General features: G+C 60.3%; 113 protein-coding genes (1 of these 113 only partly in view). 56 read left to right on the top strand and 57 right to left on the bottom strand.

Annotation, left to right across the window (positions count from 1 at the left end; genetic code table 11):
• Positions 1–100: 100 nt before the first annotated feature.
• The gene (gene ycaC, locus CKW30_RS01310) at positions 101–730 is read left to right on the top strand and encodes an isochorismate family cysteine hydrolase YcaC (protein WP_016774235.1); all 630 of its coding nucleotides are present in this window, start codon (positions 101–103) and stop codon (positions 728–730) included.
• Positions 731–874: 144 nt separating this feature from the next.
• Positions 875–1,075 carry a hypothetical protein gene (locus CKW30_RS01315; RefSeq protein ID WP_095179589.1) on the top strand — a complete coding sequence of 67 codons (201 nt, stop codon included), beginning with the start codon at positions 875–877 and terminating at the stop codon, positions 1,073–1,075.
• Positions 1,076–1,326: 251 nt separating this feature from the next.
• Here CKW30_RS01315 and CKW30_RS01320 read toward each other — a convergent pair whose 3' ends face one another.
• Complete coding sequence (locus tag CKW30_RS01320) at positions 1,327–2,064, bottom strand: SDR family oxidoreductase (RefSeq protein ID WP_095179590.1); 738 nt, start codon at positions 2,062–2,064, stop codon at positions 1,327–1,329.
• Positions 2,065–2,191: 127 nt separating this feature from the next.
• Positions 2,192–3,073, bottom strand: a complete 882-nt coding sequence (locus tag CKW30_RS01325; protein WP_095180277.1) for an AraC family transcriptional regulator — start codon at positions 3,071–3,073, stop codon at positions 2,192–2,194.
• Positions 3,074–3,331: 258 nt separating this feature from the next.
• Between CKW30_RS01325 and CKW30_RS01330 the strand changes: the two genes are divergently transcribed.
• Together CKW30_RS01330 and CKW30_RS01335 are read left to right on the top strand one after the other, a co-directional pair.
• Entirely contained in the window at positions 3,332–4,096 is a 765-nt protein-coding gene (locus CKW30_RS01330; protein WP_056784713.1) for an SDR family NAD(P)-dependent oxidoreductase, read from the top strand.
• Positions 4,097–4,269: 173 nt separating this feature from the next.
• Entirely contained in the window at positions 4,270–5,187 is a 918-nt protein-coding gene (locus tag CKW30_RS01335; RefSeq protein ID WP_095179591.1) for an AraC family transcriptional regulator, read from the top strand.
• On the opposite strand, the gene CKW30_RS01340 is transcribed toward CKW30_RS01335, so the two are convergent.
• The gene (locus tag CKW30_RS01340) at positions 5,188–6,117 is read right to left on the bottom strand and encodes a LysR family transcriptional regulator (protein ID WP_016774233.1); all 930 of its coding nucleotides are present in this window, start codon (positions 6,115–6,117) and stop codon (positions 5,188–5,190) included. It lies immediately after the preceding gene.
• 94 nt (positions 6,118–6,211) lie between these two features.
• Entirely contained in the window at positions 6,212–6,922 is a 711-nt protein-coding gene (locus tag CKW30_RS01345; RefSeq protein ID WP_016774234.1) for an SDR family NAD(P)-dependent oxidoreductase, read from the bottom strand.
• Between the two features lie 373 nt (positions 6,923–7,295).
• On the opposite strand from CKW30_RS01345, the gene ycaC (CKW30_RS01350) reads away from it, so the two are divergent.
• Positions 7,296–7,925: an isochorismate family cysteine hydrolase YcaC gene (gene ycaC / locus CKW30_RS01350; RefSeq protein ID WP_016774235.1), complete on the top strand. Its 630-nt coding sequence runs from the start codon at positions 7,296–7,298 to the stop codon at positions 7,923–7,925.
• A 190-nt stretch (positions 7,926–8,115) separates the two neighbouring features.
• Here the strand turns inward: ycaC (CKW30_RS01350) and CKW30_RS01355 are convergent, their stop codons facing one another.
• The 3 genes from CKW30_RS01355 to CKW30_RS01365 form a co-directional block, all read right to left on the bottom strand.
• Entirely contained in the window at positions 8,116–8,814 is a 699-nt protein-coding gene (locus tag CKW30_RS01355; protein ID WP_305885241.1) for a tRNA (adenine(22)-N(1))-methyltransferase TrmK, read from the bottom strand.
• A 128-nt stretch (positions 8,815–8,942) separates the two neighbouring features.
• Entirely contained in the window at positions 8,943–9,992 is a 1,050-nt protein-coding gene (locus CKW30_RS01360) for an NAD(P)-dependent alcohol dehydrogenase (protein ID WP_095179593.1), read from the bottom strand.
• Between the two features lie 146 nt (positions 9,993–10,138).
• Positions 10,139–10,366 (bottom strand): hypothetical protein, encoded by a 228-nt coding sequence (locus tag CKW30_RS01365; RefSeq protein ID WP_056784730.1) that lies wholly within the window; start codon positions 10,364–10,366, stop codon positions 10,139–10,141.
• 164 nt (positions 10,367–10,530) lie between these two features.
• On the opposite strand from CKW30_RS01365, the gene CKW30_RS01370 reads away from it, so the two are divergent.
• Positions 10,531–10,740 carry a DUF2945 domain-containing protein gene (locus CKW30_RS01370; protein WP_095179594.1) on the top strand — a complete coding sequence of 70 codons (210 nt, stop codon included), beginning with the start codon at positions 10,531–10,533 and terminating at the stop codon, positions 10,738–10,740.
• Here the strand turns inward: CKW30_RS01370 and CKW30_RS01375 are convergent.
• From CKW30_RS01375 to CKW30_RS01395, 5 genes are all read right to left on the bottom strand, one after another.
• Positions 10,737–11,990 carry an FAD-binding oxidoreductase gene (locus CKW30_RS01375; protein WP_095179595.1) on the bottom strand — a complete coding sequence of 418 codons (1,254 nt, stop codon included), beginning with the start codon at positions 11,988–11,990 and terminating at the stop codon, positions 10,737–10,739. The genes CKW30_RS01370 and CKW30_RS01375 overlap by 4 nt on opposite strands.
• Entirely contained in the window at positions 11,980–13,572 is a 1,593-nt protein-coding gene (locus CKW30_RS01380; RefSeq protein WP_095179596.1) for an aldehyde dehydrogenase (NADP(+)), read from the bottom strand. The genes CKW30_RS01375 and CKW30_RS01380 overlap by 11 nt, the downstream gene beginning before the upstream one ends.
• Before the next feature lie 63 nt (positions 13,573–13,635).
• Complete coding sequence (locus CKW30_RS01385; protein WP_056784739.1) at positions 13,636–14,583, bottom strand: dihydrodipicolinate synthase family protein; 948 nt, start codon at positions 14,581–14,583, stop codon at positions 13,636–13,638.
• Between the two features lie 54 nt (positions 14,584–14,637).
• Positions 14,638–15,564, bottom strand: a complete 927-nt coding sequence (locus CKW30_RS01390) for a 4-hydroxyproline epimerase (RefSeq protein ID WP_056784741.1) — start codon at positions 15,562–15,564, stop codon at positions 14,638–14,640.
• 22 nt (positions 15,565–15,586) lie between these two features.
• Complete coding sequence (locus tag CKW30_RS01395) at positions 15,587–17,212, bottom strand: APC family permease (RefSeq protein WP_095179597.1); 1,626 nt, start codon at positions 17,210–17,212, stop codon at positions 15,587–15,589.
• A 221-nt stretch (positions 17,213–17,433) separates the two neighbouring features.
• Here CKW30_RS01395 and CKW30_RS01400 point away from each other — a divergent pair, with 221 nt between their 5' ends.
• A complete protein-coding gene (locus tag CKW30_RS01400; RefSeq protein ID WP_095180278.1) occupies positions 17,434–18,204 on the top strand; it encodes an AraC family transcriptional regulator in 771 nt (256 codons plus the stop codon).
• Here CKW30_RS01400 and CKW30_RS01405 read toward each other — a convergent pair.
• Both CKW30_RS01405 and CKW30_RS01410 read right to left on the bottom strand, forming a co-directional pair.
• Complete coding sequence (locus tag CKW30_RS01405; RefSeq protein WP_095179598.1) at positions 18,201–18,794, bottom strand: LysE family translocator; 594 nt, start codon at positions 18,792–18,794, stop codon at positions 18,201–18,203. The genes CKW30_RS01400 and CKW30_RS01405 overlap by 4 nt on opposite strands.
• 53 nt (positions 18,795–18,847) lie before the next feature.
• Positions 18,848–19,684 (bottom strand): AraC family transcriptional regulator, encoded by an 837-nt coding sequence (locus CKW30_RS01410; protein ID WP_095179599.1) that lies wholly within the window; start codon positions 19,682–19,684, stop codon positions 18,848–18,850.
• 1,034 nt (positions 19,685–20,718) lie between these two features.
• Between CKW30_RS01410 and CKW30_RS01415 the strand changes: the two genes are divergently transcribed.
• A complete protein-coding gene (locus CKW30_RS01415) occupies positions 20,719–21,015 on the top strand; it encodes a hypothetical protein (protein WP_056784752.1) in 297 nt (98 codons plus the stop codon).
• Positions 21,016–21,094: 79 nt separating this feature from the next.
• Here the strand turns inward: CKW30_RS01415 and CKW30_RS01420 are convergent, their stop codons facing one another.
• From CKW30_RS01420 to CKW30_RS01430, 3 genes are read right to left on the bottom strand one after another with little or no spacing between them, the layout of a single operon-like run.
• On the bottom strand, positions 21,095–22,333 hold the full coding sequence (locus tag CKW30_RS01420; protein WP_095179600.1) for a nucleoside permease: 1,239 nt from the start codon (positions 22,331–22,333) through the stop codon (positions 21,095–21,097).
• A 42-nt stretch (positions 22,334–22,375) separates the two neighbouring features.
• A complete protein-coding gene (locus CKW30_RS01425) occupies positions 22,376–23,458 on the bottom strand; it encodes a sugar phosphate isomerase/epimerase (protein WP_056784758.1) in 1,083 nt (360 codons plus the stop codon).
• Positions 23,448–24,611 (bottom strand): Gfo/Idh/MocA family protein, encoded by a 1,164-nt coding sequence (locus CKW30_RS01430; RefSeq protein WP_256584122.1) that lies wholly within the window; start codon positions 24,609–24,611, stop codon positions 23,448–23,450. Before CKW30_RS01430 ends, CKW30_RS01425 begins: the two co-directional genes overlap by 11 nt.
• Positions 24,612–24,817: 206 nt before the next feature.
• Between CKW30_RS01430 and CKW30_RS01435 the strand changes: the two genes are divergently transcribed.
• The gene (locus tag CKW30_RS01435) at positions 24,818–25,831 is read left to right on the top strand and encodes a LacI family DNA-binding transcriptional regulator (RefSeq protein WP_095180279.1); all 1,014 of its coding nucleotides are present in this window, start codon (positions 24,818–24,820) and stop codon (positions 25,829–25,831) included.
• A 5-nt stretch (positions 25,832–25,836) separates the two neighbouring features.
• Here the strand turns inward: CKW30_RS01435 and CKW30_RS01440 are convergent, their stop codons facing one another.
• The gene (locus CKW30_RS01440; protein ID WP_095179602.1) at positions 25,837–28,218 is read right to left on the bottom strand and encodes a DUF3772 domain-containing protein; all 2,382 of its coding nucleotides are present in this window, start codon (positions 28,216–28,218) and stop codon (positions 25,837–25,839) included.
• 165 nt (positions 28,219–28,383) lie between these two features.
• On the opposite strand from CKW30_RS01440, the gene CKW30_RS01445 reads away from it, so the two are divergent.
• From CKW30_RS01445 to CKW30_RS27245, 5 genes are all read left to right on the top strand, one after another.
• Positions 28,384–28,893, top strand: a complete 510-nt coding sequence (locus CKW30_RS01445) for a CinA family protein (RefSeq protein ID WP_056784769.1) — start codon at positions 28,384–28,386, stop codon at positions 28,891–28,893.
• The gene (locus CKW30_RS01450; RefSeq protein WP_095179603.1) at positions 28,890–29,408 is read left to right on the top strand and encodes a hypothetical protein; all 519 of its coding nucleotides are present in this window, start codon (positions 28,890–28,892) and stop codon (positions 29,406–29,408) included. Before CKW30_RS01445 ends, CKW30_RS01450 begins: the two co-directional genes overlap by 4 nt.
• 7 nt (positions 29,409–29,415) lie before the next feature.
• Positions 29,416–29,871 carry a DUF421 domain-containing protein gene (locus tag CKW30_RS01455; RefSeq protein ID WP_016774256.1) on the top strand — a complete coding sequence of 152 codons (456 nt, stop codon included), beginning with the start codon at positions 29,416–29,418 and terminating at the stop codon, positions 29,869–29,871.
• Positions 29,872–29,957: 86 nt separating this feature from the next.
• Positions 29,958–30,185: a PLD nuclease N-terminal domain-containing protein gene (locus CKW30_RS01460; RefSeq protein ID WP_056784773.1), complete on the top strand. Its 228-nt coding sequence runs from the start codon at positions 29,958–29,960 to the stop codon at positions 30,183–30,185.
• 108 nt (positions 30,186–30,293) lie between these two features.
• The gene (locus tag CKW30_RS27245) at positions 30,294–30,440 is read left to right on the top strand and encodes a hypothetical protein (protein ID WP_177434183.1); all 147 of its coding nucleotides are present in this window, start codon (positions 30,294–30,296) and stop codon (positions 30,438–30,440) included.
• A gap of 112 nt (positions 30,441–30,552) precedes the next feature.
• Here CKW30_RS27245 and CKW30_RS01465 read toward each other — a convergent pair whose 3' ends face one another.
• On the bottom strand, positions 30,553–31,779 hold the full coding sequence (locus tag CKW30_RS01465) for an MFS transporter (RefSeq protein ID WP_095179604.1): 1,227 nt from the start codon (positions 31,777–31,779) through the stop codon (positions 30,553–30,555).
• Positions 31,780–31,886: 107 nt separating this feature from the next.
• Here CKW30_RS01465 and CKW30_RS01470 point away from each other — a divergent pair, with 107 nt between their 5' ends.
• Positions 31,887–32,339: a helix-turn-helix domain-containing protein gene (locus tag CKW30_RS01470; RefSeq protein WP_056784779.1), complete on the top strand. Its 453-nt coding sequence runs from the start codon at positions 31,887–31,889 to the stop codon at positions 32,337–32,339.
• Between the two features lie 168 nt (positions 32,340–32,507).
• Positions 32,508–32,933 carry a VOC family protein gene (locus CKW30_RS01475; RefSeq protein ID WP_095179605.1) on the top strand — a complete coding sequence of 142 codons (426 nt, stop codon included), beginning with the start codon at positions 32,508–32,510 and terminating at the stop codon, positions 32,931–32,933.
• Here CKW30_RS01475 and CKW30_RS01480 read toward each other — a convergent pair whose 3' ends face one another.
• Complete coding sequence (locus tag CKW30_RS01480; protein WP_095179606.1) at positions 32,934–33,848, bottom strand: LysR family transcriptional regulator; 915 nt, start codon at positions 33,846–33,848, stop codon at positions 32,934–32,936.
• 202 nt (positions 33,849–34,050) lie between these two features.
• On the opposite strand from CKW30_RS01480, the gene CKW30_RS01485 reads away from it, so the two are divergent.
• A complete protein-coding gene (locus CKW30_RS01485; RefSeq protein WP_095179607.1) occupies positions 34,051–35,391 on the top strand; it encodes a nucleobase:cation symporter-2 family protein in 1,341 nt (446 codons plus the stop codon).
• Positions 35,392–35,424: 33 nt separating this feature from the next.
• Positions 35,425–35,934: a nucleoside deaminase gene (locus CKW30_RS01490; protein ID WP_095179608.1), complete on the top strand. Its 510-nt coding sequence runs from the start codon at positions 35,425–35,427 to the stop codon at positions 35,932–35,934.
• A gap of 169 nt (positions 35,935–36,103) precedes the next feature.
• Here the strand turns inward: CKW30_RS01490 and CKW30_RS01495 are convergent, their stop codons facing one another.
• The 6 genes from CKW30_RS01495 to CKW30_RS01520 form a co-directional block, all read right to left on the bottom strand.
• The gene (locus CKW30_RS01495; RefSeq protein WP_041480580.1) at positions 36,104–36,352 is read right to left on the bottom strand and encodes a DUF6555 family protein; all 249 of its coding nucleotides are present in this window, start codon (positions 36,350–36,352) and stop codon (positions 36,104–36,106) included.
• A gap of 84 nt (positions 36,353–36,436) precedes the next feature.
• Positions 36,437–36,643, bottom strand: a complete 207-nt coding sequence (locus CKW30_RS01500; RefSeq protein ID WP_370593551.1) for a hypothetical protein — start codon at positions 36,641–36,643, stop codon at positions 36,437–36,439.
• Positions 36,644–36,821: 178 nt separating this feature from the next.
• On the bottom strand, positions 36,822–37,754 hold the full coding sequence (locus CKW30_RS01505) for an MBL fold metallo-hydrolase (RefSeq protein WP_095179610.1): 933 nt from the start codon (positions 37,752–37,754) through the stop codon (positions 36,822–36,824).
• Between the two features lie 40 nt (positions 37,755–37,794).
• Positions 37,795–38,997, bottom strand: a complete 1,203-nt coding sequence (locus CKW30_RS01510) for an NAD(P)/FAD-dependent oxidoreductase (RefSeq protein WP_095179611.1) — start codon at positions 38,995–38,997, stop codon at positions 37,795–37,797.
• Positions 38,998–39,221: 224 nt separating this feature from the next.
• The gene (locus CKW30_RS01515) at positions 39,222–39,578 is read right to left on the bottom strand and encodes a response regulator transcription factor (protein ID WP_056784799.1); all 357 of its coding nucleotides are present in this window, start codon (positions 39,576–39,578) and stop codon (positions 39,222–39,224) included.
• Between the two features lie 96 nt (positions 39,579–39,674).
• Positions 39,675–40,679, bottom strand: a complete 1,005-nt coding sequence (locus tag CKW30_RS01520; RefSeq protein ID WP_056784802.1) for a GlxA family transcriptional regulator — start codon at positions 40,677–40,679, stop codon at positions 39,675–39,677.
• Between the two features lie 199 nt (positions 40,680–40,878).
• On the opposite strand from CKW30_RS01520, the gene CKW30_RS01525 reads away from it, so the two are divergent.
• Both CKW30_RS01525 and CKW30_RS01530 read left to right on the top strand, forming a co-directional pair.
• Positions 40,879–41,550 (top strand): response regulator transcription factor, encoded by a 672-nt coding sequence (locus tag CKW30_RS01525; protein ID WP_056784803.1) that lies wholly within the window; start codon positions 40,879–40,881, stop codon positions 41,548–41,550.
• 56 nt (positions 41,551–41,606) lie between these two features.
• The gene (locus CKW30_RS01530) at positions 41,607–47,069 is read left to right on the top strand and encodes an ATP-binding sensor histidine kinase (protein ID WP_056784805.1); all 5,463 of its coding nucleotides are present in this window, start codon (positions 41,607–41,609) and stop codon (positions 47,067–47,069) included.
• 57 nt (positions 47,070–47,126) lie between these two features.
• On the opposite strand, the gene CKW30_RS01535 is transcribed toward CKW30_RS01530, so the two are convergent.
• Positions 47,127–47,891 carry an SDR family oxidoreductase gene (locus tag CKW30_RS01535; protein WP_095179612.1) on the bottom strand — a complete coding sequence of 255 codons (765 nt, stop codon included), beginning with the start codon at positions 47,889–47,891 and terminating at the stop codon, positions 47,127–47,129.
• Positions 47,892–48,007: 116 nt separating this feature from the next.
• Between CKW30_RS01535 and CKW30_RS01540 the strand changes: the two genes are divergently transcribed.
• Positions 48,008–48,952 carry a GlxA family transcriptional regulator gene (locus tag CKW30_RS01540; protein ID WP_095179613.1) on the top strand — a complete coding sequence of 315 codons (945 nt, stop codon included), beginning with the start codon at positions 48,008–48,010 and terminating at the stop codon, positions 48,950–48,952.
• Between the two features lie 12 nt (positions 48,953–48,964).
• On the opposite strand, the gene CKW30_RS01545 is transcribed toward CKW30_RS01540, so the two are convergent.
• Together CKW30_RS01545 and CKW30_RS01550 are read right to left on the bottom strand one after the other, a co-directional pair.
• Positions 48,965–49,732: a TSUP family transporter gene (locus CKW30_RS01545; RefSeq protein WP_056784810.1), complete on the bottom strand. Its 768-nt coding sequence runs from the start codon at positions 49,730–49,732 to the stop codon at positions 48,965–48,967.
• Between the two features lie 143 nt (positions 49,733–49,875).
• Positions 49,876–50,850 carry a hypothetical protein gene (locus CKW30_RS01550; protein WP_095179614.1) on the bottom strand — a complete coding sequence of 325 codons (975 nt, stop codon included), beginning with the start codon at positions 50,848–50,850 and terminating at the stop codon, positions 49,876–49,878.
• A gap of 143 nt (positions 50,851–50,993) precedes the next feature.
• Between CKW30_RS01550 and CKW30_RS01555 the strand changes: the two genes are divergently transcribed.
• From CKW30_RS01555 to CKW30_RS01580, 5 genes are all read left to right on the top strand, one after another.
• A complete protein-coding gene (locus CKW30_RS01555; RefSeq protein WP_095179615.1) occupies positions 50,994–51,860 on the top strand; it encodes a LysR family transcriptional regulator in 867 nt (288 codons plus the stop codon).
• 124 nt (positions 51,861–51,984) lie between these two features.
• Positions 51,985–52,545, top strand: a complete 561-nt coding sequence (locus CKW30_RS01560) for a nucleotidyltransferase family protein (RefSeq protein ID WP_095179616.1) — start codon at positions 51,985–51,987, stop codon at positions 52,543–52,545.
• Between the two features lie 620 nt (positions 52,546–53,165).
• Positions 53,166–53,525, top strand: coding sequence for a DUF6124 family protein (locus CKW30_RS01570; RefSeq protein WP_024012551.1), 360 nt, complete (start codon positions 53,166–53,168; stop codon positions 53,523–53,525).
• 138 nt (positions 53,526–53,663) lie between these two features.
• The gene (locus CKW30_RS01575) at positions 53,664–55,205 is read left to right on the top strand and encodes a DUF2235 domain-containing protein (protein WP_095179618.1); all 1,542 of its coding nucleotides are present in this window, start codon (positions 53,664–53,666) and stop codon (positions 55,203–55,205) included.
• On the top strand, positions 55,205–55,861 hold the full coding sequence (locus CKW30_RS01580) for a DUF2931 family protein (protein ID WP_095179619.1): 657 nt from the start codon (positions 55,205–55,207) through the stop codon (positions 55,859–55,861). The genes CKW30_RS01575 and CKW30_RS01580 overlap by 1 nt, the downstream gene beginning before the upstream one ends.
• Before the next feature lie 433 nt (positions 55,862–56,294).
• Here CKW30_RS01580 and CKW30_RS01590 read toward each other — a convergent pair whose 3' ends face one another.
• Entirely contained in the window at positions 56,295–57,254 is a 960-nt protein-coding gene (locus tag CKW30_RS01590) for a DMT family transporter (RefSeq protein WP_095179621.1), read from the bottom strand.
• 168 nt (positions 57,255–57,422) lie between these two features.
• Positions 57,423–58,349 carry a LysR family transcriptional regulator gene (locus CKW30_RS01595; protein ID WP_095179622.1) on the bottom strand — a complete coding sequence of 309 codons (927 nt, stop codon included), beginning with the start codon at positions 58,347–58,349 and terminating at the stop codon, positions 57,423–57,425.
• A 112-nt stretch (positions 58,350–58,461) separates the two neighbouring features.
• On the opposite strand from CKW30_RS01595, the gene CKW30_RS01600 reads away from it, so the two are divergent.
• The 8 genes from CKW30_RS01600 (at position 58,462) to CKW30_RS01635 (ending at position 64,370) form a co-directional block, all read left to right on the top strand.
• Positions 58,462–59,214 carry a 3-oxoacyl-ACP reductase family protein gene (locus CKW30_RS01600; protein WP_041480567.1) on the top strand — a complete coding sequence of 251 codons (753 nt, stop codon included), beginning with the start codon at positions 58,462–58,464 and terminating at the stop codon, positions 59,212–59,214.
• Positions 59,215–59,221: 7 nt separating this feature from the next.
• Positions 59,222–59,818 (top strand): NADPH-dependent F420 reductase, encoded by a 597-nt coding sequence (locus CKW30_RS01605; protein ID WP_218192295.1) that lies wholly within the window; start codon positions 59,222–59,224, stop codon positions 59,816–59,818.
• A 49-nt stretch (positions 59,819–59,867) separates the two neighbouring features.
• The gene (locus CKW30_RS01610) at positions 59,868–60,266 is read left to right on the top strand and encodes a nuclear transport factor 2 family protein (protein ID WP_095179624.1); all 399 of its coding nucleotides are present in this window, start codon (positions 59,868–59,870) and stop codon (positions 60,264–60,266) included.
• Positions 60,267–60,373: 107 nt separating this feature from the next.
• Positions 60,374–60,676, top strand: a complete 303-nt coding sequence (locus CKW30_RS01615; protein WP_024012559.1) for a helix-turn-helix transcriptional regulator — start codon at positions 60,374–60,376, stop codon at positions 60,674–60,676.
• 63 nt (positions 60,677–60,739) lie between these two features.
• A complete protein-coding gene (locus CKW30_RS01620; RefSeq protein WP_095179625.1) occupies positions 60,740–61,714 on the top strand; it encodes a zinc-dependent alcohol dehydrogenase family protein in 975 nt (324 codons plus the stop codon).
• A gap of 28 nt (positions 61,715–61,742) precedes the next feature.
• Positions 61,743–62,084, top strand: coding sequence for an antibiotic biosynthesis monooxygenase (locus tag CKW30_RS01625; RefSeq protein WP_095179626.1), 342 nt, complete (start codon positions 61,743–61,745; stop codon positions 62,082–62,084).
• A 164-nt stretch (positions 62,085–62,248) separates the two neighbouring features.
• Positions 62,249–62,950 (top strand): DUF695 domain-containing protein, encoded by a 702-nt coding sequence (locus CKW30_RS01630; RefSeq protein ID WP_159894605.1) that lies wholly within the window; start codon positions 62,249–62,251, stop codon positions 62,948–62,950.
• Between the two features lie 274 nt (positions 62,951–63,224).
• Positions 63,225–64,370: a sensor histidine kinase gene (locus CKW30_RS01635; RefSeq protein ID WP_095179628.1), complete on the top strand. Its 1,146-nt coding sequence runs from the start codon at positions 63,225–63,227 to the stop codon at positions 64,368–64,370.
• Positions 64,371–64,409: 39 nt separating this feature from the next.
• Here the strand turns inward: CKW30_RS01635 and CKW30_RS01640 are convergent, their stop codons facing one another.
• Positions 64,410–66,266, bottom strand: a complete 1,857-nt coding sequence (locus CKW30_RS01640; protein ID WP_095179629.1) for an ABC transporter ATP-binding protein — start codon at positions 66,264–66,266, stop codon at positions 64,410–64,412.
• A gap of 298 nt (positions 66,267–66,564) precedes the next feature.
• Between CKW30_RS01640 and CKW30_RS01645 the strand changes: the two genes are divergently transcribed.
• The 3 genes from CKW30_RS01645 to CKW30_RS01655 are packed head-to-tail and all read left to right on the top strand — an operon-like array spanning position 66,565 to position 68,452.
• Positions 66,565–67,215: a hypothetical protein gene (locus tag CKW30_RS01645; protein ID WP_095179630.1), complete on the top strand. Its 651-nt coding sequence runs from the start codon at positions 66,565–66,567 to the stop codon at positions 67,213–67,215.
• Positions 67,215–67,643: a phage holin family protein gene (locus CKW30_RS01650; protein ID WP_052392217.1), complete on the top strand. Its 429-nt coding sequence runs from the start codon at positions 67,215–67,217 to the stop codon at positions 67,641–67,643. Before CKW30_RS01645 ends, CKW30_RS01650 begins: the two co-directional genes overlap by 1 nt.
• Entirely contained in the window at positions 67,640–68,452 is an 813-nt protein-coding gene (locus CKW30_RS01655) for a DUF3618 domain-containing protein (RefSeq protein WP_095179631.1), read from the top strand. Before CKW30_RS01650 ends, CKW30_RS01655 begins: the two co-directional genes overlap by 4 nt.
• A gap of 369 nt (positions 68,453–68,821) precedes the next feature.
• Here the strand turns inward: CKW30_RS01655 and CKW30_RS01660 are convergent, their stop codons facing one another.
• Positions 68,822–69,715, bottom strand: coding sequence for a LysR family transcriptional regulator (locus CKW30_RS01660; protein WP_095179632.1), 894 nt, complete (start codon positions 69,713–69,715; stop codon positions 68,822–68,824).
• A gap of 131 nt (positions 69,716–69,846) precedes the next feature.
• Here CKW30_RS01660 and CKW30_RS01665 point away from each other — a divergent pair, with 131 nt between their 5' ends.
• Entirely contained in the window at positions 69,847–71,058 is a 1,212-nt protein-coding gene (locus tag CKW30_RS01665; RefSeq protein ID WP_218192292.1) for an MFS transporter, read from the top strand.
• Between the two features lies 1 nt (position 71,059).
• On the opposite strand, the gene CKW30_RS01670 is transcribed toward CKW30_RS01665, so the two are convergent.
• Positions 71,060–71,218 carry a DUF2986 domain-containing protein gene (locus CKW30_RS01670; RefSeq protein ID WP_081932631.1) on the bottom strand — a complete coding sequence of 53 codons (159 nt, stop codon included), beginning with the start codon at positions 71,216–71,218 and terminating at the stop codon, positions 71,060–71,062.
• A 126-nt stretch (positions 71,219–71,344) separates the two neighbouring features.
• Here CKW30_RS01670 and CKW30_RS01675 point away from each other — a divergent pair, with 126 nt between their 5' ends.
• The 3 genes from CKW30_RS01675 to CKW30_RS01685 all read left to right on the top strand — a co-directional run bounded on the left by CKW30_RS01675 (position 71,345) and on the right by CKW30_RS01685 (position 73,887).
• Positions 71,345–71,836: an anti-virulence regulator CigR family protein gene (locus CKW30_RS01675; protein ID WP_095179633.1), complete on the top strand. Its 492-nt coding sequence runs from the start codon at positions 71,345–71,347 to the stop codon at positions 71,834–71,836.
• Between the two features lie 153 nt (positions 71,837–71,989).
• Positions 71,990–72,964, top strand: a complete 975-nt coding sequence (locus tag CKW30_RS01680) for a quinone oxidoreductase (RefSeq protein WP_095180281.1) — start codon at positions 71,990–71,992, stop codon at positions 72,962–72,964.
• The gene (locus CKW30_RS01685; protein WP_095179634.1) at positions 72,961–73,887 is read left to right on the top strand and encodes a LysR family transcriptional regulator; all 927 of its coding nucleotides are present in this window, start codon (positions 72,961–72,963) and stop codon (positions 73,885–73,887) included. Before CKW30_RS01680 ends, CKW30_RS01685 begins: the two co-directional genes overlap by 4 nt.
• A gap of 373 nt (positions 73,888–74,260) precedes the next feature.
• Here CKW30_RS01685 and CKW30_RS01690 read toward each other — a convergent pair whose 3' ends face one another.
• Both CKW30_RS01690 and CKW30_RS01695 read right to left on the bottom strand, forming a co-directional pair.
• Entirely contained in the window at positions 74,261–74,737 is a 477-nt protein-coding gene (locus tag CKW30_RS01690) for a hemerythrin domain-containing protein (RefSeq protein WP_016774305.1), read from the bottom strand.
• Positions 74,738–74,993: 256 nt separating this feature from the next.
• Positions 74,994–75,209 (bottom strand): PLD nuclease N-terminal domain-containing protein, encoded by a 216-nt coding sequence (locus CKW30_RS01695; RefSeq protein ID WP_041480553.1) that lies wholly within the window; start codon positions 75,207–75,209, stop codon positions 74,994–74,996.
• 171 nt (positions 75,210–75,380) lie between these two features.
• Between CKW30_RS01695 and CKW30_RS01700 the strand changes: the two genes are divergently transcribed.
• Positions 75,381–76,508 (top strand): saccharopine dehydrogenase family protein, encoded by a 1,128-nt coding sequence (locus CKW30_RS01700; RefSeq protein WP_095179635.1) that lies wholly within the window; start codon positions 75,381–75,383, stop codon positions 76,506–76,508.
• Position 76,509: 1 nt separating this feature from the next.
• Positions 76,510–77,007, top strand: a complete 498-nt coding sequence (locus tag CKW30_RS01705; RefSeq protein WP_095179636.1) for a DUF2269 domain-containing protein — start codon at positions 76,510–76,512, stop codon at positions 77,005–77,007.
• Here CKW30_RS01705 and CKW30_RS01710 read toward each other — a convergent pair.
• Both CKW30_RS01710 and CKW30_RS01715 read right to left on the bottom strand, forming a co-directional pair.
• On the bottom strand, positions 76,990–77,442 hold the full coding sequence (locus CKW30_RS01710) for a thiol-disulfide oxidoreductase DCC family protein (RefSeq protein WP_095179637.1): 453 nt from the start codon (positions 77,440–77,442) through the stop codon (positions 76,990–76,992). The genes CKW30_RS01705 and CKW30_RS01710 overlap by 18 nt on opposite strands.
• A gap of 51 nt (positions 77,443–77,493) precedes the next feature.
• On the bottom strand, positions 77,494–78,414 hold the full coding sequence (locus CKW30_RS01715) for an AraC family transcriptional regulator (protein WP_256584125.1): 921 nt from the start codon (positions 78,412–78,414) through the stop codon (positions 77,494–77,496).
• Positions 78,415–78,502: 88 nt separating this feature from the next.
• On the opposite strand from CKW30_RS01715, the gene CKW30_RS01720 reads away from it, so the two are divergent.
• Complete coding sequence (locus CKW30_RS01720; protein ID WP_095179638.1) at positions 78,503–79,471, top strand: oxidoreductase; 969 nt, start codon at positions 78,503–78,505, stop codon at positions 79,469–79,471.
• Positions 79,472–79,653: 182 nt separating this feature from the next.
• Here CKW30_RS01720 and CKW30_RS01725 read toward each other — a convergent pair whose 3' ends face one another.
• Positions 79,654–80,529 carry a LysR family transcriptional regulator gene (locus CKW30_RS01725; RefSeq protein WP_056784881.1) on the bottom strand — a complete coding sequence of 292 codons (876 nt, stop codon included), beginning with the start codon at positions 80,527–80,529 and terminating at the stop codon, positions 79,654–79,656.
• 98 nt (positions 80,530–80,627) lie between these two features.
• Between CKW30_RS01725 and CKW30_RS01730 the strand changes: the two genes are divergently transcribed.
• On the top strand, positions 80,628–81,797 hold the full coding sequence (locus CKW30_RS01730) for a mandelate racemase/muconate lactonizing enzyme family protein (RefSeq protein WP_095179639.1): 1,170 nt from the start codon (positions 80,628–80,630) through the stop codon (positions 81,795–81,797).
• Positions 81,798–81,899: 102 nt separating this feature from the next.
• Positions 81,900–83,207 carry a C4-dicarboxylate transporter DctA gene (gene dctA, locus CKW30_RS01735; protein ID WP_042610193.1) on the top strand — a complete coding sequence of 436 codons (1,308 nt, stop codon included), beginning with the start codon at positions 81,900–81,902 and terminating at the stop codon, positions 83,205–83,207.
• Positions 83,208–83,545: 338 nt separating this feature from the next.
• Here dctA and CKW30_RS01740 read toward each other — a convergent pair whose 3' ends face one another.
• Complete coding sequence (locus CKW30_RS01740) at positions 83,546–84,583, bottom strand: LysR family transcriptional regulator (RefSeq protein WP_236708157.1); 1,038 nt, start codon at positions 84,581–84,583, stop codon at positions 83,546–83,548.
• Positions 84,584–84,609: 26 nt separating this feature from the next.
• On the opposite strand from CKW30_RS01740, the gene CKW30_RS01745 reads away from it, so the two are divergent.
• The gene (locus CKW30_RS01745; protein ID WP_095179640.1) at positions 84,610–85,350 is read left to right on the top strand and encodes an SDR family oxidoreductase; all 741 of its coding nucleotides are present in this window, start codon (positions 84,610–84,612) and stop codon (positions 85,348–85,350) included.
• A gap of 28 nt (positions 85,351–85,378) precedes the next feature.
• A complete protein-coding gene (locus CKW30_RS01750; RefSeq protein ID WP_095179641.1) occupies positions 85,379–86,461 on the top strand; it encodes an alkene reductase in 1,083 nt (360 codons plus the stop codon).
• Positions 86,462–86,629: 168 nt separating this feature from the next.
• Here the strand turns inward: CKW30_RS01750 and CKW30_RS01755 are convergent, their stop codons facing one another.
• The 4 genes from CKW30_RS01755 to xylA form a co-directional block, all read right to left on the bottom strand.
• Complete coding sequence (locus CKW30_RS01755; RefSeq protein WP_076563313.1) at positions 86,630–87,766, bottom strand: sugar ABC transporter permease; 1,137 nt, start codon at positions 87,764–87,766, stop codon at positions 86,630–86,632.
• Positions 87,767–89,323, bottom strand: a complete 1,557-nt coding sequence (gene xylG, locus CKW30_RS01760; RefSeq protein ID WP_095179642.1) for a D-xylose ABC transporter ATP-binding protein — start codon at positions 89,321–89,323, stop codon at positions 87,767–87,769.
• A gap of 157 nt (positions 89,324–89,480) precedes the next feature.
• Positions 89,481–90,482 (bottom strand): D-xylose ABC transporter substrate-binding protein, encoded by a 1,002-nt coding sequence (xylF, locus tag CKW30_RS01765; RefSeq protein ID WP_016774327.1) that lies wholly within the window; start codon positions 90,480–90,482, stop codon positions 89,481–89,483.
• Positions 90,483–90,629: 147 nt separating this feature from the next.
• Positions 90,630–91,946, bottom strand: a complete 1,317-nt coding sequence (gene xylA / locus CKW30_RS01770; RefSeq protein WP_095179643.1) for a xylose isomerase — start codon at positions 91,944–91,946, stop codon at positions 90,630–90,632.
• 281 nt (positions 91,947–92,227) lie between these two features.
• On the opposite strand from xylA, the gene CKW30_RS01775 reads away from it, so the two are divergent.
• Complete coding sequence (locus tag CKW30_RS01775) at positions 92,228–93,403, top strand: DNA-binding transcriptional regulator (protein ID WP_016774329.1); 1,176 nt, start codon at positions 92,228–92,230, stop codon at positions 93,401–93,403.
• 12 nt (positions 93,404–93,415) lie between these two features.
• Here the strand turns inward: CKW30_RS01775 and CKW30_RS01780 are convergent, their stop codons facing one another.
• Positions 93,416–94,582 (bottom strand): MFS transporter, encoded by a 1,167-nt coding sequence (locus tag CKW30_RS01780; protein WP_056784905.1) that lies wholly within the window; start codon positions 94,580–94,582, stop codon positions 93,416–93,418.
• A gap of 95 nt (positions 94,583–94,677) precedes the next feature.
• Here CKW30_RS01780 and CKW30_RS01785 point away from each other — a divergent pair, with 95 nt between their 5' ends.
• Positions 94,678–95,571 carry a LysR family transcriptional regulator gene (locus CKW30_RS01785; protein WP_095179644.1) on the top strand — a complete coding sequence of 298 codons (894 nt, stop codon included), beginning with the start codon at positions 94,678–94,680 and terminating at the stop codon, positions 95,569–95,571.
• 48 nt (positions 95,572–95,619) lie between these two features.
• On the opposite strand, the gene CKW30_RS01790 is transcribed toward CKW30_RS01785, so the two are convergent.
• Complete coding sequence (locus tag CKW30_RS01790; protein ID WP_095179645.1) at positions 95,620–96,396, bottom strand: SDR family oxidoreductase; 777 nt, start codon at positions 96,394–96,396, stop codon at positions 95,620–95,622.
• 208 nt (positions 96,397–96,604) lie between these two features.
• On the opposite strand from CKW30_RS01790, the gene CKW30_RS01795 reads away from it, so the two are divergent.
• A complete protein-coding gene (locus tag CKW30_RS01795; RefSeq protein WP_095179646.1) occupies positions 96,605–97,513 on the top strand; it encodes a LysR family transcriptional regulator in 909 nt (302 codons plus the stop codon).
• Positions 97,514–97,526: 13 nt separating this feature from the next.
• Here the strand turns inward: CKW30_RS01795 and CKW30_RS01800 are convergent, their stop codons facing one another.
• The gene (locus CKW30_RS01800; RefSeq protein ID WP_095180283.1) at positions 97,527–98,966 is read right to left on the bottom strand and encodes an HD domain-containing phosphohydrolase; all 1,440 of its coding nucleotides are present in this window, start codon (positions 98,964–98,966) and stop codon (positions 97,527–97,529) included.
• 88 nt (positions 98,967–99,054) lie between these two features.
• Here CKW30_RS01800 and CKW30_RS01805 point away from each other — a divergent pair, with 88 nt between their 5' ends.
• Together CKW30_RS01805 and CKW30_RS01810 are read left to right on the top strand one after the other, a co-directional pair.
• Positions 99,055–99,828: an alpha/beta fold hydrolase gene (locus CKW30_RS01805; RefSeq protein WP_095179647.1), complete on the top strand. Its 774-nt coding sequence runs from the start codon at positions 99,055–99,057 to the stop codon at positions 99,826–99,828.
• Positions 99,829–99,854: 26 nt separating this feature from the next.
• On the top strand, positions 99,855–101,432 hold the full coding sequence (locus CKW30_RS01810; RefSeq protein WP_095179648.1) for a GMC family oxidoreductase: 1,578 nt from the start codon (positions 99,855–99,857) through the stop codon (positions 101,430–101,432).
• Positions 101,433–101,501: 69 nt separating this feature from the next.
• On the opposite strand, the gene CKW30_RS01815 is transcribed toward CKW30_RS01810, so the two are convergent.
• The 8 genes from CKW30_RS01815 to CKW30_RS01850 form a co-directional block, all read right to left on the bottom strand.
• Positions 101,502–101,915 carry a PaaI family thioesterase gene (locus CKW30_RS01815; protein ID WP_095179649.1) on the bottom strand — a complete coding sequence of 138 codons (414 nt, stop codon included), beginning with the start codon at positions 101,913–101,915 and terminating at the stop codon, positions 101,502–101,504.
• 119 nt (positions 101,916–102,034) lie between these two features.
• Positions 102,035–102,976, bottom strand: a complete 942-nt coding sequence (locus tag CKW30_RS01820) for an AraC family transcriptional regulator (RefSeq protein ID WP_095179650.1) — start codon at positions 102,974–102,976, stop codon at positions 102,035–102,037.
• A 231-nt stretch (positions 102,977–103,207) separates the two neighbouring features.
• Entirely contained in the window at positions 103,208–104,032 is an 825-nt protein-coding gene (locus CKW30_RS01825) for an oxidoreductase (protein WP_095179651.1), read from the bottom strand.
• A 189-nt stretch (positions 104,033–104,221) separates the two neighbouring features.
• Positions 104,222–104,554 (bottom strand): hypothetical protein, encoded by a 333-nt coding sequence (locus CKW30_RS01830; RefSeq protein ID WP_095179652.1) that lies wholly within the window; start codon positions 104,552–104,554, stop codon positions 104,222–104,224.
• A gap of 211 nt (positions 104,555–104,765) precedes the next feature.
• Positions 104,766–105,839, bottom strand: a complete 1,074-nt coding sequence (locus CKW30_RS01835) for an ArsO family NAD(P)H-dependent flavin-containing monooxygenase (RefSeq protein ID WP_095179653.1) — start codon at positions 105,837–105,839, stop codon at positions 104,766–104,768.
• A gap of 68 nt (positions 105,840–105,907) precedes the next feature.
• On the bottom strand, positions 105,908–106,621 hold the full coding sequence (gene arsH / locus CKW30_RS01840; protein ID WP_041480526.1) for an arsenical resistance protein ArsH: 714 nt from the start codon (positions 106,619–106,621) through the stop codon (positions 105,908–105,910).
• Positions 106,622–106,668: 47 nt separating this feature from the next.
• Complete coding sequence (locus CKW30_RS01845) at positions 106,669–107,139, bottom strand: arsenate reductase ArsC (protein ID WP_095179654.1); 471 nt, start codon at positions 107,137–107,139, stop codon at positions 106,669–106,671.
• Between the two features lie 64 nt (positions 107,140–107,203).
• Positions 107,204–107,560: a metalloregulator ArsR/SmtB family transcription factor gene (locus tag CKW30_RS01850; RefSeq protein WP_095179655.1), complete on the bottom strand. Its 357-nt coding sequence runs from the start codon at positions 107,558–107,560 to the stop codon at positions 107,204–107,206.
• Between the two features lie 262 nt (positions 107,561–107,822).
• Between CKW30_RS01850 and CKW30_RS01855 the strand changes: the two genes are divergently transcribed.
• Together CKW30_RS01855 and CKW30_RS01860 are read left to right on the top strand one after the other, a co-directional pair.
• Positions 107,823–108,209, top strand: coding sequence for a MerR family transcriptional regulator (locus CKW30_RS01855; protein WP_016774345.1), 387 nt, complete (start codon positions 107,823–107,825; stop codon positions 108,207–108,209).
• 70 nt (positions 108,210–108,279) lie between these two features.
• On the top strand, positions 108,280–108,672 hold the full coding sequence (locus CKW30_RS01860; RefSeq protein ID WP_371857522.1) for a carboxymuconolactone decarboxylase family protein: 393 nt from the start codon (positions 108,280–108,282) through the stop codon (positions 108,670–108,672).
• A gap of 37 nt (positions 108,673–108,709) precedes the next feature.
• On the opposite strand, the gene CKW30_RS01865 is transcribed toward CKW30_RS01860, so the two are convergent.
• Positions 108,710–109,624 carry a LysR family transcriptional regulator gene (locus CKW30_RS01865; RefSeq protein ID WP_056784938.1) on the bottom strand — a complete coding sequence of 305 codons (915 nt, stop codon included), beginning with the start codon at positions 109,622–109,624 and terminating at the stop codon, positions 108,710–108,712.
• A gap of 157 nt (positions 109,625–109,781) precedes the next feature.
• Here CKW30_RS01865 and CKW30_RS01870 point away from each other — a divergent pair, with 157 nt between their 5' ends.
• Positions 109,782–110,792: an NAD(P)-dependent alcohol dehydrogenase gene (locus tag CKW30_RS01870; protein WP_095179656.1), complete on the top strand. Its 1,011-nt coding sequence runs from the start codon at positions 109,782–109,784 to the stop codon at positions 110,790–110,792.
• A 66-nt stretch (positions 110,793–110,858) separates the two neighbouring features.
• Here the strand turns inward: CKW30_RS01870 and CKW30_RS01875 are convergent, their stop codons facing one another.
• Positions 110,859–111,347, bottom strand: partial view of an NAD(P)H-quinone oxidoreductase gene (locus tag CKW30_RS01875; RefSeq protein WP_095179657.1) — the 3' portion only. The gene runs 513 nt beyond the window's last position; 489 of the gene's 1,002 nt are visible here — the last part of the coding sequence; its start codon lies off the right edge, out of view; the stop codon is at positions 110,859–110,861.

Raw genomic sequence — 111,347 nt, forward strand, 5'->3', positions numbered from 1 at the left:
TAACCCTTTTCAAGCGATTTATCCCTTTGCTGTGCGTCAGTAATCTGTACCCAACTTGAACGCAACAACAAAACTCCAAACTTGAAAAGGGACGCACACCATGACCACTCCAACCTACAACCGCCTGAACAAAGACGACGCTATCGTGCTGCTGGTTGACCACCAGACCGGTCTGATCTCGCTGGTGCAGGACTTCTCGCCGAACGAGTTCAAGAACAACGTGCTGGCGCTGGCGGATCTGGCCAAGTTCTTCGACCTGCCGACGATCCTCACCACCAGCTTCGAACAAGGCCCGAACGGCCCGCTGGTACCGGAGTTGAAAGAGATGTTCCCGGACGCGCCGTACATCGCTCGCCCAGGTCAGATCAACGCCTGGGATAACGAAGACTTCGTCAAGGCGATCAAAGCCACCGGGCGCAAGCAGATCATCATCGCCGGTGTCGTAACGGATGTCTGTGTAGCGTTCCCGACCCTGTCAGCATTGGCTGAAGGTTTCGATGTGTTTGTGGTGACTGACGCGTCCGGCACCTTCAACACGACCGTGCAGCAAGCCGCGTGGAGCCGCATGACTCAGGCTGGCGCGCAGATGATGAACTGGTTCTCGGTGGCCTGCGAATTGCACCGCGACTGGCGCAACGACATTGAAGGTCTGGGTAACCTGCTGTCGCAGCGTATTCCCAACTACCGCAACCTGATGAACAGCTACTCGGCGCTGACGCAGCAGAAGTAAGCCTCCCATCCAAAGCTAAAGCCTGCCTCGAAAGCAGGCTTTTGCGTTTTCTACAGAACGCCGTTCGTCCATTGCCGGGCACTTGTCACGCGCCGGCATTTCACACGTTCAGGTATCTATCGCTGAATCACATCGGAGACCGACATGGACATTGATGAAAACGCACCGGGCAACCAGTCGCAACAAGCCGTGACGCGCACCACCGACAACGAGACCGGGCACGATCCCAAGCGGGAAAATCCCGAGGTGCCTTTGCCGCCGGACGATGATGCACCGGTTGAGGAAGACATGTCGGATGTGGACGCGGCCAACTCGGTGTCAACCGAACATCCGCCGTCACGCTGATCGAGCGATTTGATCGATGCCTCCCACTCTGGAATTAGAGTGAGAGGCTCTCCCGCGCACCCTGATGCAGTTCAGTCAGCGACATCGTGAAAACCAGTTTCAACCGCCCAGGATTGGAATATCCGTGCGCTAAATCCCCGGTGGGAGCGTGCTTGCCCGCGAAGGCGGCGGCACATCCAGCATTTTCATTGACTGGTCTACCGATATCGCGAGCAGGCTCACTCCTACAGTTGATTGTGATTCATCTGGTCTCAGTAAGGGCTCGCGGTCGGGCGCACGATCAGTTCGCTGACGTCGACATCCGCCGGTTGTTCGACGGCATACGCAATCGCGCGGGCGATGGCTTCGGCGGGGATGGCGATCTTGCGGAATGACTTCATCTCTTCGCGGCCGCCTTCATCGGAAATGCTCTCGGCCAGTTCCGATTCAGTCACGCCCGGTGCGATGACGGTGACGCGGATATCGCCACCGACTTCCTGGCGCAAGCCTTCGGAAATCGCCCGTACGGCGTATTTAGTCGCGCAGTACACCGCCGCAGTAGGGCTGACCGCGTAAGCACCGATCGAGGCGATGTTGATGATCTGCCCGGCGCGCTGGCGCTGCATCAACGGCAGACTGGCGGCGATGCCGTGGAGTACTCCACGGATGTTGACGTCGATCATGCGGTTCCACTCATCGACCTTCAACGCATCCAGCCGTGACAACGGCATGACCCCGGCGTTGTTGACCAGCACATCGACGCGGCCGTAATGCTCGACGGCGAAATCAACGAAGCGCTGCACATCCTGCTGATCGGTGACGTCCAGTGCGCGGAACTGCGCGTGGCCGCCGGCGCTATTGATCCCTTCGGCAATCACTGCCAGACGCTCGGTACGCCGAGCCCCCAACACCACTTTGGCGCCACGTTCGGCGAGCAGGCGTGCGGTGGCTTCGCCGATGCCGCTGCTGGCTCCGGTAATCACGATCACTTTGTCTTGAATGTTCAGCATGATGTCGTCCTCTTCTGTGTGCCCGTGAGTGGGCCTGGAAGAAGATTAAGTGCGGCGGCTCATGGGCTATTAATCGATTCCTCCACGGGATTTGCCCAATTCTGCTGCATCGCTTTTCGACAGGTTTTCAGGCCCCGCGTGGCGCGTCCCGGTAGGCACTCGGAGTGACCCCAACTTCACGGCGGAACACCTGGGAAAAGTGGCTGGGGCTGGAGTAGCCGACTTCCAGGCCAATGTCGATCACGCTGCGTGCGGTCTCCAGCAACAGATGACGCGCGCGGCTGATGCGCAGGCGGATGAAGTATTGCGAGGGCGATAAACCGGTGGCGCGTTTGAAGGTGCGGCTGAAGTGGTAGTCGCTCAGCTCGGCGATGGCGGCCAGATGACTGAGACTGAAATCCTCCGCCAAATTCGCATTCATGGCTTCGATCACCCGGCGCAGTTTGTAGGCGGGCAGGGCGTTGTCGCGGCGCGGGTTGCTGTCGGGGTCGAGGTAATGACGCAGCAGATGGATCGCCAACGCCTGAGCCAGGCTGTGCACCAGCAGTGCGCTGGGTTGGCGCTGTTCGGTCAGTTCGACGCGCAGTTGCTCAAGAATGAAGCTGACCTGCTCGTCACGCGCACCCGACACGTCGACAAACGTCACTGCACCGGCCTGTTCGCCGAAGGCTTCACGCGCCGCGTGTTCGATCAAGCCCAGACCAAGATAAAGGTGCATGACTTCGAAGACCTCGCAACCTTCGGTTTGCCAGCGCATTTCGTAGGGTTCCCGGGTGTTGGTCAGGAAAAAATCGCCCGCCGTGACCTGGCTCGCCTGCCACTCTCCGCCCAACGAACGTTCTTCGACCCGGGCAGTGCCGGCCAGTACCAGCACCAGCAGCGGTTCGGCCACGCACGGCACGCGGATCGGCTCAAGCAGGGTTTGATGGCGGAACAGCTGCACCACCGCATCCTTGATCTGCGGCCGCGGCGTGGTCGTTTCCGCAACACCGGGCAGATGCTCCGGCATGGCTTCGGCGGCGATGCGCGCGGGCTGGCTAATTGTCGGTGTAGCGGGGCTGGCAGAGGGCACAGGACGCTCCATCAAAAGCTTCGGCTGCGAATGATTTTGAAGGTTAGGGCGGGCGAACGAGAAACTCCAGCGCAAAACTCCGACAGTCCCGGCAATCGCCCGAAAGCCCGGTGGCGGACAGTGCGCGACAGTGAAGCCGTGTTCACGACCGCGCCATCAGGCGCAACACCGATTCGCTATCGAGGAGTTAAAACCATGACTGATTTCAACCACACCCTGCCCCAAGAAGTCGCCGGTAAAGTTGCACTGGTCACTGGCGCGGCCAGTGGCATCGGCAAGGCGATTGCGCTGATGCTGCACGCTCGCGGCGCCAAGGTGATTGCCGAAGACCTCAACCCGGCTGTCGAAGCACTGGCTCGTCCCGATCTGGTGCCGCTGGTGGCGGACATCACCGAGGACGGCGCCGCCGAACGCGCAGTAGGTCTTGCCGTCGAGCAGTTCGGGCGCCTGGATATTCTGGTCAACAACGCCGGGATCATCATCAACAAAGCCGTGATCGACATGAGCCGCGACGACTGGGAAAAGATCCAGGCAGTCAATGCCACGGCCGCCTTCCTGCACTGCCGCGAAGCGGTGAAAGCGATGATCCCGAACAAGTCCGGTGCGATCGTCAATATCGCCTCCTATGCCTCGTACTTTGCCTTCCCGACCATCGCCGCCTACACCGCTTCCAAAGGTGCGCTGGCACAACTGACCCGCACGCTGGCCCTGGAAGTCATCGAGCACGGCATTCGCGTCAACGCGATCGGCGTCGGCGATGTGGTGACCAATATCCTTAATGATGTGGTCGAGGACGGCCCTGGCTTCCTCGCACAGCACGGCGAAGCAGCGCCAATCGGTCGGGCGGCGCAGCCGGAAGAGATCGCCGAGATCGTGACCTTTCTGGCCTCCGACCGCGCCAGTTTCATGGTCGGCTCGGTGGTCATGGCCGATGGCGGCATGACGGTAACGGCAGGCTGATAGCAGTGCGGCAAACCATGGGCACGTAAGATGATGTGCTCATGGTTTACCCCGATCTGACCGACGCAGAATCAGGCAAACCTGCAGCATCTTTGATCTAGTCGCCGCTGGGTAAAACTGGCTAATCTTCCTTCGCAGTTGACCCACCTTCGTCTGCTTTCGAGGCCCTTTGCATGGATAACCACGACGCTTCCATCCTCCACGACACGGCGGTGTATCGCGCCGAGCTGGTGCGCTTGCTGACCCAGCGCTTTGATGCGCCGGGCACCTACGAAACCGCGATTGCGCCGCTGCACGTGATCCGTCTCGATGGGCCGTCCGAGCTGATCCATGTCGTGCACCGCCCGGCGCTGTGCCTGATCGTGCAGGGGCGCAAGGAAGTCGGGCTGGGCGACGAACGTTTCCTCTACGACCCGTTGAATTACCTGGTGGTGTCGGTGACGTTGCCGGTGTCGGGAAGGGTGATTGAAGCCTCACCCGAGGCGCCGTATTTTTGCGTACGGCTGGATTTCGATCCGGCGCAACTGACGCAACTGATTGCCGAGTCGCCGCTGACCGGCATGCCACAGGACGCCGGGCGCGGCATGTTTCTCGACAAGATCGACGTGACATTGCTAGATACCATGCTGCGTCTGGTGCGCCTGCTGGATAACCCGCGCGACATCGGCATGCTCGCACCGATGGTGTTGCGTGAGCTGTATTACCGCCTGCTGCGCGGCCAGCACGGGCATCTGCTGTATGAAATCGCCGTCAGCGATTCGCAGACCCACCGGGTCACGCGGGCCATCGACTGGCTGAACAAGAATTTCACTGAACCGCTGCGCATCGACGCGCTGGCGCAGGTGGCCAATCTGAGCAATTCGGCGCTGCATCACCGCTTCAAAGCCGTCACCGCCATGAGCCCGCTGCAATATCAAAAACAGCTGCGCCTGCAAGAGGCGCGGCGGCTGATCATCAATGAAGGGCTGGACGTCTCGAGCGCCTGCTACCGCGTCGGCTACGAAAGCGCTTCGCAGTTCAGCCGCGAATACAACCGCCAGTTCGGCTGCCCGCCGTCCAAGGAACTCAGCCGCCTGCGCCAGACCGGCTGATTACCGCGGGTGTCCCGCCCATTCATCACGAAACCCCAGCAGAAAATCCACAAACGCCCGCACCCGCTGCGGCACGTAGCGGCCGTGCGGGTAGAGCAGGGTGTAGGGGCGCGAACGTCCGGCGTACGGCTGCAGCACTTCAATCAGGCGGCCATCGGCGAGTTCCTGCTCGACGATGAACCGGTAAGTCTGAAACAGCCCGGCGCCGTGCTTGGCCAGCGTCACACCGCCGAGCACATCGTCGGAGCAGGAATAGCCACCGTCGGAAATCACTTCCAGGTCTCGGCCGTTTTCCTGAAACAGCCAGGAAATCCGCCGCCCGCTGCTGGGCAATTCGAACTGGATGCACTCATGCGCAATGAGATCGTCGAGGGTCTGCGGCGTGCCGGCTCTATGCAGATATTCGGGGGCGGCAACCACTACCAGGGCGGCGTCTTCCAGCAGGCGCGCGATCAGGGTCGAGTCCGGTTGCGCGCGTACGCGTATCGCCAGGTCGTAGCCTTCTTCAACGAAGTCGATATTGCGATTGCCCAAGTGCACGTCGACCGTGACCTCGGGGTACAACGCGCGAAATTTCGGCAGCAGCGGCAGGATGCGGTGATGCCCGTAGGTGGTTGGCAGGCTGATGCGCAGTCGCCCCGACGGCGATGTCTGCGCGCCCATGACTTCCTGCTGCGCTTCGACCAGTTGCGTCAGGGCCTGGCTGCATTGTTCGAAGAAGCTGCGTCCGGCGTCGGTGAGGCGGATGCTGCGCGTGGTGCGCGCGAACAGTCGCGAACCCAGGCGTTGCTCCAGACGCAGAATCGACCGGCTCACCGCAGCGGGCGTGACCCCGGCCAGTTGCGCGGCGGCGGTGAAGCTGCCGGCTTCGGCGGCCAGGCAGAACAGTTCGATACTGCCTAACTGCAAATCTTCAAAATGGCGTTTCATTGTGGCTCGCACCGAGGATCGACGGACGTTCATCCTCTGTGTACCACAACCAACGACGCCGCCGGTATCCACCGGCGGCGTTGCAGGGTTTCGATCAATGGCCGGCGCTCTGGCCACCGTCGACATGCAGGATCTCGCCAGTGACGAAATTCGCCCCGTCGAGGTAGAGGATCGCTTGCACGATGTCGTCGATTTCACCCATGTGGCCGACCGGGTGCAGGCTGCCCAGCGCCTGATGGGTTTCCTCAGCGTGCATCGGCGTTTTGATGATGCCCGGCGATACCGCGTTGACCCGGATGCCGCGCTTGGCGTACTCGATGGCCAGGGATTTGGTCGCGGCGTTGATGCCGCCCTTGGTCAGCGACGCCAATACCGAAGGCACGCCGTCGATTGCATGATCGACCAGGCTGGTGGTGACGCTGACGACGTGGCCGCTGCCGTGTTTTTCCATCTCGGCGATAGCCAGTTGCGAGATGTAGAAGAAGCCGCTCATGTTGGTCGCCACGACCTGGGCATAGTCCGCCTGGCTGTAAGCGGTGAACGGCTTGGCCAGAAAGATCCCGGCATTGTTGACCAGCGTATCGACGCGACCGAAGCGGGCAACGGCGGCGCGAATCACGCGCTCGGCGGTTTGCGGATCGGCAATGTCGCCGGCAACGGTCAGGACATCCGGGTCACTCGACTCTTTGATCGAGCGCGAGGTTGCGACCACTTGATGGCCAAGGGCGCGAAAGCCTTCGACCAGACCTGCACCAATGCCTTGTGAGGCGCCGGTGATGACAACTACTTTTTTCGATGTGCTCATGATGATTTCCTCTGTCGCTGGCCCGTCAGGATGGCGGGTGGCTGTTGGAGGAGACTTTAGGAAGTTGCGCGGAGTTGATAAATGGGGGCTGAGGTACATCATTTGTACTTCGGTGTATCTAATCAGAACGGCCTGCACGCGCTTTTGTAGGAGTGAGCCTGCTCGCGATGGCGTCATTTCAGTCGATAAAAGTGTCGGCTGACATGACGCCATCGCGAGCAGGCTCACTCCTACAGGGGGCCGCGTTCGATTGTCCTGTTAAGGTGGACGGTGAAACCCTTTTCAAGCGATTTATCCCTTTGCTGTGCGTCAGTAATCTGTACCCAACTTGAACGCAACAACAAAACTCCAAACTTGAAAAGGGACGCACACCATGACCACTCCAACCTACAACCGCCTGAACAAAGACGACGCTATCGTGCTGCTGGTTGACCACCAGACCGGTCTGATCTCGCTGGTGCAGGACTTCTCGCCGAACGAGTTCAAGAACAACGTGCTGGCGCTGGCGGATCTGGCCAAGTTCTTCGACCTGCCAACCATCCTCACCACCAGCTTCGAACAAGGCCCGAACGGCCCGCTGGTGCCGGAGCTGAAAGAGATGTTCCCGGACGCGCCATACATCGCTCGTCCAGGCCAGATCAACGCCTGGGACAACGAGGACTTCGTCAAGGCGATCAAGGCCACCGGGCGCAAGCAGATCATCATTGCCGGTGTGGTAACGGATGTGTGCGTAGCGTTCCCGACCCTGTCGGCGCTGGCGGAAGGTTTTGATGTGTTCGTGGTGACTGATGCGTCCGGCACTTTCAACACCACTGTTCAACAAGCCGCGTGGAGCCGCATGACTCAGGCTGGCGCGCAGATGATGAACTGGTTCTCGGTGGCCTGTGAGCTGCACCGCGACTGGCGCAACGACATCGAAGGCTTGGGCAATCTGCTGTCGCAGCGCATCCCCAACTACCGCAACCTGATGAACAGCTACTCGGCGCTGACGCAGCAGAAGTAAGTTCACCACCCACGAAAAAGCCTGCTTTTAACAGCAGGCTTTTTTTTCCGACGGCTGCGGCCAACTTGGTTGCTCTGTAGCTTGACCCACCGCTTTCGCGAGCAGGCTCGCTCCCACAGTTGACTGTGTTCGCTCAGGAGAAATGCAATTTCCTGTGGGAGCGAGCCTGCTCGCGAAGACGGCGGCACAGTCACCCGAGCAATTCACTGATCCACTGCATCTCTTGCTTCAGCGCAAGAATTTTGTCCTCCGGCAACGTCTGTTGCGCTCTCGTAAACTGCCCCAACGTCTTTTGCCGCTGCTTGAGCCTGCGTTGCCATTTATGCAGAAATGCCGGGCAGCGTGCCTGCAGATGCAGCGGTCCGAAAAACAGTTCCCTGGCATCGTAAGTCACCGGATCAGAGCCGCGCTCGGCAACGATAATTTCATAGTCGAAGCGATTCTCGTGCAGCACTTCTTCGCAAACGATGCGGTAGCCGTTGTCCATCAACCATTGGCGCAGCGTTTGCTCGCCGCCGTTGGGTTGCAGGATCAAGCGTTCTTGCCCGCTGAGATGGGCTTTACCACTGTCGAAAATATCGCGAATGGTTTCGCCGCCCATGCCGCACAGGGTGATGGCGCTGATGGCGTCGCCAGGTTTGATTGCCGTCAGACCATCGGCCAGGCGCACGCTGATCTGGCCGTGCAGGTCGCTTTCGTTGACGGTGCGTTGCGCCGCGTGGAATGGCGTCAACGCGACCTCGCCAGCGACCGCTGCTGTTATCAGGCCCCGGCGCAGCAAGGCCACCGGCAGGTAAGCATGATCGGAGCCGATATCGGCCAGTCTCGCGCCGAGCGGCACATGGGCGGCGACGCGCTCAAGACGCATGGACAATGTCTGTTGGTTCAACGCAAACCCCTGTTCACCCTGCGGTGGAAAAAGGGGTGCGACTCTGGCGAGCAACGCTGGCGCTGTCAATTACGTGATGGAATTACTCGAACCATCGGCAGCACGGCGCTGCCGATGGGCGCTTGCGCTTAGCCGGCGAGGGTTGCGTTGTCGATGACGAAACGGTATTTCACATCGCCCTTGAGCATGCGCTCGTAGGATTCATTGATCTGGTCGGCACGGATCAATTCGATGTCGGAAACGATGCCGTGCTCGGCGCAGAAATCCAGCATTTCCTGGGTTTCAGGGATGCCGCCGATCATCGAACCGGCGATGGTGCGGCGCTTCATGAGCAGGTTGAACACGTTCGGCGACGGATGCGGCGAGGCGGGCGCGCCGACCAGGGTCAAGGCGCCGTCGCGCTTGAGCAGCACAAGGAAGGCGTCGAGATCGTGCGGCGCTGCGACGGTATTGAGGATGAAGTCGAAGCTCTTGGTGTGTGCCGCCATTTCCTCGGCATTGCGCGACACCACCACTTCATCCGCCCCCAGAGCCGTGGCCGCTTCACGCTTGGATTCGGAGGTGGTGAACGCGACCACGTGGGCGCCCATGCCGTGGGCCAGTTTGATGCCCATGTGACCCAGGCCACCGATGCCAACCACGCCGACTTTCTTGCCGGGTCCGGCGTGCCATTGGCGCAGCGGCGAATAAGTGGTGATGCCGGCACAGAGCAGTGGCGCGACGGCGGCCAGTTGCGCCTCGGGATGACGGATGCGCAACACATAGCGCTCGTGCACGACGATGTTTTGCGAGTAACCGCCGAGGGTCCAGCCCGGTGCGTCCGGGGTCGGAAAATTGTAGGTGCCGATCATGCCGTCGCAGTAATTTTCCAGACCGGATTCGCAGTCATCGCAGTGCTGGCAGCTGTCGACGATGCAGCCGACACCGACCAGATCGCCGACCTTGTAGTCCTTGACGTGATCGCCGACCGCCGAGACGCGGCCGAGGATTTCGTGGCCGGGGACGCAAGGGAATTGCGTGCCGGCCCATTCCGCGCGCACCTGGTGCAGGTCGGAATGGCAGATGCCGCAGAAGGCGATATCGATCTGCACGTCGTGCGCGGCTGGCGCACGGCGTTTGATCTGCATGGGCTCAAGGGGTTTGTCGCCAGCGTGGGCGCCGTAGGCTTGTACGAGCATGTGAGCATCCTCCATGGGTTGTCGGACGCCCATTGTTGCGCCTGGGTCGGAGCGCGAAGTAGTGCATTTCTGTGAAATGCTTGCCTGATTCTGCTGTTGATTGCGCAACCGACAGGCAGCCGATGGCGACGGCTGCCTGTTCAGGCTCAACGCGGATTGGGCTGGTCGTCCATCTCGGCGTTATCGGTTTCCTGACGTACGCGCTCCGGATCCAGCCCGGTACTGTCATCATCCAGCGGGATTTCGCCTTCGTTGTCGGGCAGTTCGTCGATGCCGCGTTCCTTCATCGGATCGACCTCGGTACGCCCCGGACTCAGCGGGTCGGGCGTGGTTGGGAGCGGATCGTCACCTTGCTTGCCTTGATCGTTATTCATCTCACACCTCGTCATGGCCGTTTTCTACGGCTTGTGCAGGTTGGAGGTGCGGGCGATTTTCGCCGTTCGATTTTTTTGCCTGCCTTCGGTCGCCTCGCAAAAAAGCGGAATTTCTCCGACGCGCGCGGCTCCATAAACCAACAGCCAGAGGCGAGGACGCAATGATGAGCAGCTCATTCAAAGTCGGCGATACGGTGCGCTGGAATTCCGAGGCCGGCGAGATTCACGGCAAAGTGGTCAAGGTGCACACCCGCGACACCGAGTTCATGGGCCGCCACCGGCCAGCCTCGAAAGACGCGCCGCAATACGAGGTCAAGAGCGACAAGACCGGCCACCTGGCCATGCATCACGGCGACGCGCTGAAGCACGCTTAGAAACGTGCCAGTCGGTAGGCGTCGGCATTCGGCAACTCGCCGGCCGCGCCTGAGACCATCTGCCCGATCAATTCCGCCGTCACCGCCGCCTGCGTCAGGCCCAGATGCTGATGACCGAAGGCAAGCAAGACCTTGCCGGCGCAAACCTGATCGATCACTGGCAGCGAATCCGGCAGCGACGGACGAAAGCCCATCCACGGTGTGGCGCCATCAGCGTTCAGGTCCTTGCGAAACAGGCCTTGGCTCAGGCGCTGCAACTGCCAGGCGCGCGCCATGTTCGCCGGCCGCTCCAGTCCGGCGAATTCGACCGTGCCGGCCAGGCGCAGGCCTTCGCGCATCGGCGTCATGATGAATTTGCGTTCCAGCGAGGTGACGGGGAAGGGCAGGCGATCATGCTCGTTGGGCAGCATCAGGTGATAGCCACGTTCGGTGTCCAACGGTACTTGCTTGCCGGTCAGAGCGGCGGTGAGTTTCGCCGAATGCGCACCGCAGGCCAGTAACACGCGGCTGGCCGTTACGCCGCCATTGCCGGTCATCAACAAGACACCGTTTTCCTGCACGTAGCCGCCCTGAACCTGCTGTTTGAGAAAACTCACGCCGCTGCTGCGAGCCGACTCGACCAGCGCACACACCACGCGATAAGGGTCAAGGAAATGCCCGGTTCGCGGGAAAAACAGTCCGCCCTGAATTTGCTCGCTGAGCTGCGGCGCCGTTTCGCGGATCGCCCCCGCTTGCCAATAGTCCACCGGCACCTGCTGCTGATGCAGTCGTGCCTGCAAGGCTTCGATGGCCTGCCGGGATTCAGGTTTTTCGAAGACCAGTAACGAGCCGTCAACCTTGAGCAGATCGGTGCGCTGGATATCGCTGAGCAAGCGCTGCCACGCGTCGAGGCTGCTTTCGTTGAGCGCGCGCAAGCCGGCGACGGTTTTCTGAAAAGGCTCGGGCCGCAGATTCAGCAGCAATCGGGTGAACCACGGCAGGGCGCGCGGCAGGTATTTCCAGTCCAGACGCAGCGGCCCCATCGGGTCCATCAGCATGGCCGGCAAACGCTTGAGGATCGAAACATCAGCAATCGGAAACACCTGCTCGGTGGCCAGATGCCCGGCATTGCCGAATGAAGCGCCGTGCCCCGGTTCCTGCTGATCGATGACCACCACACGCAAACCCTGGCGGGCCAGGCGCAGTGCGCAAGCGACGCCGATGATCCCCGCGCCGACCACCGCGATGTCGTGCGAAGGGTTATTCGCCATGGTGTGTCGCTTCCCGTTGGCCATCGAGCAAGCGCCGAAGGTTTAGCGGATTGGTCTGTTGCAGCGCCGTCGGCAGCAGGCTGTCGGGGAAATCCTGATAGCACACCGGCCGCAGGAAACGCAGGATCGCCGCAGTGCCCACCGAGGTGCTGCGCGCATCCGAGGTTGCCGGGTAAGGCCCGCCATGCACCATCGCATCGCAGACTTCCACGCCGGTCGGCCAGCCATTGACCAGCAAGCGCCCGGCCTTGCGCTCCAGGGTAGGCAACAACGCGCGCGCCAGTGCAAGGTCGGCGTCGTCCATGTGCAAGGTCGCGGTCAGTTGACCTTCCAGATGTTCGCAGACCTGACGAATTTCCTCGTCACTGCTGCATTGCACGATCAGCGCTGTCGCGCCGAAGACCTCGGCTTGCAAGCTTTGATCGGCAAGAAAATCCGCTGCATCGGTGCTGAAGACATGCGTCTGACACTGATTCGGGGCGCCGCCGACTTGGCCAACCGCTACCGCGCGTGCACGGGGATTGTCTTGCAAAGCCGTCACGCCTGCTTGATAGGCGCCGAAAATGCCAGGCGTGAGCATGGTTTGCGCCGCGCTGCGCGGGATCAGTTCCGCTATCGCGCCGAGAAACCCGTCGAGCGCCGGGCCTTTGCGGGCAATCAGCAATCCCGGGTTGGTGCAGAACTGCCCGGCGCCCAGTGTCAGCGACGCGACAAATCCTTCGGCCAACGCCTGCGTCCGATTTTCCAGCGCGGCGGGAAACAGCAAAACCGGGTTGATCGAGCTCATTTCTGCATACACCGGAATCGGCTCGGGCCGCGCTTGCGCGGCTTTCATCAAGGCCAGTCCACCAGCCCGCGAGCCGGTGAAACCAGCGGCTTTGATGCGCCAATCACTGACCAATGCGATGCCGACTTCGTACCCCGAATCGAACAACAAGGAAAACACGCCTTCGGGCAGAGCGCAGGCCCTGACCGCTTGCGCCACTGCGCGGCCGACCAGTTCGCTGGTGCCGGGATGCGCGCTGTGCGCCTTGACGATCACCGGGCAACCAGCCGCCAATGCCGCAGCGGTGTCGCCACCGGCCACGGAAAATGCCAGGGGAAAGTTGCTCGCACCAAACACCGCGACCGGCCCCAAGGCAATCTGTCGTTGCCGCAGGTCGGAGCGCGGCAGTGGCTGGCGTTGCGGTTGCGCATTGTCGACGCGCACATCCAGCCATTCACCCGCGCGCACCGTACGGGCGAACAGGCGCAATTGCGAGCAGGTGCGGCCACGCTCGCCTTGAAGGCGTGCAGGTGGCAGACCAGTTTCGGCGTGGGCGCGTTCGATCAGTTCATCGCCAAGGTTTTCGATGTGCTCGGCAATGCTTTCGAGAAATGCCGCACGGCTGCTCAGGCTGGTTTCGCGATATTCGTCTTGTGCTGCCCAGGCCAGGGCGCAGGCCTGTTCCACTTGTTCGGCTGACGCCCCGGCATACTGTGGTTCAAGTGCCTGGTTGGTCGCCGGATCAATCGCGCGAAAGGCTGGACGATTACCGGTCACGGCTTGCTGGCCGATCAGCATGTTGCCCGTCAGAGTCATGGTGTCTTCCTGTGAAATGAGCGAGGCCTGCCGCGAATCGTGATGACTCGCAGCAGGTGGTGGTCAGGCGAAGTTCTGTTCGGCAGACCAGTTCTCGTACCAGTGACGGAACAGCGAATACTGCTTCTCGGCATAGCGCCGTTGCGAGTCGCTCAGCGCATCGGTTTCGTTGAAGTGCAGGGTGTATTCCTTGTCGCCGTTGAGCACCATCAAGTGCTTGTAATACAGCACCAGATCACAGCCTTCGTCGAACGACGACAGCACCGCCAGCGCCGATTCCAGCTCCCGCGCCTGACGTCGGGCCTTGGCATCGCCTTGCGCGGCCTGCTTGCTCAGCGCGACCAGTTGCAGCACTTCGCGAGGAAGGGCGTTGCCGATACCGGTGATGGCGCCGGTAGCGTTGCAGTTGACGAAACCGTGCACCACTTGCGTGTCGACACCGACCATCAGGGTCACGTCATCGTCCTTGGAGGTGATGTTCTCAGCCGCGTAGCGCAGGTCTGCGCCCCCACCAAATTCCTTGAAGCCGATCAGGTTCGGGTATTCGCGACGCAGTTCGAAAAACAGATCGGCGCGGGTGGCGAAGCCGTAGTAAGGGCTGTTGTAAATCACCGCCGGCAAGTTCGGTGCGGCTTGCAGGATGGCAGCGAAGTGGGCCTTTTGCGCCGTCGCCGAAGCACCACGGGACAGCACGCGCGGAATGACCATCAAGCCTTGCGCGCCGACTTTCGCCGCATGCGCTGCGTGGGAAACCGCTTCACGGGTATTCACCGCACCAGTGCCGACGATGGTCGGCACCCCGGCGGCGACCAGGCGCGCCACACCTTCCTGACGCTCGGCTTCAGTCAGCAGCGGCCAGTCGCCCATCGAGCCGCAATAGACCACGGCGCTCATGCCGATATCAATCAGCTCGCGCCCCTTGCTCACCAGCGCATCGAAGTCCGGTTTGCGCTGGGCGGTGCACGGGGTCATCAGGGCCGGCATGCAACCGGTGAAGATGTTGTCGCTCATGGTTCAACTCCTTGGCATTTCGTTTGATTCGAAGTGAAAAATCGGCGTGGCGGCTCAGATGCCCCACGCGAACGGGTCGCTGTCGTCGATCAGCAAGGTGCTGTCGGCGGTCATGTAGGCGCGGCCGGTGATGAACGGGCGAATGCGTTCACCTTCCCATTCGAAGCGGCCTTCGAACTGGCTGCCGGTGATGCTCGCCTGGATCCACGGTGCGCCCGGTTGCAGCTTGTCGTCGGCTGCCAGGCAGGCAAGTTTGGCGCTGGTGCCGGTGCCGCACGGTGAGCGGTCATAGGCTTTGCCGGGGCACATGACGAAGTTGCGGCTGTCGGCCTGATCGTCATCGGCGAACAATTCGATGTGGTCGATGACCGCACTGTCTTCGCCGAAGATGCCCTGATCTTCCAGCGCCTTGAGCATCGCCCAGGTGTACGCCGTCAGGTGTTCGACGTTGTCCATGGTCAGGGTCTGGCCATGCTCGGAAACCAGAAAAAACCAGTTGCCGCCGTAGGCGATATCACCGACTACGCGACCAAAACCGGGCACGTCCACTGGTACCTGTTTGCGATAACGGTAAGCGGGCACGTTGCCCAGAGTGACCGAGCCATCGTCGTGCAGCGTCGCGCTGACTTGCCCCACCGGTGTGTCGATCTTGTGCACGCCCGGCTGGATTTTCCCCAGATGCTGCAACGAATTGATCAGGCCAATGGTGCCGTGGCCGCACATGCCCAGGTAGCCGGCGTTGTTAAAGAAGATCACTCCGCAGGTGGCATCAGGCGAGACCGGCGGGCAATACAGCGCGCCGACCAGCACATCGTTGCCGCGTGGCTCGAGCAGACAGGCGCGCCGCCACTGGTCATGCTGGTTGCGCAAGGCATCGCGTTTCTCGACCATGCTGTTGCCGGACAACTCGGGGAAGCCGCTCATCACCAGCCGTGTCGGTTCGCCGCCGGTGTGGGAATCAATGACGTGTACTCGTTTCATGGAGAGATCCCGTTGGATGATTTCAGTAGGCGCCGGCAGGGCGGGCGGTGACGGTGGACGAGGGCGTAGGGCTTTCGCTTTCTTCGTCCTCGTCGTCCAGGCGCAGCAGATGGGCAGGCACGCCGGTTGCTGCACCCCAGTAGTAAATGCCGGTGGCGCAAGCGGCGACGACGATCGTGTCGAACGGATGGGCGAGGATGCCCAGGCCACCGAAGGTGCCGAGTTTCGACAGCACGATGGTCACCGAGTAGAAGGCGATCAGCCACGCCGATGAACGCACCTGACGCGCCAGACTCAGATGGGCGGTGGGCACAAAGCGGCCACAGAACAGGTAGATGACAAACATCAGGATCTGCAGGCCGAGCAGCCACGACACGGTGTTCCAGCCCGACCAGTAGACGATCAGCGCGGCGATGATGAACGACACCGGCCCAAGCAGGCCCATGCTCCTGACCCGAAACGGGCGCGGCATGTCCGGCGCATTGCGCCGCAGCGCCGCAACCGACACCGGCGCCACCGCATAGCTCAACACCAGCGCGGCGGAGACCACGTTGATCAGCGCTTCCCACGACGGGAATGGCAGGGTCCAGAACACCGACAGGGCGAAAGTCAGCCACAGCGCCGGACGCGGGATGCCGGACTTTTCATCGATGTGGGTGAAGACCTTGAAAAAGGTGCCGGTCTGCGCCCAGCCGTAGATCACTCGCGGCGTGGCGTTCATGTAGATGTTGCCGCAGCCGCTCGGCGAGATCACCGCATCGGCGACCACCAGATACGCCAGCCAGCCGACACCGAGCGCCAGGGCGATGTCGCGATAGGGCAGGGCGAATTCCTTGCTGATACCGGCCCAGCCGTTGGCGAGCATTTCCGTCGGGATGCTGCCGAGAAAGGCCATTTGCAGCAGCACGTAGATCAGAGTCGACAGCAGCACCGAGAGAATCAGCGCGATGGGAATGGTGCGCTGTGGATTTTTCACTTCGCTGGCCACGGAAATGATCGGCGTCAGGCCCAGGTAGGCAAAGATGATCCCCCCGGCAGAGACCGCCATCTCGACGCCCGACAAGCCGAACGGGGCGAATCCCTGAACCTGAAAGTTCTCCGGTTTGAAAAAGGTGAACAGCACGCCGATCACCAGCAACGGCACGATGAATTTGAACACGCTGACCAGATTGTTGGCCTTGGCGAAGGTCTTCACGCTGCGGTAGTTGAGCAGGAAAAACACGCAGAGCAGGCCGAACTGCACCAACCAGCCGAGGATCGTCGGATCGCCACTGCCAGCCTTGGTCAGGCCGGGAAACCACGCCGCCGCGTATTGGCGCGAGGCGACCACTTCGATCGCTACCAGACTGGAAAACGCAATCAGCGTAATGAAGCCCATCAGGTAGCCGAGCAGCGGGCCGTGGGAATAAACCGGGTAGCGCACCACACCGCCGGCACGGGGCAATGCCGCGCCCAGTTCGCAGTAGACGATGCCCAGCAGCAACACGGCGAAACCGCCCAGCAACCAGGAAAAAATCCCCGCCGGACCGGCAATCGCCGAGACATGGCTGGCGGCGAACAACCAGCCGGAGCCGAAGATCGCGCCGAGTCCGATAAAGGTGAGGTCGATCAATGAAAGCTGTTTTTTGAACTTGCCTTGGCCTGACATGGCATCGCCTTCTTGTGAGTTATTGGATAGGCAGTTGTGTCACGGGGACGAGCAGACTTTGCACCGCTCGGCAGTGGCGGCGATTGATGTTTTATGCCGGGATCGATGACGAATTCAGCACAATGGCGCCGATGAATGCGCGGCCTCGACAGGGTCGCGACGTTGCTGCAATCTGCTGGCGAGTGACATTTGCGGTGGTTCAATTCGAGGGGAAGTCTTTGATGCAGTCAGCGTTTTCGATCCTGTGCCAAGGCACTGACGGCCTGCGTCCGCAGACCCTCGAAGCGATGGTCGCGGGTGCCGCGCAGCTGTTGCCGATACTCGATGTGATCCCGAATGCGGCGATCTTCATCAAGGATCTGCAAGCGCGCTATGTGCTGGCCAACCGCACGCTGGTGCAGCGTTGTGGCTTGAAAGACCTGCGCCCATTGCTCGGCAAAACCAGTGCGCAGGTTTTCCCGGCGCAGTTGGGCCCGGGTTACACCGAGCAGGATCGCAAGGTGCTGGAGGAAGGTTTTGTGTTGGAGGATCAGCTCGAACTGCACCTGTATGGCAGTCGCGAACCGGGCTGGTGCCTGACCCACAAGCGGCCGATCTACAACCGTGACGGGACGATCATCGGCCTGGTGGGGATCTCGGTGGATCTGCAGTCAGCCAGCGAAACCCACCCGGCGTTCGAGCGCCTGGCGGCTGTCGATGAATACATTCGCGGCAACTTCAACCGGCGGGTGACGCTGAGTGAACTGACGCGGATCGCCGGGATTTCCGTGGCGCAACTGGAGCGCTATTGCAAACGCGTTTTCCACCTGACACCACGGCAGATGATTCAGAAAGTCCGCCTGGAACATGCGCATCGATTGCTGCACAGCGACTTGCCGATTACCGAGGTGGCGCTGCAATGCGGCTACACCGATCACAGCGCTTTCACCCGTCAGTTCAAAGCCTCGACCGGGTTTACACCACGCGAATACCGGCAAGCCACCGGGCATTAGACCAACACGGCCAGCCAGGCCGAGAGCAGCAGAAGAAGGGCCAGTGCCGCGTTCATGCGCTTGAACGCTTGCGGTGAGCTGAGCAACCGCGCGCTGCCAACGCCGAGAAGTGCCCAGAGCGTCATGCACGGCAACGACACCAGCAGAAACGCCAGCGACAACACCAACAGGCGCAGCGTCTTGTCGCCGCCGCCGACGAATACGCTGACCACCGCCACAGCCATCATCCATACCTTGGGGTTGACCAGTTGCAGCAGCGCCGCGCCGAATACGCTCAAGCTTTGTTCCTGCGATTTCGGGTCCAGGGATGGCGGCGGGCTGCGAAAGATCTGCCCCGCCAGCCAGCTCAACCAGAGCACGCCAGCCCAGGCCATCGCTTGCTGCACGCGCGGAAAGCGCAGCAGGGTTTCACCAGCACCGAGCCCGACCACCAGCACGATCAGCGCCGCCGCCGCGCAGGCGCCGAAAATGATCGGCAGCGTGGCGATCAACCCGCGCCGCGAACTGTGGCTCAACACAAGAATATTGGTCGGCCCCGGCGTGATCGAAGCGACGAAAGCAAACAGCAGAAAGGGCAGTAAAGAAGCCATGGTGAAAATCCTGAAAGTCGAAACAGGGCACCATGATCGTCAGCGGGCGGGTCTCAGTCTGGAAGATTTGAGCAGCGTTTGCGGTAGTCCGCAGGGGTCAATTGATAGGCGCGGCGGAACCAGCGACCGAGATGACTTTGATCGGCAAAACCGAGCACGCTGGCGACCTGCGCTGGCGTCTCGCCGCGTGCGAGCAATTGCCGCGCCTTGGCCAGGCGCAACTGGATCAGGTAAGCGTGCGGTGCAAGACCGAACGCCGCCTTGAACGCGCGTGTCAGGCGAAAGCGATCAACGCCACAGGCTTGCGCTAGGTCGTCGAGGCCGATGTCTTCATAGGTGTGGGCATGCAGATAGTCCCGCGCAACCTGGGCAACCAGTGGCAGGCGCGGATCGAAGTCCTGACGCTTGCGCCAGTCGAGGTGGCGGGTGAGGGACGCCAGCAGGCCATCCAGCGCAGTCTGCCGGACGATGCGCAGATCGCCGTCATGTAACGCGTGGAAGGCTTGCACGATCGCAGTCGACAGGCGCGGATCGTGGCTCAGGGTGTCGGCAAAGCCTGGCTGACTGTCGGCGGGCGCCTCTTCGAACAGCGCGTGCAGTTCGCGCTCCAGCCAGTGCGGATCCAGATACAGCATCGAATAGGTAAAGCCGTCCTCGGTCGGCGCATGGCCATCGTGGATTTCTCCCGGCTCGAGCAGAAACACATGCCCCGGCGTACTGCGATGACGCACCCGGCGACAGTTGAATTGCTGGACGCCTTGCTCGGTAACGCCGACGAGAAAGCTGTCATGCCAGTGCGGATCGTAGGCATGCCCACGGAAATGCGCACGAATCGACTCGATCCCGGTATCGACATCCTGGGAGAGAGAGATCCAGTTGCGTTTGTCCATGGGACGATTCCATAGGGCGGTTGAGCAGGGGCGTTTCTAAAATACCGCGTGGGGGAGAAGAGTGTTTAGAAGATTTGTGCAGGGGCGCAGGGGGATCGAGTCAGGCAATGTGCCTTGGATGGGAGGGGGACCAGAAAACACAGACGAAAAAAAACCGCCTTCGCGGGGCGGTTTTTCAATCCTCGGTTTGGAGCCGAGGCCATGTGCTTCACTAGCCACACCAACATGTCCGCGCATGGTATTAAGTTTCTCCCGTCAGTGCAACGTAGGTTTAGCGTGATGTGGGAGGTTTTTTCGGAGCGGCCAGCGCATGCAACTGAATTCAGATCTGTCAATAAACATTGTCAGAAATACGATTTTACAAAGGTTCAGGCGTAGCCGCAGGATAACCTTGGTTACTCGGGTTTTCTCTTCTGATTTCTGCGTTAAGATGCCCGCGCTCATCTTGTTGGTAGAGCAGTGAGGTTTGGCTGGGGGGCGCAAAAGGTTTCACGCCCTCTGACGCGGATTCGCACCCGCGCCGGAATGATGTCTCGGAGGGATTTCAACCGGCCGCCTCACTAGCTACACCAACATGTAGGCTGAAGGCACGCATGGTCCGGTAAGTTTGCTGGAGGTTTGGCCGCCAGCCCTGGAGGCCAAAACGTATGAAGCTTTTGCTGCGTACGCTGAGCCTTGTATGGAGATTGTTGAAAGCTTTGCGCTTTTACGAGTTCCTGCGAGATCACTTTGACGACTTGAAATAAGGGTCGTCTGAGTGGGAAAGACCCGTTTCGGTTTCGATCGATTCGGGTCTTTTTTTTGCTTGCGTAAAGCTGTCAGAAATACGATTTGTCAGTTTTGTGCTTTAGACTTTGTAGGGCGTTTCGTCTGGACGCGTAAGCACCAGCTTAACGGTTAGGTAAGCAGCTGCTTTTACTCAACTCATCATTGATTGCGTCAATAACAACCATTAAGTCAATGAAGTTCCCATATCCACGGTGCAGCGTAAGATCGGCTCCATACCTAACCACTGCACCTCGGAGCACATCATCATGAAACGCCAGACTATCCTCGGTATCGCTTTCTCGGTTTTTGCACTGAATGCCTTCGCCGCCACCGAAACCGACCCACTGTTCAGCGACGCGATCGCCTCCACTCAAACGGACCGCTTGTTCAGCGACGCAGTAGCCGCCACCGAAACCGACCCGCTATTCAGCGACGCAGTTGCCGCCACCGAAACCGATCCACTGTTCAGCGATGCAGTAGCCTCTGACGGTTCCGATCATCTGCAAGGCAATCGGGTCGCCGAAGGTGGCGCTGACCGTCTGCTCGAACGTCGCACCGCTTGAGCGCAACCATGAGCATCGATAACGAATGCCGCCTCAACCACAGGCGGCATTCGTTCTGTTCATGCATCAGAACTCTGCTCTAAACCGCACTCGGCAACACAGCCTTGTCCCGATCGCGGCCCTTGAACGTCGCCCAGAAACACAGCAGCACCGCCACGGAAAAACCGGCTGGAAATAGCCAGATACTTCTCCAGTCATGGCCCGCACTCGAAGTGAAGTGGTCAGTAATCCGTCCCGCAATCCAGAAGCCAATCAACATGCCCAACCCGTACGTGGCCAAGGTGATCAGACCTTGCGCCGAACTGCGGAAGCGTTCCGGTGCTTTTGCATCGGTGTAGATCTGCCCGGACACGAAGAAGAAGTCATAGCACACGCCGTGCAGGGCAATGCCGATCAGCAGCATGAATGCCTGATCGTCGTTATTGCCGAAGGCAAACAGCACGTAACGCAACGCCCAGGCAGCCATGCCGACCAGCAGGGCGATCTTGATGCCGAAACGATGGATGAACAGCGGCAACAGCAACATGAACAGCACTTCCGACACCTGACCGATGGCCATCTTCGCTGTCGGGTTGGTCACGCCGATCTCCGCGAGAAACGGGTTGGCGTTCTGGTAATAGAAGGCCAGCGGAATGCAGATCAGGATCGAGGCGAGAAAGAACACCAGATAGCTGCGATCCTTGAGCAAACCCCACGCATCGACGCCGAGCATCTGCTTGAGGCTTGATGAGCCCGCTGCGCTTTTCAGCGGCGCAGTGTTCGGCAGACTGAAGCTGTAAAGCCCCAACAACAGCGACGCGACGGCGGACATCAGGAACGTATTGCGCAAGCCTCCCGCCGCGATGCTTTGTTGCGAGTCCCAGGCGAACACGAAGCTGATCACCACACCGGCGACAATCCAGCCCACTGTGCCCCATACGCGAATGCGCGAGAACTCTAGCGCCGGGTCTTTGATCTGGCGGAACGCCACGGCGTTCACCAGCGCCAATGTCGGCATGTAGACCATCATGTAGGCGAGCACATAGGGATAAAACGCGCTGAAGTCTGCGGCGCGATAGAGCTGATAGAGCAGCACCGCGCCCTGCAGATGCAGCACCGCCAGAATGCGTTCGGCATTGAAAAACCGGTCGGCAATCAAGCCAATGACAAACGGCGCCAGAATCGCACCCCATGATTGCGTGGCGAAGGCCATGCCGACCTGGCCGCCGCTGGCAGCGAGCGTGGTGGCCAGAAAAGTGCCGAGGGTGACGAACCAGCCGCCCCAGATAAAGAACTGCAAAAACATCATCACGCTCAGTCGCGCATTCATTACGTTCATTTCAGATCACCGTATTGTTTTTATGTCGGTAACGCGGATGAATCAGTCGTCGGTCAGGCCGAGCAGGCGCCGGTTGGAAGCGGCATCGGCGCTGACCCCGGCGAAATCGTCGAAGGCCTTGGCGGTCTTGCGGATCATGTGTCGCTCGATGAACGCCGCGCCTTCCGCCGCGCCCTGTGCAGAGTCTTTCAGGCAGCATTCCCACTCCAGCACGGCCCAGCCGTTGAAGTCGTATTGGCACAATTTGCTGAAGATCGATTTGAAATCGATCTGGCCGTCGCCCAGCGAGCGGAAGCGCCCGGGACGCTCGACCCAGCCCTGATAGCCGCCGTAGACGCCGGAGCGCGCATCGGGGCGGAACTCGGCATCCTTGACGTGGAACATGCGGATGCGTTGGTGGTAACGGTCGATGAAGCCGAGGTAATCCATTTGCTGCAGCAGCAGGTGGCTCGGGTCATAGAGAATTGCGGCGCGGGGGTGATGATTCACCGCCTCAAGAAACTGCTCGAACGACGCGCCGTCATGCAAGTCTTCGCCGGGATGGATTTCGTAGCACAGATCAACGCCGGCCTCTTCGAAGCAATCGAGGATCGGCAGCCAGCGCTTGCCCAGTTCGGCGAAACCTTGCTCGACCAAACCGGCCGGACGTTGCGGCCATGGATAGACGTAGGGCCAGAGCAGGGCGCCGGAGAAGGTCGCATGGGCCTTGAGTCCGAGACGCTGGCTGGCACGGGCCGCCAGTTTCAACTGCTCGATGGCCCACTCGGTGCGCTCCTGCGGCTTGCCGCGCAGCGCTGGCGGGGCGAAGTCGTCGAACAGACTGTCGAACGCCGGATGCACAGCGACCAATTGCCCTTGCAGGTGCGTCGACAGCTCACTGATCACCACACCGGCGCGGGCGCAGACGGCGATGAGTTCGTCGCAGTAATCCTGGCTTTCAGCGGCGCGCTGCAAATCGATGAACCGCGTGCCGAGGGTCGGTACCTGAATGGCTTTATAGCCTTGCGAGGCTGCCCACTCGGCGATGTTGGCGAGGGAGTCGAAAGGCGCTTCGTCGGCGATGAATTGCGCGAGGAAAATCCCCGGACCTTTCAGGCCAGTCAAATTTTGCTGATCACTGTTCATTGTGCTGGGCTCCTGTCAGTGGGCCGGGTATCTCGCTCCACTTTTCATTGCCAAGGTGATTGGCGATGGCGGTTTCAATGAAGGCCATGCCGCGCAGGCCGGTCTCGATGCCCGGTATGCCCGGGGCCTGATGGCCTTCGACGCCTTGAACAATCGCCTCGGCGAGATCGCCGTACAGGTTGGCCATCGCTTCCAGATAACCCTCGGGATGCCCGGCGGGCAGGCGCATGCGCTGACTGGCAGCGTCACACAACCACGGCTGACCGACTCCGGATCGCAGAATACGCATCGGTTCATTCAACGGTCGATGAATCAGACTGGCCGGCTCTTCCTGACGCCATTCCAGCCCACCCTTGTCACCGTAGACGCGGATCTTCAGCGGGTTTTCCTCACCGGCGCAGACCTGGCTGGCGAGCAATACACCACTGGCGCCGTCGCTCATTTTGAACAGCATCGCCACATCGTCATCCAGTTGCCGACCCTCGACATGCGAACCGAGCATTGCGCTGATGAACTGGATCGACTGGCCGGCAACGAACTCGGCGAGGGAAAACGCATGGGTGCCGATGTCGCCAATGCAGCCGCCGATCCCGGATTGCGCCGGATCGTCGCGCCAGCCGGCCTGCTTGTTGCCTTGCCCGGCGAACTCGGTGCTGAGCCAGCCTTGCGGGTACTCGACGATGACTTTGCGCACGTGCCCGAGCACGCCGCTGGCGACCATTTCGCGGGCCTGCCAGACCATCGCGTAACCGAGGTAGGTGTGCGCCAGCCCGTAAATTCGCTGGCTGTTGATCACCACCGAATGCAGCGCCTGCACCTCGGCGAGATTCAGCGCCGCGGGTTTCTCGCTGAACACGTGAAAACCGGCGCTCAATGCCTCACGGGCAATCGGTGCGTGCAGATGATTGGGGGTGACAATGACCAGCAGTTGCATGCGTTGCTCGGCGGGCAGGGCGGCCTCGCGAGCGAGCAGGGTTTGCCAGTCGCCGTAACAACGTTCGGCGGACACTCCCAGGGTCGCAGCGGTGCGCTGATTATTCTCCGAGTCGCGGCTGAACGCGCCACAGACCAGTTCGAAGCGTCCATCGAGGCCGGCGGCTTGCCGGTGGGCACGGGCAATGAATGAACCTTCACCGCCTCCGACAAAACCCATTCTTGTTTTTTTTGCGGCAGCGTACATGGCGGTCCTCTCGGTAGCTGGATGCAATGCTGATGAGTGATGTAACCGGTTACATCGTGGGCGAAATCTAGGCGTGAAATAGCCGAGTGTCAAATGCCAGCGGATGATCGACAGCGTTTCGATCGCTCGTTGCCTGCGGTAAGCTCCGCGTCTGATCGGCATGAATCAACGAGGTGTTTTTGTCCAATATTCGCGAAGTGGCTCGACTGGCCGGGGTTTCCGTGGCGACGGTTTCGAGGACTTTGAAATCGCCCGAGCGTGTGCTCGCGCCAACCCGTGAGCGCGTCATGGCGGCCGTGGAGCAGGCCGGCTATCGGCCGAACCTGATGGCCGTGCAGTTTCGTTCGCGGCGCACCGGCAATCTGGTGATTCTGGTGCCGACCATCGCCAATACCTTCTTTGCCCGGGTCATCAGCGGCGCGCAGCAAGCGGCGCAGGCAGCCGGTTATCGGCTGCTGCTGTGCGACACTCAGGGCCGGGAAGAACTGGAGCGACAATTCGCCGAGCTGGTGTACGCCTATCAGGCCGACGGGGTGATTCAGTTGCGCGCCTACGATCCTTTCGAAAACGCTCCGGCCGACGCCGATGTGCCGCCGATCATCAATGCTTGCGAAGTGCTCAAGGCCGGGCGTTATCCAACCATCAGCCTGGACAACGTTGCCGCCGCCAAAGCCATGACCGAACATCTGATCGCATCGGGGCACCGACGCATCGGCCTGATCAAGGGCTCGAAAAACAGCCCGTTGACTCTGGATCGACTGGCAGGCTACGAAGCGGCACTGCGCGAGGCCGGGATTGCCTTCGACGAAGCACTGATCTGCCATGGCAATTTCAGCCTCGAGGCCGGTTTTGCCGGCGCGCAAAAGATGCTCGCATTGGCCGAGCGGCCGAGCGCGCTGTTCTGCGAAAACGATGAAATGGCCATTGGTGCGCTCAAGCGCATCCGGCAGGCCGGGCTGCGTGTGCCCGAGGATATTTCATTGGTGGGTTTCGATGACATTCCCATGGCTGCGTTCTGCGATCCGCCGCTGACCACCATCTCGCAACCAGCCGAGGCCTTCGGGGCCAAGGCGGTCGAGATGCTGATTGCCCTGATCGAAAAGCGGCCGCTGGCAGAAAGGCATGTCGTCCTGCCGTTCGAGCTGACGCCACGCAGCAGCACGGCCCGCATCGACAACACGGGCAAGCGCTAACCTGATCACGCCGCTGGCGGTTTCGCCAGCGCAATCCCCGCTGCGCCCAACCGCTTCAACACTTCAAACAACAAATCGCTCTTGGTCAGCCCGACAATCCTCGGGCTGCCCACATAGCCGGTGACCGTGAGGGTTATGCCGTCCGGGGACAACTTGCTGAAACGCACGAATGGCGCCGGTTTATCGAGGATGGTTTCGTTCTCGTGATACGCATCCAGCAGCAGTTGTTTGACCTCCTCAGGATCGATATCCAGTGGAAACACCAGCTCCAGCGATGCTACGCCCTGAGCGCTGCCGCCGAGGGTAACGTTGCGCAGGTTCTGCGAGATCAGTTGCGAGTTGGGCACGATCACGATCGAGCGGTCGCTGAGCTGGATCTCCGTGGCGCGCACGTTGATCCGGCGGATGTCGCCCTCGACGCCGCTGATGCTGATCAGGTCGCCGACCTTGACCGGGCGCTCGGTGAGCAGAATCAGGCCGGAGACGAAGTTCTTGACGATCTCCTGCAAGCCAAAGCCGATACCCACTGACAGCGCACTGACGATCCACGCCAGATTGGTCCACTGCACGCCCAGCGACGACAGCGTCAGCAGAATCACGAAGGCGTAGCCGATATTGGAAAACAGCGTGCTCAGCGACGCGCACATGCCCGGGTCCATGTCGGTCTTGGGCAGGAATTCGTTGTCGAGCCAGCGGCTCAATGTACGGATCAGCCAGATGCCGATCAGCAGCGCCAACAGCGCATTGAGCAGGTGCCCGGGGACGATATTCAGCTTGCGCAAACCGGCGCCGCCAAGAATCGACATGATGTTGGTGACCAGTTGGCCGAGCGTGGTGCCGATGCCGCCGACAAACAACGAAATCAGCGCCATCAGCATCAGGCCGGCGCGGCTGACGCCGGACAACAGGATCGACGTTTGCTCAAGGCGTCGATCGCTGACCCCGAGCAATTGCTTGAGCGCCTGGCCGCTCGCGTGTTTCGGTGAAAACAGGTGTTCACAGGCGTCCTTGACCAACTGAATGAGCAAATAGAAACCCGACAGCACGACGTAGCTCCACACCAGTTCATAACTGATGAACCGCGCCAGCGAAACATAGCCGGCAAGCAGGGCAATGGCCGTGACAAACATCGAGACGCTGGCGACGCTGTAGATCAGCCCGGCGAACACGCTGTTCGTCGCCGAAGCGTCGTTGGCGGCGACCAAGGCCTTGCGCACTTTGCCCACGCGCACCAGCATCGTGCCGATGATCGCCAGCACCACCATGGAAATCACGCCGCGCCCGGCCATCACGATGTGGCTGCTCATGCCTGTGGCATTGGCGACTTGCACCAGCGTCACCAACACCAGCAACGCGCAGGCGAGGATTCGCGGATAAGGCTTGAGGGCCAGCGCCACTGGATCAGCAATTGCCGGCAGGCGCCACGACGGGTGCTCGGTGGACAGCAATGCACGGCTGAGCCCGGTGATCAGCACGCAGGCATAGACGACTTTTTCGAACTCTTCGGAGAAGGTTTCCAGCACCGGCGGCAGGGCGTCGTGGCGGGTGCAGGCGTAGAACAGCAGCTTCAGGGCGATGGCGGTGGTGATGAAGGTCGCTATGGCTGAGGCGAAGGCCAAGGCACTGCGGCGCAGTCGGCCCTCCGCCACGCGATGAATGCAGAACCAGGTCAGCCCGCGCTCAGCCAGACGTCGGCCGAAGGTCCAGATCAGCAGCGCCAGCAGCACCAGTACGCAGGTGTAAAACCGCTCGCCCGGCGCCCAGACCGTGGCCCATACGTCAGCCACCTGCTCGACGAACAGTCGCAGGCGCTGGCGGTCGTCCTCGCTTGGATTGATCAGTGGCGCCCAGAACTGCGGACTCAACACACTGCGCGTGCTCAGGGTCAGTTCGCTTTCCAGTAGCGTGCGGCGGATGCCGGCGATTTGCGTGATCAGGTCGGCGGCATTCTGTTTCAGTGCGGCGAGGCTTTTCAGGGTGCCGTCGACCTTGCTTTTCTGTTCCGCCAGCGCAGCCCGCTGCGCGACGATATCGGCTTGCTCGGCAGCCACCTCAGCGTCTGGAGCGGTGCCGAGCACGCCCAGTTGCACCGCCAGTTGCGCCTGTTGCGGCAACAGCGCTGCCGACAACCGATCGACATCGAGAATGAACGCCTGCACCCGATCCTGCGGGCCTTCGAGCTGGTTGTAATTGTTTGCCGCCGAAATCTGCTGCTTGAGCCCGTCGAGGCGTTGTTGCAGGGCTTGCAGATCGCTCTGCGAAATCACCGGCAGCGGCGCTGCGCCGGGGTTTGTCGGCGCGGCAGGCTCCGCTGCCCACGGCGCAGCGCTGCCCGGCATCAGCAGCAGGAACAGAATCAAAAACAACGACTTGAATGAACAACGCATGGGGGCGGCGGGCTCGAGTGGAACACACAGTCTATGAGGGTAGGTGATCGTGCCGAACAGGGCGGAAAACTTTCACTGGAAGAGGCGGGTATACGCTCATCCAGTCCAGCGGAATGATCCGCACAGCGAGCGGTCAACCGGCAATAACAGCTTCGAGAGCGTGCCATGTCCATCGCCAAGGAAACGATTGAATACCTGCGCCAACATTCGCTGATCATCACCACCGCCGAATCCTGCACGGCCGGGGAAATCGTCATGTTGCTGTCGGAAGTGCCCGGCAGCGGCGAGCTGATCGAATGCGGCTACGTGGTCTATTCGCCGCAGGCCAAGCAGCGCTTGCTCCACGTCAGCCCGGCGACCATGGAAACCTTCAATCTGACCAGCGTGGAAGTTGCCAGTGAAATGGCCATTGGTGCGTTGCGCGACAGCACGGCCAACGTCGCCGTCGCCACCACCGGCATTCTCGGCCCCGACGATATGGATGGCATCAAGGCCGGCACGGTGTGTTTCGCCTGGGCGTTTCAGTTCGATGACCGACATTTTCTGTTCAGCACCCGGCAATGGTTTCCCGGATCGCGGAGTGAAGTGCAGACCCTGGCCTGTGAATTCGCCTTGCAGCAGTTGCCGGCCTATCACCGTCGCGCCTTGCGCGGCGAAGGAGGGTGGCGCCGATGAAGCCCGACGCTGAGCATCCCGATCTGCAAAGCCGACGATTCCCGGTGCAGGAGGACATGGCCTATCAACTGAAGGTCTGGCGCTTCGAGCGCATCGGTTGGTATCTGCTGGTGCTGTGCATGCTGCTGGGTCTGTTGGGGCTGTTTTCCCGGGGCGTGCTCAGTTCGCAGGACGCCCGCAGCGACGATGGCAAAGTCCAGGTCGAGTACGAGATGTTCCACCGCAACGGCTCGACCAACCCGCTGAAACTCAGCGTGCACGCGACGCCTGAAGCTACCGTCGAATTGGACATCGGCGGCGAGATGCTCGATGGCTTCAGCATCGAAACCATGCAGCCGGCGCTGGTGCGTATGCGCAGCTCAGCGCAGGGCATGCGTTTGTGGTTGCAGGCGGATACGCAGGGCCAGGCAACGCTTTATCTGACCCTGCGCGGCGACGGACTAGGCCTGTTTCGCAGCCATATTCGCGCGCCAGGCTCGAGCGAAGTGAAGCTCATTCAATTCATTTATCCATAGGTGACCCATGGACTCGGTGTTGCGTGCACTCGCGATGTATCTGGCACTGATGGTGCTGTTCAAAATTGCCGGTCGGCGTTCGTTGGCCGAGCTGACGACGTTTGATTTCGTCTTGCTGATGATCATCGGTGAAGCCACCCAGCAAGCGCTGCTTGGTGATGATTTTTCCCTGACCAATGCGTTTCTGGTGATCATCACCCTGATCGCCATCGACGTTGGGTTCTCTTTGCTCAAGCAGCGGTCCAGCTGGATCTCGCGGCTGATCGATGGTGAGCCAACGATCATTGTCGAGAACGGCAAGCTGTTGCAGCGGCGTCTGCGCCATGCGCGGTTGGTCGAGGCGGATGTCATGGAGGCGGCGCGCTCCAGTCAGGGCATTGAAACCATCGACCAGATCAAATTCGCGATCATCGAACGCAACGGCAAGATTTCAGTGATCCGCCAGGATCCGGAAGGCGGCTGAGCCTTTGGCGCCGCGCACGCGCAATTTTTTTGAACGCTGAAAAAGCCCCGCAGCCCAATGCTTACAAGTCATCGGAGGATTGCGAAATGAACGAGGCAGCGAGTTACTTCTCCATCGCCGTGGCGGTGATCATTCTGCTGGTCGACCTGTGGGCGATTGTCAGTGTGTTTCGCAGCAACAAGAGCGTCGGCATCAAAGCCGCCTGGGCGATCGGCTTGATTGTCTTCCCGGTGCTCGGCCTGATCGTGTGGGGCATCGCTGGCCCGCGCGGCGTCAAGGAAGGGCCTTCGTCGCCGGAGCACAGTAAGGGCTGAGAGCCCGATGCAGTCCTGCAATGAATTTGCGCACATTCCGGAAGAAGGTAAACGATGCTAGGTCAAGCTTGAACCGGGTAGCAATACCACTGCTGAAAGGAGATTGTCATGAAGAAAATCTGCGTATGTCTGGGGTTCTGCTCAATGTTTCTGTTGAGCGGCTGCTTCGATTCCAACGATGCACCCAACAAGGACGGTGACAAAAGCAAACCGTCGGTGCAGATGCAGACCGAGAAGCCCGAGGACGGCAAGTAGCTGCTGGCGAGTAATCCCTGTGGGAGCGAGCCTGCTCGCGAAGGCGTCAGGTCAGACAACTCTGTGCTGACTGATGCTCCGTCTTCGCGAGCAGGCTCGCTCCCACATTGGTTCAGTCGTGTGAATAAACGTACTCCAGCCACACCCAATACATCAGCGCCACAGCACTGATCCCTCCTCCGAGAAAACACACCGCCACCCAGCCAGAGTGCGCATAGGTATACGTCGCCGCGATGGCGCCCAAACCACTGCCCACCGAGTAAAAACACATATACGCACCGACCAGTCGGCTCTGCGCATCGGGCCGTGCGGCGAAGATCAGGCTTTGGTTGGTGACGTGCACCGCTTGCACGGCGAAGTCGAGGAGGATCACTCCGACGGCCATCGCCAGCAGCGAACTGTCGACAAATGCGATGGGTAGCCAGGACAGCGTCAACAGCGCTAGGGTGATGCCGGTGGTGCGATTGCCCAAGCCGCGATCGGCCAGGCGCCCAGCCCGTGCGGCGGCGAGCGCGCCCGCCACTCCGGCCAGTCCGAACAGGCCGATCTGCGTGTGGGACAACGACAGGGGCGGGGCGCTGAGCGGCAGCACCATCGACGTCCACAACACACTGAACGCGGCGAAGATCAGCAGGGCGAAGATACCTCTGATGCGCAATACCCGCTCAGTCAAAAAAAGTTGGAACATCGAGCGCAGCAATTGCCGATAGCTGCCCTGTGCGGGCGGTTTTGCCGAGGCGGGCAGGGTGCGCCATAACAGCAGAGCCATGCCGATCATCATGACTGCCGAGACAAAATACACGCCGCGCCAACCGGCCAGATCAGCCACTACGCCGGAAACGAAACGCGCCAGCAAAATGCCCAGCACCACGCCACTGGTGACGGTGCCTACGGCGGCGCCGCGCTGTTCCGGACGAGCAAGGCTGGCGGTGCAGGCGACCACCACTTGCACCACCACCGCCAGCAATCCCACCAGCATCATGGCGCCGAGCAACACTCCCCAGCTCTCGGACAGGCCCACGGCACACAGCGCCGTTGCAGACAAAAGCAGTTGGCTGACGATGAGTTTCTTTCGATCGAGCAGATCACCCAGCGGCACAATGAACAGCAGCCCGACCGCATACCCGGCTTGCGTGGCCGTGACCACAACGCCGATTGCACCGGGTGAAACCCCGAGGCTGGCGGCCATCGATTCCAACAATGGCTGTGCGAAATAAACATTGGCCACTGCTATCGCGCAGGTGATTGCAAAGAGAAAAGTCTGCAAACGACTCAGCCCGGTCGTTGCGCTGTCAGCTGCGGCTTGCGCATTGATCAGGGTTTGCGTCTGACACGGCATCCTTGCTTCCTCGTAGTGTGGTTTTGAATTGAAACCGATACGTTGATCTTTATTCATTCGGGTTGTTAAATGCAACCACATTCAATAGCCGATCCATCAGGAATCACATGGCCCGACAACAAACATTGGCGCAGAGCGAATGCCCGGTGGCCCGAACACTCGAAGCCATTGGCGATCGCTGGGCCTTGATGATCATTCGCGATGCGTTCGATGACGTGCGCCGTTTCAGTGAATTCCAGAAACGTCTGGGCTTGGCCAAGAACATCCTCACGGTCAAACTGAAAATGCTCGTCGAGCTCGGCGTGTTGCAGATTCAGCCCGCGTCCGATGGCAGCGCCTACAAGGAATACGTGCTCACCGACATGGGCCGGGCGGTGTTCCCCATCGTCGTCAGCCTGCGGCAGTGGGGCGAGCGTTTTCTGTTTGTCGAGGGGGAGGAGCACTCGATCCTGCTCGACAACGAACGGGCCGAGCCCGTCGAAACTATCGTCGTGCGCTCCAGCGCCGGCGCGGTGCTGGCCCCGGCAGACTGTCACCGAAAAGTGGTGACGCGCCGGTAAAGAAGCCGAGCAGATAGTCGTGGCGCGTATTCACAGACGCGCTATCTCAGGGCATGGAACGTCGGGTCGGCATCTGGCGAGTTTCTGATCTAGGCTGTTTCCAACCTCGAGCAGCAGCGGTGCGCCGTTGCCAGATTGGTTTAACCAACGCGATTGCCGGAGTGCCTGATGAGTCTTTCACCTTTCCACCTCGCCATCCCGGTCTACGATCTTGCCGCTTGCCGCCGTTTTTACGGTGAAGTGTTCGGCCTGGACGAGGGCCGGTCCAGCGCGCAATGGGTCGACTTCAACTTCTACGGCCACCAGTTGGTCATCCACGAACAGCCGAAAACGGCTGCCCAGGAAAGCGTTCACAGCAACCCGGTCGACGGTCACGACGTACCGGTCCCGCACTTCGGCATCATTTTAGAGTGGCAGCAATGGGAAGCACTGGCCGAGCGACTGAAGTCATTCGGCACGCAATTCGTGATCGAGCCCTACATTCGATTCAAGGGCCAGGTCGGCGAACAGGCGACCATGTTTCTGCTCGACCCCTGCGGCAATGCGCTGGAATTCAAGGCGTTCAAGGACATGGGCCAGGTGTTCGCCAAGTAATCACAGCGTAGTGGTCTGACCGTTGCGATCGCGTTCATAAACCTTGTTGGCCTGCAGCTTCTCCTTAAGCCAGCGCTCGGCCGTCCCTAGTGGCCGTTGGCGTGCCCATAACAGGTCGACGCCGATTTGCCAGTCGGTATGCGGGTACGCCGACAGCTGCAACTCGACCAGTTCGCCATTGCCCAGTTCACGCTGGATCAGCTGGCGCGGCAGGGTCGCCCAGCCGAGGCCGGCGCGGACCATTTCGAGCAGGGCCAGATAGCTTTCCGCTTGCCACAGCTGCGTCGAACGCAGGTATTCACTGCTCGGCAGTTTGCTGGCGTGCGCACTGAACGCCAGGCGCCGATGCACGTGCAAATCGTCGAACGTGACGTTGTCCAGTTGCGCCAGCGGATGATCGGGATGACAGACGTGCAGCATGATCAGTTTGCCCAGTTGCTGGAACGCCAGTTCCCGGGGATAGCCCGGCTGCGAAAACGCCACGCCCAGCACCGCCTCGCCACTGCTGACCAGTTCGCTGACATCGCCGTAGACCGGGTGACGAATGATCAGATCGACAAACGGGAAGGCCTGCTCGAACGCTTGCAGCACCGGCATGATCGGGCCGTACGGCGTTTCAATCGCCAGGGTCAGGCTCGGTTCGACGCTATCGGAAAGGCAATCGGCGTGGGCCTCGAAGGTCATGCAGCGCTCCAGTACCGCCTCTGCCTGGACCAGCAATTTATGCCCGCTGGCGGTGAGGGCAGGGCTGCGGTTGCTGCGGCCGAACAGCTCGACGCCAAGGTCGGTTTCCAGATTGGCGATCGCTGCGCTGATGGTCGATTGCGTCTTGCCCAGCTTGCGCCCGGCGGCGGAGAACGAGCCGCTTTTCACCACCTGGACGAACATCAGCAACTGATCGAGTGAGAAGCGCATGCGGTGTACTCCGAGGTTGAGCGAGACGGCGATTGTGCCGCGTCTTTGCCATCGAAAAAAGCGATGGTTGCCAATTTGTTTCATCGTTAAAAACATTCAAGGATGACCCCGCGTCTTCGAACGCCGGGGCCGATTCTGTTTGTGCGTCTGTCCCTGAGCGCCCGCGATTACAACCAACGCTGCCCCTTCAGGAGCTTGTGCCATGACTACACAACGCGTTCACCCGGTCGACGAGGTGTTGCCCCTGCGGCAGCTTTTCACCTTCGGTCTGCAGCATGTTCTGGTGATGTATGCGGGAGCGGTGGCGGTGCCGCTGATTCTCGGCAGTGCGATGGGGCTGACGTCGGCTCAGGTGGTTTTACTGATCAACGCCAACCTGCTGACGTCCGGTGTGGCGACGTTGATTCAGACCCTCGGCTTCTGGAAGTTTGGCGCGCGTTTACCGTTGATTCAGGGCTGCTCGTTCATTGCGCTGGCGCCGATGATCATGATCGGCAAGGAGTTCGGCCTCAGCCAGATCTTTGGGGCGGTGATCGCCGCCGGCTTCCTGACCATCGCACTGGCGTCGGTGTTCAGCCGCTTGCTGCGATTCTTTCCGCCCGTGGTGATTGGCAGCCTGATCACCATCATCGGTATTTCACTGATGCCGGCGGCGGCAATCTGGCTGGGTGGCGGCAATCCCGATTCGCCTGACTTCGGTCGCCCGGCCAATCTGCTGCTGGGTCTGGCCACGGTCAGTGTGACGCTGGTGATTTATGCGAAATTCAGCGGCTTCATCGGTAACCTCAGTGTGCTCATCGGCTTGTTTGTCGGCAGCCTGATCGCTGCCGCCTGCGGCATGACGCACTTCAATCGGGTCAGCGAGGCGGCGTGGTTCGAGTTGAGCGCGCCAATGGCGTTCGGTGCGCCGGAATTTTCTCTGGTACCGATTCTGATCATGACCCTGGCGATGCTGGTGATCATGGCCGAGACCACTGGCAACTGCCTGGCCATCGGCAAACTGGTCGGCAAACCGACTACGCAGCAGACCCTCGGTAACGCCTTCCGCGCCGACGGCTTGTCGACCATGCTCGGTGGTCTGTTCAACAGCTTTCCCTATAACGCCTTCACGCAAAACACCGGCCTGATTGCGCTTTCCAGCATCAAGAGCCGCTTCGTCGTTGCGGCCGCTGGCGCGATCATGGTGTTGATGGGCTTGTTTCCAAAGCTCGGCGCGCTGATTGCGGCGGTGCCGACGCCGGTGCTGGGCGGCTGCGCGATCGTCATGTTCGGCATGACCACGGTGGCGGGCATTCAGGAACTGTCACGGGTGCAGTTCGAGGGCACACGCAACGCCATTATTGTTGCGGTGTCGGTCAGCGTCGGCGTCCTGCCGATGTCGTTTCCGGCCCTGTTCGAACATGTCGGCCCGACGCTGAAACTGGTGCTCGACAGCGGCATTTTTCTCGGTGCGATCACCGCCATTCTGCTCAACCTCTTGCTCAACAAACAAAAACCATCGACCGACGCCGTCGGCGCTTCCACGGCCGAACTGGCCGACTGACTTTTGTCTTTTCTCACTGCCCAGGAGTTACCCATGAATCAATTCACTCAGCTTGTCCCGGCCGGCGTCAGCGATCTGGACCTGGCATTACTGCGCCAGACCATCGCCCTGTCGCAGGCGTCGAAACAACGTGGCCGGCACCCGTTTGCGGCGCTGGTGGCGGACCGCGACGGCAACGTCATTGCCGAAGCGGGCAACAATTCGATGCCGCCGGAAGGTGATCCCACCCAGCACGCCGAACTGGTCGCGGTGGCTGCGGCGGCGAAGCGTTTGTCACCCACGGAGCTGGAGGCCTGCACGCTGTACACCAGCGCCGAACCTTGCTGCATGTGCGCGGGCGCGGTGTATTGGACCGGTGTCGGGCGAGTGGTGTACGCGTTATCGGAACATGCTTTGCTCGGGCTGACCGGCGATCATCCCGAGAACCCGACGTTCTCGTTGCCGTGTCGCGAAGTGTTTGCCAGAGGGCAGCGCACGGTGAGCGTTTTCGGGCCGATGCTGGAGGAAGAGGCGGCTGAGCCGCATAAAGGGTTCTGGTCTTAGTTGATATGGATCGTTCCCACGCGGAGCGTGAGGAACGATCAGTTTCGCGCGGTCAGGTACTGGTCACTTCACCGGGACGATAACCGCACATTCCCCAGCGGAATGCCCCCCCTGGTCTGTTGTGGGGCACCTGGCTGACTTGCAAGCTCAGCCAGGCGACCCGATTTGCCTAAGCCTCCGTCCAGTCCAGCGCTGCCGTCTCGCGCCACTTCACCTCCGTAATCCCATAGCGCTCGGCCTGGGGTTTGGAAACCACTTTCAACGGTGGTTTACCCGGTTTCGGAATCGGCGCAATACCGGCGTCACAGCTCGCCCAATGCCAAGCGTCGGCGTTGCGCATACTCTTGGCGCGGATGACGAATGATTTTGGCTGGTCGTGATGTTTGTATTCGATGACGAAAATATCGGTGCTACGCATGAGTTCCTCCTTACGCTCATACGTAAATGATTTTGTCCGACAAGAAAAATTCAAAGGATTTTCTGGCCAGATGATCATCGTCACTCAGCGCTCTGAAACGCGGTTCTTCATGAAGCCGCGCAGGTTCATCAGGAACAGGCAAAGCTGCAGAACGATCAGCGCGTAAGCCCCGGCATGGACGCCCCAGATCACCCACAGCAAATTGCTCAGACTGAAACAAACGAAGCCGCTCATGCGCCGTTGCGGTCGTTGCGAACCGATCAGCCAGGCGGCCAGAACGGTGACCAGCATCGCCGGCCATTGCACCCAATCCAGATATGCCAACACTCCATCCTCTGCTCAGATTTGCTTGATGCAGAAAGGGTACACAGCAACCGAAGTATGGTCACCGCCCGCACGGTTCTGCGTAGCAATGGCGGTGAAAAAGGTTTCGCCCGGCAGAAGCCGGGCGAAGATTTCAGGCGCGCAATCAGTAATCCCAAATCGCAGGTATCCAACGGAAAGCAGCACCATTGATCGCGACCCTACCCACCGAAGGGAAGGCCAGATGCGTGGCGACAAACAGCTCGCCGCTGGCGGCGGCTTCCTTGAGCATGCGCACGCGCACTTCCACCGATTTGGTCGGATCGTGTTCGAAACCGTTGTGCCAGTCAGGGTGATCGAACGCCACCGGGAACAACGCGTCACCGGCAAAGGTCAGGCGCTCGCCACCGGAGTTGACGTAGACCACGCAGTGCCCTGGCGTATGACCACCGGTGAGTTTTGCAACTACGCCCGGTGCAACCTGACATTCGTCTTCGAATATGTGCAACTTGCTTTCATAGTGGTTGATGAACGCGTTGGCGGTGCTGCGCAGGACGTCTGGTACTGGTGCGGGCATGTCGGTGCTGGTGAAGTCTGGCGTGGACCAGAAATTCACTTCGGCAGCGGTGACGTGGATGCGCACGTCGTGGCGCAGACGGCTCTTCACCGAGTCGACCAGTAGGCCGCCGATATGGTCCATGTGCATGTGCGTGATGACGATATCAGTGATGTCGGCGAGGGCCACCCCGGCAGCGGCCAGGCGCTTGGGGAACTGCCCGGCGCGCGGGAAACCGGGGAATTGGCCACCGAGGCCGGCGTCGACGAGGATGACTTGTTCGCCGCTACGCACCACCAGCACGTTGAGCGCCCAGTCGAAGGCGTCAGGGCCCAGATACATTTCCTTGAACCAGGCGGCACGGTCGGCGGGGTCGGCATTGGTTGACATGGTCTGGGTCGGCAACGGCAACACGCCGTCGCTGATCACCATCACGTCAATGTCGCCCAGGCGCAGGGCGTAGCGCGACGGCACCAGTTCTTCGCTTTGCGTTTGCAGGGCCACCGCGCGGTTGGCGGTGAAGGAATCCAGATGCAGGGTCATGGTGTTCTCCTTGTTCTCAGGGCTAAAGCGGAGGGTGAAATCAGGCTACAGGGATCAGCGGATCGGCGGCCGCGAGGGCGGCGCGACGTTCGGCGGCGGGCGGGTAGATCCACACCGTGTTGATCTGCGTCTTCAGCTCTTTGGCTTCGGCCTTCACCAGTTTCAGCTGACGATCCCAGCCTTCGGTGTACACCGCGCCCCAGGCGCCCAGATCCAGGCAAGTCACGTACTTGGGCTGGCGATACATTGTCGGAGCGACGCCGAGGATATCGGCGGCGGCGTTGTTGCCGGCGTAGCGACCCAGGCTGATCGCATGCTGGCAAGACATCGCGGCATAGTTGCCGAGGTCGTCAGTGGCGGCGCGAGCGACATCACCGGCGGCAAAGACGTGATCGATGCCGTGCACCTTGAGGTTGCCATCGACATGCAAGCGGCCCTGGCCATCGCGTTCGGCGTCGAGTTGTTCGGTGAGCGGGCTGGCGCGGAAACCTACGGTCCAGATCACGGTGTGGCTTTCGATGTGGCGGCCATCGGCGAGGGTGACGCCATTGGCATCCACAGCGGCAACGCTGGCATCGACGATCCATTCGATACCCAGGTCATTGGACGCCTCGATGATCGACGGGCGAATGCCATCGCCCATGGTCGCAGCGATGTCCTTGCTGCGATCGACAATGATCACGCGCAGGTCTTGATCCTCACCGAGAATCGCGCGCAGGCGCGCCGGCATTTCCGTCGCAGTTTCAATCCCGGTGAAACCGCCACCGGCGACCACCACGGTGTTGCGCGCAACGCTGGGCGGTTGGTTGCCGAGGGCGATGAGATGGCGTTCCAGACGCGCCGAGGATTCGATCTGATCGACATCGAACGCATGCTCCTTGAGGCCAACCACCGGAGGCCGAGCGAGCTGGCTGCCGCTGGCGAGAACCAGCCGATCGTAGGCCAGTTCACCCGGACGCCCGGCCTCGTCGCGGTAACCGATTCGGCGCGCCCGGGCGTCGATGCTTTCAGCGGTGCCTTTGACGAAGCGCACACCCACCGCATCGAACAGCGCGTCGAGCGGCGCGTACATGCTGTGCACGTCCGGCTCGTAGAAGCGCGGGCGAATACGCAATTCCGCTTGCGGGGCGAGCAGCGTGATCTCGACATCCTGACGGGCATGCATATCCAGCAAACGCGCAGCGCTCAGCGCACTCCACAGCCCGCCGAACCCTGCACCGATCACCAATAATTGCTGTTTCATAATGTGCTCCCTGACGCTGATGGATGGATGACACCCGAGTCCGATGCGGACTCTGGCGTGACGATCACTGGCCGCCGTAACTGGCTTGCCGTACTGCCTGGCGCTCAATCGCCCGCTGTGTAGAGCCATGCTAGGGCGGGGAGGCTACGAGCGCAGTTGTCCATCGGTGTGCGTGGGGTACGCATGGGTGGAAGGGGGGTATACGAAGGTATGGGGAAAAAGGATCAACCCAGCGCTTTTTCCAGGCAGGCGAGCAAACGTTCAGCCTGAAATGGCTTGGCCAGACACGCGATGACCCCGGGTACGCTGTTGGGCATTTTGCCCGCATGCGCCGACACAAAAATCACCGGCATCCGCCAGCCTTGCGCCCGCAGTGCATCCAGCATCTGCAAACCACCCATGCCCGGCATCTGAATATCGGAAATCAAACAATCAGTCTGCGCCGGCCCGTCCGAGTCAAGGTAGTCCGCTGGCGCCGCATAGCAGAACACCTGATACCCCGACGCTCGCAGCAGGCTGCTCAGCGATGTGCGCATTGCCTCGTCGTCGTCCACTACCGCAATGACATGCGTCTTGTACATAAAGCTCCCGGGCCGGGCGGCCGAGCTGGTGACTCCTGTCGTTCTTGCACCATACGCTGATGGCCAGCGGGCAAAACTATACGTAGGTATAGCGGTTCAGCCATCGCGGCTGAAGCGACTGCGGTAGTCGCGCGGGGAGATCGACAGGTGGCGCTGGAAGCAGGCGCGCAGGCGTTCTTCATCGTTGAAGCCGCAGAGGCGGGCGATTCGTTCGATTTTGTGCGGGGAGTTTTCCAGCAGGCGTTTGGCCGCTTCGAGCCGGAACAGCTCGAGCGCTTTCGACGGTGTGCGCCCGGTGCGCGCTTTATAGACCCGCGTGAAGTTGCGCAGGCTCATTGCGGCTTGCTCGGCGAGGCGCTCCACCGTCAGATTCGGGTCGCCGAGGCGCTCCATGAGCCAAAGGTGCAGATCATCGAACATCGCAGCGTCCTGCGCCTGCGATTGCAGCAGCGTGCTGTATTGCGCCTGGCCGCCGGGGCGTTTGATGTACACCACCAATTCCCGCGCGACTTGCAACGTCACTTCACGGCCGTAATCGGCCTCTACCAGCGCCAGCGCCAGATCGATCCCGGCGGTGACTCCGGCCGAGGTCCAGACCTTGCCTTGCTGAATGAAGATCGCGTCGGCATCTACCTCGACCGCTGGAAAGCGATCGCGCAAAGCGTCGCACATCGCCCAGTGAGTGGCAGCGCGGCGGGCGTCGAGCAATCCGGCCTGAGCCAGCAGAAACGCACCACTGCACACCGAGACCACGCGGCGGGCGAGGTGAGCATGGTCCTGCAGCCAGTCGCTCAGTTCGCGGTGCTCCTCAAGGGTCTGGCAGATGTCAGGGGCGCCGGGCACGACCAGCGTGTCCAGCGCGGTGGTGTCGAGCGTGGTTAACGCTTGGGTGTCGATGGCCAGCCCTTCGACGGTCGGGATCAAGCCGCCGCTGAGGCTGGCGGTGTGCAGTTGATAACCGGGCTGCCCGCGCTCGACCAAGGCTTTGCTCGCCGCCCAGAACACGGTCTGCGCACCGCTGAGATCGAGCAGGCTCAGCCGTGGGTAGGCGATAAACACCACGTCGCGCGGGGCCGTTGTAAAAGCGGGATGAGTGGACATCGCGGGCCTGCCTGTTTGCAGCGCTAGAGGCGGGACTGCCTCAGCCTGGCCGATTTTCAGGGGTTTCTGGCCGGCCGGCAATGGTGCTGACTGTTAGCCTGATTGCTGACCGTCCGGCCGGTGTCTGGCTGCGGTGGCCATCCTGAACTAGATTTATTGACCAGCCCAATGCGTGCTGCGATCTCGCCGAGGAGACACAATGACCTTGTGGTCGCATTCCAGCCCTGCGCAAAGTCCCGATGTGCTCGGCGAACCAGTGGTGTACGTGGTCGATGACGATGCCTCGATGCGCCAGGCGCTCGACAGCTTGCTGCGCTCGATCGGCTTGCAGGTGCGAACCTTCGACAGCGCCGGAGATTTTCTCGCGCAAGCGCAACGTGAGGTACCCGGTTGCCTGGTGCTCGACGTGCGCCTGCGCGGCGAAAGTGGCCTGACGTTTCAGGAACAGATGGAAAAAAATGGCTTGCGCATCCCTGTGGTGTTCATGACCGGCCACGGCGACATCGCCATGAGCGTCAAGGCGATGAAGGCCGGCGCGGTGGATTTTCTGGCCAAGCCGTTCCGTGATCAGGACATGCTCGACGCCGTGGCCAGTGCGTTGGCTCGCGACCGTGCGCGGCTAGCAGCCGAACACTCCGGCGCCGTTTTGTGTCGGGCTTACCAAACCCTGACCGCACGTGAGCGCGAAGTGCTCGGCTTCGTCATTGCCGGGCTGATGAACAAACAGATTGCCGGACAGCTCAACCTCAGCGAGGTCACGGTCAAGGTCCACCGTGGCCAGGTCATGCGCAAAATGGCCGCACGTTCAGTGGCCGATCTGGTGCGTATCGCAGAAGCGCTGGGCATCGAGCCTGTCCAGCGCAACCCCTGAGCGCTGGCGACGTGCAACTCACCGTGCGGCAAAAAACCTGAGCAGTGTTGACGCAGATGGCCAGCAGAAAACAGATTTTGTGGGACGACGGCGAGCGGGTGCTGTCCCGTGAGCGCGGTTCGAATGATGGCAGCCTACTGGCGGTGCGTCCGGCGATGGGCCAGCCATTGCCGAGCACCCTGGAGCGTCTGGCGCATGAATACAGCCTCAGGGACGACCTCAATCCTGCCTGGGCGTTGCAGCCGACAGCTTTCGAGCGTACGGGCACCCGAGTTCGTCTGCTGTTCGACGATCCGGGTGGCGAGCCGTTGTCGCGATTGCTGGTCGCTCCGCTGGATATCGAAACCTGTCTGGAATTGGCCACGAACATCGCCAAGGCACTGGGCCATATGCATCAGTGTGGTCTGGTGCACAAAGACCTGAAACCGCAGCATGTCTTTGTCCATTGCCATGACGGGCAGGCGCGGCTGACCGGCTTCGGCCTGGCCACGCGCTTGCCACGGGAACGGCAAGCGCCCACGCCACCGGAATCTATCGCCGGCACGCTGGCTTACATGGCGCCGGAGCAAACCGGGCGGATGAATCGTTCGATCGATTCGCGTAGTGATCTGTATGCCTTTGGCGTGACGCTGTACCAGATGCTCACCGGCTCGCTGCCGTTCAGTGCCAGTGAACCGATGGAGTGGGTGCATTGCCATATCGCGCGGCTGCCAATGCCCGTGTGTGAACGGGTGGCGACGGTGCCGCCGATGTTCTCGCGAGTGGTCATGAAACTGCTGGCGAAAACTGCCGAGGAGCGCTATCAGAGCGCAGTCGGTGTCGAGCATGACTTGCGCCGTTGCCTCGATGACTGGCGCCGTATGCGGCAGATCGAGACGTTCACGTTGGACGAGCAGGGCGCCTGCGAGCGCTTGCTGATTCCGGAAAAACTCTACGGCCGCGAACACGAAGTGCAAACGTTGATCGATGCCTTCGCCAATGTGGTGCAGACAGGCGCGCCGACACTGGTGCTGGTATCCGGCTATTCCGGCATCGGCAAATCGTCGGTGGTCAGTGAACTGCACAAGGTGCTGGTGCCGTCGCGTGGCTTGTTCGCCGCCGGCAAGTTCGACCAGTACCAGCGCGACGTGCCTTATTCGACTCTGGTTCAGGCCTTTCAGGGGCTGGTGCGGACGCTGTTGGGCAAGCGCACCGACGTACTGGCGGGCTGGCGCGAAGCACTGTTGCGGGCACTGGAAGCGAATGCGCGGTTGATCACCGATCTGATCCCCGAACTCAAGCTGATCATCGGCGAGCCGCCGCCCGTGCCTGAGTTGGAGCCGCAACAGGCGCAGCAGCGGTTCCTTCAGGTCTTGCAGCGTTTTATTGGCGTGTTCGCTCAGTCCGAGCATCCGTTGGCGCTGTTCCTTGACGACCTGCAATGGCTCGACGCGGCCACCCTTGATCTGCTCGAAGATTTGCTCAGTCGCGCAGAGACCCCTCATCTGCTGCTGGTCGGTGCTTATCGCGACAACGAGGTAGATGGCGATCACCCACTCAGCCGCACACTCAAGACCCTGCATCACGCCGGCGTACACATTGACGAAATTCGTCTGGCGCCACTGGCTGGCGCGCACATCGAACAACTGATCAGCGAGTCACTGCGCTGCCCGCCGGCGAGCATTGTCGCGCTGGCGCGGCTGGTGCTGGACAAGACCGCTGGCAATCCGTTCTTCGTCATCCAGTTTCTGCACGCCCTGGCCGAGGAGAAGCTGCTGACATACGAGCCTGCGTGCCAGCGCTGGCGGTGGGATGTGCACCTGATCAACGGCAAGGGCTACACCGACAATGTCGTCGATTTGATGGTCGGCAAACTGGCGCGGCTGCCCCAGGAAACCCGCCAGGCGCTGCAACAACTGGCCTGCCTGGGCAACGTCGCGCGTCTCGACACGCTGGCCACAGTCCTTGATGTGCCGGTGCCTCACGTTCACTCCGCATTGTGGCCGGCGGTGCGGCTTGAGTTGGTCGAGCGTCAGGACGGTGCCTACAGGTTTGTGCATGATCGCATCCATGAGGCGGCGTATTCGCTGATCGCTGAAACCGAACGGGCGCAAATGCACTTGCGCATCGGCCGGCTGCTGGCACTGCAAACCCAGGGTGAGCGGCGCGAGGAGGCGATCTTCGAGATTGTCGGCCAGCTCAATCGCGGTGCGCATCTGATCAGCCTGCGTGCCGAGCGCGAGCAACTGGCCGAGTTCAACCTGCTCGCCGGCCAGCGAGCGAAGGCCTCGACCGCTTATACCTCAGCACTGACCTATCTGGGCGCCGGCGCAGAACTGTTGGGCGAGCAGGGTTATGACAGTCGGCATGAACTGGGTTTCGCTCTGGAGCTGAACCGTGCCGAGTGCGAATTTCTCACCGGCCAACTGCAGCTTGCCGACTCGCGCCTGGCGACATTGGCCGAGCGCGCCGTGACCACCGTCGAGCGCGCGGCGGTGGCGTGCCTGCAGATGGATGTCTACTTGCTGCTTGATCGCAGTGACCGGGCGGTGACGGTGTGTCTGGCCTTTCTGCGTCAGGTCGGCATCGATTGGCCAGCGCGTCCGGACGATATTCAGGTGCGCGACGAATATCAGCAGGTCTGGACCAGCCTGCGCGGGCGCAGTATCGAGCAGATGATCGACTTGCCGCTGATGGAGGATCCTGCCGCGCGGGCCACCCTCGATGCGCTGGGCAAACTCTTCGCGCCGGCGGTGCAGTCGGATCTGAACCTCGCCAGCCTGACCATTTGCAAAGCGATCAGCCTGAGCCTGCAATATGGCAACTGCGACGCCTCCTGCCTGCTCTATGCCAACTTCGGGCGCGTGTCGGGGCCGCGTTTTGGCGACTATGCCGCTGGTTATCGATTTGGCCGTCTGGGCTGCGATCTGGTTGATCGGCGCGGGCTCACGCGTTATGAGGCGAGCACCTGGTTGTGCTTCTCGATCTTCGTGGTGCGCTGGATGCGGCCAGTGCGCGAGTGCCGCGAACTGTTGCGCCGTGCGCTCAACGCGGCCCATCGCAGCGGCGATCTGCCGTATGCCGCGTTCGCCGGAAACAGCCTGATTTCCGATCTGTTGTTTATCGGCGAGCCGCTGGCCGAGGTGCAGGCGCAAGCGGAATCAGGGCTGGTCTATGCACAAAAGGTCGGTTTCGGTCTGGTGGCGGATTTCATGCGCTGCCAGTTGACGCTGATCCGCATGCTGCGCGGGCAGACGCCGACGTTCGGCTGTTTCGACGATGACGGGTTCGATGAAACAGCTGTCGAGGCGCATCTGGCCGGTTCGGCGGATCTGGCGCTGGCGCGCGGCAAGTACTGGGTACGCAAGTTGCAGGCGCGCTATCTGGCCGGGGATTACGCGGCGGCCGCTGAGTGCGCGGCCCAGGCGCAGGGACTTTTGTGGGTGGTTTCGGCGTTTTTCGAGGAGGCCGAATACCATTTCTACGCGGCGTTGACCTTGGCGGCCCACGGCGAAACTGACGCCGGTGCTTTGCAGCGTCTGGGTCAACATCATGAACAGTTGCAGACGTGGGCGCGCTTGTGTGCAGAGACCTTCGCCAGTCAGGTGGCGCTGGTCGGCGCGGAAATGGCGCGCGTCACCGGACAGTTGCTCGAAGCCGAATTGCAGTACGAGCAAGCCATTCAATTGGCTCAGGACAATGGTTTGCTCCATATCGAAGCGCTGGCCAACGAACTGGCCGCACGGTTCTACGGCGCTCGCGGGCTGGTCAGGATATCCCGGGTTTACCTGCGCGACGCACGCTACGCCTATCTGCGTTGGGGGGCTGCTGGCAAGGTGCGGGAGCTGGAGCGACGTCATCGTTTTCTGCGTGCCGAAGAGGCGCAACCGAATCCGGTCACCACGCTCATTACGCCAGTTGAACATCTCGACCTGGCAACGGTGCTCAAGGTCTCTCAAGCAGTCTCCGGCGAGATCGTCCTGGACCGTTTGATCGAAACGGTGATGCGCACCGCGATCGAACAGGCCGGGGCCGAGCATGGCCTGCTCATTTTGTTGAACGCCGACATTCCCTATGTCGCTGCGCGAACCCGTATCGGCGACGGTGCCACGCAGCTGTGCAACGCGCCGCTGCACACGGTGGCGCTGGCAGAGTCAGTGCTCTACCAGACGCTGCGCACCGGCGAAAACCTGTGCCTGGACGACGCGGTTGCCGATCCGCTGTTCGCCGCTGATCCATACGTTCAGCAACGAGGCGCGCGCTCGATCCTGTGCCTGGCATTGATGAATCAGGCGCGGGTCGCCGGGGCGCTGTATCTGGAAAACAACCTGTCCGCCGGGGTGTTCAGCCCGACGCGTCTCGCCGTGTTGCGCCTGGTGGCGTCGCAGGCAGCGATCTCGCTGGACAACGCGCGCCTGTACCGCGACCTCGCCGAGCGAGAAGCGAAGATCCGTCGGCTGGTCGACGCCAACATCATCGGCATCATCGTCTGGGGCGTGGAAGGGGAAATCATCGAGGCCAATGACGCGTTCCTGCGCATGGTCGGTTACACCCGTGATGAGTTGCTTTCGGGCAGTGTCCATTGGCGTGACATGACCCCGCCGGCGATGCGCGCTAACAGCGATATTGCACTGGCAACGGCGATCCACACTGGCCGGGCCCAGCCATTCGAAAAGGAGTACATCCGCAAGGACGGCAGTCGGCTGCCGGTGATTGTCGGTCTGGCTGCCTTCGAAGCGAGTCAGCAACAGGGCCTGGCCTTTGTGCTGGATATCAGCGAACGCAAGCTGGCTGAAGAGCAAGTGCGCGAAGGCGAGCGTCGTTATCGTCAGGTGCAAACGGAACTGGCCCACGCCAATCGTGTGGCAACCATGGGTCAGTTGGCCGCATCGATTGCCCACGAAGTCAATCAGCCGATCGCCGCCACGGTGACCCATGCTAATGCCGCGTTGCGCTGGCTCGGTGCAAAGCCACCAAATATCAACGAGGTCGAGCAGGGCCTGCGGCATATCATTCTCGACGGCAACCGCGCCGCCGACGTACTCGGGCGCATCCGCGCGCTGATTCACAAAACGCCACCGCAGCGTCAGCCTGTCAGCCTCAATCTGCTGATTGAAGAAATGGTCGGTTTCAGCCGGGGCGAAGCGCTCAAGCACGGCGCCGAAGTCAGCGTTGAGCTGGCGGCAGATTTGCCTTTCGTAGTGGCGGACCGGGTCGAACTGCAACAGGTGTTGCTCAACCTGATCATCAACAGCCTCGAAGCCATGACGATCATGGCAGAGGGGCAGCGACGTCTGCTGATTCGCAGTGAGGCGCTGGGCGATAACGTGCACATCAGCGTCAGCGATTCGGGGCCGGGCTTTGCCTGCGAGCGGGCGGAGCAAGTGTTCACGGCGTTCTTCACAACCAAATCCACCGGGCTGGGCATGGGCCTGTCGATTTGCCGCACGATCATTGAAGGACATGGCGGCAAATTGTGGGCCGAGCGCAATGAGCCGAGGGGGGCGCGGGTGGTGTTTGGCTTGCCGCGTTGTGAATGAACATGATCAACAGCCAGGCTACCCGGGCATTGAGCCCGGATGTTTCTGTCGGTGAGTTCAGGCCACCGGAATAGGATTTTCCAGCAGCGACAGGTTGAACTGCTCGATCAACCCGTGCTCGTTCGCGCCCTGGTTGGCTCGCAGCGGCAGCACTCGGTCGACCAGCACTTCGGTGGTGGCGGTTTCCAGCTTGATCAGGGTTTCCTCGATGAACTCGTCCAGCGGCATGGCGCGCTCGTCGCCGCTCTTGTGGATCAGGTCGGTATCGACCCAAGGTGGCGCGATTTCCAGGACCTTGACGCTGGTGTCGCGCAGCATGAAACGTTGCGACAGCGAGTAGGAATGGATCGCCGCTTTGGTCGCCGAATACAGCGCCGTGGTCGCCAGCGGCAGGTAGGCCAGCACCGAGCTGTTGTTGATGATGTAGGCCTCGGGCTGGCGCTTGAGGTGTTCGACGAACGCCGCGCTGACGCGCACCGGGCCGAGCAGGTTGGTCTGCAACAGACCGACGGCCTGTTCATCGTCGTAGTCGCCGGAACCCGCGTTGTCGAAGGGCATGATCCCGGCGTTGTTGATGATTACGTTCAACGACGGATGGCGGCGGATGACTTCGGCGGCGACGTCGTTGATCTGCTGCGCATCGTTGATGTCCAGCTGCACGGTATCGATGCCCGGGTTGGCCTGGGCAATCTCTGCCAGCAGGGCCTGGCGACGGCCAGCGATGATGACCTTGTTGCCGCGCTGATGCAGGGCCTCGGCCAGTGCGCGGCCGATGCCGGAAGTGCCGCCGGTGATGAAGATCGTGTTGGCTTCAAGTTTCATGAGCTGCGTCCCGCAAGTGGATTGATTGGCATGTGAACCATGATGGAGAAAACCTGCTCCGACCTGAATGACGTATGTGGTAGTGTTTCAGGACATTCAACAAACGGAGCGCGACCATGCATCGAGTCGGCTATCTGCTCACGGAAGGTTTTCAGGTCATGGCGCTGGCGACCCAGTCGGTGTTCGAGTTCGCCAACATCGTCACCGGCAAAGCCGTGTACAAGGTGCAGAACTTTTCCCAGGCCGGCGGCATCGTCAGCTCCTCGCTGGGCTTGCACGTCGATACGTTGCCGCTGACGCAAGCGGGGCTGGCCGACAGTTGGCTGGTGGCGGGAACGCTGACACCGATGACGCCGCCCGATGCTGACGTGCTGCACAGCGTGCGCGGGCTCGCCGACGGCGCACGCCGCGTGGCCGGCATCTGCACCGGCTCGTTCGTACTGGCGCAGGCCGGTGTACTGGATAATCGCCGCGTGACCACGCACTGGGCGTTCGCCCCGGCGCTGCGCAGGATGCATCCCTCGGTGAATGTCGAGGACGACCGGATCTTTATTATCGACGGCCCGGTGTGGACGTCGGCGGGCATGACCGCTGGTGTCGACATGGCGTTGGGCATGGTTGAAAAAGATCTGGGCAGCGACATTGCGCGCTCGGTGGCCCATCGGCTGGTGATGCATCAGCGCCGCTCGGGCGGGCAGTCGCAGCACTCGGAATTGCTGTCGCTGTCACCCAAATCCGATCGCATTCAGAGTGCGCTGGATTACGCGCGCAAGCACCTCAATCGCCCGCTGAGTGTCGAAGAACTGGCCGAGGTGGTGCACCTGAGTCCGCGGCAATTCACCCGGGTGTTTACCGCCGAAACCGGCCAGTCTCCAGCCAAGGCGATAGAGAGCCTAAGGCTGGAAGCAGCGCGTTTGCTGATCGAGCAAAGCAGTCACAGTCTGGATGTGGTCGCCAGAGAAACCGGGTTTCGTGACCGCCGGCACATGCGCGAGGTGTTCATGCGCGGGTTTGGCGTGCCGCCGCAGGCGGTGCGGCGCGATTCGCGGCGGATGGTATGACGTGACCAGGGTCTACGAAAAAATGTTGACCCCCATTCTGCCGATCAGGAATACGAGCAGGATCAGGAAAAAAACTCTGATGAAACTGCTTCCATAACGTAATGCCAAAAAGACACCGGTCAGTGCACCGGCCATATTGCATAAAGCAACTATGCCGCCAATCGCCCACAAGACATTACCGGAGGGGATAAAAAATATGAGCGCAGCGCTGAACGTCCCCAGGTTGACCAGTTTTGCAGAGGCTGATGCATTGAGGAAATCAAAGCCAAAGACCTTGACGAAGATAAACAGCAGCAGGCTGCCACTGCCCGGGCCGAAGACACCATCGTAGAAACCGATCAGGCTGCCAAAGAAAACTCCAAGGCAAATGTCTTTCGTTCCGAAGTGGCGGTCTTTGCCTGCCAAACCAAGTTTTTTTTCCATAAACGTGTAGATAGCCATGACTATCAATATGAAAAAGACAACGATCTCCATCAATCTTTTAGGAACAAGGGATACCGAGAGAGCTCCGAGAAAAGAAAATAAAAAAGCGGCGAGCATGGTCGGAAGCATTAAATTCCAGCGAATTTTTATGCGCTTCAGGTAACCCGATATTGATGAAATATTGCCTGCCAGAACGGCCAGTTTGTTGGTGCCGAAAATGGTGGCAAGGCTGTACTGGGGTAGAGCATGTAGAAGTGCCGGCACCTGTACCAGGCCCCCGCCACCGACCGCAGCGTCTATCAGGCCACCACAAAACGCGAAGAAACCCAATGCAAGAACAGCGTGTTCAACATCCATGCGATAGATCCCTGCGGAACGTCATTTGGCCGGAAGGTTCATGAGTCGCTCGTGGTTTGGTTTAAATATCGTCAAAACATGCCGATCATTCTCCAAGCTCACATTATGAGAGTTCATCGGCATGCTTCGTTAATCCATAGAGATCAACAGGTCATAATCCGATGCATGGCGGAGAATGCATTGCCGACTCTTTCATTGTAATTGAGCATGATGCCCTTCAGTCGCGCAGGCTTGAATTCCAGACCTACCGTCTGACCGTAAGCTTGCGCGGCCGCCAAGGCATGCAATCCGTGTTTGTTCTCAACTTCTCCGGAGTGCCCCATTACGTAGCCTTTGGCGTTACGCAGGTTTTGCGTGTTTGTCCTCAAGAACGGATTGGCCGCGAGGAGCTTTGCTTCAATATATTGAGCGATGAAATTGTATTCACGACCGTTCCACAGTTCAGATGAGATTGAAACCATCATCGCATCCATAATTGAAGATTTGTGTTCCTGCGAGTTTAGTGCCGTTTTATGCTTGGCGACCCCGGTGTTGTATAGGAAGTCCGCGAAGTCATTGCATTCAGCAATTTTGAATTGTTCTTCAACCCAGGCTGACGCACCAAAAGCTGCAGTCATGTAGTTGTACATTCCGTCATGGCCCTGATGTCCAAGACCGAAATCATCTTTCGCCACTTCATGCATATGCGCCATGACATTGTGGTAACCCTCACGTCTGTCGGCAGATACCGATATCGCATCCGCCGACAGGCGCATGATGATTTTTGCCGAGACAAGGCTGGTGGTTTTATGGGTTTCATTCCACCCATTGAAAAAGCTCAATACCGACGAGTCTATTACTGGCTTTTCGAGGAACGCCCTGAATGCGCTTTCAGCCGCCAGTTGCGCGTCTTGCGTGATGGAATGATTGAGTACCTCAAGCATGGCGTCCTGTATCTCAGCAACGTTGCCGACGCAGGCCAGCAACGGTTGACGCCGTTGGTTTTCTTCTAAGGTACGTCCGGGAATTTTCAAGTTGCGTATGTGCTTGGGCAGGGCCTGGATAAATGTCTCGCCAAATTCTTGCATGGATTTATGTTCAAGCGGTTCCAAACGACTCTGTGGCGATGCTGAGCTCATGATGTGTCCTTCTCCCTAAAGACCTATGAAATGTTTGGTTTTAACGCACTTTCTTGCCTTGCAGCGGCGAAATTAGCCCGATTTGTTGGCCTGCGACAAGTGACTTATACTGACCAAATCATTCATTTTTAATGAGCGTTTACATGGAGTTTTCGCAACTGGTCATGTTCAAGGCAGTAGCCGATCTGGGCAGTATCGTCCGTGCCTCGGAGCGATTGCACTGCGTGCCGTCCAACATCACCAACCGCATCAAGCTTCTGGAACGTGAGCTTGGAGTTGACCTGTTTATAAGGAAAGGCAGAGGATTGATCATCAGCCCTTCAGGTCGGCTTTTTCTCGGCTATACCAACAAAATCCTGTCTTTGTGCGAAGAATCGCAACGAGCGCTTGATCCGTCGTCAGCTCCTTCGGGAGAACTCAGGATTGGTGCCATAGAATCATCCGCTACCGGCCGGTTACCCAAAGTGCTATCCAGGTTTCATCAACTTTATCCGGCTGTACAAATGCAATTCAGCACTGGCGATTGGTCACAATTATCCGCAGAAGTGGTCAACTACACGTTGGACGGGGCAATAATTGCCGTCAGGCCAGAACATCCGGACATCGAGAGTCTGGAGATCTATGAAGAGGATCTAGTGGTGATTGCCTCGCCGTCCGCGGGGGTGATAAACCAGCCAGAGGACCTGCGCGGTGTGGATTTATTCATGTGGCCTGAAGGATGTCCCTACAGAAAGGCTTTGGTAACCTGGCTGGAGCGGTACAAAGTTTTCAATCCGATAACAAGCATAGCCAGTTATGGCACCATCCTTGGCTGCGTAAGTTCAGGCGCCGGGATATCGTTGGTGCCCAGAGGCATGTTTGAACAGTTCCGCCAGCTCGGCGGTATTCAAGGATTCTTCTTCAATGACTTAAAGCCTGTGCAGAATTATTTTATCTGGAACAGGCACGTTGAATCTCATCGCGCAAAAGACAAGTTTGCCGATTTGCTCAAGGAAGAGTTCAAGGTTTGAGAAGTGGGCGGCAGTTGGCCCTATCCTGCAAAGTTCGCCTGCACTCGTCATTCAGCACAAGGGACCGAGCGCTTACAGAGACCACTGATAGGCTCTCGCAACCATGGTCATTGGATTGAAATAAATGAATCTGGAAGCGCAACTGCGGGATCTGATTGCTGAAGATCTCGTCCGCATGCACATCTTGCGCATAGTCAGGGATCTCAACTTGCCGGACTGCTGGGTTGCCGCAGGTTTTGTGCGCAGCCTGGTTTGGGATCATCTGCATCAGCGCCAACCTTCGCCGTTGCCCGAGGACATTGATGTCATATGGTTTGACAGAACACGTCCCGGTGATCAAACGGATTTGGCCGTGGAGGTCGAGCTTGCAGCACTGTGCAGTGACTTGAAGTGGTCGGTGAAAAACCAGGCACGCATGCACCAGCGGAACGCCGATGCGCCTTATGGGGCGGCTGCGGATGCAATGACGTTCTGGCCGGAAACTGCTACGGCAGTAGGTGTCAGGCTTGATCGGCATGGTGCGATAGAGGTTTCGGCGCCGTTGGGGCTGGAGGATTTGTTTGCGCTGAAAGTGCGGCCAACCGCCCGATTTGAAAGTGATAAATACGTGGTGTTTCTGGAGCGCCTGCAGTCGAAGAGATGGCTCGAGATCTGGCCGAAATTGACGCTCGTAACGCAGGGTTGATGCCGCCCCGATTGATCGTTTAAACCGATAAGGAAATCTTTATGCATCCCGACCTTTCGTAGAGCGCTCGGGTTTTTGATTGAGGCTTTGAAGTACCAGGGACAACTAGCGGCACACGACCGAGGAGCAAAATGGAGATTGACCCGCTGCTTAAGAAGCGACAGTTGAATGTGCAGGAGCAGAATGCTGTGACTGCCCATCGCCTGATCCCCTTGTAGGAGTGAGCCTGTTCGCGATGACGCCAGCCCATTCACCGCCACATAAACAGAAAACCCTTAGCCCGTTTAAACAGTAAATCAAGCATTAAGCAAACGGCTACAACGCCTTGCGCCATTCCCTACGACTACGCCAGAATCCGCCGGCTTGTGCGTCTGCCGTTCCCTCCGTAACTTGATTCCTGTCACTGCTCATCAGTGATCGGGTCTGCAAGCCCGTCGGAAATCAGTCGCATACCCCTGCCAAAGGACATTCGTTCGTGTCCGCTCAATGGCGGCTTTGTGCGGGAGACCTTCGGGTCTGCCGGGTTCCTGATTTCCCGGTCTTGCAGACCCGCGCACAGCTGCCACCCATCATCTGCAAGTGATGTTGGCAGCTCCAGACGAATAATCAGGAGTTTCACCATGTTCAAGGTCACACCCAATCCCCCAACCACCGACCCCGCATCCCCCTACGAATCAAGTGCATCGAAAAAACTCCACGAAGCCGCCGAACGCGCCCTCGATCACTACCTCGGCCCGGCAGACATCCTGGCCAGCACCAACACCCCGGAACAGATGTTCCTCGCCAACCCGAAATACGACACCGAATCCCTGCTGGCCAACGCCAGCGAATCCCTCGGCTCGGCCACCACCATGCTCTACGACTTCGCCGCGCTGCTCGACAACCCGCGCCGCAAAACCCTTCTAGGCATCGCCCAGGTCGTCATGCTCGGCGAAATCGCGGTCAATCAGGCTTTGGACAAAGTCGAAATAGCCAAATAACCCGCAATGCGACGAGCGCAAAATCTCGTCGCAACACCCGGGCGCACCACGGCTGGCACACGGCCACGGCTTGCACCACCCGGGCTCGACTGTCACCCTTCGGGCCGTTCTTCAAGGATCAGAACAAGGAATCAAGGATTGAGTGGTTACGTTCCAAACCCGCCGAAAAACTACCGCTACGAACAAGCCAAACCCGTCGACCTGCACGCCCAGCACTGGGCCGAATATGAGAAGCACGGGAAAGAGCCCGCGCGCGAGCCTGTGAAGATAGGCATTGCGTTGAGGATCGGCGTTTTCTTTGATGGCACAGGCAACAATGCGAACAACTCTGCTGCGGGGTTGTTGTGTGGTGCTCAGCATCCGATTGCGCCGGAGGATATTCCTCCCAGTTGTCAGCCCTATATGGGAGATCCGGACAGCAGTTATGGTGCCGGGCCTACGAATATCAAGAAATTGTTTTCTCTGTATAAAAAGACCCAGAAAGCCGAAGGCGATGGCTTTCTTAAGTACGTCTCAAGCCCAATATATGTCGAAGGTATAGGCACTGAAAGCAATCAGATGGATAGCGCTGTAGGTGCTGGAACGGGGCGAGGTGAGACTGGTGTTACGAGTCGCGTACAAGCGTCCTTCACGCAGATAAAACAAGCTATCGAAGAGGCACTGCAAGAGAACCCCGACAGTGAAATTGCGTCCCTGACGTTCGATACATTTGGCTTCAGTCGTGGGGCTGCTGCTGCACGGCACTTCGCAAATGAAGTGGTGAGGGGTAAGCAAGGAGCTTTAGGAGATCTCCTAAACCGGAACGCCGCAGATTTCAGTCGCACCTTTGATAATAAATACGGAAACGGCATCAAAATGGGTTTCATCGGGCTCTTTGACACGGTGCCCTCAATTGCCGGCTTCACCAATCTTGGCCGGGTGAAAAGTCCTATAGCTCCCGGTGTGAGGCTTTACCTGGACCGTCAATACTTCACGGATGTCGTACATCTCGTAGCGCGTGATGAGTGTCGCGCTAATTTTGCGCTCAGCCGAGTGAAGCCCGCGCACCCTGAGTACACTCTTCCCGGGGTTCATTCGGATATTGGCGGCAGCTATCTTGATGAAGTAGAGGAACGCGTGCTTGTCAGTCCGATGCAAACTCTCGATGTACCTCGGTACGTAGACGTTTCAACGACGTCGATTTATCACGACGCCGCGCGCGTAAAAAGCGAGTGGCTTGCTAAAGGATGGCCTGCGCATCTGCTGGATATTGTTACCCCGGCTTCCTTGGAAATTCCGCAAGAGCATCAAGACAGGCTTTCACCGGGGCAGAAGCGCGTATATGCCGCTCTACAATTGAAACGTCCGGTGAGTGGAAAACTTTCGAGAGTTTATTTAAAAGTCATGTATCAGCTGGCAAAAGAAAAGGGTGTTCAATTCATTGATATACCGGAAGATGACGAATACTCCGTGCCGGCAGAGCTGCAACCTCTTTGTGACCGATTTCTCACCGGAAACTACAGAACAACTGCAGAAGAAGAGGCTTTGCTCAAGCTGAAGTACATTCATACCTCTGCAAACTGGAATCATCCCCTTGGAAGAAGAGACGGGAGCGGTATTGATGCTGTTTACATCAACGCCCCGACGGAAGACGCGATCCGTGTACAACATCCTCACGTAGCTGATTGGAAGCTCTGGTAATGAAGTCTGTAATCGCTCTGCTTGTCGCCTTATTGTTAATGGGCTGCCAGAAAGGAGGTTTCGAAAGTGGAGAAAATGACCCCAAGTCTCCTTGGTGGCAAATAGGATTCGTTGAGCCGAATTACATGAAGATCTGGGTTGAGGACAGCTCGGTGCTGGATATCAATAACAGAATGTTTTTCAGAGTCGGTGGAAAATCCGCTCCCGGAGGCGAACCAGAAGATGGGACGGAGTCTGCCCGTGGTTGGGGAACAGTCGGTGGTTCTGGAGTTTTGGTTACCGGTGCTGACCTTCCTCGAATGATTTTTGTCCGTTGGCAGTCGATATCGGAGCAGAAAACCTATAAAGGCTTCATAGAGATTCCAGAGGAAGCGAGGCAACTGATGGTGCTGTCCACACATCAGCGGTGCCCGAAGACTCCCGAAAGAACCGCACGTTACTCCGCAACGCTGCTTGTGGGGCTCGCCCCGGGGGGAGTGCTTCAAGCGTGGGTCAGGGACTCCTGCCACCGCCCGATAAAAGTCTCCCATGCTCAAGGCGAACTCGAACCTCTCGGCCCGGAGCAGGGCAAGCATGGCGGGCGCTATGCCTATCCCGTGAGTGAGAAGGCCAAGCGTTACATTGATAAGTTCGGCATCCCGTACGGTAGTTGGTAAATGACGTGGATGGAGCGCCGTCCACTTTTCAAGTGCTAGACCGTTTCACTTCTTTTGAGTTGAATTAGGGGCGGCGTCTTGAGAATAGGAAAGGCCGACCGTTTCGATGATGTCGACTACGACGCAGGCTATGAGTATCGAGGGTTCAATTACCTGATTCTGGATGGTGTCGATCAGTTTCTCGTCAGAACTTACGATGACCAACCCGGTAGCGCGACGGTTGTACGCCCTGCCATGACCACAAGCACCAGACTCAGAACGCTAGCGGAATTCTTACGAACGGAGCTGGAGGTAACTGCGATTTATCTCTACAAGGGTGAAATAGGAAGCTATGTCCAGGTAGACCTCGAGAGCCTGCAATTCTGCTGATCCGGTATCGAGCCGGGGGCGATAAGCAGGACTCGCCAACCAAGAGTCCCGCCACCACACCCCCTCAAACCTCAGCCTTCACCCCAACCTTCAACGCCGCTTTGCGATACGTCAGCAAAACAATCCCGCTCACCACAATCACGCCACCGATGATCTGTCCTCTGCTAAGCATCTGATCCAGCACAATCCAGCCCATCAACAACGTCGCCAATGGCTCAATGTTCATCACCGGTGCGTTGCGTGGCATGTCCAGCCTGGGTACGGAAATGAACAACACAATGAAGCCGGTCCCATAGAGCACGACGAGCGTGGCAAGGGCCAGCCAGCCGGTTGAGGTGGCGGGGAGGTTGAGTCCGCCGGGGAGGGCGCCGGTCAGGCCGGCCAGGTTGACGCTGCTGAAGACGATGAAGATGGTCAGCAGGCTGCGCACCGAGCCGCGCACTTGCGACAGCTTGTGATCAGTGATCCACAGCGCGCAGGCGAATACGCTGGCGGCGCAGAAGGCGAGTGCGACGCCCAGTAGCCATTCCGGGCCGACGCTGGCGCTGTCTGACAGACGTCCGGGGACGTCCAGTACGAACACCAATCCCATGAGAATCAAGCCCATCAACATCGCGGTGCGCGCGCTTGGTCGTGGGCCGCCCAGCGCCCAGGTCAGCAAGGCGAGCAGGATCGGAAACACGTTGGCCACCAGCAGGGCCAAAGCGACCGGGACCCGCGCGACAGCGGAGTACAGACATAGGCTCTGCGCGGTGATCAACAGCCCCAACAGTAATTGCCAACGCCAAGCGCCCGCCGGCAGACGCAGACTTTGCCGCTGCCACAGGACGAGAATGGCCAGCACCAGCAAGGTCCCGCCCGAGCGCATCAGAATCGCCAGCAACACGCCCGCGCCATCATCAAAAGCGACCCGTGCCGCGACGTGGTTGCCGGCGAACGCACAACCCATGCACAACAGAATGATCACGGCGAGATAACGGGGGAAGGGCGGCGGTACGGTTGGCGCAAACTCAGGACGGGACATGGCAGATCTCAAAAATGATAGCCACTCGGGGTGGCTCAGGTTTTTATTATGTTGTCGTACAACTGCCAGATTTGTACCGTAATCGAGCGGGGCCGGCAAGCTTGAAAGGCTTGTAAAATCGCTTGGTTGTGGTGCTGCTTAGATCTTAGAGGTCGTATAACTTGCTCGTTAAACCCGAGCATCGAGTCGAATTGCCCACCCATCCTCTCGAGCCTGACCGACCAGAAAATCCACAAAAGCCCGGGTTTTTGCTGGCAATAGTTTCTGGCTGGAAAAGTACAAATAGATCTGCCCTGCATCGACATACCAATCGGGCAAAACCCTTTCCAGCGTACCGTCCTGCAGATACGGCAGCACATCCGGAACCGCCAACAGCGCAACCCCTAATCCCAAGCGCGCGCACTGACACAGCGCCTGCGGATCGTTGACCAACAGGCGCGGCGTCAACTCGAGGGGCGCTCGTTGCCCGTCGGGGCCTTGCAGCATCCAGCTACGCACCTTGCCGGTCTGCACCGAGCGCATGGCCAGGTGATTCAGCGTCGACAGCTCTTCAATGCGCTGGACGCGCGGGCGCCCCGACAGATACTCCCGCGAGGCCACCAGAATCAGATGCGCCGGGGCGATGGCTCTGGCGACCACACCTTGCGCGAGTTCGATGCCGCCGCCGATAGCCGCATCAAAGCCGTCCGCGATGAGATCGACCTGGCGATTGTCGACATGCCATTCGGGGATCACGGCGGGATATCGATTGAGAAATTCCGGCATCAGCGGCAGCAGGAAATCCCTGGCAAAACCCGGTGCCGCACTTAGACGCAGGGTGCCGGAAGGCTCTCCGGCATTGCCGGCCACATCGGCGATCGCCGCTTGAACACTTTCCAGTCCTGAACCGACATTGGCCAGAAAGCGTTCTCCCGCTTCGGTCAGCGTGAGTTTGCGCGTGCTGCGCTGAAACAAGCGTACGCCGAGGTTAGCCTCCAATTGCGCGACATTGCGGCTGACCGCCGCGGGTGTCAGGCCCAGGCGGCGCCCCGCCGCAGAGAAGCTTCCTGCCTCGGCGCTGCGCACGAATGAGAGCAAATTACCCAACGTTTCCATCCGCGCACCTTCAACTAATGATTGAAAGTGATTCTAGTTGTCTTCCACTACTGGTGGAAGATCAAAAAGCGTCTCATAGCCTCATCAACTTCAACCACCCAGAGGCTCGACCATGAACACATCCACGCTTCCACTGACCGGCAAAATCGCCATCGTTACCGGTGGCTCACGCAGCATCGGCGCAGCCATCGCCAAACGGCTCGCGGCAGATGGCGCAACCGTCGCTATCACCTACAACGCATCGCCAGATCGCGCCGCAGCGGTCGTGCAGGAAATCGTTGCGGCGGGCGGCCAGGCTGTGGCGCTGGCGGCCGATGCGGGCAATCCCGAGGCTGTACGTGCAGCGATTGCCGAGGTTGCACAGCGTTTTGGCAAGATCGACATTCTGGTGAACAACGCTGGTATCAGCCTGCTCGGTGCCCCCGAGGACATCGCCTTTGAGGACTTTCAACGCATCCTTGCGGTGAACGTGACCGGCGTCTTCGTCGCCACTCAGCAAGCGCTCAAACACATGGGGCAGGGCGGCCGCATCATTCACATCGGCAGCTCGATGGTGCAATACGCTGCGTTCGCTACCGCCTCCGTCTACACCCTGAGCAAAGGTGCGCTGACCGGTTTCAGTCGTGGACTGGTGCGCGATCTGGGGCCGCGCGGCATCACTGTGAACACAGTCCATCCTGGCCCGACCGACAGCGACATGAACCCGGCCGACGGGCCTATTGCGGACTTCCTACGCCCGAACATCGCCATGGGGCGGTACGGCGAGGGCAAGGATGTTGCCAGCGCGGTGGCGTACCTGGCCAGTGCAGAGGCAGGGTTTGTCACCGGCGCAGAATTAATCGTCGACGGCGGCTTCACAGCGTAAGGAGAGCATCATGATTATCAGCATCATTGGTACTGGCTCCATCGGCACCGCCATCGCTCGGTTGCTCGTCAACGCAGGCCTGCCGGTCAGCCTGGCCAACAGCCGCGGGCCGCAGAGCCTTGCCGGTTTGGTCGACGAATTGGGTCCACTCGCACAAGCGGTGACGGCTCAGCAAGCAAGCCAGGCGGACATCGTTTTTCTGGCGGTGAACTGGTCGAAAATCCCCGACGCGGTGCGCGATCTCGGGCCTTGGGATGGGCGCATCGTGATCGATGCCAACAACCCGATCGAGGCGCCACTGTTCAAACCGTTCGATCTGGGCGGCCAGCCGTCTTCGCAAGTGGTGGCGCAGATGCTGCCCGGTGCGCACGTGGTTAAGACGTTTAACCACTTGCTCGCAGCGTTGCTGAGCGATCCCACCGCCGAGGGCGGCAAGCGTGTGCTGTTTTATTCCGGCGAGGATGCGGCCAGCAAAGCTCGAGTTGCGGAGCTGATTGATCAGTTGGGGTTTTTTGGCATCGACTTGGGCGGTGTGCAGCAGGGAATGCTTGCGCAGTTTCCGGGCGGACCGTTGCCAGCCTTGAACCTGGTCAAACATGGTTAATCGCCGAGCCCGGGCAACCGGGCTTCACATACCAATCGAGGATTCAAAAATGTCTGGCTCAGATTCGCGAAATATCAATGAGGTGGAAAACTACGACACCTTGCTGCGGGCCAACCTGCAGCGGGTGTTCAACCAACGCGATGCACAAAGGCGCTTGGCGGCGGTGCAGGAGCTTTTTGCAGAGGCACCGACGATGTATGAACCGGCTGGCATCGTCACCGGGCAAGCGGCGATTTCGGCAGTGGCCGGTGCGTTGCTGGATCAGTTCGGGCCGGACTTCGCTTTTGTTGCGGAGGGAACTGCAGTTGGGCATCACGGATTGGGTTATCTGCGCTGGCACGCCGGCCCGGGCGATGGGCCGGTCATCGTCAGCGGCGTCGATGTGGCAGAAATCAGCGAAGGGAAAATCGTGCGGTTGTGGGTGTTGCTGGATGCGCCCCAAGGCTGAGCTGTCCGGCAGGGCGGCAGATCGGGTTCCATTGCCGCCTGTCGCCGACTGTCAATCAGATCGATATCCCGCATTGACATATCGAAGAATCTCGATATCCTCGGCGAATGGAACTGATCGAAATCTTCAAAGCCCTCTCGAACCCGACGCGCCTCAAGATCCTTGAAGGCCTGAAGGATCCCGTGAAGAACTTCCCCCCGCAGGATGAGGGTGACGTTCTTGTTGAGGGTGTCTGCGTCAGCAGTATCCAGGAAGGTATCGGCCTGTCGCAGTCGACGGTGTCGAGTTATCTGGCCACGTTGCAGCGGGTGGGGCTGGTGGAAGTGCGGCGCATCGGTCAATGGACCTACTACAAACGCAATGAGGCAGCAATCAGCGCGCTTGCAGAGATCATAGGGAAAGAGCTGTAAGTTTTTTTACTACAGGATATCGAGAATTCTCGATATCCCTCTTTATCGATACGAGGTTTTGCCATGAAAGCGATGATTCTGAAATCCTTCGGCGGTCCTGATTCGTTCGAACTCAGCGACGTGTCCAAACCGGTTCCGCAAGCGGGCCAAGTGCTGGTCCGAGTGCACGCCACTTCCATCAATCCGCTGGATTACCAGGTTCGGCGCGGTGACTATCCCGACCTGGTGCCGCTGCCAGCCATTACCGGTCACGACGTGTCGGGCGTGGTTGAATCCATCGGGCCGGGCGTCAGCGCTTTCGCGCCGGGCGACGAGGTCTGGTACACCCCGCAGATATTCGACGGGCAGGGCAGTTATGCCGAGTACCACGTCGCAGCCGAAAGCATCATCGCCAGGAAGCCTGCTTCTCTGAGCCACCTCGAGGCGGCCAGTCTGAGTCTGGTCGGCGGTACGGTTTGGGAAGCGCTGACCGTGCGCGCCGTGCTCCGCGTTGGCGAAAGCATTCTGATCCACGGCGGCGCCGGCGGGGTCGGCCATGTGGCGATTCAGGTGGCCAAAGCCATGGGCGCCAGGGTCTTTACGACCGTGCGCGAGGCCAACGCCGAGTTCGTCCGCAGCCTGGGTGCCGACGTGGTGATCGATTACACCCAAGAGGACTACGTCGAAGCGATCATGCGCGAAACCGCCGGGCATGGCGTTGATGTGGTGTTCGACACCATCGGCGGCGATACCCTGTCCCGCAGCGCCGACGTGCTCGCTCAGCTTGGCCGCGTGGTCTCGATCGTCGACATCGCGCAGCCACAAAACCTCGTCCAGGCCTGGGGCAAGAACGCCAGTTACCACTTCGTCTTCACCCGGCAGAATCGCGGCAAGCTCGATGAATTGAGCGCGTTGGTCGAGCGCGGCCAGTTGCGGCCACATGTGGGCGCCGTCTATTCGCTCGCCGACATCCCGCTCGCCCACGCTCGACTGGAGAGCGCCAACAACGGTCTGCTGGGAAAAATCGCCATCGCCGTCGAGCCTACGCTCATCGTCTGAATCCGCTCACTGATTTTGGAGAAGCATCATGGTTTATGAAATCGCAGTCCTGCCCGTTCACCCGCAACAGACTGAAGCCTTTCGACGGGCATTTGCCGAAGTCGAACCGTTGCTGACCCGCGCCAAGGGATACGGCGGCCACTTGCTGGCGCAAGGTATTGAAACCCCCGAGCAATTCAATTTGATCGTGCGCTGGCAGTCACTTGAGGATCACTCGCCGGGGTTTGAGCAGAGTGAAGACCACCAGCGGTTCATGCTGGGGTTGGAGGATTATTTTTCGGCGGAACCGATGGTGTACCACATTGAGGGTGGTGCTTTTCCGGGTGGCGACTTTGGCGTATCGGACAGCGGAGCCAGCGTAGGCATCTGAGGGAGCGTGTGGCTGTTCGTCACAAGCGGCTGTGGCTGGTCGAGCACTGTTTGTGATGAATTGCCACTTTAATTCCGCTTTGGCCTGTTCGTGGGGCAGGGGTGGCAGGCAAAATGCGCCGTTTTCCATATGTCTCGTACTGCAACTCATCCAAGGAAGGCCACTTGAAAGTCACTCCCCACGCTTCCCTGCGCCCTGAAATCTGGCCAGCCGTTGTTCTATTGCTGCTGGCAAGCCTGATCACTACCGGCTGCACGCGCTCCCATACTCCAAAACCGGTGGAGCGCGATCCTTGTCTGGATGCCGGTCCAGCGCATACAACGGCCTACGCCAAATGCATGAGCGAGCGGGAAGAGCGCCAAGCTGAAGCGCTCAGAATACTGCTCAGTGATGATCCTGCTGACAATCCGCAACGGCAAGTGGCCGTGCCAGGCGACAGCGATTTCCAACCGTCTGATTTTCCTGACGACCCAATGCCAGCGAGTTTTCGCATGCCTTCCGACCTGAATCTCAAGGATACCCGGGCATTTCCTTACAAGGCTCGCATCAGCTGGAAATACGTGTCGGATCGCTTCCTGCCGAGTTCAAAGGAATCCGCGCGGATGATGCAGGTAGACCGCCTGATTAAGACGGCCGTAACGGCGGATGGGTTCGCAAAGTGGGGGTGCACGGTCACCGGCGGAAAGCGTCAGGTGTGGGTTTTCTACACCTTGGACGACGCGGCCTTTGTCAGCCGTGTGCAGGCAGCTCTGGCGCAGACCGGGCCTTATCCGATCGAGTTCAGCAGCCGTAAACAGACGGATGTGAGTGCTGAGGTGCAGAATGCCGAGCAACCTCGACTCACGCCCAAGCGATGCCTGGAGTGAAGACTCTCAACGGATAACCTCTTGAAACGGACTTCTCTCATCGCAAGGAGTCCGTAGCCGTAGTCGCTTCAGAGGCGTTCGTTGCGGGCGCAGCGATCATCTCATGCCGACCGCAACCTCTTCAGCATACCGATTTTCCTCCGACGTTAGCCCAGCGCTTTGGTGGTAGGCTGCATCCCCTCAGCCGTACTTTCTGTACTCCTGAATTGCCCTTTCCGAAATCTGCGCCGGCTCAGTTGCTAGCGTTGATGAATTTCCCCTGCGGACTACAGCCATGCGCCTGCCAGATTTCATTCTCGAAAACCTAGAGCCGATACTGCAGGCCTGGGAAGATTTCGCCCGCACCATCGAGACACCAGGTGCGGAACTCGATAACGCTGCGCTGCGCGATCACGCCGAGCAGATGTTGCACGCCATCGTTATCGATCTGCGGAGCAAGCAGACCATCAGCGAGCAAATTGCCAAGGCCCAGGGTCATGCGCCGCGCGACGATGAAGAAACGGCTGCGGAAACCCACGCGGTGACGCGGCTGATGGCCGGTTTCACCATCGATCAGATGGTGTCGGAATACCGCGCGCTGCGCACCAGTGTGCTGAGCCAGTGGCTGCGTCAGGTCAAGGATGGCAAATCGGTGAATGTCGACGACATGACGCGTTTTCACGAAGCCATCGATCAGGCGCTGGCCGAGTCGATTGCCAGCTACTCGCGCGCCGTCGAGGCGTCGCGCAACGTGTTTCTGGGGATTCTCGGCCATGACTTGCGCACGCCACTGGGGGCGATTCTGCTTGGTGCGGATATGTTGCGGCGTACAGAGACTGCCGACCCGCGCACCAGCAAGGTGGCCCGGCAGATCTACGCCAGCGTGCAGCGCGCCAGCGAGATCGTTGGCGACCTGCTGGATCTGACGCGCTGCCAGATGGGGCCGGGGATTCCGGTGAAAAAATCCCTGATCGATCTCAGCCCTGTGTGCGAGCGGGTGATCGAGGAAATCCGCGCCTTTCATCCGCAGGCCAACGTGCGGTTCGATGCGAAGGAAGCGGTGATGGGAGCCTTCGATGGCGCCAGGATGGAACAGGTCTTTTCCAACATCATCAGCAATGCGGTGACCCACGGCGACAATAAGTTTCCCGTCTCGGTCGAGTTGCAGGTCCGCGAGGATTGCGCGGTGTTCACCGTACATAACGGCGGTGAACCGATTCCGGAGGATGTATTGCCGTTCATCTTCACCCCGATGGGGCGCTTCTCGCAGCGCTCCGTGGTTGATCACGGGCCGGTTGCCGGGCTCGGTCTAGGCCTGTTTATCGCTTCGGAAATCGTCGCCTCGCATGCCGGCTCGATCGAGGTCAGCTCTGACCTGGAAGGCGGAACCGTGTTTCGCGTAAAGCTTCCGGTTAATGCAGAAAGCCCCGTCACCATCTAGGCCAATCGATGGAGGGCCGGCCCCGGCCCTCCAGCCTGATCACTCCTCCATCACCTCAACCAAACCCCGATCCTCACCGAGGAAGCCGCCGCTCTGGTGTTGCCACAGCCGCGCATAAGTGCCGTTCTTCTCCAGCAATTGCGCGTGGGTGCCTTGCTCGATGATGCGGCCTTCGTCCATGACGATCAGCCGGTCCATGGCCGCAATGGTCGACAAGCGGTGGGCGATGGCGATCACGGTTTTGTCCTGCATCATTTCATCGAGGCTTTCCTGGATCGCCACTTCGACTTCCGAGTCCAGTGCGCTGGTGGCTTCGTCGAGCAACAGGATCGGCGCGTTCTTCAGCATTACCCGGGCGATGGCGATGCGCTGGCGCTGGCCGCCGGAGAGCTTGATGCCGCGTTCGCCGACCAGCGTGTCGTAACCGCTGTGGCCCTGCTTGTCGCTCAACTGGCTGATGAAACCATCGGCCTGGGCGTTCACCGCAGCGCGGTGGATGTCTTCGTCGGTGGCGTCCGGGCGTCCGTAGGCGATGTTGTCGCGGATCGAACGGTGCAACAGCGACGTGTCCTGGGTGACCATGCCGATCACGCTGCGCAAGCTGTCCTGGGTGACCTCGGCGATGTTCTGCCCATCGATGCGGATCTCGCCGCGATCAACGTCATAGAAGCGCAGCAGCAGGTTGATCAGCGTCGACTTGCCTGCACCGGAGCGGCCGACCAGGCCGATTTTTTCGCCGGGGCGAATGTGCAGGGTCAAGCCGTCGAGCACTTGGCGTTCGCCGTTGTAGTTGAAGCTGACATTGTCGAAAACCACTTCGCCGCCGGCAGGCTCCAGCACCTTGGCATCCGGTGCGTCCTGGACTTTCGGGCCGCTGGTCAGGGTGGCCATGCCGTCCTGCACGGTACCGATGTTTTCGAATAGCGACGTCATCTGCCACATGATCCAGTGCGACATGCCATTGATGCGCAACGCCATGGCGGTGATCGCCGCAACAGCGCCGGTGCCGACTTCGCCCTGATGCCAAAGCCACAACGCATAACCGCCGGCACCGAGAATCAGCGCGACCACCAGCGCCTGATTGACGATTTCGAACTGGCTGACCAGCCGCATCTGGCGGAACCCGGTGAGCTTGAAATCTTCCATCGCCGCACGGGCAAAGTGCGCTTCACGCTTGGAGTGCGAGAACAGTTTGACCGTGGTGATGTTGGTGTAGGCATCGGCAATCCGCCCGGTCATCGACGAGCGCGCATCGGCCTGTTCCTGGCCGACCTTGCCCAGACGCGGCACGAAATACACCATCGCCAGCCCGAACAAAACGATCCACGCCAGGAACGGCAGCATCAACTTCAACGCAAAGCCACCAGCCAGCGCAATGATCGCGATGAAGTACACGCCAATGCCGGGGAGAATTTCGATCAAGGTGAACAACACCTCGCGCACCGACAACGCAGTCTGCATGACCTTGGTCGTGACCCGGCCGGAGAACTCGTCGGAGAAGAACGACAGACTTTGCCGCAGCATCAACCGGTGAAAGTCCCAGCGCAGGCGCAGCGGCAGATTGATCGCGAGGATCTGGTGCTGGACCATCGTGCGTAGCGCCACCAGCCCGATGCTGACTACCAGCACAATGCCGATGCCCCACAACACGCGGCTTTCCTCGTCACCAGCAGCGCCGCCAGATTGCCAGGTCGAGAGCAGATCCACCACTTGCCCGAGGAACGAAAACAGCCATGCCTCGTAGATCGACACGCTGGCGCTGAGCAGGGCGAAGGCCAGGATGTAACCGCGCGCGCCCCGGGTGCAGGCCCACAGAAATCGCATCAGGCCGACTGGCGGTGGCGGCGCCTCATCGGGCGGGAAGGGGTCGAGCCTTTCTTCAAACAGGCGAAGCATTGCGGTCTCCGAAGTGATCAGGGTGTGGGGATTCTGCCATCTATCGGCGGCGTTGAGGGTTTCACTGCCATCATCTGGATGAACCCCCGTGCCTTGTCTTGACCGCAGACCGGCGCAGAAGCTCAACACAATCCTGCCAAGCGCAACCTTTCGTCGCTGATCCAGACCTGATGCTGCACGCTCATCAACCTCTTTGAACTCTCGCGCAAGCTGCTCCGTCATCTTCTATGTGGGGGCTCGAGGCAATGTTGCCGTGTAGCTCCGTTTTTCCGTTTTCAGTGAGAAGGCGAGGGGCGACATGAATACTTCAGACAGCAGGTCAGGGTATGAATCAGGTGATCCCAATGGCAAGCCTGAGCAAAGTTTTGATCATTTGAAGGACAACGTCAGCGAAGCACTGGGCGGTGCGCGGCAGCAGGCCGATGCGCAATTCGGCCAGTATCGCGACACGGCGGCCGAGCAGATCGAAGCCTTGGCGCAAGGGGCGAAAAGCTTTGTCTCGGAACTGCAGGACAAGGACACGCTGGGTATGTCCGACTACCTGACCGACATGGCGGATTCCATGACCGGGCTGGCAGGCAATCTGCGCGGCAAGAGTGCCGAGCAGTTGCTGCATGATGCGGCGGATCTGGCGCGCAGCAATCCGGGATTGTTCATCGCCGGCAGCATTGCCATCGGTTTCGGCCTGTCGCGGTTTCTCAAAGCCGGCACGGCCGCAGCAGCGACGGTCAGTGCCGAACACGATCCAGCGGCGGGCTCCACCTCGACGCCACCGCCAGCCGATTACGGCGCGAAGCGGCCCTATGAATCGTCAGTGCCGCCATCGGCCCACGCCAATCCGGGACTGGCCACCGGCATCACCCCGACCTCGCCCAGTGACAGCGATCACCCCTCTGATTTTGCCGCGGCTTCCGTACCGCACGCACCCGACGCCAAAGGAGAACTGTGATGAACAGAGATGAATCTGATCTGAGCGGGGCAAGGCCCCTCGGCCAAACGGATGACGCCTCCGTGGTCGGCCTGTTGCGACAACTGTCCCGCGAGGTACCGGCCTTGTTCACCAAGGAACTGGCACTGGCAAAAGCCGAACTGCACAACAGCCTCAGCACGCTGAAGGCGGGCATCGCTGCGGTGGCCGGCGGCGCGATCGTGTTCCTCGCCGGCTTCATCATTCTGCTGATGTCGGCGGTGTACGGCCTGAGCATGTTCATGGCGCCATGGCTGGCCGCGCTGATCGTCGGCGTGGTGGTGATGATCATCGGCTTCGCCATGCTGCAATCCGGGAAAAAGCAATTCGAGCCATCTCACTTCAAACCTGATCGCACCCTCGACGCCTTGAACAAGGATCAGGAAGCGCTGCGGAGGAAAGTCTCATGAAAAGCGAACTGGATATCGAAGCGGAAAAAAGCCCGGAGCAAATCGAGCGCGAAATCGATGCGCAGCGCGCCAGCATCGGCAACATCGTCGATCAACTGGAGAGCAAGTTCACCCCCGGGCAGATGATCGATCAGGCCTGGGGGATGATGCAGAGCAACGGCTCGACATTCTTCACCAATCTCGGCACCAGCGTGCGCAATAATCCGGTGCCAGCGGTGCTGACTTCCGTGGGCCTGCTCTGGCTGATGATCAGCCAGAATCGCCCACCCGTGCCGCAACCGACCTATCGCAGCGGACCGGATCAGGACAAGGCCGGCGAGTGGGCCGACGGTCTGGCCGACGGCATCGACAGTGCCCGCGCGCATTTGCACTCCACTACTGACTCGCTGAAGGACGGCTACCAGTCGCTGAAAGGCAAGGCCAGCCACCTCGGTGAAAACGTCGGTGCGGCGAAGGAAAACCTGAGCCATGCGATGCATGACGCCACTGATCGACTGTCGCGTAATTCGCAAGTGCTTGGCCAGCAGTTCAGTCACCTGCTCAAGGAGCAACCGCTAATGGTGGCTGCCGCTGGGGTCGCTTTGGGTGCTTTGCTCGGCGCGGCGTTGCCAACCACGTCCACTGAACAGCGCTACATGGGCCGCACCAGCGCTGGCATGGTCGACAAAGCCAAGCAAAAAGCTCAGGAAGGTTATGAAGCCGTGCGTGACACGGTGACCCGAACCACTGAACAAACCGAAGTCGAGACCAAACCGGATCCGGCGCGGCCGTCTTCTTCGGATCTGTCGCAGGGTCTGGGTACATCCTGACGGGGAGAAACAAGGGAGGCCTGTAATGGGCCTCTCTTCATCGTTGTGCGACGGTCATTCGGTGCGCCGCTGTGGTGAGCCAGCCTGTAAAAACGTAGCCTTGCCCCGGATCATTGTGGGAGCGAGCCTGCTCGCGAAAGCGGTGTGTCATTCAATGTGGATGTATCTGGTCTGGCGCCTTCGCGAGCAGGCTCGCTACTACAGGGATTTTGGTTGCGCTGAAGATTTTGGCATTGCCCCGGACCATTGTGGGAGCGAGCCTGCTCGCGAAAGCGCTGGGTCAGGCGATGATGAGGTTGAATGTGCCGACGCCTTCGCGGGCAAGCCCGCTCCCACAGGGATTTGGCTTGGATTGAAGAGTTGCGTTTGTCAGCGGTTGTATTTCAGTGCTTCGACAAACGCTGCAAACGCTGCCGAGCCTTGGCGCCGGTTCGGGTAGTACAGGTGATAGCCCTGAAACGTCGGGCACCACTCTTCCAGCACTTCTACCAGTCGCCCGTCGGCCAGATACGGCGCGACCAATTGCTCGGGCACGTACGCCACGCCGATGCCATCCACGGCGGCATTGAGCACGTGCATGATGCTGTTGAACACCAACTGCCCATCGACCTTCACGCTGAAATCCTGACCCTTGTGCGCAAACTCCCAAGCGTAAATCGCGCCGGCCGGTTGATGGCGGATGTTGATGCAGGCGTGCTCCGTCAACTGATGTGGCGTGGCGGGTTTCGGGTGGCGAGCGAAGTAATCCGGCGAGGCCACCACGGCCAGGCGCCAGTCCGGGCCGATGCGCACGGCGATCATGTCTTTGCTGATCGACTCACCGAGACGGATACCAGCGTCGAAGCGCTCCTTGACCACATTGGTGAAACCATAATCGACGTAAAACTCCAAGGTGATGTCCGGATAGTCCTGCAAAAACTTTGTAAGCATCGGCCGAATGCACAACTCAATCTGATCGTCCGTGCAGGAAATCCGGATCGTACCGCTGGGCTTGTCGCGCAATTCGCCAAGGGCTTCGAGCTCGGCGCTGATCTGCTCGAACAGCGGCGCAATCGAACGCATCAAGCGTTCGCCAGCCTCGGTCGGCGAGACATTGCGCGTTGTGCGAGCCAGCAAGCGGATACCCAGACGCTGCTCCAGCGCGCGGACCGTATGACTCAACGCAGAAGGCGTGACGCCGAGGCGAGCAGCGGCTTTGGTGAAGCTTTGATCCTGGGCCACCGCCAGAAAGGCCTGCAGGTCATTGACTTTGGCGTTGCTCATTGCTGAATTTTTCTCAAAAGCACATGAAGATTACCGCTACTAATCAAGTTAAGCCCGATCCGTCAAGCTTTGCAGCCTGAGTAACGGGGCAGAAGTGCCTCGACCATTTGTTCTTCCAAACAGGTTTTTGCATGACGGCCCAAGCAATCGACAACCCGACAAACCAGCCCATGGGCGTGTCCACTGCCGGCGAGCAACCGGCGTACTGGAGCGGCGTGTTCGCCATGACCCTGTGTGTCTTCGCGCTGATCGCCTCCGAGTTCATGCCGGTCAGTCTGCTCACGCCCATGGCCACGGACTTGCACATCAGCGAAGGCCTGGCCGGCTACGGCATCGCCATCTCCGGCGCGTTCGCGGTGCTGACCAGCCTGACGATCACCAGGCTTGCCGGTTCGATGGATCGCAAGCGCCTGTTGCTGCTGTTGACGGCGCTGATGTGTGCGTCCGGGCTGGTGGTGGGCCTGGCGCCAAACTACACGGTTTACATGATCGGTCGCGCATTGATCGGCGTGGTGATTGGCGGCTTCTGGTCGATGTCGGCAGCGTTGGCCATGCGTCTGGTGCCCTCCGCCAGCGTGCCCAAGGCATTGGCAATTTTTAACGGCGGCAATGCTTTGGCTACGGTGGTCGCGGCGCCGCTGGGCAGTTATCTCGGCAGTGTGATTGGCTGGCGCGGGGCGTTTTTCTGCCTGATACCGGTGGCGTTGATTGCGCTGCTCTGGCAATGGATCAGCTTGCCCGCGCTCCCCGCCGCGCCACGCGAAGCCAGCGCAGCCAACGGCTTTGCGTTGTTCAAAAGCCGCCGGGTGGCATTCGGCATGCTCGGCGCCGGCCTGTTCTTCATGGGCCAGTTTGTGCTGTTCACTTACCTGCGACCGTTTCTGGAAACCGTGACCCGGGTCGATGTTTCGGTGCTGTCGATGATTTTACTGGTCATTGGTGTGGCGGGGTTTATCGGCACCGTGGTCATCGGTTCCGTGTTGAAGAAGGGGCTGTATCGCGTGGTGATCGCCATCCCGCTGTTGATGGCGATGATCGCAGTGGCGCTCATTGGGATGGGCAGTTCAGTGGTCGCGACGTTCGTGTTGCTCGGCTTGTGGGGATTGATCGCCACGGCGGCGCCGGTGGGCTGGTGGTCGTGGCTGGCGCGCACGCTGCCCGACGATGCCGAAGCGGGCGGTGGGCTGATGGTGGCGGTGGTGCAGTTGTCGATCGCTTCGGGGTCGACCGTCGGTGGTCTGCTGTTCGACGGCAGTGGCTATCGGCTGACCTTCTTCGCCAGCGCGGCATTGCTGGTGCTGGCGGCGCTGATGACGTGGCTGACGTCGCGGCAGAAAGCCTGACTCAGCTCTCGGTATTTTCCACTGAAGCCTGCGCGGCTTCGGCTTCCAGCTTCAGGCGATCAGCCTTGCAGATGTATTTGGGCTTTTTCGGCGCCAGTTTGGCGTTGGCCTTTTTGGCTTTTTCCTTGAACAACTGCTGCAGCTTCTTTTGACGATTCATGTTTTTTCGATCGCGGGTGGAGAGGGTGGGAATCCTGACGCAAGGCCGAGTGGTCAGCAAGGAGAAATCCACTAAGCTGAGCACATTCCCCCCAACTCAAGCCCCCCCAAACCGAAGGAATCGCACATGAGAAAAGCTCGCAGATTGATTGTCGCGCTGTCTTGCCTCGCGCTTGTAGTCGGCAGCACGACGGCACTGGCCGACCCCGGCAATGGCAAGGGCCAGGGCGGCCAGGGCAACGGCAAGGGCAAACCGCAGAACATGCAGGATCATGGTAAACAGGGTGGGGGCGGTCAGGGCAATGGCAATAAAGGCCAGCAACACTCTGGCAATGGCGGCGGTGCTCCGAGCATTGATCGCGGCAATATTCTCGGCATCGTCGACGGCTATCGCGGCGAATACTGGAATCCGGGGCCAGCACTGCCGCCGGGCATTCAAAAGAATCTGGCGCGGGGCAAACCGCTGCCTCCGGGCATCGCCAAGAAGCTCGACGGGCGGCTGCTCGGCCATTTGCCTCATTACGACGGCTACGAATGGCAACAGGTTGGCACCGACCTGATCCTCGTCGCGCTGGCTACCGGGCTGATCTACGAGGTGCTCAACGGCGCGTTCGATTGATTCTGCAAAGAGGAGTGGCAGCACCTGCCGCTCCTTTTTTATTCATGCATAGCTGCATCAGTTGCAGCAATGAACTGCATTCAGGTTGGGTTGTTCGTTGAATGCTGAGCTTTCAGACTGAGCTCAACGGCTAACGAATGAATGGAGATGACCATGGCCAATGCAATTCGCTTCACCGCAACGGGCGCACCGGACGTCCTGCAATTGCACACTGTCAGCGAACAGGCCCCCGGGGCCGGCGAGGTCTGGCTGGAGCAAGCGGCGGTGGGCGTTAATTACCTGGATGTCAGCCAGCGCAAAGGTGCAGTGCCCGTGGCGTTGCCGTCGGGGCTGGGGCTGGAAGGCGCGGGTCGGGTGGCAGCGGTCGGTGCCGGTGTGAGCAATGTGCGCGTCGGCGATCGAGTTGCTTATGCCACCGGTCCCTTGGGTGGTTACGCCTCGGCGCGGCTGTTTCCGGCAGAGCGGCTGGTGAAGATCCCCGATGAGTTGTCGTTCGAAGATGCGGCGGCGGTGTTGTTCAAAGGCATCACCGCGCAGTATCTGCTGAAGGCGACTTACCCGGTCGGGCCGGGCACGACGATGCTGCTTTACGGTGTCGCGGGTGGTCTGGGGGAAATCATGGTGCCGTGGGCCAAACACCTTGGCGCAACGGTGATCGGTGTGGTGTCGAAGCAGGCCAGTGTCGACAAGGCTCGCGCGTCCGGTTGTGACGAAGTGTTGGTGTTCGATGCCGAAACCCTCGCCGCCGATATGTTGCGTATCACCGAGGGGCGCAAGGTCGACGTGGTGTATGACCCGATTGGTCGGGTGTCTTTTCAGGCCTCGCTGGACAGCTTGCGCCCACGCGGATTGATGGTCTCGTTCGGCGCGCAGACCGGCGCGCCGGCAGCGGTGGAAATAGCCACGCTGAACGCCAAGGGCTCGCTGTTCCTGACCCGTCCATCGCTGGCCGCGCACACTGCCACGACAGCCGAGTATCAGGAGCGCGCACAAGATGTGCTGGCCGCTGTTGCCGCCGGTATCATCACGCCGCAAATGCGCGCGCGTTATTCATTGGCTGACGCGGCACAAGCGCACGCCGATCTTGAATCGGGCCGATCATCAGGGGCGATCATTTTAAAACCATGAATCTGGATGTTCTGAGCAACCCGCACAGCGATGAAATCGCTGCTTTCCTGGCCGTCGCCGCGCAAGGCTCGTTTGTCGCGGCGGGGCGTTTGTTGCAGCGCCATCCGACCATTGTTTCCAAGCGCCTGGCGGCGATGGAAAAGCGACTGGGCGTGCGATTGGTGGAGCGCTCGACGCGACACGTGCGCATCACCGAGGCCGGCCTGCAACTTGAACAACGCTTGCGCGCGGCCGTCGAGTTGATGAACGAAGCGCAGCAACAAGCGGTGCAGGGCGCCAGCGAAGTGCGCGGCACGTTGCGTCTGGCTTTGCCGGCGGCGATGGGGCGCTTGTGGCTGGGGCCGCTGCTGCCGGAGTTTCTCAAGGCTCATCCGCATGTTTCGGTAATCGCCGATTACAGCGAAGGCCTGGTCGACATCATCGAGCAGGGTTTCGACGCGGCTATCCGCATCGGCGAGCTTGAGGACAATCGGCTGATTGCAAAAAAGCTCAGTGACCATCGGCGGATTCTTTGCGCATCACCGACGTACATCGAGGCCCATGGCATGCCGCAGACACCACAGGATCTGCTGCAGCACAATTGCCTGCGCTTCAGTGGGCTGGCGTCGTTCCCGCTGTGGCGCCTGCATCGCGGCAACGAGGTGCAGACCATCACGCCCCACGGCAACCTGACTGCCAGCGACAGCGAATCCCTGCTCGCCGCCGCCCGCGCCGACGCCGGCATACTCGGTGCCGGCCACTGGCTGATGAGCCGCGATCTGGCGGCAGGTCGGTTGATTCACGTGCTGCCCGACTGGCATCTGGATTCGGCGGGCGGCGTTTATCTGGTCAGACCGTCATCGCGGTTTCCAGCGGCGGCGGTGGTGGCGTTCAAGGAGTGGATTGAATCCAAATTCGATCCGGCGCCACCTTGGGCGGTTTGATCACAACCTGCATCAAGACCGACACTGACCCTGTGGGAGCGAGCCTGCTCGCGAAAGCGCAGTGTCAGTCATAGATGATGTGGCTGACCTGACGCCTTCGCGAGCAGGCTCGCTCCCACAGGTTTCGTGGTTTGCTAAGGAATTGCCGAACATACGTATATCCAATGTGGGAGCGAGCCTGCTCGCGAAAGCGCAGTGTCAGTCATAGATGATGTGGCTGACCTGACGCCTTCGCGAGCAGGCTCGCTCCCACAGGTTTCGTGGCTTGCTCAGGAATTGCCGGACATACGTATATCCAGTGTGGGAGCGAGGGCCAGTTTGGGCGCGCAAAAAAAGCCCGGCATTGCCGCCGGGCTTCGGTGTCTTCAACACTTCAAGCGGCGATTTTGTTGGCCGCCATTTCCTTTTTGTGGCTCGCCTTCATGGCTTCCATCTGTGCGCCCAGCTCCTCGAGCTTCGCCTTACCCAGAAGCTTCTGCGCTTTCGGGAACATTTCCTCTTCTTCCTCTTCGATGTGATGCTCCAGCAGCTCCTTGACCACTTTGACCCGACCGGCAAATTCCGGGCTGCCCGGATCGGTTTCCTTCAAATCAGGCAGCACCAGCGAATCCACGGTGCGGTGCTCTTCCTTGGCTTCGTAGTACATGATGTCTTCTTCCTTGCTGCCGGCTTCCTTGAACGCAGGGTAGAGAATCTCTTCTTCTAGGCGGGTGTGGATGGTGATTTCCATTTCCAGTTTGCCCAGCAACTCGACGCGTTTTTTCAGCGCGCGGTCGGTGGATTCACTCAGTTGGCTGAGGATGGCTTTGACTTTTTCATGGTCGGCTTTGAGAAGGTCGATGGCATTCATTTTTTGAGGCCTCTGCTTTTCACGGATTGAACACAGCGTTCTTTTTTCGCGCTGCTGTGTATTCAGGAAGAGGCTATCGCAGGACTCATGCCAACTTGCCGATCAAGCGCAACCCTTCTAAATCAAGGGCTGGCATCGAAGCAGGCACAATGCTTTCGTGCAGCCTGCAAGAAATCCGCGCGGCGGGCATTGCATATAACAAGCCCGGCAAAAGCCGGGCTGTGGTGATGCTTGGAAAGGGGCAGCGCTAGCCGCTTCAACGGTTAGCCTGGGAAGGCGAAATGCGACCGACATGCTTGGGTCCCGCCAATGCCCAGGCGATCAGGCCGAACAGCGGCACGAACACGATCAGCACGATCCACACGCCTTTACTACTGGATTTCCCCTCGCTTTTACGCACCCGGTTGATGGCCCAAAGCTCGATCAGCACGAGAATGACCGCCAATACGATCCACACGGTTTCGATTTGCATAGGCTTAGCTCCTGATGGTCTGTGCGTTAGGCGACGAGAGGGGCGTTGGGTTCATTCTTTTTGCCTTGGACAAGCGGGCGGGGTGATACCCGGTTGCAAAATAAATGTCTGATCGCCGCTGCGGCCTATATCCTCTGCGCCATACGTTTAGGCTGGAACAGGGACAGGGCAATGGCATTCAGGGTGATGGTCGTCGGTGGCTACGGCAATTTCGGCAGTATCGTTTGTCGGCATCTGGCGCTCATGCCAGAGATTGAACTGCTGTTGTCGGGCCGCGATGCGCGCAAGTTGCAGGGCAAGGTCGCTGAGCTGCAAGCGCAATCAGGCCGTCCGTGCGAAGGGTGGTGCGGCGATGCAATGGGCGCAGGTTTTCAAGCGGCGTTGCGAGAGTTGAATGTTCAGTTGGTGGTGCACACCGGCGGGCCGTTTCAGGGGCAATCCTACGCAGTTGCTGAAAGCTGCATCGGCGCCGGTGTGAATTATTGCGATCTGGCTGACTGCCGCACCTTCGTCAACGGCATTGATGTGCTCGACGCCCGCGCCAGGGAGGCTGGTGTGGCCGTGCTCAGCGGTTGCAGTTCGGTGCCGACCTTGTCTTCGGCGATCATCGATCAGCAGCGCTCACGTTTTGCGCGAATCGATTCGATCGAGCATGGCATTTCCTCCTCGGCGAAGATGCCGGGGCTGTCCACGGTCGAAGGCGTACTCGCTTATGCGGGCAAACCGATCAGGCAGTTGAAAAACGGCCAGGTTCACGAAGTATTGGGTTGGCTCGATCTGACCCTGCGCAGCATGCCGCAACTGGGCACGCGGGTGCTGGCCAATGTCGATGTGCCGGACATGGATATTTTCGCGCGCCGCTATGGCGCACAGACGCTGCGCTTCAAGGCCGGCGCTGGCCTGAAGCTCGGCGGCGTTGCCAACGCCTTGCTGGCGCAGGCCTTGCGCTTCGGGCTGGTGCGCGATCATGTGCGCTGGGCGGCGCGCCTGCATCGCCTGGGTACGAGGTTCGAACGCTTCGGTGATGGCAAGAGCGCGATGTACATCGATGTTCAGGGCATCGGAGTTGACGACCAGCCGCTGAGCCTGACCGCGCAACTCACCGCGCTGAATGACAAAGACCCGGAAATCCCCAGCTGCGCCGCCGTCGCCCTGGCAATCAAAATGGCGCGGGGTTATGCACCGCAACCTGGTGCGCGGCCGTGTGTTGGCGAAATCAGCGTCGATGAATATCTGGCGGCGATCAACGATCCGGCCAACTTGAGCCTGTCGGTTCAATTCTCCGATGGACAGCGTTGAGATGCTCTATCTCTGCCTGAAGTACCTGCATGTAATCGCGGCGATTTTCCTCTTCGGTTTCGGCATGGGCTCCTACCTCTACCTGATCGCCGCCAGCCGCAGCGGCAACCCGCAAGTGATCGCCCATGTCGCAAGGATGGTGGTGCGTTTCGATACGTGGATCACCACGCCGGCAGGGATTGTGCAGGTCATCACCGGCTATCTGCTGATGCGGCTTTCCGGGCTTTCGATGAGCAGTGAGTGGCTGCTGACGTCGCTGATCATTTTCTTCTGCGTAGGCGCACTGTGGCTGCCTGTACTGGTATTGCAAAAGCGTCTGCAGAAGATGGCGCTGAGCGCGGGCGAGGGCGGCCTGCCTCTGGATGATCGCTACGCGAACACTTACCGCTGGTGGTTCTGGATGGGCATTGCCGGGTTCGCCGGGATGTTTGTCATCGTGCTGATGATGGTGACGAAGATGACGCCGGTGCAACTGGTCGGGTTAACCGTGGGCTTTTAGAAAGCGGCTTTCATCATCCGCTGTTGGCAGCAGACAAGTGTCGTACCTGCCGAACAGCCGATAGCGGTTCAGCGCGATTCGATCGTAAGCCCAGTCACGCAGGCGGCGCGGGAAAATCCGCAGCAGTTTCAGCGGCTGCCAGCGCCCTGGCAGTTGCCCGACCACTTCGAGAAACGCATCCGAGCGTTCCCAGAACTGCCGGTCGCGGATCACCGCCATGGTGTCGAACTCATCCAGCGGCAAACCGGCCCACGCCAGCAAGGCCTGGCCCTCGGGCGATTGCACGGTCGCCAGCCGCACATGGCGCTGACGGTCATGGCGAATCAGAAAGCGCGCCCAGCCGTTGCACAGTTTGCACACACCGTCGAACAGCACCACGGTTTCGCCTGGCTTGAGCAATGGCGCGGGGGTGGGGCGGGTTTTCATGGCAGGCATCGGCGGATGTCCCTGGCGGCGATTGTCGCGATCATAACCTTGATCATTGGGCTACAGGAGTGGATCGCGGCGGTATTGGCCCGGCGATATGCCGTGCACGCGGCGGAAGGCAGCGCCAAACGCCGCGTCGGACAGATAGCCCAGTGAAGCAGCAATGGTCGCCACAGTGTCCCGGCCATTGCGCAAGCGAAACGCGGCCACGCGCATCCGCCAGCGCGTGGCATATTCGACCGGCGCTACACCCATGCAAGTTTTGAATAACGCGGCGAAACCTGATCGCGACATGCAGGCAATCTCGGCCATTTGCGTCAGGCGCCAAGGTTTTTCCGGGGCAGCGTGAACGGCGCGCAAGACGCCGGCAATCGCCGGTTCCCGTAGCCCGCCCAGCCAAAACAATTGTTCGGCATCCGCGCTGTTGATGTGATGGCGCAGCGCATGGATGAAGATCAGCCGCAGCAGGTCGTTGCACATCGCCTGCGAGCCGGCCTGGTGTGATGGCCACTCGCGCTCCAGTTCATCCAGCAGCCAACCGAACGACGAGGCACCTGTGGCCTCGGCGCGAATGATCAGCGAGGTCGGCAGCACGTCGAGCAGTTCGGTTGCGCCGGGTCCCGATAGCGACACGCTGCCGCCCAGCAGCTCGACTTCCTCGCCGACGCCAAACGTCGCCGAGACGCCGTCATGGGCAAAAACATCCGCTGCATTCACCGCCTCGACGTCGGCGCCGCTGGCCAGAATGAACGGCGTGCGCGACACCACAAAGCAGTCGCCGGCCCGCAGCAACTGCGCCGGCAAGCCCTGCATGCGCAACCAGCATTCGCCTCGTCGCACCACGTTGAATTTCAGTTCGATGGGTTGAAATCGCAGCGCCCAGACGCCTCCCGCTTGCAAGCGAACCGAGCAGGCTGCTTGCAACTCGGAGAGCGCCAATACGGCAGAAAGCGGATCGCCAGCAGGATTTTGGATGATCACGACAGAAACCTGGATTTATCAGACTGGTTCGTCCGTAGAGCTTAGCCAAGAATGAAGACCTTCGATAGCTCACTCAGGATTCACGCTCATGGCTACGCTCCAACAACCTGTGCAATCACCGTTCAACGCCGCGAGCACAGCGGCTGAAGTCATGGCTGGCATCGATCTGCGCGGGCAGCTCGCTGTGGTCACCGGCGGCTATTCCGGCCTGGGTCTGCTGACGGTGAAAAGCCTCGCGGCGGCGGGCGCGCAAGTCCTCGTGCCGGCCAGAGATACGGCGCGGGCAGAGGTGGCATTGGCCGGTGTTGAAGGTGTCCGCGTGACGCCCATGGACCTGATGCAGGCTGAATCGGTGGCGGCGTTCAGCCACAGCGTGGTCAGCGCGGGTCAGCCGGTGTCTTTGCTGATCAACTGCGCCGGAGTCATGGCCGCGCCGTTGCTGCGCGATGCCGATGGCCATGAAAGCCAGTTCGCGACCAATCACTTGGGCCACTATCGCCTGACCTGCGGCCTTTGGCCGGCGCTGGTCAAAGCTGGACAGGCGCGGGTGCTGTCAGTGTCATCGCGCGGGCACCAGATTGCCGGGATCGACTTTGACGACATTGATTTCCTGCAACGGCCGTATGACAAATGGGTCGCGTATGGTCAGTCGAAAACGGCCAATGCCTTGTTCGCCATGGCGCTCGATCGTCGCGGGCGCAGTCATGGCGTTCGTGCGTTCTCATTGCATCCGGGGCAGATTCTGACGGATCTGGCACGGCACCTCAGCACAGCGGAACTTGCCGCATTCGATGCGCTGGATGAGCAGGGCCGGCCACGGCTGGATGCCCACAACGGTCTGAAAACGCTGGAGCAGGGCGCCGCGACGGGATTGTGGTGTGCGACCAGTGCATTGCTTGCGGATTTGGGTGGCGTGTATTGCGAAGACTGCAATGTTGCGCCGATCAATCAACCTGAAGCGGGCCGCAAGGGCGTTGCGCAATGGGCGGCGGATGCTGAGCTGGCTGAGCGACTTTGGGCGGTTTCGGAGCAATGGACGGGGCTCACGGTGGCATAAATCGAGTCAAAGGACAAAAGCCCCTCACCCTAACCCTCTCCCGAAGGGAGAGGGGACTGACCGAGGTGTTTAGTAGAAATTCGCCGACCTGAAATACCGGGTCGAACTCAGTTCTTGAACAGCACCCAGATCGGCTCCCTCTCCCTCGGGAGAGGGCTGGGGTGAGGGGCTGCTCGATAGAGTTACTCTCCCAGCTTCGCCCAGAATTCCTCCGCCGAAGGGCTGATCGGTGCGGTCGGGCGAGTCAGGTGTATTTCCAGTGGAATGTCCCAACTGTCATCCAGCGCCCTGACCAGGCGCCCGTCGGCCATTTCCTGTTCGGTCAGGCTTTTCGGCAGCCAGGCGACGCCTTTGCTTTCCAGCGCCATCGACATCAGCACTGCCGCCAGATGGCTGCTGAACAGCGGTTTCAAATGCAGATAATCGGCCTTGCCGTGTAGCCTGTGGGCGACGATTCGGCCCAGGCCGGATTCGTGGGTGTAGGCCAGATAGGGCAGGGTTTCAGGCGACGTGCCGAACTGGGCTGAAGCACTCGCCAGCGGCACAAGTACGTCCTCGCCGACCTTCTTGCCAATGAACTGATCAGGCGCCAGTAATGGCGGAACGTCGGGGTGGCGATGGCATAGCAGGAACTGCACCTGGCCATGAATCAGCATCTGTTCGCACACGGCCATGCTGTCGGAATGCAGGCGAACCGCATCGATCGGCGCGCCACTTTCGGCACTGCGCAACCAGCGCGGGAAGAAGGTGAATGACAGCGAGTGAGTGGCAGCGAACTGCAAGGTTTTCGCCGCCATGCCGGCCACTTCCTGAGCCTCGGAGCGCATGCGGTACAGGCGTCTGGCCGCTTCCTGAGCGCTGGGCAAAATCTGCCTGCCGGCCTCGGTCAGCGTCGCGCCCTGCGGAGTGCGCACGAACAATTCCACGCCCATCCAGTTCTCCAGCGAGCGCACTCGGCGACTGAACGCCGGCTGCGTCACATGGCGCGCTTCGGCGGCCCGGACAAAGCTGCCGTATTCGGCCAGCGCTGAAAAATCCTCAAGCCAAACCAGTTCCAAGGGCAATGCCTCCTGTGCATAGGGCGCGGCATTAATAGCATTGGGCGGGTGTCGTCGCAACGCATAACGTTGGCCCACCACAACAAGAGGAACCCGTCATGCGTATCGTCGATATCCGTGAAAAAACCGTCTCCATCGCTTCCCCGATCGCCAATGCCTACATCGACTTTTCGAAGATGACCTGCTCGGTCGTCGCGGTCATTACCGACGTGATTCGCGATGGTAAGCCGGTCATCGGTTACGGTTTCAACTCTAACGGTCGCTACGGTCAGGGCGCGTTGATGCGCGATCGTTTTCTGGCGCGGATCACCGAGGCCGACCCGCAAACCCTGATCGATCACGAGAACAATAACCTCGATCCGTTCGCCATCTGGAAAACCCTGATGACCAACGAAAAACCGGGCGGGCATGGCGAGCGTTCGGTAGCGGTCGGCACCATCGATATGGCGGTGTGGGACGCGGTGGCGAAGATCGAAGGCAAGCCGCTGTATCGCCTGCTTGCCGATCGTTATCGCAACGGTGTGGCCGATGACAAAGTCTGGGTGTACGCGGCGGGTGGCTATTACTACCCGGGCAAGGACCAGAGCAAGCTCAAGGCCGAAATGCAGAGCTATCTGGATCGTGGCTATGACGTGGTCAAGATGAAGATTGGCGCGGTGCCGCTGGACGAAGATATCCGCCGCATTGAGGCGGTGCTCGAAGTGGTGGGCGACGGCCAGCGCCTGGCGGTCGATGCCAACGGCCGCTTCGATCTGCAGACCGGTATCGCGTACGCCGAAGCGATCAAGAAGTACAACCTGTTCTGGTACGAGGAAGTCGGCGACCCGCTGGATTATGCGCTCCAGGCCGAGCTGGCCAATCACTACGAACTGCCGATGGCCACTGGGGAAAACCTGTTCTCTCACCAGGACGCCCGCAACCTGTTGCGCCACGGCGGCATGCGCCCTGACCGCGATTACCTGCAATTCGACTGTGCGCTGTCCTACGGTCTCGTCGAGTACATGCGCACCCTGAAAGTGATGGAAGAGCTGGGTTGGTCTTCGCGTCGCGTGGTACCGCATGGTGGTCACCAGATGTCGCTGAACATCGCCGCCGGTCTGCACCTGGGCGGCAACGAATCGTACCCGGACGTGTTCCAGCCCTTCGGCGGGTTTGCCGATGGCATCCGCGTAGAAAACGGCTACGTCGGGCTGCCGGAAATTCCGGGCGTCGGCTTCGAAGCCAAATCTGCGCTCTATGCCGTCATGCGCGAACTGGGCGAGGGCTGATTCGGTTTTATCTGCGGCCTCGATTTCCGAGGCCGCACCTTCAGGCGTCATCCTCGACGCCAAAGCCACATGCCCACCACAACAATAAAATGAGGTGCTTCCGTGGAAACTTCAAAATCACGCTGGTACAGCCAGCTCTATGTGCAAGTGCTGATCGGCATCGTCATCGGCGCTGCCATCGGATACTTCGTGCCGGACATCGGCGCCAAGCTGCAGCCGTTTGCCGACGGTTTCATCAAACTGATCAAGATGCTCCTGGCGCCGATCATTTTCGGCACGGTAGTGGTCGGTATCGCCAAGATGGGCAGTATCAAGGAGGTCGGTCGCATCGGTGTGAAAGCGCTGATCTACTTCGAGATTCTTTCCACCATCGCTCTGGTGGTCGGCCTGATCGTAGTCAACGTGGTCAAGCCCGGCGCCGGCATGAACATCAACGCCGGCACCCTCGATGGCAGCGCTGTCAACAAGTACAGCCAGGCGGCGAGCGAGCAGGGCGGTCTGGTCGAATTCTTCCTCAATATCATCCCCCATACCTTCCTCGGCGCCTTCTCCAATGGCGTCATGCTGCAGGTGATTCTGTTGTCGGTGCTGATGGGCGTCGCCTTGGTGCAAATGGGCGAAACCAGCAAACCGCTGATCAACACCATCGACCTGTTCCTGCAAGGCCTGTTCAAAATCGTCGCGATGGTCATGCGTCTGGCGCCGTTGGGCGCGGGGGCTGGCATGGCATTCACCATCGGCAAATACGGCATCGGCACTCTGCTGTCGCTGGGGCAGTTGCTGGTCGCGCTGTACATCACCACGCTGATCTTCATCGTCGTGGTACTGGGCGCGGTGGCGCGATGGTCGGGCATGCCGCTGATGCAGTTTCTGCGTTATTTCAAGGATGAAATCCTGATCACCCTGGGCACCTGTTCGACCGAAGCGGTGCTGCCGCGAATGATGGTCAAACTGGAAAAGCTCGGCTGCAAGAAATCCGTGGTCGGCATGGTCCTGCCGACGGGCTACACGTTCAACGCGGACGGCACCTGCATCTACCTGACCATGGCAGCAATCTTCATCGCCCAGGCGACCAACACGCCGCTGACCTTCATGGATCAGATGATTCTGCTCGGCGTGTTCCTGCTGACCTCCAAGGGCTCGGCCGGTGTGGCGGGGGCAGGATTCGTGACCTTGGCGGCCACGCTCACCACCATTCACTCGATACCTCTGGTGGGCCTGGTGTTGCTGTTGGGCATCGACCGCTTCCTCAACGAGGCGCGAGCCGTGACCAACCTGATCGGTAACGGCATCGGCACCATCGCCATCGCCAAATGGGACAAGTCGTTCGATGTCGAAGCGTGCGAGCGGGAAATCGCCGCCATGAAGCAGGACAAGGCAGCGCGCAAGTCGCTGCTTGTGCATAAGTGATTCGGGCAACGTGAGCGCTTGATTGGCCTGCCGACGCGTACAGGTTTCAAGTCAGTTCAAAGGTTATGGACTGGGGGCGGGACGATGAGAATTGGCGCACTGACGAAAACCAGTCGGTGCTGGCACGCCACCAATCCCCAGCCATGCCAAAAAACCTGTGGGAGCGAGCTTGCTCGCGAAGGGGCCAGAACGGTCAACACGGATGGCGACCGGCAGAGCGCTTTCGCGAGCAAGCCCGTTTCCACAGTAGGTTGCGCGATTGCTGTCACAACAGTTGGCGATGTTCTTTCGCACCGGACAGTACAAGCAGTGGATTGCAAAACGTTCGCTATGAACCGTCAGGCCGGACCTGAACCCTCTACGTACGTCTGGATGACCTCATCCCAAGGCGGCGTTGCAGGGAACAACTCAAGCAAAAACGCCGTGAACGCTTTGACATTCGGGCTACCGCGACGGCTCTCCGGCCACAACGCGGTAATGGCGAAGCGTTCGACGGTGAACTGTGGCAGCACCGGGACCAGTTCGCCCCGACGAACATACGCCGCCGCTACGTAGTGCGGCGAAATACCGATGCCGCCGCCGGCAGCCAGCACCGCCGCGACCGCATCGCTGGCATCAACGGTGAAGGCCGCGTCGGGTGCCAGTTCCAACTGTCTGTCACCGGCTAGATACGGCCAGCGCAAACTCTGCCCGGTGCTTTGATAGCGGAAATTCACGCACTCATGCTCGGCGAGATCCTCGGCCGTAAGCGGAGTACCCTTGCGCTGCAGATAGTCCGGTGATGCGAACGCACCGATTCGATGCGGGCCCAGCGGGCGAGAAATCAGTCGCGAATCCGCAAGATTGCCAACCCGAACCGCGACGTCGATGCCTTGTTCGATGAGGTCGGCATACTGATCGCCGAGTCGTAGATCGATCGTCACCTTTGGATATTGCTCGCGAAATCTCGGCAGGGCCGGCGCGAGGATATTCAGTCCAATCGGCAACGGCGCGGTGACCTTCAATACGCCCGATGGCTCAGCGCGTGAAGCAACGGCGGCCTGATCGATGTCTTCGACTTCGCGCAGAATCCGCAGCGCCCGTTCGTATAGATCACGGCCCTCCGGGGTGAGTACCAGCGAGCGCGTGGTGCGAGTAAACAGCATCAGGCCGAAATGCTCTTCGAGCCGTTGCACGCTTTTGCTGATGGCCGACGGCGACACCGACAGTGCCCGAGCGGCAGCCGTGTAGCTGCCCAGCGAAGCCGCTCGTGCAAAGGCGATGAGCCCGGTTAAACGATCCAATCCAATTTGTGCCTTCATGGCACTAGTAAAGCGACTTCTGGCCCAATTATCAATGTGGCTTCCAAAACGTAGTCTTTGCCCATCGAACGCCATTCAGGTGTTCCAGACGGAGACTCAGCATGAACATCAGCCAAACCCTGCCTTCCACACTCACCGACAAAACCGTGGTCATTTTCGGCGGCACCTCCGGCATCGGCCTGGCCGCTGCGGTGCAAGCGAAAGCCGCTGGCGCCAAGGTCATCGTCATCGGCTCGAACGCTGCACGTGCCGAGCAGGCCGCCAGCGAGCACGGGCTCGATGGCTGGCGCGCGGCCGACGTGACCGATAGCCAGGCTCTCGATACTGCACTGGCCGATATCCTTCAGGTCGATCACCTCGTTCTGCTCGCCGGCACGTTTGTCGCTGGCACCGTGCGCGCGGCTGATCTCGATTATCTGCACCGCGCGTTCGACGAACGCATCTGGGCATCGATCAATGCGATTCGGGTCCTTGGCGACAGGCTGGCAAAAGACGGCTCGATCACGTTTATCTCCGGTTCTCTCGCTGATCGCCCGAATGCCTACGGCACCGCCGTACTCGCCGCCGCCTCGGCAGCCATGGAAGCACTGGCTCGCGGTCTGGCCCTTGAGTTGGCACCGGTGCGAGTCAACACGCTTTCGCCCGGCCCGATCAACACCCCGATTCTGGGCAAGGCACTGGGCGAGGGGCGGGATGCAGTTGTCGCTTCTCTTGAGCAGGTGCTGCCCCTGCATCGCCTCGGCACAGCTGCAGAAGCGGGCGCGGCAGTGGTTTTCCTGATGAGCAACACCTTCATGAACGGCGCCGTGCTCAACATCGACGGCGGCGCACGCCTGGTTTGATCCTGCCCACCTTTTTGAGAGCCTGAACATGACATCGTTATTTGATTCCGTGCGCCTCGGCGCGCTCGATTTGCCCAACCGCATCCTGATGGCACCGATGACCCGCGCGCGCGGCACTCGCGAGCACGTCCCGACCGAGATGATGGTCGAGTATTACCGCCAGCGCGCCAGTGCCGGCCTGATCATTTCCGAAGCGATCGGCATCAGCCAGCAAGGTCTGGGCTGGCCGTATGCGACAGGCATTTGGTCGGCCGAACAGGTCGCCGGCTGGCGCAAGGTCACCGATGCCGTGCATGGCGCTGGCGGCCGGATCATCGCGCAGCTCTGGCACATGGGCCGAGTCGTGCACCCGAGTTTCCTTGGCGGCGGCCAGCCGGTTTCCGCATCGGTCACCACCGCGCCGGGACAGGCGCATACTTACGCCGGCAAGCAGCCGTATACACCGGCGCGTGCGTTGCCGCTGGAAGAAATTCCCGCACTGCTGGAAGACTTTCGTCAGGCCACTCGCAACGCAATCGAGGCGGGTTTCGATGGCGTGCAGATCCACGCCGCCAACGGCTATCTGCTCGACCAGTTCCTGCGCGACAGCGACAATTTTCGCACCGATGCGTACGGCGGCTCGATCAACAACCGTATCCGCTTGCTCAAGGAAGTGACCGAGGCGGTGGCCGAAGTCATCGGCGCCGACCGCACTGGCGTGCGCCTGACTCCAAGCAGCTACGAGCAGGGCATCCGCGACAGCGATCCCGAAGCGCTGTTCATCCGCGCCGCCGAAGTGCTGTCAGCGATTGGCATCGCTCATCTGGAAGTCCGCGAACCAGCGCTGGACGGCACCTTCGGCAAGTCCGAACGCCCGCCACTGGCCGGGATGATTCGCGACGTGTTCAAAGGCGTGCTGATCCTCAATTCGGACTACGGTTTCGCCAGGGCACAAGCGCAACTGGATGCCGGGCTCGCCGATGCGATTGCGTTTGGACGGCCGTTTATAGCCAATCCGGATCTGCCGCTGAGATTCGCTCGGCAGTTGCCATTGGCGGAAAGCGAAATGAGCACTTGGTTCAGCCAGGGTTGGGAAGGGTATGGGGATTATCCGGCGGTGGATGGCGTTTGAATGTAGCGTCGGTGCCAGCCGCCGTGGCAGTGGATGCCCTGACGGGCTGGCCAGAACCCGGAAAAGCACGCTTAAGCCAGTCGCAAGAGACGGTTCACGCCGTTGATAGGAAAAAGTGAGGCCTGTGATCAGGCCTCATTTGCGTTTTACCAACTCACCTGCAACGTTTCAACGCCGAGCCGTGCGCGTACTCACATCCACCCAGACCGCCAACACCAGAATGCTGCCCTTGACGATCATCTGCCAGTAACTGTCGACGTCGAGCATGGACATGCCGTTATCCAGGCTGGTGATCACCAGTGCGCCGAGGAGGGCACCGTAGACGGTGCCGGAGCCGCCGCGCATGGAGGTGCCGCCGATGAAGCAGGCGGCGATGGCGTCGAGTTCGCCCATGCTGCCGGCTGACGGTGAGCCGGCGGCGAGGCGTGCGGTGTTGACCACGCCGGCGAGGGCGCACATCACGCCCATGATGCCGAAAATCCACAGCTTGACCGCCTGCACATTAATGCCCGACAGGCGCGTGGCTTCCATGTTGCTGCCGACCGAATAGACCCGGCGGCCGAACACAGTCTGGCTGGTGACGTAACTGAACACGCCGAGCAGAATCAGCAACAGCAGCACCGGCACGGGAATGCCGTCATAGCTGTTGAGGGTCTGGACGAAACCGGCCAGCACCGCGCCGATCACCAGCACGCGCACAACATCACGCACTAGCGAATGCGCCGCCAGGCCATGCAGGGCGCGATTGCGTCGTTGTTTCCAGGTCAGGAACACCGTCAGCACAAACAGCAGCACACCCAGGCCGGTGCCGATCGCGTGAGGCAGATATCCTTGGCCGACGTAGACCAGCTCCGGGGATACCGGGGCGATGGTGGTGCCGCCGGTGATCCCCAGCAAAATCCCGCGAAACGCCAACATGCCACCGAGGCCGACAATGAATGAGGGGATGCGCAAGTACGCCGCCATGTAGCCGTTGGCAAGCCCGATGACCAGACCGCACAGGGCGACCAGACTCAGATTCGCCAGCAGCGGAATGTGATAGACCACGTCGAGTATCGCCGCGAGGCCGCCGAGCAGGCCGAGCAATGAACCCACCGACAAATCGATCTCGCCGCTGATGATCACCAGCACCATGCCGCAGGCCAGAATTCCGGTAATCGACATCTGCCGCAGCAGGTTGGAAAGGTTGCGCGGGGTGAGGAAGCCGCCCTCGGTCTGCCAGCTGAAGAACAGCCAGATCAGCACCACGGCAAATACCAGCGCGAGCATCTTGTAGCGGGTGAACAGTTGTTTGACCTGATTCATTTACGCGGTTTTCCGATCATTATTGTTATGGCTGCCCGGCTGGCTGAGGGCGGCGGCGAGTACCTGTTCCTGGGTCAGCTCATGGTTGACGAAATCGCCGCGCAACTGGCCTTCGCCGATCACCAGCACGCGGTCGGAGACGCCGAGCACTTCAGCCAGTTCCGACGAAACCATGATGATCGACACGCCTTCGGCGGCGAGCGCGCCCATCAATTTGTAGATCTCGTACTTGGCGCCGACGTCCACGCCTCGGGTCGGCTCGTCGAGAATCAGTACGCGCGGTTTGGCCAGCAGCATTTTCGCCAGCACGGCTTTCTGCTGGTTACCGCCAGACAGGCTGGTGATCGGCAGGGACGGACTTGCGGTTTTCAGATGCAGACGGGAGATTTCCCGGTCGATGCAGCCCAGTTCGGCTTCGCCATCGATGCGGGTCATTTTCGAATAGCTCTCGAGCACGGCAAGGGTGATGTTCTGACCGACACCGAGATCGGGAATGATGCCCTGGCGCTTGCGATCTTCAGGCACCAGGCACAGGCCTGCGCGGATCGCTTTCAGCGGCGTGCGCGTGTCGATCGGTCGGCCGTCCAGCCAGACTTCGCCTTCATGGCGTCCGGGGTAGGCGCCGAACAGTGCGGTGACCAGTTCGGTGCGGCCGGCCCCGACCAGCCCGGCAATGCCGAGAATCTCGCCGCGCTTGAGGCTGAAGGAGATGTCGTCGACCCGTTTGCGCTTGGGGTTGTCGACGTCGTAGCAAGTCATGTGGCGCGCTTCGAAAATCACCTCGCCAATCTCGTGCGGCTCGCTGGGATAAAGGTTGCTCATTTCGCGCCCGACCATCTGCGTGATGATCTGTGGAATGTCCATGTCGGCCATGGCGGTGGTGGCGATGTGTTTGCCGTCGCGGATCACCGAAATGGTGTCGCACACGGCGGCGACTTCATCGAGTTTGTGCGAGATGTAGACGCAGGCGACGCCCTTGGCTTTGAGGTCGCGGATGATGTCCAGCAGCACTTCGATTTCCGAGCGGCTCAGGGCCGAGGAGGGCTCGTCGAGAATCAGCAGGCGCGCCTGTTTGTTCAGGGCCTTGGCGATTTCCACCAGTTGCTGATAGCCGCCGCCGTACTGCGAAACCGGCAGCGAAACATTCATGTCCGGCACCTTCAATTCACGCATCAAGGCTTCGGCGCGGTGAATCATCGCCGGGTAGTTCATGCGTCCGCCGGGCAGCGTCAGCTCATGGCCCATGAAGATGTTTTCGGCGACCGACAGGTCGGGAACCAACGTCAGTTCCTGATGGATGATGACGATGCCGGCGGCCTCGGTTTCGCTGATCGATTGCGCCCGGAGCGGTTGCCCGTCCCAGAGGATTTCACCGTCCCAGGTGCCATAGGGATAGACCGCCGAGAGGATCTTCATCAGCGTCGACTTGCCGGCGCCATTCTCGCCGCACAGGCCCACGCATTCACCGGGCCGGACCTTGATGTCGATGCCGTTGAGCGCTTTGACACCGCCGAAGGTTTTGACGATGCCGTTCATTTGCAGCAGATAGTCGGACATGGAAAAGGCTCGTATACCAGGGACTCAAACACCACTGAACCTGTGTGGGAGCGAGCCTGCTCGCGAAGGGGCCTTTTCAGCCAGAGCTTGACTGACTGACACTCCGCTTTCGCGAGCAGGCTCGCTCCCACAGGTCTGATCAAGATTTACGACCGGATCACTGCCCGGCAATCTGCGCCTTGGTGTAGAAGCCGTCCTGTTCGAGCAAGTCGATGTTGTCCTTGGTCAACGGCGTTGGCGTGAGCAGGATGGTGTCGACTTTCTTGCTGCCGTTGTCGTACTGCGAGGTGTAGGCCGGTTTTTCGTTGCGTGCCAGTTGCACCGAGAGCTTGGCCGCTTCGGAGGCGATGAGTTTCAGCGGTTTGTACACGGTCATGGTTTGCGTGCCGGCGATTACGCGTTTGACCGCTGCGAGGTCGGCGTCCTGACCGGAAATCGGCACCTTGCCGGCCAGTTGCTGCGCGGCCAATGCCTGGATGGCGCCGCCAGCGGTGGCGTCGTTGGAGGCGACGATGCCGTCGATTTTGTTGTTGTTACGGGTCAGGGCATTTTCGACAATACTCAGCGCTTCGGTCGGGTTCCATTCCTTGACCCACTGCTGGCCGACGATCTTGATATCGCCCTTGTCGATGGCCGGTTGCAGCACCTTCATCTGGCCTTCACGGAGGATCTTGGCGTTGTTGTCGGTGGGCGCGCCACCCAGCAAGAAGTAATTGCCCTTGGGCGCCGCTTTCAGCACGCCGCCGGCCTGCATCTCGCCGACCTTTTCGTTATCGAAGGAGATATAGGCGTCGACATCGGCGTTGAGAATCAGCCGGTCGTAAGACACCACTTTGATCCCGGCTTTCTTCGCCTCGGCCACGGCGTTGGTCAGCACTGTCGCGTTGAACGGCACGATGACAATCACATCGACGCCGCGAGAGATAAGGTTTTCGATCTGCGAAATCTGCTTCTGCTCGTTGGCGTCCGCCGATTGCACGAAGACTTTGGCGTCCATTTTTTCCGCCGCCGCGACGAAATAATCGCGATCGCGCGACCAGCGTTCCAGACGCAGGTCGTCAATGGAAAAACCGATTTTCGGATGGGTAGCGTCAGCCATTACCGGCAGGGCCAACAACGCCAGGGCACTGGCCAACAGCGTACGTTTCAAGTTCTTCATGGTGGTGCGTCCTTTTATTTTTGTTGGAAAGACACGGCCTGACGATGAATCGGGCTGGTAGAACTGTAGAGAATCTGCCGACGCAGCAGGCACAGAATTGTCGTGCAATTGTCACAGCGTCGTTGCGTCGGCAGCCTCCCTTGGCCATCAGCGATACAGGTAACGGTTGACGATGTTTTCGAGCATTTCCTGGCGGCCGCTGACGGCTTGCGGGTTCAGTTCGTTGGTGAACGCGTGCTCGGCCAGTGACTCAAGATTGAAGTCGCCCGCCATCACCGCTTGCCCGAACGGCTGACGCCAGCCGGCGTAGCGTTGATCCTTGAGGGTTTGCAATTGATCGTTCTCAACCATCGCGGCGGCGCGTTCCAGCGACAAGGCCAGAACGTCCATGGCGCCGACGTGGCCGTGGAACAGGTCGATCTCGTCGAGGCTCTGCCGGCGCACCTTGGAGTCGAAATTGAAGCCGCCATTCTTGAAACCGCCGGCCTTGAGGATTTCATAGGTCGCCAGGGTCATTTCCTCGACGCTGTTGGGGAACTGGTCGGTGTCCCAGCCGTTCTGCGGATCGCCACGGTTGGCATCGATGCTGCCGAAAATCCCCAGCGAGGCAGCCGTGGCGATTTCGTGATGGAAACTGTGACCGGCCAGGGTCGCGTGGTTGGCCTCGATGTTGACCTTGATTTCCTTTTCCAGGCCGTACTGCTGGAGAAAGCCGAATACCGTAGCGCTGTCGTAATCGTACTGGTGCTTGGTCGGCTCCTGGGGCTTGGGTTCGATCAGCAGGTCACCGGTGAAACCGATCTTGTGCTTGTGCTCGACCACCATGCGCATGAAGCGCCCGAGTTGTTCGCGCTCACGTTTCAGGTCGGTATTGAGCAGGGTTTCGTAGCCTTCGCGACCGCCCCATAGCACGTAGTTGGAGCCCTTGAGGCGATGGGTTGCGTTCATTGCGCTGAACACTTGCGCGGCGGCGCAGGCGAACACTTCCGGATCGGGATTGCTTGCGGCACCGGCGGCAAAACGTGGATTGCTGAAGCAGTTGGCGGTGCCCCAGAGCAGCTTGATGCCGCTTTGTGCCTGATGCTGTTCGAGGCGATCGACCATTTGTGCGAAGTGTTCGCGGTACTCCTTCAGCGAGTTGCCTTCGGGGGCGACGTCCGTGTCGTGAAAGCAGTAGTAATCGATGCCCAGTTTGCTGAAGAACTCGAAGGCGGCTTGAGCCTTGCCGATAGCCAGTTGCATCGGCTCACCACTGCGTTGCCAGGGGCGTTTGAAGGTGCCGGCGCCGAACACATCGGAGCCCGGCCAGACGAAGGTGTGCCAGTAGCAGGCGGCCATGCGCAGGTGTTCGCGCATGGGTTTGCCGAGGATCAGTTTGTCGGCGTCGTAGTGGCGGAAAGCGAGGGGCGAATCACTGTTCGGGCCTTCGTAGCGAACCGGCTCGATATTGGGGAAATACTGCATGGACCTTGTCCTTGTTGTTCTTGGGTGTCTCGATACTAGCAACGCCCCCGTGCCCGCTGATTATGAAAAGCCTCAACCGTGAGTGCGATTTTGCGTATTGAGCTTCAGCGCGCGCAGGCCTAGTCTGTGTCCATCGTCGCCGTGACATGGCGCCCGGAACAAAAACAATTTGAGGCCGCTTTCGCGAGCAGGCTCGCTCCCACATTTGATTCGTGTCGTTCACAAAACCGTGTGGGAGCGAGCCTGCTCGCGAATGGCTTTACGCAAAATCCGGATACTGAATGAAGAGCCTACCGCCCGTGCACCGCATCGCCCTGTTGTTCAACGGCAGCAAGATCTACGACCGTGGAATCATCAGCGGCATCGGCAACTACCTGAGCAGCACCCGCGCTTCCTGGGACCTGTTTCTGGAAGAGGACTTTCTCTGCCGCTTGAAAGGCATCGAGCGCTGGCAGGGTGACGGCATCATTGCCGACTTCGACGATCCGCTGATTGGCGAGGCGCTGGCCGACATTCATTTGCCGGTGGTGGCGGTCGGCGGTTCTTACGAGGATGCGCGCGCCTATCCGAAAGCGATCCCCTACGTTGCCACTGATAACAACGCACTGATCACTCTGGCTTATTCGCATCTGGTCGAGGCGGGGTTGCAGCGCTTTGCCTGTTTCAGCCTGCCGGAAGCGCAGGCCAATCGCTGGGCGCAGGAGCGGGAAAAAGCTTTTCGCAAACTGATGCAGCGCGACGGCCTGCACGCCGAGATCTATCGCGGCATGGGCACCAGCGCACCGTTGTGGGACAGTGCCGTCGAGCAACTGATCGCCTGGCTGCACAGCCTGCCCAAACCGATCGGCATCATCGCCGTCAGCGACGCCCGCGCTCGGCAGTTGCTGCAAGCCTGCCTGACCGCCGGCATTGCCGTGCCCGAGCAGGTCGCGCTGATCGGCATCGACAACGATCCGCTGACCCGCAGCCTGACCCGCGTACCCCTGAGTTCGGTGATCCAGGGCACCGAAACCATGGGCCGCACCGCTGCGCAATTGCTGCACCAGATGCTCCACGGCATGCCGTCCACCGGCACGCAAATCCTGATTCCGCCTGATGCGGTCAATGTGCAGGTGTCGAGCCTGCACCAACCGCTGGGCAATCCGTACGTCATGCAAGCGCTGCTGTTCATCCGCCAATATGCCTGCCAGGGCATCAAGACCGCGCAAGTGGCGGCGTATGTCGGCGTGTCGCGCTCATCGCTGGAAGCGCATTTCCGCGCCGAGCGCGGTTGCAGCGTGCATGACGAGATTCTGCGTTTCAAACTGGCGGCGGCTACCAGCGGTTTGAAGAACACCGATGCGGCGATTGCCGACATTGCCCAGGCCTGCGGCTTCAAGTCTGCGCAATATCTGCACACGGTGTTCCGTCGCGAGTTCGGCTGCACGCCGCGTGAGTATCAGCAGGGCGGGGCGTAGCGCTGCGAGGACTTACGCCAGCGCAGCGGCATTGGCTCTGGAACGCCAGGCAAACGTCAGCACCATCAGCAACCCCAGACCGGCCATCGCCGCGCCGGCCAGGGAAATCGCCGGATAACCCAGCCCGGCATTGATCACCGCGCCGCCCAGCGCCGCGCCGATCGCATTGCCAAAATTGAACGCACCGATATTCACCGCCGAAGCCAGGTTGGGCGCATCCTTGGCCGCTTCCATCACGCGCATTTGCAGCGGTGGCACCAGGGCGAAACTGGCGATACCCCAGATCAGAATGGCGACGGCGGCCGGCAGCGGCCAGCGCATCAGCACAGTGAACGCCAGCAACACCACAATCAATGCGCTCAGCGACACGATCAGGGTGCGGTCAATCGAACGGTCGGCAGCCTTGCCACCCCACATGTTGCCCAGCGTCAAACCGATTCCGAACAACACCAGCATGGCGGTGATGAACGCGGCGGAGGCATGGGTCTCGCTGCTGAGGATCGGCGCGATGTAAGTGAATACGGTGAACATCGCACTCGAGCCGACCACCGTCAGGGCCAGCGCGGCCAACACCGGACCTCTGCCCAATACCCGTATTTCCGCCAGCGCACCCGCGCCTTGCTCTGCTTTCAGATTGGGCAGGGCGAACCACAAAGCGATCATGGTCAGCACACCGAGGCCGGTAATGCCCCAGAACGCCGTGCGCCAGCCAAACAGTTCACCAAACCAGGCTGCCAGCGGCACACCGCCGATAGTCGCCAACGTCAGGCCCATGAACATTGCCGCCACGGCGCCGGCACGTTTTTCCGGCGCGACCACGCTGGCGGCGACCACAGAGCCCACTCCGAAGAATGCGCCGTGATTGAGCGAGGTGATCACTCGGGCGACCATCAGGCTGGAGTAATCGGTGGCCAGCGCCGACATCAGGTTACCCAGGGTGAAAATCGCCATCAGCCCGATCAGCAGATAGCGCCGGGGGATCTTGCCAGTGGTCAGGGTCATCAGCGGCGCGCCGAGCAGCACGCCCAAGGCGTAGGCACTGACCAACAAGCCCGCAGCGGGAATGGAAACGCCGAGATCGGCAGCGATGCCGGGCAACATGCCCATCGGCGCGAACTCGGTGACGCCGATGCCAAAGGCGCCGACAGCGAGTGCAACAAGTGGTGGATTGATACGCATGGAAAGTCTCCTCATCTATGCCGCCAATGCTACGATCCATGGTTTTCCGGCGGTAGATGGCGATTGTGGCAATCACCTTTGCGTAAGAGGCACGAATGGACTTCAACGGCAGGTCAGGGGAAATGAGCGTGTTCGTCACAGTGGCGCAGGAGGGCAGCCTCTCAGCTGCTGCGCGTGCGCTGGGACTGACGCCTTCGGCGGTCAGTCGGATCATCGCCCGCGCGGAACAACGACTTGGTACCCGCTTGCTGCTGCGCACCACCCGCGCACTCACTTTTACCGCCGAGGGCGAGGCCTTCCTGCGCGGTGCCCGGCGGATTCTCGCCGACATGGATGAAGTGGAAGGGGCCATTACCGATCAGGGCGTACCCAAGGGCCGCTTGCGTGTCAGTGCCGCCCTTGGCCATGGACGGCTGACCATTGTGCCGCTGGTCGCAGCCTTCACCGCCCGTTACCCGAACATCGTCGTCGACCTCAGCCTTGGCGACGAAGTCGTTGACATCCTCGCCGGCCAGGCGGACGTCGCCATACGCTTCGGCCATCTGCCCGACAGCCCGTTGACCGCGCGCCGGCTCGGCCACACCGGCCAGGTGGTCGTGGCATCGCCCGACTATCTGGAACGTCATGGCACGCCTCAGCAACCCGAAGACCTGCTCAAGCACAACTGCCTGCGCTTCAACTTCCGCCGCGCCGAAGCCAACTGGCCGTTCATCCGCGACGGCAAGGAGTTCTCGCTGAAAGTCAGCGGCAACATCGAATGCAGCAGCGGCGAAGCACTGGCCCAGTTCGCCAGACTCGGCGCCGGAATTGCGCGGATTGGCGAGTTCACCGTCAGGGAAGACTTGCAGTGCGGCGCGCTGATCCCGCTGCTGCAAGCGTTCAACCCGGGCGATGAGGAACCGATTCATGCGGTGTTCGTCGGCGGCGCGGCGATGCCGGTGCGGGTGCGCTTGTTTGTGGATTTTTTGCTGGAGCAGCATCGGATGTAGACGTGCTGTGCGGATTCTGCGGGTCGTCCATGACCCGCAGACTGGCGGCTAAATGGTCGGAATGGTGCCGCCGTCGATCACAAATTCACTCCCGGTGATCGACGCTGCTCGCGGCGATGCCAGGAACCCGATCAGCTCAGCCACTTCAACTGGCGTCGACGGGCGGCCGAGCGGGATACCGCCCAGGGCCTGCATGATGATGTCCTTGCCACCTTGATAGTCAGTGCCTGCCTCCTGCGCGAGTCGCTCGGCGAATGCCACCGACGCTTCGGTTTCAACCCAGCCCGGCGATACCCGCACGACGCGAACCCCCTTGGGTGACACTTCTTTCGACAGGCTTTTGCTGTAGGTCGACAGCGCAGCCTTGGCCGCCGCGTACGCCGTCGTTGATTCCGGCAGTGGCAGCCTACTCTGGATGGATGTGACATGGATCACCACGCCATTACGACGCTCGAGCATGCCCGGCAGCACGGCACGATCTAGGCGCACCGCTGGCAGCAAATTCAGATTGAGTTCGCGTTGCCACTGCTCCTCGTCCAGCGCTGCAAAACCACCACCGGGGGCCGACGAGCCACCCAGAACATGGATCACTATGTCGACGCCGCCCAGTTGCTGTTGGACCGCAGCGATGAGTGCGTCACAACCTTCCCGTGTCGAAAGATCAGCCGCAACCAGCAGTGCGCCCGGCATTTCGACCTCCACTTGCCGAGCCGAGGTGATGACCTTTGCGTCCTCGGCCAGGAACCACTCGACCACTGCTTTGCCGATTCCCTTGGTGCCGCCGGTGACGAGGACCCGCTTGCCAGTCAATCCTGAATTCAGCATGGCGAAATCTCCAGCGCGACGAATTGATGGATTGCGTCGGAGATTTTTTTCTCGTCGGTGACCGTGAGATACGTTTGCACGACGTTGGAAGGTTGAAGGTTCATTGCCTGACTCCTGATTGATGGTCTGGAGTCATCTTGCTGCGCTGCAGATAGTTTGTTCAACTGGGACAAATCGTAATGACCTATCCCGGAAAACAGGACAATCCATGGCCCAGGATCGCTTAGCCCTTAATGAACTGGATGCCGTTATAGCGGTGGCACGCAGGGGGTCGTTCCGCCAGGCTGCCATTGATCTCGACGTTTCGACCACCGCGCTGAGCAACACCATTGCGCAACTGGAAGCGCGCCTCGAATCGCGCCTGTTCAACCGCACCACCCGCAGCGTTGCCATCACCGAAGCGGGCAAGGTGTTTCTCGAGCAAGTGGGGCCAGCCTTGCAGGATTTGCGCGCGGCACTGGATGCAGTGCGCTCGCAAAACGCCGGACCCTCGGGAACGCTGCGCATCAACGCATTCGCCAGCGCTGCGCGTTCGGCGCTGCTGCCACTGGTGATCGAGTTTTTGCAGCAGCATCCGAAAGTCCACATTGACCTTGTGACCGAAGGGCGCCTGGTGGATATCGTGGCTGACGGCTTCGATTTCGGCGTGCGCTCGGCAGGCCTGGTGCCCAACGATGTGATTGTAGTGCCTGTCGGCCCGCCGCAACGGTACGCGGTGGTCGGTTCGCCGGGGTATTTTGCACAACACGGCAAACCGCGCTCGCCGTCCGATCTGCCCGGGCATCGATGCATCCGTGTGCGACTGCCGAACGGGGCGATTTTCCCTTGGTATTTCGAGCGCGACGGCGAAGTCATTCGTCTGGATGTGAACGGGCCGCTGACCCTGGATGAATCGAGCGTGGTCAAGGTGGCGGTGCAGGCGGATATGGGGCTGGGCTTTTTCATGGAGCAGGACGTTCGTGACGAAATCCGCAGCGGCGAGTTCGTGCAGGTACTCAAGGACTGGACCCCGCCCCGAGACAGGTTGTGCCTGTACTACCCGAACCGCCGCAATCCCTCTGCGGCCGCCAGGGCATTCATCGAACTTGCTCGCGCCAGGCAGGCTGATCAGGCTTGACCCGGCGCAGGGCTCAGGCGATCAAGCCCAGTGTCAGCCCCTTCAGAGTGGCGGCTGCACGGGTCGAGCATTGCAATTTGCGAAAGATGCTTTCCATGTGCGTGCGTACCGTGCTCGGACTGATATCCAACAGTTGCGCGACTTGTTTGTTGCTGGCGCCACGGCTGATCTCCAGAAGAATGCGGCACTCACGGGCTGTCAGCAGCGAAGGCTTGGGTTGCCGCAGGCGGCGCTCGCCACTGGCGGCGGCAATGACCGCTTCGCAGACATCGTTGTCGAACAGACCACGGCCAGCATCCTGTTTGAGTAGCGTGGCTGCTGCGGCTTCGTCGTGGGCTGTTCGCCATGGCCGGGCTTGCCTCAACGCTACCCAGGCGACCGAGGTGGCGAACAGCCGATGTTCGGCATTCAGTGCATCACCCGCCACGCCGCGAAAATAGCCGCTGCCATCGAGCCGTTCATACGCGTGGGTGGCTATTTCGGCGGGCGCGGCCAGTTCAGGAACCGGTCGGAGCGCCTGTTGCGTCCAGTAAGGCACCAGCCGCACTCGCTCTGCCGCACCGTAGGGCAGCGGCCCTGCGCTATTCCAAAGATGATTGGAAACGGCTGCGCGGCCGAGACCGTAAATCAGCGCGGACTTGCCAATGTTTGCCAAAGCCGGCTCACTCAACCCCCACAGGCGTGCCGCTTCCACGGCAACATGCGCGACCTGACGCGAATGCCCGGCCAGCCATGGCAGCTTCAAGTCAATGACGTCTCCGACCAAAGTCAGCGAGACACGACGCTGCTCAGGCGCGGGTTCAACTTTTGTGCAAAGCGTTTCCAGATCCGCCAGCCAGGCCTTGGCATTGGCCACCAGCAACGACACCAGCGACGCTGGATAGCGCCGATCCGACTGCTCGTTGATCCAGCGCAACGCCGCGTCCAGACCGTGAGCGCGAGTGAGAATATCCAGATCACCGGCCATGACCACCTGATAGGCGACCTCTGGGATATGTTCATGCGCAACGCCGAGCGGTCGGCCAGTGCCGTCGTAGGTTTCGAACACCCGACACAGGCCCGCTTCGACGGCGGTTCCGAGCTGGAGGGTTTTGGCGATTGCACCGGACACTTCACAGTGCACCACGGCCAGCGGGGTTGCCTGATGCACCGCGTTCATCTGCTCACTGCCCAAGGTCAGATCGAGCATTGCGCGGCGACCATCGACGTCGTCACCCAGCAGGTCGGCAAAGCCTTCGGCGTTGGCCGTGCACCCAGACCAGCGCAGCAAGGCAATCTGCTCTGCAACCTGCAGATGCTCACCGGCGCCGTGGCATGCCTGCGCGAGCATCCGCGCCAAAGCGGCAACGCGCCGCGAGTGACCGAGCGGTTGCCCCATGCTGAGGTCACCGACCTGGGCGATGGTTGCCAGTGCGCCGTCCAGTGAGATGTCCAGTTGCAAGCCACTATCCATGAAAAATGCCCCGGGGTCGGATAATTGACCGATGCCCACATCGCAGGCCGGCCAGCACACTCTGAACTCCCGAACAGGAGCTCATCCAATGAAAACAATCAAATCGAAATTCGCCACCGTCGCCTTTGCCCTGGCCAGTACCTTCATGGCCGGCGCCAGCCACGCGCAGGATACAACGCCTTCGGTGGTGATCGTACACGGCGCCTTCGCTGACGGTTCCGACTGGGCCAAAGTGGTGCCACTGCTGCAAGCCAAAGGCGTGGCCGTTACCGTTGTGCAAAATCCGCTCACCTCGCTGGCCGATGACGTTGCCGCCACGCGCCGCGCGCTGAACAACCAGCAGGGCAAGGTGGTGCTGGTCGGTCACTCTTGGGGTGGCACGGTGATCACCGAGGCTGGCAGCGACCAGAAAGTCAGCGCTCTGGTGTATGTCGCCGCCTTCGCGCCAGACGCCGGGCAAACCAGTGGCGAACAGGGTAAAGGCGCGCCGACGCCGCCGGGCATCAGTCAGATCAAGGCCGACGGTAACGGCTTCCTCTATCTCACCGCTGAAGGCATGGCCAAGGATTTCGCTCAGGATCTGCCGGCCGCGCAGACCGCCGTCATGACCGCCACACAGGGGCCGATCAAGGCCTCGGCTTTCGAAGATAAAACCACCGCTTCGGCCTGGAAAACCAAACCGTCCTGGTACCTGCTCGCTACCGAAGACCGGATGATTCATCCCGACGTCCAGCGGTCTGCCGCCAAGCGTATCGGTGCGACCCTTGCAGAGGTACACGCCAGCCATGTCCCGCAGCAATCGCAGCCGGCCGAGGTCGCCGCAGTGATTCTCAAAGCCGTGCACAGCGTTGCTGAGCAGTGATCGCGGCATCGAAGGGGAGCGGGCATATGAACCCTCGAAGTGCTCACGACTATGATTTCATTGTCTGTGGTGCCGGCACGTCGGGCTGCGTGGTCGCTGCGCGGCTTGCCGATCAGTCAGGCGCACGGGTTCTGCTGATTGAAGCCGGCGAACGTTACTCAGGCCCCGAGGTGAACGAACCGGCGCAATGGCCGCTGAACCTCGGCTCCGCGCGCGACTGGGCATTCGAGGGGCAATCCGATCCACGCCTCAACGGTCGACGGCTCCCGCTGAGCATGGGCAAGGGGCTCGGTGGAGGTTCGAGCATCAACGTGATGGTCTGGTCGCGCGGCCATCGCGCCGATTGGGAGCATTTTGCTGCCGAGTCTGGCGACCCGGCCTGGGGCTACGCATCGGTTCTCGATTACTACCGCAGGATCGAAAACTGGCAAGGCAGCCCGGACGCCACTCGGCGTGGTTCAGGTGGGCCGGTACATGTCGAACAGCCGGCCACGCCTCAACCCCTTGCGTTGGCAACGCTGGAGGCGGCCAGCGATCTGGGCATCCCCCGATTCGACAGTCCCAATGGCGAGATGATGGAAGGCTCGGGCGGGGTCGCCATCACCGACTTGCGCATCAAACAGGGCAAGCGCGAATCGGTTTACGACGCCTACATCCAGCCACGGTTGCACTGTCCCGACCTGACGGTGCTGACCGGAGCCTTAGTGACTCGCGTGTTGCTGGACGGCACCCGGGCCGTCGGTGTCGAAGTGTTGATCGCCGGCGAGCGGCGCTGCTTTCATGCCGCAGCTGAAGTCGTTCTGTCCATGGGCGCGGTGCAATCACCGAAAGTGCTCATGCAGTCGGGCATCGGCCCGGCGGATGAGCTGCGAAAACACGGCATCGTACCGGTCGTTCATCTACCCGGTGTGGGCGAGAATTTGCAGGATCATCTGGCGTTCGCTTGCACGTGGGAGTATCGAAAACCCCAGGCCGTCGCGGGCAGCGGATGCGAAACCACCTTGTACTGGAAAAGCGACAGCCGCCTGGAAGCCCCGGACCTGTTGCAGTGCCAGTTGGCATTCGCGGTACCGTCTCCGCCTGAGGTCGCCATCGAGCCGCCGGAGCATGGCTGGACCATGTTCGCCGGGCTGGCCAGACCGGCCAGTCGTGGGCGCTTGCGGTTGTCGGGTGCTGGGCCGCTGGATGCGCCGATCATTGAGCCGAACTCCCTGAGCGAGCCCGAGGACATGGCCGCAGCCCATGCGTCGATCGAACTGTGCCGCGCACTCGGCAACAGCCAGGCCTTCAATGCGCTGATCAAGCGCGAAGTCGTGCCCGGTCCCAGAGAACGTCGCGCTATGGAACAGTTCATCCGCAATTCGGCCGTGACCTACTGGCACCTGTCGTGCACGGCAAAAATGGGCCGCGATGCGCTGTCGGTGGTTGACCACCAATTACGCGTGTACGGGATCGACGGGCTGCGCGTTGCAGATGCCTCGATCATGCCGCGCATTACCGTTGGCAACACGATGGCGCCGTGTGTCGTTATTGGTGAGCGGGCGGCGGATATGCTTCTGGCTGCGTATGGGGTGACGATGGCGAACACAATGCCTTCAAGGTAATGACCGTGCGGGCGGGGCGGCAAATCCCGGCCTGCCGTCCAGATGTGACGATGAGTCGAGTCAGTCGATTCAATTCATCGGCACGGCGAACACGGCACTGGCGCGCGCAACCGTTCGCTCACCGACGTGCAGACTGACGCCAGCAAACGCCAATTGGCGGCCCTTTCTGGAGTGCTCAAGACGCACTTCGAGCCACTCGTTGATTTGCACCGCGCCGAGATAATCCAGGGTCATGCTCGCGGTGATCAACGGCTGCGGTGGATCGCTGGAAAAGGCCATGGCGTAACCCATGCCCACGTCCGCTAGTGTCGCCAATACACCGCCATGCAAAGTGCCACGGCCATTGGCGTGGCGGGAGTCGGTCAGTAAACCCAGTTCCAATTGCAGGCCGTGGCCTCTGGCGTAGATCGGGCCGAGCAGATCCAGCAAAGGACTGCTGCGGGTCAATGGAGTAAAACCTTCGGGAATGGCCGTGGTGTTCATGATCCCATCCTGATGCAGGCGACTGACCTGTGCGATTGAGCGGGGAGTCGCAGGAGGGGGCAAGCACTATGTGGATGGGGAATTTGCTGCGATAAGTGCGCGGAGCGTGGCACTGAAGATCAGTGCGACGACACAAACGGCGAAGCACTCGTCGGTGCCGGCAGCGCATAGGCTTGTTTCATCCACGCCACTTCCGCAAGCGGCGTGCGGCCGAACAGGCGTTTGAAGTCGCGGCTGAATTGCGAGGCGCTTTCGTAACCGACCAGAAACGCAGATTTTGCCGCGGTCAGTTCGTTACGCAGCATCAGCAATCGCGCCTGGTGCAGCCGCGTCGATTTCAGGTACTGCATCGGCGAGGAATCGGTAACCTTGCGAAAGTGCAGATGAAAATTCGGCACACTCATCTGCGCTTCTTCGGCCAGGGTTGCTACGTCGAGATGCTGGTTATAGCAACTGTGGATCTTGTGGATGGCGCGGGTCACTTTGCCGAACTGGCCTTGTTGGGCGATGGCGGCGCGCAGGGTGCCACCTTGTTCGCCGGTGAGGATACGGTAGTAGAGCTCGCGCAGCATCGCCGGGCCGAGGATTTGCGCGTCGGCATCGTCGCTCATCACTTCAAGAAAACGCAGGGTTGACCGGCGCAGCGGTTCGTCCAGAGGCGAGGCGTACATGCCCATCGGTTGCGCTGTGGGAAATTCCCACCGCTCATCCACTTGCTGAATCAGCTCGCCGGCCAGGGCGAAATCCAGGCGCACGTACACCGCCAGCATCGGCTCCGCTTCGCTGGCGTCGGTTTCCATGGTGAAGGGTACCGGCACCGATACCACCAGATAATGCTGGGCGTCGTAGACGTAGATTTCATCGCCTAGATAGCCGCGTTTGCGCCCCTGACAGAGGATCACGATGCCCGGTTCATACAGCACCGGCGTGCGGGTCAGCGGTCGGTTGGAACGCAGGAAACGTACATCGTCCAGCGGGCTCAGGTTGTAGCCCTCCAGCGGGGCGAGCTGGCTCATTAGCTGGACCATGCGCGCGGTGATTGGGTCTTTCGGTTTCGGCATGGGCTGTGGGTTTCCTTGTGAAAAGGCGCGTTCGAACCTGTCTGGCTGATTGGCGGGGTGTCAGACAGAGCCCTCACCCTAGCCCTCTCCCAGAGGGAGAGGGGACTGACCGTGGTGCTTTCTGGTACTACGCCGACCTGTAATATTGTGCCGAACGCCGGGGTTGAATCCACCCGCGATCGGCTCCCTCTCCCTCCGGGAGAGGGCTGGGGTGAGGGTGCTTTTGATCTTTCAGCCATCCGTCGAACGACTAAGCGCTGCCCATTGCTCAATACTCTCAGCCGTCTGCTGCAACTTGTCACGCACCAGCGCCAGCGCATCACTGCCCAATAGCAGGTGAGCCGGCGGATCTGGACTGTCGATGATGGTCAGCATGGCCCGTGCAGCTTTCAGCGGATCGCCCAGCTGCTGGCCGCTTTTCTCCTCCCGGGCCTTGCGCACCGGATCGAAGCTTGCGTCGTAGTCACTGATGCTACGCGGCGTGCGTTGCATCGAGCGGCCTGCCCAGTCGGTGCGAAATGACCCCGGCGCCACAGCGGTGACAAAAATATTGAAGGGCGCAAGCTCCTTGCTCAAGGTGTCGGAGATCCCTTCAAGCGCAAACTTGCTGCCGCAGTAATAGGCGATCCCGGGCATGGTGATATGGCCGCCCATCGACGTGATATTAAGAACATGCCCCGCGCGGCGCTGGCGAAAATACGGGACGAACGCCTTGGTCACCGCCACTGCGCCAAACACGTTGACGTCGAACTGGCGGCGCATTTCCTGCAGCGATGACTCTTCGAAAATCCCCTCGTGGCCATAACCTGCGTTGTTGACCAGCACGTCCACCGGGCCGTGGCGATCCTCCACTGCCGCAACCACCCCATCGATGGCATCGAAATCGGTAACGTCCAGCACCACCCCATGCGCGCGCTCGGGCGAGAGCGCTTCGAAGGCTGCCAGCGCGGATTCGCTGCGCACTGTGCCGATGATCTTATGGCCCTGGGCAAGTGCTTCCTTGGCCAGCGCTTGGCCGAAGCCGCTGCTGACACCGGTGATGAAAAGGGTCTTCATGGATCTGTACTCCAGCAGGCAATTGGAGAGGCCATGCTAGGGCGGATAACGCTGGCGGACGATGCCGAATCGGATCGGAGTATTGCCTGTTCCTATCAATAGGGTTTTCGATCAGGTCTTGCCTCAAAAAACGGAAAAGTCCTGCAGGTTTCAAACCTGCAGGACTTTTCTTGTCTCAGCATCATGCGCTTAAGCTGCGCGACGACCTGGGGTCCGGTCTGATCCTTCAGCGGCGAGGGCCTGGCCCATTGAGGTGCGGTCTGAGCCGTCGGCAGCGATGGCCTGGCCTTGTGGGGTCTTGTCATAACCGTCCTCCGCCAGGCCTTTTTCCTCGAGGCGATTGCGGCCGTTTTCAGCCAGAGCCTGACCCTGCGGCGTACGTTCCGAGCCATCGGCAGCAACAGTCTGCTGTGGTTCGTTGACCTGGGTGAAGAAACGATCTTCCTGATTGCTCGGTACGGCGAATGCGCTGGCGCTGAGGGCGAAAGTGGCGACGGCGATCAGTTGGCTTACAGTTTTCATGGCGGTGACTCCGGTCAAGTTGAGATTGAGGTCCGGGTCGTTCAGATCCGTATCTGGTTAACCCGTTGCAGTGGTGTGTTCTGCATGGGTTCAGATTAGGGGGCAGGGCGGTGTCGGCGTTAGGCGGATACTGTTGGCGACTTGCCTGATTCTGCTCGCTGAAGATGATTTACAGGCTAGCGACCTTATGGCTTCACGGCGCCGCGAGCAATCAGGTTCCGCCAGTGAGATAGCTTTGCACTTGCCTGACTACATCCCGGGCGGTGCGGGTTACGCCGATCAATGTGGCAGAAGCGAGCCCCGTCCAGTCGCCATAACCCACCAGCCACAGTTCGGGCATCGCAACGCTTCGGCTTTCGTCCACAATCACTTTGCCATCCCGGCCTACAACGCCCAGGCTGTTCAGGTGGTCGAGCGCCGGAGCAAAACCCGTGCACCAGATGACAGCGTCCACCTTTGTCTCGATGCCCGATGACCACACAACCCCCGTCGAAGTAAAACGCGTGAACGGCCGTACTGCGTTCAGTACACCGCGTTCGCGAGCTTCCTTCACCGGCGGCACCATGACGATGTCGCCCAGCCCTCCAACGGGCTGTTGAGGCTCCACGCCATCCTGCTGCGCCTTCAGTCGAGCAGTAGCGCGTTCGAACAGGACTCGTCCATCCACCTCATCAGGTAAGAACGTTGGGGCCTGTTGCGTGACCCAGGTTGCCTGAGCCACTTTGGAGACCTCGGCGTAAATCTGGGCGCCGGAGTTGCCGCCACCGACGACAAGGACGTTTTTACCCGCAAACCCGTTCGGCCCGACGTAATGAGCGGAATGAAGCTGCCTGCCTGCAAACAACGCCTGGCCGGGATAGTCCGGTACGAACGGGCGGCTCCAGGTGCCTGTTGCACTGATAACCGCTTTGGCGTCCCAGTGGTTGTCCTTTGAGATAACGCGCAAGCCGCCTTCGATTTTCTCGACACCGGTCACCCGCGTGGAGCGGATGATGGGGAAGTCATACCGGCGCTCGTACTGAGTCAGGTATTCGACAACATCGTCTCGCCCGGGCGTCCCCTCGGATATGGCCGGCATCGGCCAGCCTGCAATCGAGCTCCATGCCGACGGCGAGAAGAGTCGCAGCGAATCCCAGCCATGCCGCCAGGCGCCTCCCGGTCCCGGCTCGGCATCGAGCAGCACGTAAGACAAGCCTGTGCGCTTCAAAAAATAAGCGACAGTCAGCGCGGATTGGCCACCACCAATGACCACAACATCAAGTGTCGAATTCTGACTCACCAGCATCCTCCCGGCGCAAAGGCCTCAACGAGTGAAAGATCGGGGTCGGGCCATACCGTTGCCCCGCACAGGCATCAAATGGAACGCTGGTTGACTCGTCTGGACAGCTCTTCGGCGGATTCCTTGCGCTCGGAATAACGGTCGACCAGGTAATCCTGACGATCGCGCAAGAGCAGCGTGAACTTCATCAATTCTTCCATCACGTCCACCAAGCGGTCGTAGTACGAAGAAGGCTTCATGCGACCCGCTTCATCGAACTCTGTGAACGCCTTGGCCACGGAAGACTGGTTCGGGATGGTGAACATCCGCATCCAGCGGCCAAGTACCCGCAACTGATTGACCACGTTGAAGGACTGCGAGCCGCCGCAGACCTGCATCACAGCGAGGGTTTTGCCTTGCGTAGGTCGTACAGCGCCCAGCGCCAGCGGAACCCAGTCGATCTGCGCTTTGAACACGGCACTCATGGAGCCGTGACGCTCAGGAGAGCACCACACCTGACCCTCGGACCATTGCATCAGCTCGCGCAGTTCCACGACTTTGGGATGCGTGTCGGGTGCGTCATCAGGCAGCGGCAGACCCGCAGGATCAAAAATCCTGGTTTCGGCGCCAAACTCATTCAGCAGGCGTGCCGCTTCTTGCGTGACCAGACGACTGAACGAGCGCTCTCGCGTCGATCCGTATAGCAGCAAAATGCGAGGTTTGTGGGGCGAAGGATTACGCGGAGACAGCTGCTCCAGCGTAGGAATGTCGATCAGGTCGGCGTGTACGTTTGGCAATGTGTCTTGCATATGAACTCCTGCGGCGGCACCTGGAGGGGGGGCGCCTCGGTTGATCTTCAAAGCGAACCGATGCGGTTCAGTTCAGCTTGCAGTTGGTCAGGGCTCATGGTCTTGAGCGGCAGTGCGAGAAACGCACTCACGCGTTCCTGGATTTTGGCCAGTGTGGTTGCAAACGCTGCGGTGATCTCGGCTTCCGACCCGCTAGCCTCAGACGGGTCGGCCAGACCCCAATGCGCCTTCAGGGCTGGGCCGAAAAAGATCGGGCATGCTTCTCCCGCAGCCCGATCACAGACTGTGATCACGATGTCCGGAGGCGAGCCTTCAAAAGCATCCGAAGCCTTGCTGCTCAAGCCCACTGTGGAAATACCCGCCGCCTCCAGCGTTTGCAGTGCCCGTTGATTCACCCGGCCACTGGGAAAGCTGCCTGAGCTGACAGCGTCTACGCCCTCGGGCGCCAAATGGTTGAAAAGCGCCTCGGACAGAATGCTGCGGCAGCTGTTGTGGGTGCACATGAACAAGATTTTCATCAGACGATTCCTTGATTCAGAAACTGAGGCGCATTGCCAGGGTGGTTGATCCGGTGGGCATGAATCAGCTGCACATGGCCTGATTGATCGGTCGGTCGCTCATGCAGCACAGGCGCTTGGCCTCGGTTTCCAGCCATGGCTGATTGGCGTCTGCCACTGCCCTCAAAACTGCGGTTACCCACGCGGGCACATCAGGATTCAGTCGGTAGTACACCCATTGACCCTGGCGACGATCCAGCAGCAAACCGGCGGAGCGCAGCAGCGCCAAATGACGAGAAATCTTCGGCTGACTGAGGTCGAGTGCTGCCGTCAGCTCGCATACACACAACTCGCCTTCGCGCACGACAAGCAGGGAAATTTTGGCCCGGGTGTCATCGGCCAGACACTTGAACAAAGTGGTGGGGGTCATGGGTTCTGTCATACATCCTCCAGAAGCTTGTGTCTTGACCAAAACGATGAGCTTGACGCTCAGGGTGAAAGGGCGAGGGAATGATTGCTGATCAGTGAATATGAATGGCCGAATATACGTATTCTCATATATCTGGTAAAGCGAATATAACAGCGGTTGAACCGTCGAGACTGATAGCAACGGACCGCGCGGATAGTGCCCGCGATTTGTCTGATTCCAACTGATTGAAAATAGCCATTGACTTAGAGCACGCTCAAACCTTTACGGTGATGACATGAATCCAGAACTGACAATTTCAAAGTTGGCCAAACGCCTTGATTTGAGCGCTCACACGATCCGCTATTACGAGCGCATCGGGCTGTTCGACCCGGTTGGGCGCGGTGGCAATGGCCACCGGGTGTACGCCGAGAAGGATGTGCTGTGGGCCGAGTTTCTGCTCCGGTTGAAGGCGACCGGAATGCCGATCCAGCAAATGCTGCGGTATGCCGAACTGCGCCGATCAGGCGACTCGACCCTGGCAGAACGCCGCGAGCTTCTTGAGCAGCATCGCCGGGACGTGCAAGCGCAGATCAGCCAGTTGAGCCAGTCCCTGGAGGTTCTGGATAACAAGATTCAGATCTATCACCAACTCGAGCAAAAGGAGCATCACCATGATCCGTAAACTTCCCGGTTTCAACCGCTTGCTGTCCGCCACATTGATTGGCGCAAGCGTGACCAGTGTGGCAGCGCCGGTGGAGATGACTGATCGTCGAGAGCGCGGAGAAGCCGCTCTGACGCAGATTACTGGCGGACCTGGTCAGGCAGTGGTTGATTCATTGAAGGATACTGCTCCAGAGCTTGCGGACTGGATTCTGAGTTTTGCCTACGGCGATGTCTTCGCCCGCCCCGGGCTCGATCACTGCACTCGTGAGCTGGCAACCGTTGCGGCACTGACCGCACTGGGCAATGCCCAGCCACAACTGAAAGTGCATATCGGCGGCGCCCTGAACGTCGGGTGCACACCGGAGGCGGTGGTCGATGTGATCTTGCAAATGACCGTATACGCAGGATTTCCCAGCGCCTTGAACGGTATAACGGCTGCGCGTGAAGTCTTTGCTGCTCGCGGGATCAGCGTCAAATCCTAGTTGCGCACGCTGCAGAAACTGCGGGATAAAGCCAGATTCAACCTACCACCCACCCCCCATGCAACTGCACAAACCGCACCTGCAGCCATTCGATAAACACCTGCACCTGCGCCGGCAAATGCGTGCGGCTCGGGTACAAAAGCGTCACTGGCCGAGGCAGCGGGCGCAGCGGTTGCAGAATTTCCACCAGAGCACCGTTAGCCAGATGCTCTGCCACCGCGATACCCGGTGCCTGAATAATGCCGAAGCCCGACACGCCACACTGCACGTAGGCGTTCGACTCGGTGACGGTAATACCTTGGCGGCTGACGTAGGATTTCTGTTTGCCCTCAACTGAAAACTGCCAGGGCAAGGTGCGGTTGTTCTGGCCCGAGAGAAAGTTCACGCCTTGATGGTTCGCCAGATCTCCAAGCGTTTCCGGTGTGCCGTGCTCGCGCAGGTATTCGGGCGCGGCGCAGGTGACCATGGTCGCCAAGGCGATAGGGCGGGCGATCAGGGTTGAGTCGGGCAGCTCGCCGATGCGCAGCGCGCAGTCGATGCCTTCGCCGACCAGATCAACCGCACGATCGGTGACGCCCAGCACCATATCGATGCCGGGGTAGGTGTCGGTGAATTCGCGCAGGCTTTTGATGAATTCCAGCTGCGCGAACGCCGTGGGAATGTCGATGCGCAGGCGGCCGGACAGCGTGGCTCCGGTGCGATCGAACATTGTGGTGGCGGCGGTGATCTCGGCCAGAATTTCCTGGACCCGCTGATAGAAAAGTTCACCCTCGGCGGTGAGTGCGACTTTCCTCGTAGTGCGCTGGAAGAGGCGCACGCCCAGCGATGTTTCCAGTTCCTGAATATAGCGAGTGACCTGCGGCCGGCCGATGTCCAGCGACTCAGCGGCTTTGGTGAAACTGCCCAGCTCCGCCAGTCGGGCGAACAGGCGCATCGATTGCAGTAATTCCATGACTTTTCCGGTGAGCTTCAGTATCTGGATTTGTTGCCTGAGAATAGAACAATCATGTCTGTTTCCAAGCATTTATTGCGCTGATGTAAAAGCCAATCATGGCCCCAAGGCAAGCCCGCTGAGGGTTTGCGGCCAATAATGCATTTGGAGACACATCATGAAAGCGTGGTTACTGAAAGATTTCGGGCTCGACAATCTGCAACTGGGCGAGACGCAAACCCCGCAGCCCAAGGCTGGCGAGCTGCTGGTCAAGGTCGGCGCGGTCTCGCTGAATTTTCGCGACAAGGCCATCGTTGACGGTATCTACGAGCCGCACCTGGTGCCGAAACCGCTGATTCCGGTGAGCGATGCCGCCGGTACCGTAGTTGCAATCGGCGCCGGTGTTACTCGTTTCAAGGTTGGCGACCGCGTCAATTCACATCTGTACTCGCGCTGGTTGGATGGCGAGCCGGGGCCGAACGAGCCGGATTATTGCTTCGGTTCGCCGCTGCCCGGTGGCCTCGCCGAGTACATGATCATTCACGAGGACAGCGCCGTCGGCACGCCGGCCAACATGAGCGATGAAGAGGCGGCGACGCTGCCAATCGCCGCACTCACCGCGTGGTACGCACTGGTGGATTTCGGCGCTATTCAACCGGGGCAGACCGTGTTGGTACAGGGCTCGGGCGGCGTATCGATCTTCGCCGTGCAGATCGCCACCGCGCTGGGCGCCAAAGTCATCGCTACCTCAAGCAGCGATGAAAACCTGCACGCGGTAAAACGTCTGGGCGCGGTCGCCGGTATCAACTACCGCAGCACGCCGAACTGGGCGGACGAGGTGCTGAAACTCACCGAGGGCAAGGGTGTGGACCTGCTGCTCGATGTGGCGGGAGGCAATGGCATCAATCAGTCGGTAGCAGCGACCAAGGCCTCGGGGCGGATAGCGCAGATTGGCTTTCTGACAGGGCAGACCGTCGAGCTGAACCTGATGCCGCTGATCTTCCGCCAGACCACCATTCGCGGCATTGCGGTGGCACCGCGTTCATCGTTCGACCGGATGAACGTGTTCCTCGCCGAGCACGACATTCGCCCGGTGATCGACCATGTCTATCCATTCGAACAGGCGCGTGAGGCCTATGAGCATCTGGCGAAAGGGGCGTTTGGCAAGGTTGTGATCAAGGTGGGCTGATCAGCGGAAACGTCAGACAAACCAAGGCCAGTCAGCTCAACTGACTGGCCTTTTCTTACGTCTGTCTTAGCGCAAATCCTCCGGCTGCATCGTCAGAATAATCTTCCCGACATTCTGCGAAGACTCCATCCGCCGATGGGCATCGGCTGCGCGGGACAGCGGGAAGGTGCTGTCCACCACCGGTTCCAGACTCGCAGCGCCGGCGAAGCGTTTCAGCCAGTGGTCGCGAAAGCGCTGGATCATCGCGTGCTTCTCCGGCTGGGTGCGTGACTTCATCACCGTGCCGATGATTTGCAGGTGCCGGTAGAGGATGTGCTCCAGCTCCACGTCGACCTTGCCGCCGCCGCCAAGAATGCCGACCTGCACCAAGCGGGCACCGTGGGCCAGCGAGGCGATGTTGCGGGCGAAGTAGGGCGCGCCAATGAAATCAATGATCACGTCGACCCCGCGACCTTGGGTTTTGTCGGCGATGACTGCGGCGAAATCCTCGTTTTTGTAGTCGATGGCCACGTCGGCGCCCAGGTGTTCGACGCGCGACAGCTTGCTGCCTTCGGT

Origin of the sequence: Pseudomonas sp. Irchel 3F6 (assembly GCF_900187595.1) — a bacterium.
GTDB lineage: Bacteria > Pseudomonadota > Gammaproteobacteria > Pseudomonadales > Pseudomonadaceae > Aquipseudomonas > Aquipseudomonas siliginis.

Excerpts from the sequence above, each read along its gene's own strand:
- ycaC (WP_016774235.1), top strand. The coding sequence starts at position 101 with ATGACCACTCCAACCTACAACCGCCTGAACAAAGACGACGCTATCGTG.
- CKW30_RS01315 (WP_095179589.1), top strand. The coding sequence starts at position 875 with ATGGACATTGATGAAAACGCACCGGGCAACCAGTCGCAACAAGCCGTG.
- CKW30_RS01320 (WP_095179590.1), bottom strand. The coding sequence starts at position 2,064 with ATGCTGAACATTCAAGACAAAGTGATCGTGATTACCGGAGCCAGCAGC.
- CKW30_RS01325 (WP_095180277.1), bottom strand. The coding sequence starts at position 3,073 with ATGCCGGAGCATCTGCCCGGTGTTGCGGAAACGACCACGCCGCGGCCG.
- CKW30_RS01330 (WP_056784713.1), top strand. The coding sequence starts at position 3,332 with ATGACTGATTTCAACCACACCCTGCCCCAAGAAGTCGCCGGTAAAGTT.
- CKW30_RS01335 (WP_095179591.1), top strand. The coding sequence starts at position 4,270 with ATGGATAACCACGACGCTTCCATCCTCCACGACACGGCGGTGTATCGC.
- CKW30_RS01340 (WP_016774233.1), bottom strand. The coding sequence starts at position 6,117 with ATGAAACGCCATTTTGAAGATTTGCAGTTAGGCAGTATCGAACTGTTC.
- CKW30_RS01345 (WP_016774234.1), bottom strand. The coding sequence starts at position 6,922 with ATGAGCACATCGAAAAAAGTAGTTGTCATCACCGGCGCCTCACAAGGC.
- ycaC (WP_016774235.1), top strand. The coding sequence starts at position 7,296 with ATGACCACTCCAACCTACAACCGCCTGAACAAAGACGACGCTATCGTG.
- CKW30_RS01360 (WP_095179593.1), bottom strand. The coding sequence starts at position 9,992 with ATGCTCGTACAAGCCTACGGCGCCCACGCTGGCGACAAACCCCTTGAG.
- CKW30_RS01365 (WP_056784730.1), bottom strand. The coding sequence starts at position 10,366 with ATGAATAACGATCAAGGCAAGCAAGGTGACGATCCGCTCCCAACCACG.
- CKW30_RS01370 (WP_095179594.1), top strand. The coding sequence starts at position 10,531 with ATGAGCAGCTCATTCAAAGTCGGCGATACGGTGCGCTGGAATTCCGAG.
- CKW30_RS01375 (WP_095179595.1), bottom strand. The coding sequence starts at position 11,990 with ATGGCGAATAACCCTTCGCACGACATCGCGGTGGTCGGCGCGGGGATC.
- CKW30_RS01380 (WP_095179596.1), bottom strand. The coding sequence starts at position 13,572 with ATGACTCTGACGGGCAACATGCTGATCGGCCAGCAAGCCGTGACCGGT.
- CKW30_RS01385 (WP_056784739.1), bottom strand. The coding sequence starts at position 14,583 with ATGAGCGACAACATCTTCACCGGTTGCATGCCGGCCCTGATGACCCCG.
- CKW30_RS01390 (WP_056784741.1), bottom strand. The coding sequence starts at position 15,564 with ATGAAACGAGTACACGTCATTGATTCCCACACCGGCGGCGAACCGACA.
- CKW30_RS01395 (WP_095179597.1), bottom strand. The coding sequence starts at position 17,212 with ATGTCAGGCCAAGGCAAGTTCAAAAAACAGCTTTCATTGATCGACCTC.
- CKW30_RS01400 (WP_095180278.1), top strand. The coding sequence starts at position 17,434 with ATGCAGTCAGCGTTTTCGATCCTGTGCCAAGGCACTGACGGCCTGCGT.
- CKW30_RS01405 (WP_095179598.1), bottom strand. The coding sequence starts at position 18,794 with ATGGCTTCTTTACTGCCCTTTCTGCTGTTTGCTTTCGTCGCTTCGATC.
- CKW30_RS01410 (WP_095179599.1), bottom strand. The coding sequence starts at position 19,684 with ATGGACAAACGCAACTGGATCTCTCTCTCCCAGGATGTCGATACCGGG.
- CKW30_RS01415 (WP_056784752.1), top strand. The coding sequence starts at position 20,719 with ATGAAACGCCAGACTATCCTCGGTATCGCTTTCTCGGTTTTTGCACTG.
- CKW30_RS01420 (WP_095179600.1), bottom strand. The coding sequence starts at position 22,333 with ATGAACGTAATGAATGCGCGACTGAGCGTGATGATGTTTTTGCAGTTC.
- CKW30_RS01425 (WP_056784758.1), bottom strand. The coding sequence starts at position 23,458 with ATGAACAGTGATCAGCAAAATTTGACTGGCCTGAAAGGTCCGGGGATT.
- CKW30_RS01430 (WP_256584122.1), bottom strand. The coding sequence starts at position 24,611 with ATGGGTTTTGTCGGAGGCGGTGAAGGTTCATTCATTGCCCGTGCCCAC.
- CKW30_RS01440 (WP_095179602.1), bottom strand. The coding sequence starts at position 28,218 with ATGCGTTGTTCATTCAAGTCGTTGTTTTTGATTCTGTTCCTGCTGCTG.
- CKW30_RS01445 (WP_056784769.1), top strand. The coding sequence starts at position 28,384 with ATGTCCATCGCCAAGGAAACGATTGAATACCTGCGCCAACATTCGCTG.
- CKW30_RS01450 (WP_095179603.1), top strand. The coding sequence starts at position 28,890 with ATGAAGCCCGACGCTGAGCATCCCGATCTGCAAAGCCGACGATTCCCG.
- CKW30_RS01455 (WP_016774256.1), top strand. The coding sequence starts at position 29,416 with ATGGACTCGGTGTTGCGTGCACTCGCGATGTATCTGGCACTGATGGTG.
- CKW30_RS01460 (WP_056784773.1), top strand. The coding sequence starts at position 29,958 with ATGAACGAGGCAGCGAGTTACTTCTCCATCGCCGTGGCGGTGATCATT.
- CKW30_RS27245 (WP_177434183.1), top strand. The coding sequence starts at position 30,294 with ATGAAGAAAATCTGCGTATGTCTGGGGTTCTGCTCAATGTTTCTGTTG.
- CKW30_RS01465 (WP_095179604.1), bottom strand. The coding sequence starts at position 31,779 with ATGCCGTGTCAGACGCAAACCCTGATCAATGCGCAAGCCGCAGCTGAC.
- CKW30_RS01470 (WP_056784779.1), top strand. The coding sequence starts at position 31,887 with ATGGCCCGACAACAAACATTGGCGCAGAGCGAATGCCCGGTGGCCCGA.
- CKW30_RS01475 (WP_095179605.1), top strand. The coding sequence starts at position 32,508 with ATGAGTCTTTCACCTTTCCACCTCGCCATCCCGGTCTACGATCTTGCC.
- CKW30_RS01480 (WP_095179606.1), bottom strand. The coding sequence starts at position 33,848 with ATGCGCTTCTCACTCGATCAGTTGCTGATGTTCGTCCAGGTGGTGAAA.
- CKW30_RS01485 (WP_095179607.1), top strand. The coding sequence starts at position 34,051 with ATGACTACACAACGCGTTCACCCGGTCGACGAGGTGTTGCCCCTGCGG.
- CKW30_RS01490 (WP_095179608.1), top strand. The coding sequence starts at position 35,425 with ATGAATCAATTCACTCAGCTTGTCCCGGCCGGCGTCAGCGATCTGGAC.
- CKW30_RS01495 (WP_041480580.1), bottom strand. The coding sequence starts at position 36,352 with ATGCGTAGCACCGATATTTTCGTCATCGAATACAAACATCACGACCAG.
- CKW30_RS01500 (WP_370593551.1), bottom strand. The coding sequence starts at position 36,643 with ATGCTGGTCACCGTTCTGGCCGCCTGGCTGATCGGTTCGCAACGACCG.
- CKW30_RS01505 (WP_095179610.1), bottom strand. The coding sequence starts at position 37,754 with ATGACCCTGCATCTGGATTCCTTCACCGCCAACCGCGCGGTGGCCCTG.
- CKW30_RS01510 (WP_095179611.1), bottom strand. The coding sequence starts at position 38,997 with ATGAAACAGCAATTATTGGTGATCGGTGCAGGGTTCGGCGGGCTGTGG.
- CKW30_RS01515 (WP_056784799.1), bottom strand. The coding sequence starts at position 39,578 with ATGTACAAGACGCATGTCATTGCGGTAGTGGACGACGACGAGGCAATG.
- CKW30_RS01520 (WP_056784802.1), bottom strand. The coding sequence starts at position 40,679 with ATGTCCACTCATCCCGCTTTTACAACGGCCCCGCGCGACGTGGTGTTT.
- CKW30_RS01525 (WP_056784803.1), top strand. The coding sequence starts at position 40,879 with ATGACCTTGTGGTCGCATTCCAGCCCTGCGCAAAGTCCCGATGTGCTC.
- CKW30_RS01530 (WP_056784805.1), top strand. The coding sequence starts at position 41,607 with ATGGCCAGCAGAAAACAGATTTTGTGGGACGACGGCGAGCGGGTGCTG.
- CKW30_RS01535 (WP_095179612.1), bottom strand. The coding sequence starts at position 47,891 with ATGAAACTTGAAGCCAACACGATCTTCATCACCGGCGGCACTTCCGGC.
- CKW30_RS01540 (WP_095179613.1), top strand. The coding sequence starts at position 48,008 with ATGCATCGAGTCGGCTATCTGCTCACGGAAGGTTTTCAGGTCATGGCG.
- CKW30_RS01545 (WP_056784810.1), bottom strand. The coding sequence starts at position 49,732 with ATGGATGTTGAACACGCTGTTCTTGCATTGGGTTTCTTCGCGTTTTGT.
- CKW30_RS01550 (WP_095179614.1), bottom strand. The coding sequence starts at position 50,850 with ATGAGCTCAGCATCGCCACAGAGTCGTTTGGAACCGCTTGAACATAAA.
- CKW30_RS01555 (WP_095179615.1), top strand. The coding sequence starts at position 50,994 with ATGGAGTTTTCGCAACTGGTCATGTTCAAGGCAGTAGCCGATCTGGGC.
- CKW30_RS01560 (WP_095179616.1), top strand. The coding sequence starts at position 51,985 with ATGAATCTGGAAGCGCAACTGCGGGATCTGATTGCTGAAGATCTCGTC.
- CKW30_RS01570 (WP_024012551.1), top strand. The coding sequence starts at position 53,166 with ATGTTCAAGGTCACACCCAATCCCCCAACCACCGACCCCGCATCCCCC.
- CKW30_RS01580 (WP_095179619.1), top strand. The coding sequence starts at position 55,205 with ATGAAGTCTGTAATCGCTCTGCTTGTCGCCTTATTGTTAATGGGCTGC.
- CKW30_RS01590 (WP_095179621.1), bottom strand. The coding sequence starts at position 57,254 with ATGTCCCGTCCTGAGTTTGCGCCAACCGTACCGCCGCCCTTCCCCCGT.
- CKW30_RS01595 (WP_095179622.1), bottom strand. The coding sequence starts at position 58,349 with ATGGAAACGTTGGGTAATTTGCTCTCATTCGTGCGCAGCGCCGAGGCA.
- CKW30_RS01600 (WP_041480567.1), top strand. The coding sequence starts at position 58,462 with ATGAACACATCCACGCTTCCACTGACCGGCAAAATCGCCATCGTTACC.
- CKW30_RS01610 (WP_095179624.1), top strand. The coding sequence starts at position 59,868 with ATGTCTGGCTCAGATTCGCGAAATATCAATGAGGTGGAAAACTACGAC.
- CKW30_RS01615 (WP_024012559.1), top strand. The coding sequence starts at position 60,374 with ATGGAACTGATCGAAATCTTCAAAGCCCTCTCGAACCCGACGCGCCTC.
- CKW30_RS01620 (WP_095179625.1), top strand. The coding sequence starts at position 60,740 with ATGAAAGCGATGATTCTGAAATCCTTCGGCGGTCCTGATTCGTTCGAA.
- CKW30_RS01625 (WP_095179626.1), top strand. The coding sequence starts at position 61,743 with ATGGTTTATGAAATCGCAGTCCTGCCCGTTCACCCGCAACAGACTGAA.
- CKW30_RS01635 (WP_095179628.1), top strand. The coding sequence starts at position 63,225 with ATGCGCCTGCCAGATTTCATTCTCGAAAACCTAGAGCCGATACTGCAG.
- CKW30_RS01640 (WP_095179629.1), bottom strand. The coding sequence starts at position 66,266 with ATGCTTCGCCTGTTTGAAGAAAGGCTCGACCCCTTCCCGCCCGATGAG.
- CKW30_RS01645 (WP_095179630.1), top strand. The coding sequence starts at position 66,565 with ATGAATACTTCAGACAGCAGGTCAGGGTATGAATCAGGTGATCCCAAT.
- CKW30_RS01650 (WP_052392217.1), top strand. The coding sequence starts at position 67,215 with ATGAACAGAGATGAATCTGATCTGAGCGGGGCAAGGCCCCTCGGCCAA.
- CKW30_RS01655 (WP_095179631.1), top strand. The coding sequence starts at position 67,640 with ATGAAAAGCGAACTGGATATCGAAGCGGAAAAAAGCCCGGAGCAAATC.
- CKW30_RS01660 (WP_095179632.1), bottom strand. The coding sequence starts at position 69,715 with ATGAGCAACGCCAAAGTCAATGACCTGCAGGCCTTTCTGGCGGTGGCC.
- CKW30_RS01665 (WP_218192292.1), top strand. The coding sequence starts at position 69,847 with ATGACGGCCCAAGCAATCGACAACCCGACAAACCAGCCCATGGGCGTG.
- CKW30_RS01670 (WP_081932631.1), bottom strand. The coding sequence starts at position 71,218 with ATGAATCGTCAAAAGAAGCTGCAGCAGTTGTTCAAGGAAAAAGCCAAA.
- CKW30_RS01675 (WP_095179633.1), top strand. The coding sequence starts at position 71,345 with ATGAGAAAAGCTCGCAGATTGATTGTCGCGCTGTCTTGCCTCGCGCTT.
- CKW30_RS01680 (WP_095180281.1), top strand. The coding sequence starts at position 71,990 with ATGGCCAATGCAATTCGCTTCACCGCAACGGGCGCACCGGACGTCCTG.
- CKW30_RS01685 (WP_095179634.1), top strand. The coding sequence starts at position 72,961 with ATGAATCTGGATGTTCTGAGCAACCCGCACAGCGATGAAATCGCTGCT.
- CKW30_RS01690 (WP_016774305.1), bottom strand. The coding sequence starts at position 74,737 with ATGAATGCCATCGACCTTCTCAAAGCCGACCATGAAAAAGTCAAAGCC.
- CKW30_RS01695 (WP_041480553.1), bottom strand. The coding sequence starts at position 75,209 with ATGCAAATCGAAACCGTGTGGATCGTATTGGCGGTCATTCTCGTGCTG.
- CKW30_RS01700 (WP_095179635.1), top strand. The coding sequence starts at position 75,381 with ATGGCATTCAGGGTGATGGTCGTCGGTGGCTACGGCAATTTCGGCAGT.
- CKW30_RS01705 (WP_095179636.1), top strand. The coding sequence starts at position 76,510 with ATGCTCTATCTCTGCCTGAAGTACCTGCATGTAATCGCGGCGATTTTC.
- CKW30_RS01710 (WP_095179637.1), bottom strand. The coding sequence starts at position 77,442 with ATGCCTGCCATGAAAACCCGCCCCACCCCCGCGCCATTGCTCAAGCCA.
- CKW30_RS01720 (WP_095179638.1), top strand. The coding sequence starts at position 78,503 with ATGGCTACGCTCCAACAACCTGTGCAATCACCGTTCAACGCCGCGAGC.
- CKW30_RS01730 (WP_095179639.1), top strand. The coding sequence starts at position 80,628 with ATGCGTATCGTCGATATCCGTGAAAAAACCGTCTCCATCGCTTCCCCG.
- CKW30_RS01740 (WP_236708157.1), bottom strand. The coding sequence starts at position 84,583 with ATGGCGTTCGATGGGCAAAGACTACGTTTTGGAAGCCACATTGATAAT.
- CKW30_RS01745 (WP_095179640.1), top strand. The coding sequence starts at position 84,610 with ATGAACATCAGCCAAACCCTGCCTTCCACACTCACCGACAAAACCGTG.
- CKW30_RS01750 (WP_095179641.1), top strand. The coding sequence starts at position 85,379 with ATGACATCGTTATTTGATTCCGTGCGCCTCGGCGCGCTCGATTTGCCC.
- CKW30_RS01755 (WP_076563313.1), bottom strand. The coding sequence starts at position 87,766 with ATGAATCAGGTCAAACAACTGTTCACCCGCTACAAGATGCTCGCGCTG.
- xylG (WP_095179642.1), bottom strand. The coding sequence starts at position 89,323 with ATGTCCGACTATCTGCTGCAAATGAACGGCATCGTCAAAACCTTCGGC.
- xylF (WP_016774327.1), bottom strand. The coding sequence starts at position 90,482 with ATGAAGAACTTGAAACGTACGCTGTTGGCCAGTGCCCTGGCGTTGTTG.
- xylA (WP_095179643.1), bottom strand. The coding sequence starts at position 91,946 with ATGCAGTATTTCCCCAATATCGAGCCGGTTCGCTACGAAGGCCCGAAC.
- CKW30_RS01775 (WP_016774329.1), top strand. The coding sequence starts at position 92,228 with ATGAAGAGCCTACCGCCCGTGCACCGCATCGCCCTGTTGTTCAACGGC.
- CKW30_RS01780 (WP_056784905.1), bottom strand. The coding sequence starts at position 94,582 with ATGCGTATCAATCCACCACTTGTTGCACTCGCTGTCGGCGCCTTTGGC.
- CKW30_RS01785 (WP_095179644.1), top strand. The coding sequence starts at position 94,678 with ATGGACTTCAACGGCAGGTCAGGGGAAATGAGCGTGTTCGTCACAGTG.
- CKW30_RS01790 (WP_095179645.1), bottom strand. The coding sequence starts at position 96,396 with ATGCTGAATTCAGGATTGACTGGCAAGCGGGTCCTCGTCACCGGCGGC.
- CKW30_RS01795 (WP_095179646.1), top strand. The coding sequence starts at position 96,605 with ATGGCCCAGGATCGCTTAGCCCTTAATGAACTGGATGCCGTTATAGCG.
- CKW30_RS01800 (WP_095180283.1), bottom strand. The coding sequence starts at position 98,966 with ATGGATAGTGGCTTGCAACTGGACATCTCACTGGACGGCGCACTGGCA.
- CKW30_RS01805 (WP_095179647.1), top strand. The coding sequence starts at position 99,055 with ATGAAAACAATCAAATCGAAATTCGCCACCGTCGCCTTTGCCCTGGCC.
- CKW30_RS01810 (WP_095179648.1), top strand. The coding sequence starts at position 99,855 with ATGAACCCTCGAAGTGCTCACGACTATGATTTCATTGTCTGTGGTGCC.
- CKW30_RS01815 (WP_095179649.1), bottom strand. The coding sequence starts at position 101,915 with ATGAACACCACGGCCATTCCCGAAGGTTTTACTCCATTGACCCGCAGC.
- CKW30_RS01820 (WP_095179650.1), bottom strand. The coding sequence starts at position 102,976 with ATGCCGAAACCGAAAGACCCAATCACCGCGCGCATGGTCCAGCTAATG.
- CKW30_RS01825 (WP_095179651.1), bottom strand. The coding sequence starts at position 104,032 with ATGAAGACCCTTTTCATCACCGGTGTCAGCAGCGGCTTCGGCCAAGCG.
- CKW30_RS01830 (WP_095179652.1), bottom strand. The coding sequence starts at position 104,554 with ATGAAAACTGTAAGCCAACTGATCGCCGTCGCCACTTTCGCCCTCAGC.
- CKW30_RS01835 (WP_095179653.1), bottom strand. The coding sequence starts at position 105,839 with ATGCTGGTGAGTCAGAATTCGACACTTGATGTTGTGGTCATTGGTGGT.
- arsH (WP_041480526.1), bottom strand. The coding sequence starts at position 106,621 with ATGCAAGACACATTGCCAAACGTACACGCCGACCTGATCGACATTCCT.
- CKW30_RS01845 (WP_095179654.1), bottom strand. The coding sequence starts at position 107,139 with ATGAAAATCTTGTTCATGTGCACCCACAACAGCTGCCGCAGCATTCTG.
- CKW30_RS01850 (WP_095179655.1), bottom strand. The coding sequence starts at position 107,560 with ATGACAGAACCCATGACCCCCACCACTTTGTTCAAGTGTCTGGCCGAT.
- CKW30_RS01855 (WP_016774345.1), top strand. The coding sequence starts at position 107,823 with ATGAATCCAGAACTGACAATTTCAAAGTTGGCCAAACGCCTTGATTTG.
- CKW30_RS01865 (WP_056784938.1), bottom strand. The coding sequence starts at position 109,624 with ATGGAATTACTGCAATCGATGCGCCTGTTCGCCCGACTGGCGGAGCTG.
- CKW30_RS01870 (WP_095179656.1), top strand. The coding sequence starts at position 109,782 with ATGAAAGCGTGGTTACTGAAAGATTTCGGGCTCGACAATCTGCAACTG.